The 115,343-nt window shown below is 69.9% G+C and carries 101 protein-coding genes, 3 pseudogenes and 2 riboswitches (2 of these 106 cut by a window edge); of the genes and pseudogenes, 43 read left to right on the top strand and 61 right to left on the bottom strand.

Annotated features, from left to right (window positions below; translation table 11 throughout):
- From AN216_RS06585 to AN216_RS06595, 3 genes are all read right to left on the bottom strand, one after another.
- A protein-coding gene (locus AN216_RS06585; protein WP_070195645.1) for a ferredoxin--NADP reductase crosses the window boundary here: on the bottom strand, positions 1 to 422 show its 5' portion. The gene continues 613 nt to the left of window position 1, outside the view; only the first 422 of its 1,035 coding nucleotides appear in the window; its start codon is at positions 420 to 422; its stop codon lies off the left edge, out of view.
- A 75-nt stretch (positions 423 to 497) separates the two neighbouring features.
- Complete coding sequence (locus AN216_RS06590) at positions 498 to 2,240, bottom strand: FAD-binding protein (RefSeq protein WP_070195646.1); 1,743 nt, start codon at positions 2,238 to 2,240, stop codon at positions 498 to 500.
- Positions 2,237 to 3,103, bottom strand: a complete 867-nt coding sequence (locus tag AN216_RS06595; protein ID WP_070195780.1) for an alpha/beta fold hydrolase — start codon at positions 3,101 to 3,103, stop codon at positions 2,237 to 2,239. Before AN216_RS06595 ends, AN216_RS06590 begins: the two co-directional genes overlap by 4 nt.
- 257 nt (positions 3,104 to 3,360) lie before the next feature.
- Between AN216_RS06595 and AN216_RS06600 the strand changes: the two genes are divergently transcribed.
- Positions 3,361 to 3,942 (top strand): flavin reductase family protein, encoded by a 582-nt coding sequence (locus tag AN216_RS06600; RefSeq protein ID WP_420855694.1) that lies wholly within the window; start codon positions 3,361 to 3,363, stop codon positions 3,940 to 3,942.
- A gap of 72 nt (positions 3,943 to 4,014) precedes the next feature.
- Here AN216_RS06600 and AN216_RS06605 read toward each other — a convergent pair whose 3' ends face one another.
- Positions 4,015 to 4,830: an IclR family transcriptional regulator gene (locus AN216_RS06605; protein WP_244502352.1), complete on the bottom strand. Its 816-nt coding sequence runs from the start codon at positions 4,828 to 4,830 to the stop codon at positions 4,015 to 4,017.
- 300 nt (positions 4,831 to 5,130) lie between these two features.
- Between AN216_RS06605 and AN216_RS06610 the strand changes: the two genes are divergently transcribed.
- Both AN216_RS06610 and AN216_RS06615 read left to right on the top strand, forming a co-directional pair.
- Positions 5,131 to 5,985, top strand: a complete 855-nt coding sequence (locus AN216_RS06610) for an LLM class F420-dependent oxidoreductase (protein WP_070195649.1) — start codon at positions 5,131 to 5,133, stop codon at positions 5,983 to 5,985.
- A 21-nt stretch (positions 5,986 to 6,006) separates the two neighbouring features.
- Entirely contained in the window at positions 6,007 to 6,534 is a 528-nt protein-coding gene (locus AN216_RS06615; protein WP_070195650.1) for a nuclear transport factor 2 family protein, read from the top strand.
- Between the two features lie 68 nt (positions 6,535 to 6,602).
- On the opposite strand, the gene AN216_RS06620 is transcribed toward AN216_RS06615, so the two are convergent.
- The 3 genes from AN216_RS06620 to AN216_RS06630 form a co-directional block, all read right to left on the bottom strand.
- A complete protein-coding gene (locus AN216_RS06620; protein WP_070195651.1) occupies positions 6,603 to 8,108 on the bottom strand; it encodes an MFS transporter in 1,506 nt (501 codons plus the stop codon).
- Between the two features lie 345 nt (positions 8,109 to 8,453).
- Entirely contained in the window at positions 8,454 to 9,857 is a 1,404-nt protein-coding gene (locus tag AN216_RS06625) for an amidase (protein WP_070195652.1), read from the bottom strand.
- Between the two features lie 118 nt (positions 9,858 to 9,975).
- The gene (locus AN216_RS06630; protein ID WP_070195653.1) at positions 9,976 to 10,893 is read right to left on the bottom strand and encodes an SDR family oxidoreductase; all 918 of its coding nucleotides are present in this window, start codon (positions 10,891 to 10,893) and stop codon (positions 9,976 to 9,978) included.
- A 165-nt stretch (positions 10,894 to 11,058) separates the two neighbouring features.
- Between AN216_RS06630 and AN216_RS06635 the strand changes: the two genes are divergently transcribed.
- From AN216_RS06635 to AN216_RS06650, 4 genes are read left to right on the top strand one after another with little or no spacing between them, the layout of a single operon-like run.
- Positions 11,059 to 11,823 (top strand): enoyl-CoA hydratase family protein, encoded by a 765-nt coding sequence (locus AN216_RS06635; protein WP_070195654.1) that lies wholly within the window; start codon positions 11,059 to 11,061, stop codon positions 11,821 to 11,823.
- Positions 11,820 to 12,692: a CoA transferase subunit A gene (locus AN216_RS06640; protein WP_338059231.1), complete on the top strand. Its 873-nt coding sequence runs from the start codon at positions 11,820 to 11,822 to the stop codon at positions 12,690 to 12,692. Before AN216_RS06635 ends, AN216_RS06640 begins: the two co-directional genes overlap by 4 nt.
- Positions 12,685 to 13,512, top strand: a complete 828-nt coding sequence (locus AN216_RS06645) for a CoA-transferase subunit beta (protein WP_244502353.1) — start codon at positions 12,685 to 12,687, stop codon at positions 13,510 to 13,512. The genes AN216_RS06640 and AN216_RS06645 overlap by 8 nt, the downstream gene beginning before the upstream one ends.
- Entirely contained in the window at positions 13,509 to 14,573 is a 1,065-nt protein-coding gene (locus AN216_RS06650; protein ID WP_070195656.1) for an NAD(P)H-dependent flavin oxidoreductase, read from the top strand. Before AN216_RS06645 ends, AN216_RS06650 begins: the two co-directional genes overlap by 4 nt.
- Before the next feature lie 66 nt (positions 14,574 to 14,639).
- Here the strand turns inward: AN216_RS06650 and AN216_RS06655 are convergent, their stop codons facing one another.
- From AN216_RS06655 to AN216_RS06670, 4 genes are read right to left on the bottom strand one after another with little or no spacing between them, the layout of a single operon-like run.
- Positions 14,640 to 15,797: an acetyl-CoA C-acetyltransferase gene (locus tag AN216_RS06655; RefSeq protein ID WP_070195657.1), complete on the bottom strand. Its 1,158-nt coding sequence runs from the start codon at positions 15,795 to 15,797 to the stop codon at positions 14,640 to 14,642.
- A gap of 30 nt (positions 15,798 to 15,827) precedes the next feature.
- Entirely contained in the window at positions 15,828 to 16,421 is a 594-nt protein-coding gene (locus tag AN216_RS06660) for a TetR/AcrR family transcriptional regulator (protein ID WP_070195658.1), read from the bottom strand.
- Between the two features lie 42 nt (positions 16,422 to 16,463).
- Positions 16,464 to 17,249 carry an SDR family oxidoreductase gene (locus tag AN216_RS06665; protein ID WP_070195659.1) on the bottom strand — a complete coding sequence of 262 codons (786 nt, stop codon included), beginning with the start codon at positions 17,247 to 17,249 and terminating at the stop codon, positions 16,464 to 16,466.
- Positions 17,246 to 18,412, bottom strand: coding sequence for an acyl-CoA dehydrogenase family protein (locus AN216_RS06670; RefSeq protein ID WP_070195660.1), 1,167 nt, complete (start codon positions 18,410 to 18,412; stop codon positions 17,246 to 17,248). The genes AN216_RS06665 and AN216_RS06670 overlap by 4 nt, the downstream gene beginning before the upstream one ends.
- A 46-nt stretch (positions 18,413 to 18,458) precedes the next feature.
- On the opposite strand from AN216_RS06670, the gene AN216_RS06675 reads away from it, so the two are divergent.
- The 5 genes from AN216_RS06675 (at position 18,459) to AN216_RS06695 (ending at position 24,568) form a co-directional block, all read left to right on the top strand.
- Positions 18,459 to 19,340, top strand: a complete 882-nt coding sequence (locus AN216_RS06675) for an enoyl-CoA hydratase (RefSeq protein WP_070195661.1) — start codon at positions 18,459 to 18,461, stop codon at positions 19,338 to 19,340.
- Complete coding sequence (locus AN216_RS06680) at positions 19,340 to 20,554, top strand: acyl-CoA dehydrogenase family protein (protein WP_070195662.1); 1,215 nt, start codon at positions 19,340 to 19,342, stop codon at positions 20,552 to 20,554. The genes AN216_RS06675 and AN216_RS06680 overlap by 1 nt, the downstream gene beginning before the upstream one ends.
- The gene (locus tag AN216_RS06685) at positions 20,554 to 21,615 is read left to right on the top strand and encodes an acyl-CoA dehydrogenase family protein (protein WP_079166329.1); all 1,062 of its coding nucleotides are present in this window, start codon (positions 20,554 to 20,556) and stop codon (positions 21,613 to 21,615) included. The genes AN216_RS06680 and AN216_RS06685 overlap by 1 nt, the downstream gene beginning before the upstream one ends.
- On the top strand, positions 21,616 to 22,704 hold the full coding sequence (locus AN216_RS06690; RefSeq protein ID WP_070195663.1) for an acyl-CoA dehydrogenase family protein: 1,089 nt from the start codon (positions 21,616 to 21,618) through the stop codon (positions 22,702 to 22,704).
- Positions 22,705 to 22,942: 238 nt separating this feature from the next.
- Positions 22,943 to 24,568 carry a sensor histidine kinase gene (locus tag AN216_RS06695; RefSeq protein ID WP_070195664.1) on the top strand — a complete coding sequence of 542 codons (1,626 nt, stop codon included), beginning with the start codon at positions 22,943 to 22,945 and terminating at the stop codon, positions 24,566 to 24,568.
- A 42-nt stretch (positions 24,569 to 24,610) separates the two neighbouring features.
- On the opposite strand, the gene AN216_RS26585 is transcribed toward AN216_RS06695, so the two are convergent.
- A complete protein-coding gene (locus AN216_RS26585) occupies positions 24,611 to 24,946 on the bottom strand; it encodes a hypothetical protein (protein WP_079166330.1) in 336 nt (111 codons plus the stop codon).
- Positions 24,947 to 25,034: 88 nt separating this feature from the next.
- Between AN216_RS26585 and AN216_RS06700 the strand changes: the two genes are divergently transcribed.
- From AN216_RS06700 to AN216_RS06720, 5 genes are all read left to right on the top strand, one after another.
- The gene (locus AN216_RS06700) at positions 25,035 to 26,237 is read left to right on the top strand and encodes an aromatic ring-hydroxylating oxygenase subunit alpha (protein ID WP_170843050.1); all 1,203 of its coding nucleotides are present in this window, start codon (positions 25,035 to 25,037) and stop codon (positions 26,235 to 26,237) included.
- A 10-nt stretch (positions 26,238 to 26,247) separates the two neighbouring features.
- Entirely contained in the window at positions 26,248 to 27,177 is a 930-nt protein-coding gene (gene kce / locus AN216_RS06705; RefSeq protein WP_070195665.1) for a 3,5-dioxohexanoate:acetyl-CoA acetone transferase, read from the top strand.
- Positions 27,164 to 28,126 (top strand): 3-hydroxyacyl-CoA dehydrogenase NAD-binding domain-containing protein, encoded by a 963-nt coding sequence (locus AN216_RS06710; RefSeq protein ID WP_070195666.1) that lies wholly within the window; start codon positions 27,164 to 27,166, stop codon positions 28,124 to 28,126. The genes kce and AN216_RS06710 overlap by 14 nt, the downstream gene beginning before the upstream one ends.
- A gap of 32 nt (positions 28,127 to 28,158) precedes the next feature.
- Positions 28,159 to 29,127, top strand: coding sequence for a PDR/VanB family oxidoreductase (locus tag AN216_RS06715; RefSeq protein ID WP_070195667.1), 969 nt, complete (start codon positions 28,159 to 28,161; stop codon positions 29,125 to 29,127).
- A 109-nt stretch (positions 29,128 to 29,236) separates the two neighbouring features.
- Positions 29,237 to 29,818: a TetR/AcrR family transcriptional regulator gene (locus AN216_RS06720; protein WP_070195668.1), complete on the top strand. Its 582-nt coding sequence runs from the start codon at positions 29,237 to 29,239 to the stop codon at positions 29,816 to 29,818.
- Between the two features lie 53 nt (positions 29,819 to 29,871).
- Here AN216_RS06720 and AN216_RS06725 read toward each other — a convergent pair whose 3' ends face one another.
- From AN216_RS06725 to AN216_RS06750, 5 genes are all read right to left on the bottom strand, one after another.
- Positions 29,872 to 30,681: a VOC family protein gene (locus AN216_RS06725; protein ID WP_170843051.1), complete on the bottom strand. Its 810-nt coding sequence runs from the start codon at positions 30,679 to 30,681 to the stop codon at positions 29,872 to 29,874.
- A gap of 51 nt (positions 30,682 to 30,732) precedes the next feature.
- Positions 30,733 to 32,094, bottom strand: a complete 1,362-nt coding sequence (locus AN216_RS06730) for an NAD-dependent succinate-semialdehyde dehydrogenase (RefSeq protein WP_070195670.1) — start codon at positions 32,092 to 32,094, stop codon at positions 30,733 to 30,735.
- Positions 32,095 to 32,811: 717 nt separating this feature from the next.
- Complete coding sequence (locus AN216_RS06740; protein ID WP_070195672.1) at positions 32,812 to 33,741, bottom strand: recombinase family protein; 930 nt, start codon at positions 33,739 to 33,741, stop codon at positions 32,812 to 32,814.
- Between the two features lie 265 nt (positions 33,742 to 34,006).
- Positions 34,007 to 34,189 (bottom strand): hypothetical protein, encoded by a 183-nt coding sequence (locus AN216_RS06745; protein WP_070195673.1) that lies wholly within the window; start codon positions 34,187 to 34,189, stop codon positions 34,007 to 34,009.
- On the bottom strand, positions 34,189 to 34,725 hold the full coding sequence (locus AN216_RS06750; protein ID WP_170843052.1) for a DUF4158 domain-containing protein: 537 nt from the start codon (positions 34,723 to 34,725) through the stop codon (positions 34,189 to 34,191). Before AN216_RS06750 ends, AN216_RS06745 begins: the two co-directional genes overlap by 1 nt.
- A 369-nt stretch (positions 34,726 to 35,094) precedes the next feature.
- Between AN216_RS06750 and AN216_RS06755 the strand changes: the two genes are divergently transcribed.
- Complete coding sequence (locus AN216_RS06755; protein ID WP_170843053.1) at positions 35,095 to 35,952, top strand: WD40 repeat domain-containing protein; 858 nt, start codon at positions 35,095 to 35,097, stop codon at positions 35,950 to 35,952.
- A gap of 27 nt (positions 35,953 to 35,979) precedes the next feature.
- A complete protein-coding gene (locus AN216_RS29115) occupies positions 35,980 to 37,281 on the top strand; it encodes a WD40 repeat domain-containing protein (protein ID WP_070195675.1) in 1,302 nt (433 codons plus the stop codon).
- Positions 37,282 to 37,365: 84 nt separating this feature from the next.
- On the opposite strand, the pseudogene AN216_RS26600 reads toward AN216_RS29115, so the two are convergent.
- Together AN216_RS26600 and AN216_RS06765 are read right to left on the bottom strand one after the other, a co-directional pair.
- Positions 37,366 to 37,467, bottom strand: a pseudogene (locus AN216_RS26600) (helix-turn-helix domain-containing protein); the annotation flags it as partial.
- Positions 37,468 to 37,748: 281 nt separating this feature from the next.
- Positions 37,749 to 40,796, bottom strand: a complete 3,048-nt coding sequence (locus AN216_RS06765) for a Tn3 family transposase (protein ID WP_070195676.1) — start codon at positions 40,794 to 40,796, stop codon at positions 37,749 to 37,751.
- 93 nt (positions 40,797 to 40,889) lie between these two features.
- Between AN216_RS06765 and AN216_RS28610 the strand changes: the two genes are divergently transcribed.
- The 4 genes and pseudogenes from AN216_RS28610 to AN216_RS30015 all read left to right on the top strand — a co-directional run.
- On the top strand, positions 40,890 to 41,300 hold the full coding sequence (locus tag AN216_RS28610; RefSeq protein ID WP_139140868.1) for a hypothetical protein: 411 nt from the start codon (positions 40,890 to 40,892) through the stop codon (positions 41,298 to 41,300).
- 40 nt (positions 41,301 to 41,340) lie between these two features.
- On the top strand, positions 41,341 to 42,660 hold the full coding sequence (locus AN216_RS06775; protein WP_070195678.1) for a 7-cyano-7-deazaguanine synthase: 1,320 nt from the start codon (positions 41,341 to 41,343) through the stop codon (positions 42,658 to 42,660).
- An 82-nt stretch (positions 42,661 to 42,742) separates the two neighbouring features.
- Positions 42,743 to 43,198, top strand: a pseudogene (locus AN216_RS26605) (BREX system ATP-binding domain-containing protein); the annotation flags it as partial.
- Positions 43,199 to 43,690 (top strand): annotated as a pseudogene (locus AN216_RS30015) (DEAD/DEAH box helicase); the annotation flags it as partial.
- A gap of 54 nt (positions 43,691 to 43,744) precedes the next feature.
- Here AN216_RS30015 and AN216_RS06785 read toward each other — a convergent pair.
- The 3 genes from AN216_RS06785 to AN216_RS06795 form a co-directional block, all read right to left on the bottom strand.
- The gene (locus AN216_RS06785; protein ID WP_070195680.1) at positions 43,745 to 44,452 is read right to left on the bottom strand and encodes a (2Fe-2S)-binding protein; all 708 of its coding nucleotides are present in this window, start codon (positions 44,450 to 44,452) and stop codon (positions 43,745 to 43,747) included.
- A gap of 31 nt (positions 44,453 to 44,483) precedes the next feature.
- Positions 44,484 to 44,918, bottom strand: a complete 435-nt coding sequence (locus tag AN216_RS06790) for a hypothetical protein (RefSeq protein WP_070195681.1) — start codon at positions 44,916 to 44,918, stop codon at positions 44,484 to 44,486.
- 42 nt (positions 44,919 to 44,960) lie between these two features.
- A riboswitch (cobalamin riboswitch) is annotated at positions 44,961 to 45,144 on the bottom strand.
- Positions 45,145 to 45,312: 168 nt separating this feature from the next.
- Positions 45,313 to 46,803 (bottom strand): MFS transporter, encoded by a 1,491-nt coding sequence (locus AN216_RS06795; RefSeq protein WP_070195682.1) that lies wholly within the window; start codon positions 46,801 to 46,803, stop codon positions 45,313 to 45,315.
- 312 nt (positions 46,804 to 47,115) lie between these two features.
- Here AN216_RS06795 and AN216_RS06800 point away from each other — a divergent pair, with 312 nt between their 5' ends.
- On the top strand, positions 47,116 to 47,769 hold the full coding sequence (locus AN216_RS06800) for a TetR/AcrR family transcriptional regulator (protein ID WP_070195683.1): 654 nt from the start codon (positions 47,116 to 47,118) through the stop codon (positions 47,767 to 47,769).
- 55 nt (positions 47,770 to 47,824) lie between these two features.
- Here AN216_RS06800 and AN216_RS06805 read toward each other — a convergent pair whose 3' ends face one another.
- A complete protein-coding gene (locus tag AN216_RS06805) occupies positions 47,825 to 49,201 on the bottom strand; it encodes a class I SAM-dependent RNA methyltransferase (RefSeq protein WP_079166336.1) in 1,377 nt (458 codons plus the stop codon).
- Positions 49,202 to 49,490: 289 nt separating this feature from the next.
- Here AN216_RS06805 and AN216_RS06810 point away from each other — a divergent pair, with 289 nt between their 5' ends.
- Positions 49,491 to 50,162, top strand: coding sequence for a potassium channel family protein (locus AN216_RS06810; protein WP_070195684.1), 672 nt, complete (start codon positions 49,491 to 49,493; stop codon positions 50,160 to 50,162).
- On the top strand, positions 50,159 to 50,824 hold the full coding sequence (locus AN216_RS06815) for a potassium channel family protein (RefSeq protein WP_070195685.1): 666 nt from the start codon (positions 50,159 to 50,161) through the stop codon (positions 50,822 to 50,824). Before AN216_RS06810 ends, AN216_RS06815 begins: the two co-directional genes overlap by 4 nt.
- Before the next feature lie 69 nt (positions 50,825 to 50,893).
- Here AN216_RS06815 and AN216_RS06820 read toward each other — a convergent pair whose 3' ends face one another.
- The 5 genes from AN216_RS06820 to AN216_RS06840 form a co-directional block, all read right to left on the bottom strand.
- Positions 50,894 to 51,739, bottom strand: a complete 846-nt coding sequence (locus tag AN216_RS06820; protein ID WP_070195686.1) for a DUF3159 domain-containing protein — start codon at positions 51,737 to 51,739, stop codon at positions 50,894 to 50,896.
- Positions 51,740 to 51,742: 3 nt separating this feature from the next.
- A complete protein-coding gene (locus AN216_RS06825; RefSeq protein WP_070195687.1) occupies positions 51,743 to 52,138 on the bottom strand; it encodes an OB-fold nucleic acid binding domain-containing protein in 396 nt (131 codons plus the stop codon).
- A 316-nt stretch (positions 52,139 to 52,454) separates the two neighbouring features.
- Positions 52,455 to 53,243 (bottom strand): DUF3710 domain-containing protein, encoded by a 789-nt coding sequence (locus AN216_RS06830; RefSeq protein WP_070195688.1) that lies wholly within the window; start codon positions 53,241 to 53,243, stop codon positions 52,455 to 52,457.
- Positions 53,244 to 53,263: 20 nt separating this feature from the next.
- Positions 53,264 to 53,779: a dUTP diphosphatase gene (gene dut / locus AN216_RS06835; protein ID WP_070195689.1), complete on the bottom strand. Its 516-nt coding sequence runs from the start codon at positions 53,777 to 53,779 to the stop codon at positions 53,264 to 53,266.
- A complete protein-coding gene (locus tag AN216_RS06840; protein ID WP_070195690.1) occupies positions 53,776 to 54,309 on the bottom strand; it encodes a PaaI family thioesterase in 534 nt (177 codons plus the stop codon). Before AN216_RS06840 ends, dut begins: the two co-directional genes overlap by 4 nt.
- Positions 54,310 to 54,428: 119 nt before the next feature.
- On the opposite strand from AN216_RS06840, the gene AN216_RS06845 reads away from it, so the two are divergent.
- Complete coding sequence (locus AN216_RS06845; protein WP_070195691.1) at positions 54,429 to 54,923, top strand: DUF3093 domain-containing protein; 495 nt, start codon at positions 54,429 to 54,431, stop codon at positions 54,921 to 54,923.
- 100 nt (positions 54,924 to 55,023) lie between these two features.
- On the opposite strand, the gene AN216_RS30020 is transcribed toward AN216_RS06845, so the two are convergent.
- The 4 genes from AN216_RS30020 to AN216_RS06865 all read right to left on the bottom strand — a co-directional run bounded on the left by AN216_RS30020 (position 55,024) and on the right by AN216_RS06865 (position 58,500).
- The gene (locus AN216_RS30020) at positions 55,024 to 55,890 is read right to left on the bottom strand and encodes a hypothetical protein (RefSeq protein ID WP_244502354.1); all 867 of its coding nucleotides are present in this window, start codon (positions 55,888 to 55,890) and stop codon (positions 55,024 to 55,026) included.
- 15 nt (positions 55,891 to 55,905) lie between these two features.
- Positions 55,906 to 56,205, bottom strand: a complete 300-nt coding sequence (locus tag AN216_RS06855) for a DUF4193 domain-containing protein (protein ID WP_070195692.1) — start codon at positions 56,203 to 56,205, stop codon at positions 55,906 to 55,908.
- A 392-nt stretch (positions 56,206 to 56,597) separates the two neighbouring features.
- Positions 56,598 to 57,836 carry a sensor histidine kinase gene (locus tag AN216_RS06860; RefSeq protein ID WP_070195783.1) on the bottom strand — a complete coding sequence of 413 codons (1,239 nt, stop codon included), beginning with the start codon at positions 57,834 to 57,836 and terminating at the stop codon, positions 56,598 to 56,600.
- A gap of 10 nt (positions 57,837 to 57,846) precedes the next feature.
- Complete coding sequence (locus tag AN216_RS06865; RefSeq protein ID WP_070195693.1) at positions 57,847 to 58,500, bottom strand: response regulator transcription factor; 654 nt, start codon at positions 58,498 to 58,500, stop codon at positions 57,847 to 57,849.
- A 293-nt stretch (positions 58,501 to 58,793) separates the two neighbouring features.
- Here AN216_RS06865 and AN216_RS06870 point away from each other — a divergent pair, with 293 nt between their 5' ends.
- Positions 58,794 to 58,973, top strand: coding sequence for a hypothetical protein (locus tag AN216_RS06870; protein ID WP_070195694.1), 180 nt, complete (start codon positions 58,794 to 58,796; stop codon positions 58,971 to 58,973).
- A 167-nt stretch (positions 58,974 to 59,140) separates the two neighbouring features.
- Here AN216_RS06870 and AN216_RS06875 read toward each other — a convergent pair whose 3' ends face one another.
- Positions 59,141 to 60,001 carry an inositol monophosphatase family protein gene (locus AN216_RS06875; RefSeq protein ID WP_070195695.1) on the bottom strand — a complete coding sequence of 287 codons (861 nt, stop codon included), beginning with the start codon at positions 59,999 to 60,001 and terminating at the stop codon, positions 59,141 to 59,143.
- Positions 60,002 to 60,074: 73 nt separating this feature from the next.
- A complete protein-coding gene (locus AN216_RS06880; RefSeq protein WP_070195696.1) occupies positions 60,075 to 61,190 on the bottom strand; it encodes a ferrochelatase in 1,116 nt (371 codons plus the stop codon).
- 101 nt (positions 61,191 to 61,291) lie between these two features.
- On the opposite strand from AN216_RS06880, the gene AN216_RS06885 reads away from it, so the two are divergent.
- The 3 genes from AN216_RS06885 (at position 61,292) to sepH (ending at position 65,355) form a co-directional block, all read left to right on the top strand.
- Positions 61,292 to 62,533: an MFS transporter gene (locus AN216_RS06885; RefSeq protein WP_070195697.1), complete on the top strand. Its 1,242-nt coding sequence runs from the start codon at positions 61,292 to 61,294 to the stop codon at positions 62,531 to 62,533.
- Positions 62,493 to 63,812 (top strand): D-arabinono-1,4-lactone oxidase, encoded by a 1,320-nt coding sequence (locus tag AN216_RS06890; protein WP_070195698.1) that lies wholly within the window; start codon positions 62,493 to 62,495, stop codon positions 63,810 to 63,812. Before AN216_RS06885 ends, AN216_RS06890 begins: the two co-directional genes overlap by 41 nt.
- Before the next feature lie 433 nt (positions 63,813 to 64,245).
- The gene (gene sepH / locus AN216_RS06895; RefSeq protein ID WP_070195699.1) at positions 64,246 to 65,355 is read left to right on the top strand and encodes a septation protein SepH; all 1,110 of its coding nucleotides are present in this window, start codon (positions 64,246 to 64,248) and stop codon (positions 65,353 to 65,355) included.
- A 12-nt stretch (positions 65,356 to 65,367) separates the two neighbouring features.
- Here sepH and AN216_RS06900 read toward each other — a convergent pair whose 3' ends face one another.
- The 5 genes from AN216_RS06900 to AN216_RS06920 form a co-directional block, all read right to left on the bottom strand.
- On the bottom strand, positions 65,368 to 66,186 hold the full coding sequence (locus tag AN216_RS06900) for a sulfurtransferase (RefSeq protein WP_170843054.1): 819 nt from the start codon (positions 66,184 to 66,186) through the stop codon (positions 65,368 to 65,370).
- A 106-nt stretch (positions 66,187 to 66,292) separates the two neighbouring features.
- Positions 66,293 to 66,985: a thymidine kinase gene (locus AN216_RS06905; RefSeq protein ID WP_070195701.1), complete on the bottom strand. Its 693-nt coding sequence runs from the start codon at positions 66,983 to 66,985 to the stop codon at positions 66,293 to 66,295.
- 65 nt (positions 66,986 to 67,050) lie between these two features.
- Entirely contained in the window at positions 67,051 to 68,184 is a 1,134-nt protein-coding gene (locus tag AN216_RS06910; protein ID WP_070195784.1) for an alkaline phosphatase family protein, read from the bottom strand.
- Between the two features lie 113 nt (positions 68,185 to 68,297).
- On the bottom strand, positions 68,298 to 68,897 hold the full coding sequence (locus AN216_RS30025) for a DUF5998 family protein (protein WP_070195702.1): 600 nt from the start codon (positions 68,895 to 68,897) through the stop codon (positions 68,298 to 68,300).
- A 27-nt stretch (positions 68,898 to 68,924) separates the two neighbouring features.
- Positions 68,925 to 71,687, bottom strand: a complete 2,763-nt coding sequence (locus AN216_RS06920; RefSeq protein ID WP_070195703.1) for a bifunctional acetate--CoA ligase family protein/GNAT family N-acetyltransferase — start codon at positions 71,685 to 71,687, stop codon at positions 68,925 to 68,927.
- Positions 71,688 to 71,824: 137 nt separating this feature from the next.
- Here AN216_RS06920 and AN216_RS06925 point away from each other — a divergent pair, with 137 nt between their 5' ends.
- Complete coding sequence (locus AN216_RS06925; RefSeq protein WP_070195704.1) at positions 71,825 to 72,106, top strand: HPr family phosphocarrier protein; 282 nt, start codon at positions 71,825 to 71,827, stop codon at positions 72,104 to 72,106.
- A 112-nt stretch (positions 72,107 to 72,218) separates the two neighbouring features.
- Here the strand turns inward: AN216_RS06925 and AN216_RS06930 are convergent, their stop codons facing one another.
- The 3 genes from AN216_RS06930 to AN216_RS06940 form a co-directional block, all read right to left on the bottom strand.
- Positions 72,219 to 73,061, bottom strand: coding sequence for a M23 family metallopeptidase (locus AN216_RS06930; protein WP_070195705.1), 843 nt, complete (start codon positions 73,059 to 73,061; stop codon positions 72,219 to 72,221).
- A gap of 13 nt (positions 73,062 to 73,074) precedes the next feature.
- A riboswitch (cyclic di-AMP (ydaO/yuaA leader) is annotated at positions 73,075 to 73,231 on the bottom strand.
- A gap of 234 nt (positions 73,232 to 73,465) precedes the next feature.
- Complete coding sequence (locus tag AN216_RS06935) at positions 73,466 to 74,836, bottom strand: M16 family metallopeptidase (RefSeq protein ID WP_070195785.1); 1,371 nt, start codon at positions 74,834 to 74,836, stop codon at positions 73,466 to 73,468.
- Between the two features lie 29 nt (positions 74,837 to 74,865).
- On the bottom strand, positions 74,866 to 76,269 hold the full coding sequence (locus AN216_RS06940; RefSeq protein ID WP_070195706.1) for a M16 family metallopeptidase: 1,404 nt from the start codon (positions 76,267 to 76,269) through the stop codon (positions 74,866 to 74,868).
- A 242-nt stretch (positions 76,270 to 76,511) separates the two neighbouring features.
- On the opposite strand from AN216_RS06940, the gene AN216_RS06945 reads away from it, so the two are divergent.
- Complete coding sequence (locus AN216_RS06945) at positions 76,512 to 78,962, top strand: DNA gyrase/topoisomerase IV subunit A (protein WP_070195707.1); 2,451 nt, start codon at positions 76,512 to 76,514, stop codon at positions 78,960 to 78,962.
- Positions 78,963 to 79,191: 229 nt separating this feature from the next.
- On the opposite strand, the gene AN216_RS06950 is transcribed toward AN216_RS06945, so the two are convergent.
- Positions 79,192 to 81,318 (bottom strand): DNA gyrase/topoisomerase IV subunit B, encoded by a 2,127-nt coding sequence (locus AN216_RS06950; RefSeq protein WP_070195708.1) that lies wholly within the window; start codon positions 81,316 to 81,318, stop codon positions 79,192 to 79,194.
- A 427-nt stretch (positions 81,319 to 81,745) separates the two neighbouring features.
- Here AN216_RS06950 and AN216_RS06955 point away from each other — a divergent pair, with 427 nt between their 5' ends.
- Entirely contained in the window at positions 81,746 to 81,970 is a 225-nt protein-coding gene (locus tag AN216_RS06955) for a DUF7455 domain-containing protein (protein WP_070195709.1), read from the top strand.
- Positions 81,971 to 82,141: 171 nt separating this feature from the next.
- Here the strand turns inward: AN216_RS06955 and AN216_RS06960 are convergent, their stop codons facing one another.
- The 6 genes from AN216_RS06960 to AN216_RS06990 all read right to left on the bottom strand — a co-directional run bounded on the left by AN216_RS06960 (position 82,142) and on the right by AN216_RS06990 (position 90,187).
- Positions 82,142 to 82,963: a S1 family peptidase gene (locus AN216_RS06960; RefSeq protein ID WP_070195710.1), complete on the bottom strand. Its 822-nt coding sequence runs from the start codon at positions 82,961 to 82,963 to the stop codon at positions 82,142 to 82,144.
- 225 nt (positions 82,964 to 83,188) lie between these two features.
- Positions 83,189 to 84,814: an RNA polymerase sigma factor gene (locus tag AN216_RS06965; protein ID WP_275522167.1), complete on the bottom strand. Its 1,626-nt coding sequence runs from the start codon at positions 84,812 to 84,814 to the stop codon at positions 83,189 to 83,191.
- A gap of 321 nt (positions 84,815 to 85,135) precedes the next feature.
- Complete coding sequence (locus AN216_RS06970) at positions 85,136 to 86,065, bottom strand: FadR/GntR family transcriptional regulator (protein ID WP_070195711.1); 930 nt, start codon at positions 86,063 to 86,065, stop codon at positions 85,136 to 85,138.
- A gap of 112 nt (positions 86,066 to 86,177) precedes the next feature.
- Positions 86,178 to 88,049: an ATP-binding cassette domain-containing protein gene (locus AN216_RS06975; RefSeq protein WP_079166338.1), complete on the bottom strand. Its 1,872-nt coding sequence runs from the start codon at positions 88,047 to 88,049 to the stop codon at positions 86,178 to 86,180.
- A gap of 82 nt (positions 88,050 to 88,131) precedes the next feature.
- Positions 88,132 to 88,887 (bottom strand): NUDIX hydrolase, encoded by a 756-nt coding sequence (locus AN216_RS06985; protein ID WP_070195714.1) that lies wholly within the window; start codon positions 88,885 to 88,887, stop codon positions 88,132 to 88,134.
- A 55-nt stretch (positions 88,888 to 88,942) separates the two neighbouring features.
- A complete protein-coding gene (locus AN216_RS06990) occupies positions 88,943 to 90,187 on the bottom strand; it encodes a DUF4192 domain-containing protein (protein WP_070195715.1) in 1,245 nt (414 codons plus the stop codon).
- Positions 90,188 to 90,325: 138 nt separating this feature from the next.
- Here AN216_RS06990 and AN216_RS06995 point away from each other — a divergent pair, with 138 nt between their 5' ends.
- The 4 genes from AN216_RS06995 (at position 90,326) to AN216_RS07010 (ending at position 94,755) form a co-directional block, all read left to right on the top strand.
- Complete coding sequence (locus tag AN216_RS06995; RefSeq protein WP_070195716.1) at positions 90,326 to 92,521, top strand: RecQ family ATP-dependent DNA helicase; 2,196 nt, start codon at positions 90,326 to 90,328, stop codon at positions 92,519 to 92,521.
- A 144-nt stretch (positions 92,522 to 92,665) separates the two neighbouring features.
- Positions 92,666 to 93,082 (top strand): cytidine deaminase family protein, encoded by a 417-nt coding sequence (locus AN216_RS07000; protein WP_070195717.1) that lies wholly within the window; start codon positions 92,666 to 92,668, stop codon positions 93,080 to 93,082.
- Between the two features lie 10 nt (positions 93,083 to 93,092).
- Positions 93,093 to 93,830 carry a class I SAM-dependent DNA methyltransferase gene (locus tag AN216_RS07005; protein WP_070195718.1) on the top strand — a complete coding sequence of 246 codons (738 nt, stop codon included), beginning with the start codon at positions 93,093 to 93,095 and terminating at the stop codon, positions 93,828 to 93,830.
- 322 nt (positions 93,831 to 94,152) lie between these two features.
- Positions 94,153 to 94,755 (top strand): hypothetical protein, encoded by a 603-nt coding sequence (locus AN216_RS07010; protein WP_070195719.1) that lies wholly within the window; start codon positions 94,153 to 94,155, stop codon positions 94,753 to 94,755.
- Positions 94,756 to 94,764: 9 nt separating this feature from the next.
- Here AN216_RS07010 and AN216_RS30810 read toward each other — a convergent pair whose 3' ends face one another.
- The 3 genes from AN216_RS30810 to AN216_RS07025 all read right to left on the bottom strand — a co-directional run bounded on the left by AN216_RS30810 (position 94,765) and on the right by AN216_RS07025 (position 96,870).
- Positions 94,765 to 95,100, bottom strand: a complete 336-nt coding sequence (locus AN216_RS30810; protein ID WP_070195720.1) for a hypothetical protein — start codon at positions 95,098 to 95,100, stop codon at positions 94,765 to 94,767.
- Between the two features lie 369 nt (positions 95,101 to 95,469).
- Positions 95,470 to 96,147 carry a ribonuclease HII gene (locus tag AN216_RS07020; RefSeq protein WP_070195721.1) on the bottom strand — a complete coding sequence of 226 codons (678 nt, stop codon included), beginning with the start codon at positions 96,145 to 96,147 and terminating at the stop codon, positions 95,470 to 95,472.
- Between the two features lie 114 nt (positions 96,148 to 96,261).
- A complete protein-coding gene (locus tag AN216_RS07025; protein WP_070195787.1) occupies positions 96,262 to 96,870 on the bottom strand; it encodes a YdbC family protein in 609 nt (202 codons plus the stop codon).
- 196 nt (positions 96,871 to 97,066) lie between these two features.
- Here AN216_RS07025 and AN216_RS07030 point away from each other — a divergent pair, with 196 nt between their 5' ends.
- Both AN216_RS07030 and AN216_RS07035 read left to right on the top strand, forming a co-directional pair.
- Positions 97,067 to 97,579, top strand: a complete 513-nt coding sequence (locus AN216_RS07030) for a GNAT family N-acetyltransferase (protein WP_070195722.1) — start codon at positions 97,067 to 97,069, stop codon at positions 97,577 to 97,579.
- Between the two features lie 271 nt (positions 97,580 to 97,850).
- A complete protein-coding gene (locus tag AN216_RS07035) occupies positions 97,851 to 98,381 on the top strand; it encodes a TerD family protein (protein ID WP_070195788.1) in 531 nt (176 codons plus the stop codon).
- A 157-nt stretch (positions 98,382 to 98,538) separates the two neighbouring features.
- Here the strand turns inward: AN216_RS07035 and AN216_RS26620 are convergent, their stop codons facing one another.
- Complete coding sequence (locus AN216_RS26620; protein WP_079166094.1) at positions 98,539 to 99,924, bottom strand: hypothetical protein; 1,386 nt, start codon at positions 99,922 to 99,924, stop codon at positions 98,539 to 98,541.
- Positions 99,925 to 100,620: 696 nt separating this feature from the next.
- Between AN216_RS26620 and AN216_RS29120 the strand changes: the two genes are divergently transcribed.
- Positions 100,621 to 100,782 (top strand): hypothetical protein, encoded by a 162-nt coding sequence (locus tag AN216_RS29120; protein WP_212732657.1) that lies wholly within the window; start codon positions 100,621 to 100,623, stop codon positions 100,780 to 100,782.
- Between the two features lie 77 nt (positions 100,783 to 100,859).
- Here AN216_RS29120 and AN216_RS07045 read toward each other — a convergent pair whose 3' ends face one another.
- The 4 genes from AN216_RS07045 to nrdR all read right to left on the bottom strand — a co-directional run bounded on the left by AN216_RS07045 (position 100,860) and on the right by nrdR (position 105,967).
- The gene (locus AN216_RS07045; protein WP_070194550.1) at positions 100,860 to 101,186 is read right to left on the bottom strand and encodes a helix-turn-helix domain-containing protein; all 327 of its coding nucleotides are present in this window, start codon (positions 101,184 to 101,186) and stop codon (positions 100,860 to 100,862) included.
- A complete protein-coding gene (locus AN216_RS07050) occupies positions 101,183 to 102,310 on the bottom strand; it encodes a tyrosine-type recombinase/integrase (RefSeq protein ID WP_070194549.1) in 1,128 nt (375 codons plus the stop codon). Before AN216_RS07050 ends, AN216_RS07045 begins: the two co-directional genes overlap by 4 nt.
- Positions 102,311 to 102,466: 156 nt before the next feature.
- Entirely contained in the window at positions 102,467 to 105,325 is a 2,859-nt protein-coding gene (locus AN216_RS07055) for a vitamin B12-dependent ribonucleotide reductase (protein ID WP_070195723.1), read from the bottom strand.
- Between the two features lie 114 nt (positions 105,326 to 105,439).
- On the bottom strand, positions 105,440 to 105,967 hold the full coding sequence (gene nrdR, locus AN216_RS07060; protein ID WP_070195789.1) for a transcriptional regulator NrdR: 528 nt from the start codon (positions 105,965 to 105,967) through the stop codon (positions 105,440 to 105,442).
- A gap of 535 nt (positions 105,968 to 106,502) precedes the next feature.
- On the opposite strand from nrdR, the gene lexA reads away from it, so the two are divergent.
- On the top strand, positions 106,503 to 107,222 hold the full coding sequence (gene lexA / locus AN216_RS07065) for a transcriptional repressor LexA (RefSeq protein ID WP_420855695.1): 720 nt from the start codon (positions 106,503 to 106,505) through the stop codon (positions 107,220 to 107,222).
- A gap of 138 nt (positions 107,223 to 107,360) precedes the next feature.
- Here lexA and AN216_RS07070 read toward each other — a convergent pair whose 3' ends face one another.
- From AN216_RS07070 to AN216_RS07085, 4 genes are all read right to left on the bottom strand, one after another.
- A complete protein-coding gene (locus AN216_RS07070; RefSeq protein ID WP_070195725.1) occupies positions 107,361 to 109,358 on the bottom strand; it encodes an ATP-dependent DNA helicase in 1,998 nt (665 codons plus the stop codon).
- Positions 109,359 to 109,537: 179 nt separating this feature from the next.
- Positions 109,538 to 111,319, bottom strand: coding sequence for an IucA/IucC family protein (locus AN216_RS07075; protein WP_070195726.1), 1,782 nt, complete (start codon positions 111,317 to 111,319; stop codon positions 109,538 to 109,540).
- 165 nt (positions 111,320 to 111,484) lie between these two features.
- Positions 111,485 to 112,267, bottom strand: coding sequence for a GNAT family N-acetyltransferase (locus AN216_RS07080; protein ID WP_079166340.1), 783 nt, complete (start codon positions 112,265 to 112,267; stop codon positions 111,485 to 111,487).
- A 21-nt stretch (positions 112,268 to 112,288) separates the two neighbouring features.
- Positions 112,289 to 114,106 (bottom strand): IucA/IucC family protein, encoded by a 1,818-nt coding sequence (locus AN216_RS07085; protein ID WP_244502355.1) that lies wholly within the window; start codon positions 114,104 to 114,106, stop codon positions 112,289 to 112,291.
- A 530-nt stretch (positions 114,107 to 114,636) separates the two neighbouring features.
- Here AN216_RS07085 and AN216_RS07090 point away from each other — a divergent pair.
- Positions 114,637 to 115,343, top strand: the 5' portion of a protein-coding gene (locus tag AN216_RS07090; RefSeq protein WP_070195728.1) for a trypsin-like serine peptidase. 481 nt of this gene lie beyond the right edge of the window; only the first 707 of its 1,188 coding nucleotides appear in the window; its start codon is at positions 114,637 to 114,639; its stop codon lies beyond the right edge, outside the window.

The raw sequence follows: 115,343 nt of genomic DNA on the forward strand, positions 1-115,343 counted from the left end.
CCGGAGCCCCCGTGCAGGCAGGACTTGAGGATCGACATCACCGGAGTGATCCCGCTGCCGGCCGCGAGGAGCAGGAAGTCCTCGTCGAGCGAGTCCGGGGTGAACGTGCCCGACGGTGGCAGCACCTGGAGGGTGTCGCCCTCCACGACGTGGTCGCAGATCCAGTTCGAGGCGTACCCGTCGGCCGTACGCTTCACGGTGATCCGCGGCTTCTCGTCCCGCAGCGGGGAGCTGCACAGCGAGTAGCAGCGCGCGACCGCCCCGTCGTGTTCGGACGGTATCCGGACGGTCAGGAACTGACCGGGCCGGTACTGGAACTCCTCGTGTGTCGCGTCCAGCGGTTCGAGCGCGAGCGAGTGCGCGTCGGCGGACTCGCGTACGACCTCGACGACACGAACGGTGATCGGGCTGGCTCGCCCCATGGCTCCTCCGCTTTCCCGCTTCTGTCTTGCCCCCGGGCGCTCAGATCCCCGGAAACGCTCAAGCTCCGGAAACGCTCAGGCCGGATCGACGGCGGACCGGGCCGTGGCGCCGCTGTCGCCGGCGTCGCTGGTTCCGGCGGCGCTGGCCGCGGGGGCGGTCTGCCGGGCGGCCGCGTGCCGGGCGGCGACGTAGCCGAAGACGAGGGACGGGCCGATGGTCGCGCCGGGTCCGGCGTACTCGTTGCCCATCACGGAAGCGGAGGTGTTCCCGGTCGCGTACAGGCCCGGGATGAGCGACCCGTCCTCCCGAAGCACCCGGCTGTGCTCGTCACAGACCAGCCCGCCCTTGGTGCCGAGGTCGCCGACCTCGATGCGTACGGCGTGGAAGGGCGGCTTGACGATCTCGTCCAGGTTGGGATTGGGCAGCGTCGGATCGCCGTAGTAGCGGTCGTACGCGCTGTCGCCGCGGCCGAAGTCGGTGTCCTCGCCGGCGCGGGCCAGCTCGTTGAACCGTTCGACGGTCTGGGTCAACTGCTCCGGGGGCAGGCCGACCCGGTCGGCCAGTTCGGCGATGGTGTCGGCTCGGTGCGCCAGACCGCTCGCGTAGAACTCCTCGGGGAACGGCATGCCGGGCAGGACCTGCGCGAACGGATAGCGGGCGCGGGCCTTCGCGTCCATCACGAACCAGGCCGGGACGTGACCGCCCGCCAGTTGGTCGTGAACGAAGTTGACGTACGGCGCGGACTCGTTGGTGAACCGCCTGCCGTCGGCCGAGACGATCACGGACGGTGGGATGCACCGCTCGGACACCAGCGGGATCGTCGCTCCCGAGGGGTGCCGCACCGAGGGCATCCACCACGCGTCGTCCATGAAGTCGAGCGCCGCGCCCAGGCCCCGGCCGGCCACGATGCCATCGCCCACGTTCTCCTGTGCCCCGGCGCTGAAGTCCGCCTGGCTGCCCACCGGCAGGTGCTCCTCGCGCATCTCCTGGTTGTGGTCGAAGCCGCCGGTCGCGAGGAGCACGCCGTGCCGTGCCCCGATCCGTACCTGAGTGCCGTCCGCCCGGCGGGCGACGAGGCCGGTCACCGTGCCGTCGGGGGCGGTGACGAGTTCGGTCATCGGCGTCCGCAGCCACACCGGGACGTCCGCGTCCTTGAGCGCCATCCGCAGCCGGGCCACGAGCGCGCGCCCGCCGGTCGCCATGTGCCGCCGGCGCACCACGTTGGACGACACCCGCCAGGCCGCGACGACGGAGGCCCACCGGCCCCGCCAGGTGCGCTTGACCATCGCGAGGTCCCGGTAGTCCTTGGCGGTGATCCACAGGCCGAGCGGTCCCTTGAGGCTGTTGGGCCGCTGGAACTCCTCGTCCGCGCCCAGCTTGCGGGTGTCGAACGGCAGCGCCTCGACGGACCGGCCCAGCGGCCGGCCGCCCTCGTACTCCGGGTGGTAGTCGGCGTACCCCTTGACCCAGAAGAAGCGCATCCAGCGGCTCCTACCGAGCAGCCGCATCGTCTCCGGGCCGTGCTCGACGTACGCGTCCAGCCTCGCCGCCGGGACCCGGCCCTCGGTGAGGTGGTCGAGGTAGCGGCGGACGGACCCGGGGCTGTCGTCATGACCCCTGGCGCGCAGCGTGGGGTTGTTGGGGATCCAGATACCGCCGCCGGATATTCCGGTCGTACCGCCGAACATGCCGCCCTTCTCCAGCACGACGGTGGACAGCCCGCCGTCCGCGGCGGTCAGCGCGGCGGCCATGCCGCCTCCGCCGCTGCCCACCACGACGAAGTCGAACTCGTGGTCCCAGGACGCCTCTGCGCTCACGCCGACTCCTTCCGGGTCAGGAAGGCGAGTACGGCGCTCTCCCAGGCCGACTTCCGCTCGATCATCACCCAGTGCCCGCAGTTCGGGAACACGTGGAGTTCGACGTCGGGGATGGTGCGCATCGGCACGATGGACATGTCCACGGGGCTGACCCGGTCGTCGCGGCCCCAGGTGATGAGGGTCTTCGCCCGCAGCTTGTGCAGCATCGCCCAGTACGGCGGCTCGTCGGACTTCGCCGCGGCGGCGGCGCGGGCCGCGAACGCGGCGCTGCCGTACACGCTCTGGGCGTTGGCGAGGGCCTGCGGGTCGGTGCCCAGCTGCCACCGCTCCTCGACCAGCTCGTCGGTGACCAGGGCCGGGTCGTACACCATGGAGCGCAGCCAGCGGACCAGCCCGTCGCGGGTGGGGTTGTCGGTGAACTCCGTCAGCAGCCTGATCCCCTCGCCGGGTCCGGGGCTGTGGAGGTTCCTGCCGATCCCTCCGATGGTCACCAGCCGCCGTACGCGGTCCGGGTTCCGCAGGGCGAACTGGGTGCCGACGATGCCGCCCATCGAGTTGCCGACGACGTCGACCCGGCGCAGGTCCAGCGCGTCCAGGAAACGGCCGACGGTCGCCGGGGCGGTGACCATGGGGTGCCCGTCGAGCGGGTCGCTGACGCCGAACCCGGGAAGTTCCAGGACCAGGCAGCGGAAGTGCTTGGCGAAGGTGGCGAGATTGCCGCGGTAGTTCCGCCATCCCGTGACGCCGGGCCCGGAGCCGTGCAGCATCAACAGCGGCGGACCGTCACCGGCCTCGTGGTAGCGCAACACGCCCTGATCGGTCACGAGCTCGCGTGCGGTGGACTCGTAGCTCAGTTCCGTCATCGTCCCTGCCCTCGGCTTCCCTGCGATCGGCTTGGAACGTAACGGGCGGCGAGCGAGCGACGCCGCGGTCATCCCGATCAGCGGGACGCGTGCGGGCCGGACCGCGGAGACGGTACGAACCAGCCCGGCGCGCCCGCGTGTTCCACTCATCGGGAGCGTGCCGTCCGCGCCCGGCGGCATGCCGCCTACCTTCTGTCCGTACACGCTCACCGGCACGCCCGTGCCCTCGACCAGCACTCACCGTGCGCAGCGTAGAGGTGAACCCGTTGACAGCAGAGTCCGTGGCCGCACCCGAGACGGACGTGGCGGCCTCGCCCACCCCACCCCAGATGAGGCGGGCGATGGGGGCGTTCGCGACCGGCGTCACCGTCATCACCGGCCTGGCCGTGGACCGCGAACCGGTGGGCTTCGCCTGCCAGTCCTTCGCGTCCGTCTCACTGGAACCGCCCCTCGTCCTCTTCTGCGCCGGGCACAAGGGGCGTACCTGGCCGAGAATCCGCGCCTCCGGACGCTTCTGCGTGAACGTCCTGGCCGAGGACCAGACCGACCTGTGCACCAGGTTCGGATCCGGCGAGGGGCGGAAGTACGAGGGACTCGACTGGGACCTCTCCCGTTGGGACACCCCGAGCCTGCGTGGCGTACTGATGCGGGCGCACGCCGAGGTGTCCGAGGTTCACGTCGCCGGGGACCACGACGTGGTGATCGGCCGGGTGCTCCAGTTGGAGACGGCGGACGAGGAGCGGCCGATGCTCTTCTTCCGGGGACGCCTCGGCGTCCACGAGGAACCGGCCGCCGGCTCCGCTCCCCTCTCCTGGGGATGGGGGAACCACTGGGGTTGACCCGCGCCGGACCCCCGGCGGCTGGGCCCGGCGCGGGACGGGGGGCGGACGACGCTCCTTTCACAACACTCCCTAGAGCCAGTCGCCGTTCTCGCAGGCGACCATCAGCCGGTCCATGGCCCGCGGGGACCAGGTCTCCTCCGGTGCGGCGGACGCGTGCCGTGTCCGCTCCCGGGCGCCCATCCCCGGGAACAACGCCAGGCCGACCTGCCGCGCGGCGTCCGCGACCAACGGCGCGACCTTCTCCAGCGGGGCGCGCTCCTCGCCCGCCAGCGAGAGCGCCGCCACCGGACCCTCGGGGCCGCGTACGGCCATCGCCACACAGGAGATCTCGGGGGCGCACTCGCCACGCTCGAAGGACAGGCCGCGGCGACGCCGGATACGGTTGAGCTCTTGGTGGAGTGTCGGCAGGTCGGCGATCGTGCGACGGGTGAGCCGGCCGATGGTGTCGTCCATCAGCCGGTCGGCTTCCTCGGGTTCGAGCCAGGCCAGCATCGCCTTGCCGAGTGCCGTCGAGTGGGCCGGGGCCCGGCCGCCGACCCAGGAGGGGACGGAGTTGGCGAACCGGCCACCGAGCTTGTCGAGATAGCACACCTCGGGACCGTCGAGCACGGCCAGGTGGACCACCATGCCGGTGCGCATGTGGAGTTCGTGGATACGTCCGGCGGCGGCGGCACGGATCTCGGCGTGTGTGCCGTCGCCGCCGCCCAGACCGAGTGCCCGGCGACCGAGGCCGTAGCCGAACTCGGTGTGCTCCAGCCAGCGGAGGCGTACGAGCTGGTCGAGGATGCGGTGCGCCGTGGAGCGCGGCAGCCGGGTGCGGCGCGCGATGTCCTCCAGGGACAGTCGGGTGGTGCGCCCTTCAAAGGCGTCCATGATCAGTGTCATGCGCTCGACCATCGACGGCGGCAGCTCTCTGCGGGCCGGCGGGTCCGCAGTGGGCACAGCGTCTGTAACCGTCATGGGGCTGCCCTCCAGACGAACTGAAATGAATTCTGTTTTTGGAATCTAGCAGCGGCCCGGGAGACGCGAAAGAGGTGCGCCCGAGTTCGCTGGTGCCGCGGCGGTGGCGTTTCCACGCACCCGCCCGGCTCTCCCGGTGAGCGGGACCGTACGGACCGTGGGGAGCACGTGCGCTGTAGGAATCCCTCGGTCGACCGTGAGCGCGAGCAGAGATGAGGGACGCACATGCGGATCGGGATCACCTCACCCGTGGTGGTGCGGGTGCCGGGTGCCTCCTCCCCCTGGGAGGCGGACGCCGGCATCGACGACCTCGGCCGGATAGCCGAGACCGCCGACGAGTTGGGCTTCCACCACCTCACCTGCAGCGAGCACGTGGCCGTCCCCACCGAGGTCGCGCGGGTCCGCGGTGGCACCTACTGGGACCCCCTCGCCACCCTCGGCTACCTGGCCGCACGAACCCGCCGCATCCGACTGGCCACCCAGGTGCTGGTGCTCGGTTACCACCATCCCCTCGAGATCGCGAAGCGGTACGGCACCCTGGACCGGGTCAGTGGCGGCAGGCTCACCCTCGGGCTCGGCGTGGGCAGTCTCCGCGAGGAGTTCGACCTGCTCGGTGCCCCGTTCGAGGACCGGGGGGCACGGGCGGACGACGCGCTGCGCGCGCTCCGGGCGGCACTCTCCCGCCGGGAGCCGGAATACCACGGCGAGTTCTACGAGTTCGCGGACCTCCTGGTCGAACCGCACGCCGTCCAGGAGCACCTGCCGCTGTGGATCGGCGGACGTACGCCCCGGTCCCTGCGCAGGGCCGTGACGCTCGCCGACGGGTGGGTGCCCTTCGGCCTGCCGCCGGAGAAGCTGCGGGAGATGCTTGACCGGGCCGCGCCGCCCGCGGGCTTCGAGGTCGTCCTCAGCACCGGCCCGCCGGTCGATCCGACGGGGGCGCCGGAGGCGACGGTCCGCGCCCTGACACGGCTGCGGGAGACCGGGGCCACCGTGGCCTCCACCTCCCTCAGCGCGCACTCCGCCATCCACTACCGCGAGCAGTTGACCGCTCTGCACGAGCTTGCCAAAGACCTGTGACCCGGAGGGGAGTCGACGTCCATGACGGATACCGAGCGACGACTGGCCGAGGCCGAGGAGCGCCTCGCCCTGCTGGAGGGGCGGCTGGCCCGGCTCGAGGACGAGGCCGCCGTCACCGCGCTGATCCTGTCCTACGGCCCGCTCGTGGACAGCGGTCAGGCCGAGGCCGTGGCCGCGCTGTGGACGCCCGACGGGGTCTACGACGTGGACGAACTGCTGATGACGGGACGCGCGGAGATCGAGGCCATGGTCCGCTCCGGCAAGCACCAGCGCTGGATTCGCGAGGGCTGCGCACACGTCGTGGGCGCTCCCCGGGTACGCGTCACGGGGGACGAGGCCGTGGCCGTCTGCTACACCCTCATGATCGTACGGGCGCCGGAGGCCGGGGAGTTCACCCTGCGCCGAGCAACCGCGAACCACTGGAGGCTGCGCCGGGGCCCGCACGGCTGGCGGGTGACCGTACGGAGCAACCGGGTGCTGGACGGGCGGCCCGAGTCTCCCGAGTTGCTCGCGTCCGGCGTGGGCGCCGCGCCGGAGCGGGACGCCTGAGCGGGACGCCGGGGCAACTGAGCCCGCATCCGGGCGGCCCGGGGACGGTCCCCGGGCCGCCCGGTGGTTCAGCTGGCCGACTCGGCGGGAGAGAGCCGCGGCTCGTCCTCGACCGACGGGACGTCGGGCTCGGCCAGGCCACCCCGGGCGGGCTCGCGTCCGTGCCTCATGACCAGGGCGACCACCACCCCGACCACGCCCACCGCCGCGGCGTACGTATAACCGTTCACCAGGGCGTTGTCCGTGTACACCATGGTGTCGGAGCCCGGTTCGGCCGGCACCACGTCGTTCGACACGATGGCTCCGGTGATCGCCGTGGACACGCCCGCGGTCAGCAGCGCGGCCATGCCGCCGATCGAGTTGCCCACGCCGCTCTGCGAGTCGGGCAGCGCGTCCTGCACCAGGTTGGCGTTGGAGGAGTGCAGACAGCCCACCGCGCAGCCCACGGTGAAGCTCAGCACGGCCACCTGCCAGTACACCGTGAACAGTTGCGTGCCCAGGTACATCGCCAGGATGAACAGGACCCCGGCGGCGAGGAGCACCTGTCGGGCGCCGATCCGCTTGGACAGATAACCGCCTAGCGGCCCCACGAACATCCCCGCGATACCCATCGGGCAGGTCCAGAGGGCGTACTCGAGCGCGGACAGCCCGGCGCCGTAGCTGATTCCGGGGATCTCCGGCCAGGTCATGAGCATCGTCGGGGCGATGAACGCGTGCGCGTTCATCACGTACGCCACGCAGGAGACCGCCAGGATGGTCGGGCCGAACCTCCGGCCCATCAGCACGTCCAGGTCGATCAGCGGGTTGCGGCAGACTCGCTGCCAGTACACGAACCCGATCAGCATCCCGCTCCCGAGGAACACGAGGAACAGGGTGCTCCCGGCGGTCCAACCCCAGTCGGTGCCCTGGGTGACGCCGAGCAGCAGGATGCCGATGCCCGGGCCGAGCAGCGCCGTGCCCAGGAAGTCGATCGGCTGGGTGGCGCGTACGGGGCTCTCCGGGACGAGCATCCCGAACACCGGCAGCAGCACCGTCACGTAGAGCGCCAGGAACCAGAAGATGCCGTCGACGCCGAAGTCGTCGAGGAGCCAACCGGCCAGGAACGGGCCGGCGATACCGGACATGCCGACCCCGGTCACCACCATCCCGAGCGCGATCGGCACGAAGTCGCGGGGCATGATGTCACGCACGAGGCTGTACGACATCGTGACGACTCCGACAAGACAGCCCTGCAAGGCCCTGCCCAGCAGCATCATCGGGAGTGAGGTCGCGAGCGCGCAGACCACGCTCCCGACGATGAAGACGAGGCCGAGCAAAACGATGATCCGTTTCTTGCCCCACTTGTCCGCGGCCTTGCCGACCAGCGGCATCACCGTCGCGCCCGCCAGCGTGAGGATCGAGGCGACCCAGGCGATGTGCACGGTCTCAAACTCCCTGGCCATGCTCGGCAGCGCCGGATAGACCATGAGGACTTCGAAGGTCGCGATCTCGGAGAAGAGGATGATCAGGGCGAGCACGCCGAACAGGCGACGTTTGGGCACCGTTCCGTGTGCCGGATCGAGGTTGAGTGCCATCGTGATCCTTTGTCGAGGGGGCGGGAGTGCCGCGGTTCCGCGACCTAGCCCGGACACGGGCCGTACTCGAGAGGGCCGCACGGGCGGAGAGCCCTGACCCGGGGCGACTCGGACGGCGTCCAGTGAGACACAGTGAGCGGCGTCACCCGCTGGCGGTCCCAGCCACCGGGACGTACGAGCGGACGGGTGCCTCCCACGCTCGGACGTGCGCCCGCGGCCCGCTCGTGCCACGCGTCGGGGCGCCCGGCGGGGAGGTTCGCGGTGGGATACGGCCGTCCCGCCACGGGCGCGACCGCCGGGCGGCGCGCTCAGGCGGGGCCTGGGACGCGGGCCTCGGAGGGGGCCTCAGACGGGGGCGCGCACCGGCCATGGCGCGGCCTGTTCCAGTTGGGTCGCCAGGGCGAGCAGCGTCCCCTCGCCTCCGAGGCCGGCGACGAACTGCACGCCCAGCGGCAGCCCGTCGGCGTCCTGGCCGTACGGGACGGACATGGCCGGCATGCCGGTGACGTTGTGGACGCTGGTGAACGCGGAATAGCTCGCGGCGTGTTCGTAGATCGCCGCCGGATCGCACGTGTCGAGCAGCCCGAGCGGGGGTGTGGGCCGCGCGAGGGTCGGGCTCAACAGCAGGTCGTGCTCGCGGAACGCCGCGCCGACCCGCCAGCCGATCTCCTGTACGCGCCGCAGCGCGCGGCTGACCTCGACCGCGGGGACGGTGCGGTAGTGCTCGTACAGCACCCGGGTGAAGGGCTCGATGTCGCCGTCGGTCAGCGTTCGGCCGAGCCGTTCGAGCCGCGCGTCGAGCTGGGCGACCAGCTCGCCCCCCATGAGCACGGCCGAGGCGGCGCTCACCTCCTCCGGCCGGTAGGGTGCCGGCACCTCCGTCACCTCGTGTCCGAGCCGTTCGCAGAGGTGTGCCGCCGCGACCGCGGCACCGGCGGAGGCCGGATGCGTCTCGGGCCCGCCCGGCAAACTGGTGACCAGTCCGATCCGCAGCCGGCCCGGATCGCGCCGTGCCAGGGCGCTGAACGTGTCGGCCGGGGCGGGGGCGGCGTACGCGTCCCCGTGGAGCGGGCCGGCGACGATGTCGAGGAGTTGGGCGCTGTCCCGAACCGTCGTGGTGACGGCGTGGTGTGCCGTGACGAGCCCGGAGAGCGTGGTGGGGCGGGGGGCGGGCGAGACCCGGCCACGGCTCGGCTTGAGGCCGAACAGCCCGCAGGCCGCCGCCGGTATCCGGATGGAGCCGCCGCCGTCGCTGGCATGCGCGACCGAAACCATGCCGGCCGCCACGGCGGCGGCTGAGCCGCCGCTCGAACCACCGGGCGAGTGGGCGGTGTTCCAGGGGTTGCGGGTCGGGCCGTACAGCGTCGGCTCGGTGCTGGCGTTGAGCCCGAGTTCGGGGGTGTTGGTGGTGCCGAGGACGACCATGCCGGCCCGCCGGCAGCGAGCCACCAGTTCGCTGTCGCGCGCGGCGACCCCCTCGGCGAACAGGCGGCTGCCGCTGGTGGCGGGGAGGCCGGCGACCTCCGTACCGAGGTCCTTCACCAGGAAGGGCACTCCACGCAGCGGCCCGTCCGGAAGCCCGGCGTCCACTTCGGCCCGGGCCTCGTCGAAACGAGTGTGGATCACCGCGTGGTGTGCGGGGTTGAGTCGCTCGATCCGGGCGATCGCCCCCTCGACCACGGCACCGGCGCTGACCTCCCCGGTCCTGATCGCCGCCGCCGTGGCGGTGGCGTCCCATTCGTCGGTCAACGTCCCTCCTCGCGCTCGTGTGTTCGCACCGTAGGCGTACGGCGTCGGGCCCGGGCGGCGTTCCCGCTGACCGGAACGCGGCCGAGCCCGTGCGACCGGACACGGTGCGGCCCTCGCCTCACTCGGCGCCGTAGACCGGCCGCGGGCCCTCGGCGTCGGCGAGCAGGGCGCGGGCGGCCTCGCCCGCCTCCGCCGGGCTCCAGCGGGCGCCCTTGTCCACGGTCGGGCCGGGCCGCCAACCGTCCATGACGGTGATCCGTCCCGCCTCCGCCTCGAAGACCCGGCCGGACACCTCGGCCGAGGCGTCCGAGCCCAGCCACACGACCAGCGGCGAGACGTTCTCCGGCGCCATGGCGTCGAAACCGCCGTCCTCGGGGGTCGCCATGGTGTCCGCGAAGGTCTGCTCGGTCATCCTGGTGCGTGCCGCGGGCGCCACGGCGTTGACGCGTACGCCGTACCGCCCCAGCTCCGCCGCGGCGACGAGGGTCAGACCGAGGATTCCCGCCTTCGCGGCGGAGTAGTTGCCCTGCCCGACACTGCCCAACAGCCCGGCTCCGGAGCTGGTGTTGACCACCCGAGCCCGCGGCGTACGCCCGGCCTTCGCCTCCGCGCGCCAGTGGCCGGCGGCGTGCTTGAGCGTCAGGAAGTGTCCCTTGAGATGGACACGCATGACGTCGTCCCAGTCGTCCTCACTGAGGTTCACCAACATGCGGTCGCGCAGGAATCCTGCGTTGTTGACGAGAGTGTCCAGGCGGCCGTAGGTCTCCAGGGCCGTGGAGACCAGCGAGGCGGCGCCGTCGGTGGTGGCGATGTCCCCGCGGTGTACGACCGCCTGGCCGCCGTGTGCCGTGATCTCGTCGGCGACCCGCTGGGCGGGCTCGGCGGCGCCGCCCGAACCGCTGCCGGCGAGGCCGACGCCGAGGTCGTTGACCACGACCCGGGCGCCCTCGGCCGCGAGGGCGAGGGCGTGCGCGCGGCCGAGTCCGCGGCCCGCTCCGGTGACGACGACGACGCTTCCTTCGCAGAGTCCGGTCATGAGGGCTGGCGTCCTTTCACTGAGCGCAGGGGCCGGTCTCGGTACGGAGGGAGGCGGGTGTCCGGTCGGTTCCACGAGAACGGGACACCGGACACCCTCCCAGGAGCCGAGGACCACTGCTACGGTGCCTAACAAATGTTTGGTTGAAAGGTAGCTGATCTGCCCATGGCTGTCTCCACCTCCGTCCCACGGGACGGCATCGCCGTCGTCACCGTCGACTTCCCCCCGGTCAACGCGCTCCCGGTGCGCGGCTGGTACGACCTGGCCAGCGCCGTACGTACCGCCGGCGCCGACCCACAGGTGCGCTGTGTGGTACTGGAAGCGGCGGGTCGGGGCTTCAACGCCGGCGTCGACATCAAGGAGATGCAACGCACGGCTGGCCACGACGCCCTCATCGGCGCCAACCGCGGCTGTTACGAGGCGTTCGCCGCCGTCTACGACTGCGAGGTCCCGGTGGTCGCCGCCATCCACGGCTTCTGCCTGGGCGGCGGCGTCGGCCTCGCCGGCAACGCCGACGCCATCGTCGCCAGCGAGGACGCGACGTTCGGGCTGCCCGAACTCGACCGGGGGGCGCTCGGCGCCGCCACCCACCTGGCCCGCCTGGTCCCGCAGCACCTGATGCGCGCCCTCTACTACACCTCGCGCACCGCCACGGCCCACGAGCTGCACCAGCACGGCTCGGTGTGGCGGGTCGTCCCTCGGGCGGAACTCTCCACCGCGGCCCTGGAGTTGGCCACCGAGATCGCGGCCAAGGACGGCAGTCTCATCCGGCTCGCCAAGTCCGCGATCAACGGCATCGACCCGGTGGACGTACGCCACAGCTACCGCTTCGAACAGGGCTTCACCTTCGAGGCGAACCTCAGCGGGGTGGCCGACCGGCACCGGGACGCCTTCGTGTCCGTCAAGTCCACCGAGGGAGAGCAGCCGTGAGCGACAAGACGATGACGGCCGAGGACGTGGTCGGCCGCCTGGAGAGCGGCATGACCCTCGGCATCGGCGGTTGGGGCTCCCAGCGCAAGCCGATGGCTCTCGTGCGCGCCCTGCTGCGCTCGGACCTGACGGACCTCACGGTCGTCAGTTACGGCGGCCCGGACGTCGGGCTGCTCGCCGCCGCGGGAAAGATCCGCAAGCTGGTGGCGGCGTTCGTCACGCTGGACTCCGTCCCGCTCGAACCGCACTTCCGCGCCGCCCGACAGCGGGGCGCGTTCGAGATGGTGGAGCTGGACGAGGCGATGTTCATGTGGGGCCTGACCGCCGCGGCGCAGCGGCTGCCCTTCATGCCGGTACGGGCTGGCATCGGCTCGGACGTGATGCGGGTGAACCCGACGCTGCGCACGGTCACTTCGCCGTACGCGGACGGCGAGGAACTGGTCGCCGCCCCCGCGCTGCGGCTCGACGCCGCGCTCGTCCACCTCAACCGTGCCGACGTACACGGCAACGGGCAGTATCTCGGCCCCGACCCGTACTTCGACGACCTGTTCTGCGAGGCCGCGGACGAGGCGTACGTCTCCTGCGAACAGCTCGTCGACAGCGCGGAGTTCGAGAAGGCCGGGGGCCCGCAGACGCTGCTGGTCAAGCGCGCGTTCGTAAGCGGGGTGGTGGAGACACCGAACGGCGCGCACTTCACCTCCTGCGTCCCGGACCACGGTCGGGACGAGGCGTTCCAGCGCTCCTACGCGCAGGCCGCCCGCGACCCCGAGGGGTGGCGGGCCTTCAGCAGCCGCTTCCTCTCCGGGGACGAGGACGCGTACCAGGCCGCGGTGGCGGCGTTCCACGAGGAGGCTTCGGCGGATGTCTGAGACCGGACCATCAGCACCGACGGCACAGGCCACACAGAGCACACAGACACCGACGGCCCAGTCGGCGCGGCCGGCCACCCGCGCCGAGTACTGCGCGGTGGCCTGCGCGGAGGCGTGGCGGGACGCGGGTGAGGTGCTGGCCAGTCCGATGGGCACGCTGCCGGCGATCGGCGCCCGGCTGGCGAAGCTCACCTTCTCCCCCGACCTGCTGCTGACCGACGGTGCGGCACTGCTCGTCGGCGACGTGGCGCCGGTCGGCGCCGCCGCCGGCGTGGTCGAGGGCTGGCTGCCCTACCGCGCGCACCTTTCCCTGGTGGCGACCGGGCGACGGCACGTGATGATGGGCGCCAGCCAACTCGACCGCCACGGCAACCAGAACATCTCCTGCGTCGGCGACTGGGCCCGACCCGAGCGGCAGCTGCTGGGCGTACGCGGAGCACCGATCAACACCCTCAACAACCCGACGAGTTACTGGGTTCCACGGCACTCCCCCCGGGTCTTCGTCGAGCGGGTCGACATGGTCTGCGGAGTGGGCTACGACCGCGCCGCCGCGGCCGGCCTGGCCGCTACCCGCTACCACCGGCTGCCGGAGGTGATCAGCGACCTGGCGGTGCTCGACTTCGAGACCCCGGACCGTACGATGCGGCTGCGCTCCCTGCATCCCGGTGTCACCCTCGAACAGGTCCGGGAGGCCACCGGCTTCCCGCTCGCCGTGCCCGGGGAGGTGCCGTACACCCGCGAACCCACCGCCACGGAGCTGCGGTTGATCCGCGAGGTGATCGACCCGTCCGGGCTGCGGGACCGCGAGGTCTCCGCATGAGCGAGGTGCGGCTCGCGACCCCGCTCACCGAGCTGACCGGGGTACGCCACCCCCTCGTGCAGACCGGCATGGGCTGGGTGGCCGGGCCCCGGCTGGTCTCGGCCACCGCGAACGCGGGGGCGCTCGGCGTCCTCGCCTCCGCCACCATGTCGGTGGACCAGCTTCGTGCGGCCGTACGCGAGGTGAAGGAGCGCACCGACGCGCCGTTCGGCGTCAACCTGCGGGCGGACGCGAGCGACGCGGACGAGCGCGTACGGATCATCGTCGACGAGGGCGTGGCGGTCGCCTCCTTCGCCCTCGCGCCGTCCCGGGAGCTGATCGCCCGGCTCAAGGACGCGGGGGTGGTGGTCATCCCGTCCATCGGCGCCCGGCGGCACGCGGAGAAGGTCGCCGCCTGGGGCGCCGACGCGGTGGTGGTGCAGGGCTCCGAGGGCGGCGGGCACACCGGTCACGTCGCCACCACGGTGCTGCTCCCGCAGGTCGTGGACGCGGTGGACATCCCGGTGGTCGCCGCGGGCGGTTTCCACGACGGGCGGGGGCTGGTGGCGGCCCTCGCCCAGGGCGCCGCTGGCGTCGCCATGGGCACCCGCTTCCTGCTGACCTCCGACAGCACCGTCCCGGAAGCGGTGAAGGAGAGGTACCTGGCCGCCACGGTACGGGACGTCACGGTCACCACCAGGGTGGACGGGCTGCCGCACCGCATGCTCCGTACGCCACTGGTCGAGGAACTGGAGCGCTCGGGCCGGACCACCGAGCTGCTGCGTGCCGTACGGCACGCCGCCGCCTTCCGGCGGGAGTCCGGGATGAGCTGGCCCCAGCTGGTGCGGGACGGCCTGGCGATGAGACGTGGCCGGGGACTGTCCTGGAGTCAGGTGCTCCTGGCAGCCAACACGCCGATGCTGCTTCGCGCTTCGATGGTCGAGGGGTGTACGGACCTCGGGGTGATGGCCTCCGGCCAGGTCGCCGGGGTGATCGAGGACCTGCCGTCCTGCGCGGAGCTGGTCGAACGGATCATGGTGCAGGCGCGGACGACCCTGCGGGAACTGCCGGTCGCGCGCTGAACGATCACGCCCGGTGCCACCGACCCCGGACCCGCCGCTCGCCGCGTGTCCGGGGCCGTGGTCGGGTCAGAGCCGCTCGATGATGGTGACGTTGGCCTGGCCGCCGCCCTCGCACATGGTCTGCAGGCCGTAGCGCCCGCCGGTGCGCTCCAACTCGTGCAGCAGGGTCGTGGTCAGCCTGGTGCCGGTGGCGCCCAGCGGGTGTCCCAGGGCGATCGCACCACCGTTGACGTTCACCTTCTCCGGGTCCGCACCGGTCTCCCGTAGCCACGCGAGCACGACCGAGGCGAACGCCTCGTTGATCTCGACCAGGTCGATGTCCCCGAGCGACATGCCCGCCTTATCCAGCGCGTACGCCGTCGCGGGGATCGGCGCGGACAGCATCCGGATCGGGTCCTCGCCGCGGACCGAGAGGTGGTGTACGCGGGCGCGGGGAGCCAGCCCGTGTTCGCGTACGGCACGCTCCGAGGCGAGCAGCATCGCGGAGGCCCCGTCGGAGACCTGGGAGGAGACCGCGGCGGTCAGCCGGCCGTCCTCGACCACCGGCCGCAGGCACGCCATCTTCTCCAGACTGGTGTCCGCGCGCGGCCCCTCGTCGGCGGCCACCTCGCCGTACGGCACGAGTTCCCGGTCGAACCGGCCCTCCTCGGCCGCCCGCAGCGCCCGCTGGTGCGAGCGCAGCGCGAACTCCTCCATCTCGCGACGCGAGATCGCCCACTTGTCGGCGATGAGTTCGGCGCCGTGGAACTGGTTCACGGGCTGCTCGCCGTAGCGTGCCCGCCAGCCCTCGGAACCGGCGTACGGGCCCTCGGTCAGCCCCAGCGGCTCGGCGGCCTGGCGGCTGGCGAAGGCGATCGGCACCTGCGACATGTTCTGCACGCCACCCGCGACCACCAGGTCCTGGGTGCCGGAGAGGACGCCCTGGGCGGCGAAGTGCAACGCCTGTTGGGAGGAACCGCACTGCCGGTCGACGGTCACCCCGGGCACCTCCTCGGGCAGCCCGGCGGCGAGCCAGCAGGTGCGGGCGATGTCGCCGGCCTGCGGGCCGACGGTGTCCAGGCAGCCGAAGACGACGTCCTCCACGGCGGCCGGTGGCGCGCCGGCACGCTCCATCAGCGCCTTCAGCACGTGCGCGCCCAGGTCGGCCGGGTGCACGGTGGCGAGTCCGCCGTTCCGCCGCCCGACCGGCGTACGCACCGCCTCGATGATGTATGCCTCGGCCATGCCTGCTGCTCCTTCACTCACGGTTCCCGGTCATTGCGGCCGGACGGCGATGCCCTCCAGCACCATCGACAGGTACTGGTGGGCGATCTCCTCCGGACTGTGGTGTCCGCCCGGCCGGTACCAGGACGCGGCGACCCACACGGTGTCGCGCACGAAGCGGTACGTCAGCCGTACGTCCAGGTCGGCACGGAACGTGCCGGCGGCCACGCCGCGCTCCAGGGTGCCGAGCCACGCCTTCTCGAACTTCCGCTGTGACTCGGCGAGATAGCCGAAGCGCGGGTGGTCGGCGAGGTGCTTGGACTCCCGCTGGTAGATGGCGACCGCGTCGCGATGCTGGTCGATCTCCCGGAAGGACTCGGTGACCAGCGCCTCCAGGGTCTCCCTGGGGCCGAGGCCGGCGGCGAGGACCGCGTCGTAGCGCGCCCACAGCTCGTTCAGGAAGGTGGACAGGATCTCGTCGAGCATCGACTCCTTGGAGTCGAAGTGGTAGTAGAGGCTCCCGGCCAGCATTCCCGCCGCGTCCGCGATCTTGCGTACGGTCGTGGCGTCGTATCCCTGGGCGGCGAAGACCTCGCCGGCGGTGGCCAGCAGTTCCTCGCGGCGCTGTGGCGACCGACTCACCATGGTCTTCTTCTCAGTTGGTTTCGGCACGCGGACATTCTCGCCTCAGGCATGCTGGCTGCTGACCGAGAGCACCTCGCCGGTCATGTACGAGGAGTAGCCGCTGGCGAGGAAGACGATCACGTTGGCGATCTCCCACGGCTCCGCGTACCGTCCGAACGCCTCTCGGGACGTCAGCTCCTCCAGCAGTTCCGGTGTCGTGACCTTCACCAGGTGCGGGTGCATGGCCAGGCTGGGCGAGACGGCGTTGACCCGTACGCCGTACTCCGCGGCCTCCAGCGCGGCGCAGCGGGTGAGCGCCATGACTCCGGCCTTGGCGGCGGCGTAGTGCGCCTGCCCCCGCTGGGCACGCCAGCCGATCACCGAGGCGTTGTTGAGGATCACGCCGCCGCTGCCCGCCGCCTTCATCCGGCGCAGCCCGGCGCGTACGCAGCGGAAGGTGCCGTTCAAGGTGATGTCGAGGACCGTCGACCACTGCTCGTCCGTCATGTCCACCAGGTCCGCGGTGCCGCCGAGTCCGGCGTTGTTCACCACGATGTCGAGCCGGCCGTGGCGCTCCTCGGCGCGCTCGAAGAGCGCCTCGACCTGGACCTCGTCGGTGACGTCGCAGGGCAGCGCCGTGACCCGCTCCGCGCCGAACTCGGCGGCGAGTTCGGCCTCGGACTCCTCCAGCCTGCGGGTGTGCGCGTCGGACAGCAGGACCTCGGCGCCCTCTTCCAGCAGCCGTCGTGCGGTGGCGCCGCCGATGCCGGCTCCCGCAGCGGCGGTGACCACCGCGGTGCGTCCGGTCAGCAGATCGTGGCCTGGCACGTACGCGGGCTCGGTGGTCACGGGCGAACCTCCTTCGGCAGGCCGAGCACCCGCTCGGCGATGATGTTCCGCTGGATCTCGTTCGAGCCGGCGTAGATGGTGTCGGACCGGGAGAAGAGGAAGAGGCGCTGCCAGTCGGTGAGATCGTAGGGCGCGCCGGCGGCGAGCAGGCCGTCCGCACCGCAGACGTCCATGGCGAGTTCGCCCAGCTCGCGGTGCCAGGTGGCCCAGTAGATCTTCCCGATGGAGGCCTCCGGGCCGGGTGAGCCGGCGGCGACTGACTCGATCAGCCGCAGCGCGTTGAAGCGGATGGTCTCCAGGCCGATCCAGGCCCGGGCGAGCCGGTCCCGGATGACCGGGTCGGTGGCGGCGCCGTTGCGCTGGGCCAGCTCGGTCAGGGCGGTGAGTTCGCGCCGGAAGCCGACCTGTTGGCCCAGGGTGGACACGCCGCGTTCGAAACCGAGGGTGGCCATCGCGACCTTCCAGCCGTCCCCGGGGGCGCCCACGACGTTCTCGGCAGCGGTGCGCGCGCCGTCGAGGAAGACCTCGTTGAACTCCGAGGTGCCGGTCAGCTGATGGATCGGCCGGATGTCGACGCCGGGCTGGTCCAGCGGGACCAGCAGGTAGGACAGCCCGTGATGCCGGGTGGACCCGGGGGTTGTCCGGGCGACGACGAAGCACCAGTCGGACTCCAGGGCCAGCGAGGTCCAGATCTTCTGACCGGTGACCTTCCAGGTGTCGCCGTCCAGTTCGGCCCGCGTGCGGATGTTCGCCAGGTCCGATCCCGCGTCCGGCTCGCTGTAGCCCTGGCACCACAGCTCCTCCACCGCGACGATCGTCGGCAGGAAGCGCTCCCGCTGCTCGGGCGTGCCGAAGGCCATCAGGGTGGGACCCAGGAGCTGTTCACCGAGGTGCCCCACCCGGGCGGGGGCGTCGGCGAGGGCGTACTCCTCGTGGAAGGCCACCTGCTGCTCCAGGGTGGCGCCCCGACCGCCGTACTCCGTCGGCCATCCGACGCAGGTCCAGCCGGCGGCGGCCATGTGGCGTTCCCAGGCGAGCCGTTCGGCGAACGCCTCGTGTTCCCGGCCGGGCCCGCCTCGCCCGCGCAGGTCCGCGAAGTCGCCGGTGAGGTGGGTCCGCAGCCAGTCACGGATCTCGTTCCGGAACTCCTCGACGCTGCTCATGGCCGTACGCTAACCTACCAAACACTTGTTAGGGAAGGAGCGGCGAATGTCGAGTGTCCACGACGCAGCCTCCGAAGGCCCTGAGGCCCAGGACGAGCCGGTGCGGTACGACAAGCGGGGCACGGTGGCGACCGTCACCATGAACCGGCCGGAGTACCGCAACGCCCAGAACTCCGCGATGACCTACGCCCTCGACCAGGCCTTCTACCGCGCCGCCGACGACGACGAGGTCAAGGCCGTGATCCTCGCCGGTGCGGGCAAGCACTTCTCGGCCGGTCACGACATCGGCACCCCGGAACGCGACGCCCACCTGCCGTTCGACCGCAGGGCCGGGCTGTGGTGGGACCACTCGGACAAGGAGGGCGCGGAGAGCCGGTTCGCCCGCGAGTCCGAGGTCTACCTGGGCATGTGCCGCCGCTGGCGCGAACTACCCAAGCCCGTCATCGCCTCGGTGCAGGGCGCGTGCGTCGCCGGCGGGCTCATGCTCGCCTGGGTCTGCGATCTGATCGTCGCCGCCGACGACGCCTTCTTCGCCGACCCGGTGGTCCGTATGGGCATCCCGGGAGTGGAGTACTTCGCCCACCCGTGGGTGATGCCACCACGCGTCGCCAAGGAGTTCCTCTACACCGGCGACCGGATGAGCGCGCGGCGGGCGTACGAGGTCGGGATGGTCAACCGGGTGGTGCCCCGCGCCGAACTCGCCGACAGCACACAGGAGCTGGCGCTGCGGATCGCCCAGATGCCGCGCATGGGGCTGGCGCTCACCAAGCGCGCCGTCAACCAGGCCGAGGACCTGCAGGGCCTGCACAGCGGCATGGACTCGGTCTTCGGGCTGCACCACCTCGCCCACGCGCACAACGCCGAAACCGCCCCCGACCCCCTCGGCGGCATGGACATCGGTGCCATGAAGAAGGAGGGCGGTTCCTGATGGACCTCGACTCCACGCCCCAGCAGGACACCGTACGCCGGGAGGCCCGCGCCTGGCTCAGCGCACGGGTGCCCACGACGCCGCTGCCCTCGCTGGAGACCCGGGAGGGCTTCGCGGCCCACCGGGAGTGGGAGCGCACGCTGCACGCCGACCGCTGGTCGGTGGTCTCCTGGCCCGAGGAGTACGGCGGGCGCGGCTGTTCCGTCCTGGAATGGCTCACCTTCGAGGAGGAGTACTACGCGGCCGGCGCGCCCGGCCGGGTCAGCCAGAACGGCATCAACCTGCTGGCCCCCACCCTCTTCGAGCACGGCACCGACGAACAACGCGCTCGCGTCCTGCCGCCCATGGCGAGCGGCGAGGTGATCTGGGCGCAGGCGTGGTCCGAACCGGAGGCGGGATCAGACCTGGCGTCGCTGCGCTCCACGGCCGTACGCACTCGTGGTGGCTGGCTGTTGAGCGGCCAGAAGACCTGGTCCTCCCGTGCCGCCTTCGCCGACCGCGCCTTCGGGCTCTTCCGCAGCGACCCGGACGCCGGAAAACCGCACCACGGACTGACGTACGTCATGTTCCCGCTGGACGCCAACGGTGTGACCGTGCGCCCCATCGGACGGCTGGACGGCAAGCCGGCCTTCGCCGAGATCTTCCTGGACGAGGTCTTCGTGCCCGATCAGGACGTCATCGGCGAACCCGGCCGGGGATGGCGGGTCGCCATGAGCACCGCCAGCAACGAACGGGGGCTCACCCTGCGCAGCCCCGGCCGGTTCACCGCCGCCGCCAACCGCCTGGTCGAACTGTGGCGGCGGCGCGCTGGCCCCGCTGGCCCTGGTGATCCTGCTGGCCCCGCTGGTCTCGCCGGCCACGTCGACACCGCGCTGCGCGACCGGGTCGCCGACGCCGTGATCGGCGCCCGCGCCTACCAGCTCTTCACCTACGCCGGCGCCGCACGGCTGGCTGCCGGCGGCGCGATCGGCGCCGAGTCGAGCCTCAACAAGGTCTTCTGGTCCGAGTACGACATCGCCCTTCACGAGACCGCGCTCGACCTGCTCGGCCCGTACGGCGAACTCGCCGACCACGCCGGCGACTCACCCGGGCACGGCGGTTGGACCGAGGGCTACACCTTCGCGCTCGCCGGCCCGGTGTACGCGGGCAGCAACGAGATCCAGCGCGACATCATCGCCGAGCGGCTGCTCGGCCTGCCGAAGGGACGTCGGTGATGCGGTTCCTCCTCGACGACGAGCAGCGGGAGTTCGCCCGGACCCTGGACGACATGCTCACCGCCGCAGACACCCCGGCGGCCGTACGCGACTGGGCCACCGGCGACCACGCTCGGGGCCGTGAGCTGTGGGCGCGGCTCGCCGACGCCGGTGTCCTCGCCCTGGCGGTGCCGGAACGGCACGACGGTCTCGGCCCGCTCCCCCTCGAACTGACCGTCGCCCTCACCGAACTCGGCCGCCACGCGGTGCCCGGTCCGTACGTCGAGACGGTGACGGTGGCCGCCTTCCTGGACCGGCTGGGCGACGAAGCCACCGCGACAACCTGGCTGCCCGACATCGCCGCCGGACAGCGGACGGTCTCCCTCGCGCTCCTGACGCCCGCGTCCCCGTACGCGCTGGACCCCGACGCGGCCGACGCCGTGTTCGCCGTGGACGGCGACACCCTGCGCCTGGCGGAGTCGGCGGACGAGATCCAGCCCTCCGCGGACCCGGCCCGCCGGCTGGCCAGGCCGCGCGGCGGCACGGTCCTCGCCCAGGGGCCGCCCGTACGAGCCGCCGCCGCACACGCCCTGAACGTCGCGGCGCTGGCCACCGCGGCCCAGAGCCTCGGCCTGGGCCGCGCCCTGCTGACGCGTACGGTCGAGTACGCCCGGCAGCGCAGCCAGTTCGGCGTGCCGATCGGCTCGTTCCAGGCCGTGAAGCACCGGCTGGCGGACACCCTGATCGGCCTCGAGTTCGCCCAGCCGCTGGTCCACTCCGCGGCGCTCGCCCTGGCGGCGGACGACCCGGCCGGCGGACGGGAGATCGCCGCGGCGAAGGTGGCGGCGGGCGAGGCCGCGTACGTCGCGTCCCGTACGGCCCTGCAACTGCACGGCGCACTCGGCTACACCGAGGAACTCGACCTCTCCCTCTGGATTCGCAAGGCCCGCCCGCTCCGTGACGCCTGGGGCACGCCGGCGGCCTGCCGCGCGGGCGTGCTCGCCGACGGCCTCGCCGGTGACGGCACCGATGACCGGGCTGGTGGCCGTGTTGCCGCCGGCCGTCCGGAGAGGAGCGCGTGAGTGCGGAGCACTGAGGAACAGGAGGCGTTGCGGTCCGCCGTACGCTCGTTGCTCACGCGGCACGCGGGAGCGAGCGCCTGGCGGCCCCTGACGGAACAGGTCGGCGTCGCCGGGCTGTGTGTGCCCGAGGAGTACGGTGGCGCGGGTTACGGCACCCGGGAAGCGCATGTCGTACTGGAGGAGTTGGGCCGGGTGCTGAGCCCGGTGCCCTATCTGGGTTCCGCGGTGCTGACCGTGCGGGCCCTGCTCGACTCCGGCGACGAGGCGGCCTGCGACCGGCTACTGCCCCGCATCGCCGACGGCGCCGCCCTGGGCTCGCTGGCCTGGGCCGAGGGTGGGTCCTGGGCGCCCGAGGCGATACGCGCCACGGCGACGGCTCGGGAGGACGGCAGCTGGCGGATCGACGGCGCGAAGGAGCACGTCCTGGACGGCGCGCAGGCGGACGTGCTGCTGCTGGCCGCCCGTACGAAAGCCGGGGTCTCCCTCTTCGAGGTGTCCGCCGACGACCCGGGAGTCCACCGCGAGACCACGGTGACCATGGACCAGAGCCGCTCCCTGGCGCGGCTCGCCTGCGCGGGGGCGACCGGCCGACTCATCGGCGCGGAGGGCGCCGGGGCCCTAGTGCTGAACCACGTCATGGACCTCGCGTGTACGGCGCTCGCCGCGGAGCAACTGGGCGCGGCCGAACGCTGCCTGGAACTGACCGTCGAACACGTCACGCAACGCGTGCAGTTCGGCCGACCCGTCGGCTCCTTCCAGGCGGTGAAGCACCGACTGGCGGACGCGTACGTGCTGGTGGAATCGGCACGCTCGGCGGCGCTGGGCGCGGCCGACGCGGCGGCGGAGAACTCGACGGTGGGGAGCGCGGCGGAACTCACCCGCCACGCGTCGGGTGCCAAGTCCGCCTGCTCGGAGGCGTTCTCGGCGGTCGCGGGCGAGATGATCCAGTTGCACGGCGGCATCGGCATCACCTGGGAACACGACGCCCACCGCTACTTCAAGCGGGCGCACGGGTCCGCCCAGCTCTTCGGCTCCCCGGCGTGGCACCGGGACCGGCTGGCCACCGAGCTGGGACTGCCGAGGGGTTGAGGCCATTCCGGCGCGGTGCTCCGCCAACGGCACCTGGGGGGCGGAGCCTCGCCGTACTGATCGGCACATCGCCGCCACCGCGAACGGCGTGATCAACATCCCGCCCCCGGAGATGGTGTTCCCGGGGAGAGAGCCGGGGCGTCGAAGCCGCGCGGACGGATCCCGTACTCTCGGCCGAATCGAACAGGTACGGACACCTCCGTATCCGCCCGGCACGAGACGGCGAGGGGGCCCAGGCATGCGCTTCCGCGGACCTCGCCGGGTCTTCTCCCAGGTCCTGGTGATGCAGCTGGCCCTCATCACCGGCGTGACCGCCCTGGTCAGCGGCCTCTTCCTGGCTCCGCTCAGTGACCAGCTCGACCGTCAGGCCATGCGACGGGCGCTGGCCATCGCCCAGAGCACCGCCACCCGCCCCGGCCTGGTGTCCGAGCTGAACACCCCGCCCTCGCCGGACGGCCCGGTGCAGCGGGAGGCCGAACAGATCCGCGAGGCGACCGGCGCCGCGTACGTCGTCGTCCTGAACGAACACGGCATTCGCTGGTCACATCCCTCACGCGGGGAGGTGGGGCGCCATGTCTCCACCGATCCCGGCGAAGTGCTCGCCGGGCGAGAGGTGATGCACATCGACGCCGGCACTCTCGGACCCACCGCCCGAGGCAAGGCGCCGTTGCGGAACAGCGAGGGCCGGGTGGTCGGCGCGGTCTCGGTCGGTATCGACTACGCGAGCGTGCGCAACCGTCTGCTGTCGGCCGTGCCCGACCTGCTGGCCTACTCCGGAGCGGCCCTGGCGGCCGGCTCGGCCGCCGCGTACGCGGTCGCCTTCCGACTGCGGCGCCGAACCCACGACCTGGCCTTCTCCGACATCTCGGCGCTGCTCGACGAGCGGGAGGCGATGCTGCACGGCATCCGCGAGGGAGTCGTGGCACTCGACCCGCACGGCCGCACCCGACTGGTCAACGACGAGGCCCAGCGGCTGATCGGTCTTCGCCCCGCTGATGTCGGCCGGCACGTCACGGACGTACTCGGCGAGGGCCGGGCCGCGGACGTACTCTCCGGCAGGGCGACGGGCGAGGACCTGTTGACGGTCAGCGGCGCTCGCGTCCTGGTCGCCAACCGGATGCCGACGGACGACGGCGGAGCGGTGATCACCCTTCGGGACCGAACCGAACTCGAGCGGCTGGGCCGGGAGCTGGACAGCACCCGAAGCCTGCTGGACGCGCTGCGCGCGCAGGACCACGAGCACGCCAACCGGTTGCACGCGCTGCTCGGCCTCCTGGAACTCGGCCTGTACTCGGAAGCCCAGGAGTTCATCACGGAGGTGCTGGGCGTGCACCAGGCCGCGGCGGAACAGGTGGCGGTGTCCGTACACGATCCGCTGATCGCCGCCCTGTTGGTGGGGAAGGCCGCGGTGGCCGCCGAGCGCGGCGTGGCACTGTGGATCAGCCCCACCACCCTGCTGCCGAACCGGGTGGTGGACCCGAACGCCGTGGTGACCGTCATCGGCAACCTGGTGGACAACGCCTTGGACGCGGCGACCGGGACCCCGGAGGCGACGGTCGCGGTGGAACTGCGCGCGGAGGGCCGCACCCTGCTGCTCCAGATCACGGACACCGGACCCGGGATACCACCGGAGCAACGGGACCTGATCTTCACCGAGGGGTGGACCACCAAGAAGACCTCGGCACACCGGCAGCGCGGAATCGGGCTCTCCCTGGTGCGCCGGCTGACCGAGCGGTTCGGCGGCGAGGTGTCCGCCACCGCGCTCGAGGGTGGCGGGGCCGAGTTCTCCGTCGTCCTTCCCGAAACACTCGCGAACCCGGAACACGTACCCCGTCAGGCGTACGGGGCGGGAGACGCCTCGTGAGCGACGTCCTCGCCAGGGACCACGGCCCACACGTGGCCGGGGTCACCAGGGCCTACGTCGCGGGGCGACCGGGCTACCACCGCCTCCGACGACAGGAACAGACGCGGCGGCCTCGGTCCCTGCCGCGGGGCCGAGGAGCTTGGCCCGCTTGGCTGCCACGGCCTCGGGATCAGCGGGTCCATTTGACGTTGTCGAAGTCAGCAACGAGTCCGTCAGGTTGTCTCGCTCGATCTGCCGCTGAGCCGCTCGTGCCAGGTACGCGGAGATCCCACGCTTCCCGACCCGGTCACGGATCACGTTCAGCGTTCCGGCGGTGAGCGTGACGGAGATTCCGCTACGGGGACCGTCCTCAGGAAGGGACTCGGGGTCATCGGTCATGGCACAAGTATGGCTGACAGCGGCATCACCTGAACGGTCATTCAACCGGGGATTGAACGATCGTACAGTTCATCCTATGGTCGTAGGCATGGCTACTCTCACCGAGGACGAGATCAGGGCGATCGCCGCCGGCTACCACGAGGACCCCGCACGATCGATGTCGCTGCGCGCGGAGGCCTACACCGACCCGAAATGGCACGCCGTGGACCGCCAGTCCATCTTCGGCCGCACCTGGCAGTGGGTCTGTCACGTGGAGCAGCTCACCAAGCCCGGCGACTACGTCTCCACGACCGTCGCCGAGACGCCGATCCTCGTCGTCCGCGACCGCTCGAGGCGGCTGCGCGCCTTCTACAACGTCTGCAAGCACCGGGCGCACGAGCTCCTGTCCGGCTCCGGGACGACCCGCACCATCGTGTGCCCGTACCACGCCTGGACGTACGACCTGAGCGGCGCGCTGGTGGGAGCACGCCAGACGGACCAGCTGACCGCCTTCGACAAGACGGAGATCTGCCTCGACCAGATCCAGGTCGAGGAGTTCTGCGGTTTCGTCTACGTCAACCTCGACCCCACCGCCCCGCCGCTGGCACGGCAGGCTCCCGACCTCGCCGCCGAGATCACCCAGCGGGCTCCCGACATCGCGAACCTCACGCACGCCAAGCGGCTGCACTACGACGTACGGACCAACTGGAAGAACGTCATCGACAACTTCCTCGAGTGCTACCACTGCCATGTCGCGCACAAGGAGTTCGTTTCCCTCGTCGACATGGACACCTACGACGTCAAGACCCACGGCATCTGGTCGAGCCACTTCGCGGACGCGGGCACGTCCGAGAACGCCGCATACGACGTCTCCGACGCGACCGTCACGGAGCACGCGGTGTGGTGGCTGTGGCCCAACACCTGTCTGCTGCGCTACCCGGGGCGGGGCAACTTCATGGTCTTCCAGGTCCTGCCGGCCGGGCCCGACCGGACCGTGGAGACCTGGGACTTCTTCCTGGAGAGCACCGAGCTGAACGAGGCCGAGAAGGAGTCGGTGCGGTACATCGACGAGGTGCTCCAGGTGCAGGACATCGACCTGGTCGAGAGCGTCCAACGCGGCATGAGCACGCCCGCCTTCGACCAGGGGCGGATCGTCTACGACCCCGCACGGGCGCCGGGGCTCTCCGAACACGGCGTGCACCACTTCCACGGTCTCGTCCTCGAGGCGTACCGCTCACTCGTGACGGGGAGCGGGCGTACCGCCGACGCCGAAGCGCCCGCGACCGCCGTACAGGCCACCGCACGGAGCTGAGGGGAGGAACATGTCCAAGCCAGTCATCATCACCTGCGCCCCAACCGGCGGCATCCACACCCCGACGATGTCGCCGCACCTGCCGATCCGCCCGGAGGAGATCGCGGACGCCTCCGTCGAGGCGGCGCGGGCCGGCGCGGCCATCATCCACCTGCACGCCCGCGACCCGGAGACCGGCAAGCCCGATCCCCGGCCGGAACTCTTCCAGCGGTTCATGCCGCGGATCTCCGCCGAGTGCGACGCCGTCATCAACGTGTCCACCGGCGGCGGCCTCGGCATGTCCCGCGAGGACCGACTCCGCGCCGCCACCACGACCTCGCCCGAGATGGCCTCGCTCAACGTCGGTTCGCTCAACTTCGGCATCTTCCCGATGCGGCGGAAGTACGAGCGCTGGCAGCACGACTGGGAGCCGGAGTTCCTGGAGTCGACGCGGGACCTCGTCTTCAAGAACACCTTCGCCGACCTCGAGTACGTCGTGAAGGAACTGGGCGGGACACACGGCACCCGGTTCGAGTTCGAGGCCTACGACCTCGGCCATCTGTACAACCTCGCCTGGCTCGTCGACCAGGGATGGGTCGAGCCGCCGTTCTTCGTACAGCTGGTCTTCGGCGTACTCGGCGGCGTGGGCGCCGACCTGGACAACCTCATGCACATGCACACCATCGCGGACAAGCTCTTCGGCGACGACTACGAGTGGTCGGTGCTCGCCGCCGGCCGACACCAGATGCCCTTCGCCACCCAGGCCGCCATGCTCGGCGGAAACCTCCGGGTCGGTCTGGAGGACAGCCTCTTCATCGGCCCTGGCGAGCTCGCCGCGTCCAACGCCGATCAGGTGGCGAAGATCCGCACGATCGTCGAGTCCCTGGGACACACCATCGCGACTCCGGCCGAGGCACGCCAGCGGCTCGGTCTGAAGGGGGCGGCTCATGTCGGCTTCTGAGCAGCAGGACGACGACCCGGGCACGATCACGCACGTGGCGAGCCTCGGCGGCGGGGTGATCGGCCAGAGCTGGTGTGCGCTGTTCCTGGCCGCCGGCAGGTCGGTCGCCGTCCACGATCCGGATCCGCTGGCCGAGCGCAGGGTGCGGCAGGCGGTCGAGGATGCCTGGCCGGTGCTGACCCGGTTGGGACTGGCCGAGCACGGTGACCCGGAGAACCTGCGCTTCCACGACCACCCGTGCGCCGCGGTCGAGGGAGCCGGCTTCGTCCAGGAGAGCGTGCCCGAGCGGATCGGCGTCAAGCACGAGCTGTACGCGGCCATCGAGCCGGTGCTCGGGGACACGACGGTGGTGGCCTCTTCCGCCTCCGGGCTGACGCTGACGGAGATGCAGGCGGGCTGGCGCGACCCGGGCCGCTTCGTCCTCGGTCACCCCTTCAACCCCCCGCACCTCATCCCGCTGGTGGAGGTGATGGGCAACGAGCGGACCGACCCGGGAGTGGTGGACCGGGCACGCGCCTGCTACGCGTCGGTCGGCAAGGTGACCATCGAGGTCAGGCGCGAGATGCCCGGGCACGTCGCCAACCGGCTGCAGGCCGCGCTGTGGCGCGAGGCCATCCACCTCGTCACCGAGGGCGTGGCGAGCGTCGAGGACGTCGACACGGCGGTCTCCTCGGGGCCCGGACTGCGATGGGCCGCCATGGGACCGACCTCGCTCTTCCATCTGGGCGCCGGGGAGGGCGGACTCAGCGCCTTCTGCGAGCGCTACGCCGACAGCTTCAACCGCTGGTTCGACAGCCTGGGCAGCCCCCGTCTCGACGAGGACACGGCGCGGCAACTCGTAGAGGGGCTCCGACCGATCAGCGAGGCGCACTCCGTCGACGAACTGGCGCGCCGACGCGACGCGTTGATCACCGGAATGGTCGCACTCGCCCGGGGCGAGGAGCGCTGAGACCGTGTTCGAGGAAGGTGAGGGGGACGTTCATGCCGGCACTGAGTGACGGCGCCTCGCTGCGGCTGAGGGTGGCGCGGAAGACGCCGCTGGCGGGGGGCGTCGTACTGCTGGAGCTCTCCGCGACCGACGACGCCGAACTGCCCCGCTGGGGGCCCGGTGCGCACGTGGAGCTGTGCCTCCCGTCCGGCCTGCGGCGGCAGTACTCGCTGTGTGGCGATCCGGCGGCCCGCGACACGTACACCCTCGGTGTCCTACGGGAGGAGACCGGCCGAGGAGGCTCAGCCGAGGTGCACGATCGGCTGAACGTCGGCGACGAGATCCACAGTTCGCCGCCACGCAACCACTTCCCCCTGGTGGAGGCGCCCGACTACGTGCTGCTGGCCGGCGGCATCGGCATCACCCCGCTCAAGGCGATGGCCGAGGAGCTGCACCGGCGCGGCGCCTCCTGGCGGCTCGTCTACGGCGGGCGGAACCGGCGCTCCATGGCGTTCGCCGAGCTCCTCACGGGCCGCCACCCCGACCGGGTGACCCTGGTGCCCGAGGACGAGGAGGGGGTGCCCGAACTGACGGGGATCATCGAGACGATGTCCCCGGGCGCCCGGCTGTACTGCTGCGGTCCCCCGCCGATGCTGGCCGCGGCGACCACGGCCTGCGAACGCGCCGGACTCACCGACCGGCTGCATCTCGAGCGGTTCACCGCCGCCGAGGACACGCCTGACACGAGCGCCGACACCGCGTTCGAGGTGGAACTGCGGGAGACCGGCACCTCGCTGACCGTCGCCGCGGACCAGAGCCTGCTCGAGGCCGTACGGGCGGTGCGACCGGACATCGACTCCTCCTGCCAGGAGGGCTACTGCGGTACGTGCGAGACCCGCGTGCTCGACGGCCGACCGGAACATCGCGGAACCCTCATGTCCCCCGAGGAACACGAGGAGGAGGGCACGATGCTCATCTGCGTCGGGCGGGCCCGTAGCGCGAAACTGGTCCTGGAGCTTTGAGGTCCGCACCGTGCCCGCGCCCCTCTCCCCCGCGAACGCCGCCGCGGATCTCCCCGCGAAGGACAGCCCCCACGCGTCCTGCCCGCCGGGGCGGGCTACTCTCGGGCGGGTGAGCGACAGGACCACGGAACCCGCGAAGAAGGTCGACCGGGAGGAGCGCATCCTCGACGCCGTCCTCGTGCTGCTGTCCCAACACGGGATCTCGGGTGTCAGCATGCGTGCCGTGTCCCAGCAGGCCGGTGTCTCGCTCGGGCTGGTCAACTACTACTACACCGACAAGGTCACGCTCATCGGCGCGGCACTGCGCCGCATCGAGAGACAGGACATGACCATCCTCGAGCCGAATCCGGCCAAGCGTCCGGAGGACAACCTCCGAGCCGCCCTCGCCCGGGTCGCCAAGCCGGAGTTCCTCACCACGGAGTACCTCTCCCTCCGGCTGCAACTGTGGGCGCTCGCGCGCGCCCACCCGGACTTCGGGGAGATCAACACGGCGGCCCAGCAGCGCTACCGCAAGGCACTCGCGGCACTCATCCGCTCGGCCCGGCCGGAACTCACCAGAGCGGAGGCGAACAAGCGGGCCGCCGACATCGACATCGTGCAGAACGGCATGTGGCTCACCTCGCTCCTCGGCCTCGACCGAGCGTCCATCCGACGGAGCGTCACCCGGTGCGAGGAGATCGCCTTCGGGTGAGCGGGCCGACCGCCACCCGCCAGGCGTACGTACCTGCCTCCGTCCGCGAACCGTCAGACCTCGCCACGCAGCCAGGCGGAGCCGATCCGCGTACGCTCCGCGCCCTCCACACGCGGACTCATCCCGCGTACGCCGGGCCGCTCGGCGGCATGCACCCGCACCGAGCCGCTGGGCCAGGAGAACTCCAGCCAGTCCTCCCCCGCGCGCGACCGGCCGCTCAGCACGTCCTCGTAGAGACGTCGGGAGAACGTCAGGTCGGTGGACGCCAGATGCGTGGTGCGCAGTCGTGCGGCCGGCCCTGCCGGGGTCTCCCAGAGCGAGGTCCACCACAGCGGCTCCTCGGCACCACTGACGCTCGGCAGCGTGGCCGGGTCCCGGGTGCGGCTCGTCAGCAACTCCTCCGCGTCCGGATAGGCCCGATCCGACTGGGCGAGCTGGATCACCACGCCGTGTGCGCCGTCCGGGGCGATGAACGCCTCACGCCACGGCGGGTGTTCGTAGCTCTCGCCCACGACCGTGCAGCCGAGCGCCCGTACGCGCGCGACCGTGGCGCGCAGGTCCGGCACGGCGAACGTCAGGTGGTGCGGCCCCTCGCCCCGCTTGGCCAGGTAGCGCGTGAGGAATCCGGAGCCGAGCGGTTCCATCAGCTCCATACGGGCCCCCTCGTCCGAGGTCCCCAGGTAGAGGAGGAGATAGCGGAACTCCGGCAGCGTCTCGCCGCCGATCGGCGTGGCACCCAGCTCGCGGCGCAGCAGCCGCGCCCAGCCCAGCGCGTCTCGCACGGCGAACGAGGTGTGGTCCAGGTCGACGCCCGGGTCACCGGACACGACCGGCTCGGCGGGAGCCGATTCCGGCTTCCTCACGTGCGTTCCCTTCCGCATCCGCTGTCGGCGGGTTCGGTCGTGGCGCCCCTGTCAGGGGAGCCGGATCATCTTCTTGTTCACGAACTCGTTGAAAGCCAGATGACCCAACTCCCGCCCGGTTCCGGAGCGCTTCACCCCGCCGAAGGGCAACTCGGCTCCCTCGACCCCGACATCGTTCACGAAGACCATGCCGGCCTCGAGCCGGTCCGCGACACGCATGGCCTGTTCCTGGTCGGAGGTGAAGACGTACGACCCCAGGCCGTACGGCGTGTCGTTGGCGACGGCCAGCGCGTGCTCCTCGTCCTCCGCCCGGTGCAGCATGGCGACGGGGCCGAACAGCTCCTCGTGGTAGGCGGGATTGTCCGCGGTCACGCCGGTGAGCACGGCGGGTGAGACGAAGTTGCCCCGGCTCGGCGCGGCTCGGTGGAGCGTCGCTCCGTGCTCGACCGCCCGCTGGACCTGCGCTTCCAACCGCTGAGCGGCCGCGCTCGACGACAGCGGGCCCAGGACGGTGTCGGGGTCGGTCGGGTCGCCTGGTTCCAGGGCGGTGAGGGCCTTGATGAACCGCTCGGCGAAGCGCTCGTAGAACTCGCTGAGGACGATGATCCGCTTGGCGGCGTTGCATGCCTGACCGGTGTTGTCGATGCGGGCGGCGACGGCCTTCTCCACCACGGTGTCCAGATCATCGTCGGTCAGGACGAGGAAGGGGTCCGAGCCGCCCAGCTCCAGCACGACCTTCTTGAGGTGGCGGCCGGCGAGTTCCGCCACCGCCTGGCCGGCGCGCTCGGAGCCGGTGAGGGACACGCCCCGTACGCGTGGGTCCGCGATCAGCTTCGCTGCCTGGTCGTTGCTGGCGTAGAGGTTGGTGTAGGCATGAGCCGGCAGACCCGCGTCGGCGAAGATCCGCTCCAGGAAGGCGGCCGACTCCGGGCATTGCGGAGCGTGCTTGAGCAGGATCGTGTTGCCGATCAGCAGGTTCGGCGCCACGAACCGGGCGACCTGGTAGGCGGGATAGTTCCACGGCATGATCCCCAGCAGCACGCCGAGCGGCGCGCTGCGCACCAGCGCGCTGCCGGACTCGAGCCGGATCTCCTGGTCAGCCAGGCAGGACCGTGCGATCTCGGCGGAGTGGCGGTAGATGTCGACGCAGAAGTCGACCTCGCCACGAGCCTGTTCGATGGGCTTGCCCATCTCGGTCACCATGATCCGCGCGAGCTCCTCGCGTCGTTCCGCGTGCAGCTCGCTGACCCGTGTGATCAGGGCGGACCGCTGCTGGAGGGTGTACTCGCGAGCCCAGGTCGACTGCGTGGCGTGGGTCGCCCGCAGGGCGGCTTCGAGCAGCTCGTCAGTGATCGTCGGGATTTCCCGCAGCAGCTCGCCGGTCGCGGGGTTGATGACTGCGTACGTGCTCATGCTCTTCCTTCAGCCGGGCCTCGTCGGTCAGCACGATACTGGCAGCCATTGAACGGATGTTCAATGGCTGCCAGTCGTTCAGGCCGGCGACGTGGTGGCCCTCAGCAGCGCGCGACATACCGAAGTGGGAACCCCTCACCGGTCAGTTCCGCCACCGGAGCACCGGCAACCACATATGGCACCGCATGACAGTGGGTGTTCCGGACATGGCTGAGTTGCGCCCTATCGCGGCTTTCGTCTTCGCACGGACTCTGGATTCCGGACCGCCGCGCACGAAGCGCGGTGCCACTGTGCGTGAAGGGTGTGACGCGGATGGGTACGTCCACACGGTGGCCGGGGCCGGGTGGCCGTACAGGCGTGTCGGGCGAGTGGACTCGGCTGAGTCGACGAGTCTCTTCCTGTCAGCCCGAGCGTCCCGGCGCCCTCAAGAAGCTGGACGGTATCGCCGCGGATCATCTGGACGTGCTGCACCGCACCATGCGGGAGGACCCGTCGGCCTTCGGACTGTACGAGGCCACCCGCGCTGCCGGTGATCGCCTCGCCGCCCACCTGAGCATCGACGCGCCACACGTCGGCACGGCACGGTTCGCCGCTCGCTTCACTCAGACGGTCGGAGGCGAAGGCGGTACGATCGCCGACGCGGCGGTCCGCCGAGCGGCCGCGGCCACCACGAGACGGCCCTGTTCTCGTATAGCTACGGCGAGCGGACATGTAGCGCTACGTGATGCTTGAGGCTGGGGTCGGCGCGAGGGTGTTGACGCGGTTCTCGTAGTCGCGGCGGGCCTTGCGCTGCGCCGGGACCACGGGGGCGCCCGGGGTGCCGTCGAGGGGCTGGCAGCGCGCGAGGAGCTGGCGGTGCACGTCGGGGGCGGCGGTGACGCGCAGGGTGTAGCCCTGTCCGCGCCGTACGGTCACGCCCTGGTCGAGCGCGGCCCGCTCGACGTCGTCCAGGGCGAAGGTGCGGAGGAAGTCGGCGACCTTGCCGGGCATGTCGAGGGTGACCGGCAGCTCCGGAACCGGGCCGTCTTCGCGGCCGGCGCCGGTGTGCTCGGGCATCAGGTCGGCGAGGGCCGTGCGGACGGCGCCGCGGCTGACGCCCAGCTCGCGGGCCAGGGCGGCGATCGAACGGCCTTCCAGGTACACGGTGCGCACGTCGGCGGTCTTGTCGGCCGGGACGGCCGGGCGCCGTCCGCCCTTGTTACTCTTCGCCTCGGCGGCCCGCAGCCCGTCGTAGGTCAGTTCGCGCTGGAGTTCTCCGGCGGCGGCGAGGGTCTGCACCATGAACTTCACGGTCGACAGCAGCTCGCCGGTGCGCGGGTGGCGGGCGGTGAGGTCCATGGCGGAGAACGCGCCGTCGTGGATGCGCAGGGCGAGGTGGCCTGTGTGGAGGGCGTCGAGCACGTCGAGGATGTGCTGGTTGCCGCGCACGAGGCGGAACATCTCGGAGATGTGCACGGTGTCGCCCGGTCGCGCGTACGTCAGCAGCTCGCCGAACTTCGGGCGGTCCAGGGGGCGGAGGCGGCTGGAGGTGCCGGCCTCCTCCTCGAAGACGACCGGGTCCTCGATCCCGGCCTCGTCCAGGAGGAGGTTCTGCCGGGCGGTCGACTGCTGGTCGGTCGAGACCCGCTTGTAGATCAGGTTCGCCACCGAGGGCCCCTTCCGTGCGGAGGAATGGACCCTACCTGTCACCAGTCACCATCGGATCTGATTGGATTCGCGCCGTCGCGGACCCCCGGATCACGCGGGTTCATTGGACACGCCGCCGCCCTGTCGTCAAAGGATCGTTTGATGAGAGGCGCGCCGTCGAAGGCCGTGGTTCTTCGGGCAGCTGTCTGTCCTGGCCCACGCTCGCCCGTCGTGGATGTGCGCATGCGGTGCCCACTACGGCCTGATGACCGCTTGAGATAGGCGATCAGGGCTTCACGAGGTGCAGTACCTGCATGCCCGCCGTCCCGGTGCCGTCATAACGGATCTCCAGCCCGGCAGCGCGGCATTGGTCCAACAGCCATGCAGAGGCCACCCGCAGCTTGGGATAGCTGCTGACGTGAAGTTCCCAACTGTTCCCTGTTCGGACGTGGAGCAGGTCGTGGACCATCACCGTGTCCTCATCGCGGTATTCGAGGAAGCAGGTAAGCAGCCGGTCGTCAGCGCTTCGCACGGGGAGGAAACGGTCGGTGCCGAGCAGTTCCGATGTAAGGTGGCGAGGTCGAACAGGGCGATAGGGCGTTCGTTGCCCGACCAGCAGCGGTCCCACAGCCACCGGGCCAACTTCCACCAGGTGTCGCCCTTCAAGTCCTGGTAGCCATAAGCGTCCTTGATGGCGTTCTGGTGGTCCCAGCGGGTACGCTCGGCGTCGTACCCGGCCAGCACCGAGGCAGGATGGCCAAGCTGGTCGGCGACGTATGCGACGACCTCGGTGGGCGTGTCCTCGGGCTTGTCCATGAAGGTGCCCAGGAACCGCACGGTGCCGAGCTGGACGGCATAGCCGAGCTGCGATCTCGCGCCATGGCAGGCTATCGCCCGCCGCCGCGCGTCGCGATCCAGCAGGAAGTAGCCGGCAAGCTGCCCGTCGTCCGACACCACGGTGAAGGTGCCGTAGCTGCGGCGCTGCTCGTCGGTCAGGAACGCCACCTGCCCCTGCACCTCCCCATGGTTCATTCCGGTGCTGTGACGGCGCTCACCTTAAGTCACATGATCAGCGGAGGCGGAATCCGGATCAGCGTGGGGCTGCCGACAGGCTCCCGCTCACTCGCGACACCGCAGGGGCCCTCAATTACCCGCTACGCGGGCCGGATATAATCGGCTTCCGGGCTGATCTCACGGCCAATGGGAGTTGTCATGTCGGTGCGGCGACTCGGTGCGCCCGAAGATCTGGAGACGTCGCATCCTCTTCCCGCGTGTTCGCCCGTCCCCCAGCGGATCACCGCGGTCGCAGTCACCGCGGACCTGCGTCGGACAGCGGTTGCGACGGCCGCACCGTGGTTCCGGGAGCTCACCGAGGTGCTGGTGCTGGCGGACGGGGCCGTGACCCGCCTGGCCGTTCCCGATCGTAGGAAGGTTGTCCGCGATCTCCTCTTCGACCCTGATGGATCGGCGCTGACTGCCATGGGCAGCGGCAACTCCATCTACCGCTGGGCGCTCGATGATCCTTGCAGGCGATGGAGGCTGGGCATGGTCGGAAGCGGCGGGTCGCTCGACCTGCGTCTCGCCCAGGTCGCGGTCGGAGGCCGGTCGTTCGCCACGGCCAACGCATTCACCCGGAATGTTGTCGTCTGGGACGTGCGGACCCGTCGTATCTGCCACGACATCCAGGAGATCTTCAAGAACCTCACGTACGACGACCGGGTGGAGGGCGAGGGAACCGTCGCCCTGAGCGCCGATGGATCACGCCTCGCCTTCTGCCGCCCTCGCCGCACGTTTTGGAAGGAAGACGAAGGGGCCGTCGTCCAGGAGATCGGCAGCGGATCCCACGCCGAGTACCGTACCGGTATTCAATGGGCGAACGGCCTGGCGTTCAGTCCGAACGGTGCCGCACTCGCCGTCGTGGGCGCCCGGCCGGATCAAACAGTAACCACGATCGTCGACCTGAATGACCCGGCCGATGATCCGGAACCGGTGGTCCTGCCGACCGACGAACGCGTCGACCGGATCAACCTGCGGCCCGTATGGTGCGGCACCGAACCGCGCGTACCGATCGTGGACCGAAACCGTGTCACCGTCTGGAACCTCGCCACGGCCACCGCCATCCTCTCGGTGGACGTCCCCGGCTCGCGGTCCGCCGCCACGCTCACCCCCGACGGCCGCACCCTGGTGATCGCTTCACCCGACGACGGCGTGCACGCCCACCCTCTGCCATGACCCCCGCGCCAACGAGGCCCCGCTGCGATGAGCACCCTTGACGAACTACTGAACGCACGCCCGACCAAAGAGATATGGCACGAAATCTGCCAGCTTCTTCCCGAGTTGAACGAGGAGCAACTGTCCACGATCGCACCCCGGGTGCTGTCCTGGCCCGCGCAGCAGCGTCCAATGCCCGACGACTGGTGGGACCAGTGGACAACGGGCGATGTGCGCCCGCACCACTCCCTCGCCGGAGTGCGCCACCTCGGGATCCTTCGCGTCGCTGACGCTGAGGACGAGCACGACGAAGGCGAGGAGACGGGACTCGACGACGCGGACTTCTACCACGGGGCAACCGCCGTAGCGGCGCCCTCCGATCTGTCCTGGGTGGCGTTGGGCGCGGCAGCCGAGTGGCACCACAACGGCGGCGACATCGTCCGCTGGAACACCATTGAGAAGGATCGGCTGACCTGGCTCCTCGGAGGAGGCGACTATCACGACGAGCCCCACGACATGCAGGTCAGCCCGGACGGTCGAACCGTGCTGACGTCCGTCGAAAGCTGCCTGCACGCCTGGTCCGCCGAGACCGGGGATGAGCTGTGGACCCATCCGGAGCGCAGCGGATCGGACGACGAGGAAGAGGAAGAGGACGACTTCGGCGACGAGGAGGACGAGGAGGACGAGGACGAAGACTTGGTCCGGATCAGCTTCAGCGGCGACAGCTGTCGAGTGGCCATCGGCACCTGCACGTCGGGCCGGGTCGAGGTCAGAGAGGCGGAGACGGGCCGGGTGGTGCTCAGCATCCCGGCCGGGCAGCAGGCCTTTGGCCCCGTCGCACTGGACGAGAATGGTCGGCTGCTGGCACACACGTCGCCGGGAGGCCGCGTGGTGGTTCGCGAGGCCGACAGCGGCACCGTGCTGGTCACCGCCCAGACCCGGCTCAGCCATGTGAACGCCCTCGCCATGGCCCCTGACGGGACCGCAGTGTTCGCCGTGGGTGGTACGGCCGACGATGCTGCACCAGCCGCCCAACTGCTGAAACTCGACCCCGCCCACGCGGTCGGTGCGCTCATCCGGCCGACGGAGCTTCCGGTCGAGATCGACACAAGCTCGTTCACTTTCGCGACGCGTGCCATGTGGACCGACCGCGGCCCGTACGCCTTCGTCACGGCGGACAAGGGCTCGGTGCTCTTCGACTCGACCGCGCGGACGCTGTGGGCATACCCAACCCGCCAGATCGTCTCGTTCACTCCCGATGGAAGAGCGATGGTGACAGTCGACGAGACCATCGAGGCATGGTTCCTCACCGGCCTGGCCGCCCCCGAGCCGACCACCGCCGGCGACTGAGGCCCAGGCGGCAGCAGCCGGAGGGGTGTGAAACTGGCGACCTCGCGTAATCGTGAGCCCTGATGAGTGCTGAGTGTAGTGAGTTCAAGCGTTGTCGCGGGCGCGTTCGAGGACGCGGTACACCGTCGCCCGGCTGACGGAGAACAGCTCGGCGAGGTCTGCGATGGTGTGTTCGCCGGTGGCGTGCTCCTTGAGGAGATCCCCTTACGGGCAAGATCCCCAAGAGGGGATCGCCACCATCGGGAGCGGTGTCAACAAATGTGACGGCAAACTGCACTCTCCGGATGGTTCCTACTCGACCGCCTATTCACAGGACGACATTATCTGCTTGTGCAAGCAATATGAAGAGGGGCTTCGTGATCGGGCATCGCGCAACCAGCCGCACCACACCGATGCGCGGTGCTGGGAGGAGCGGCAGTCACACTGCGCTGGGGTGACGGCTCCCGCCCGGCACCCGGCTCAGTCCTTCACCGGTCATGCGGGGGAGGTTGTGCTCGCCTCGTCCTGCCCGTCCGCGGGCCGGGCACCGTCGCCGCCGTGGTGGCGGTCAGGTCCAGCTCCAGGCGGCTGTTCATATCCAGTTCGAAGCGGCCGTAGGGGTTCACGTGTGTCCAGAACAGCGGGGACAGGGCCCGCCGGTCCGCGTCGGTGAGGGTGTCGGCCCACTTCGGATCGGCGAGGACCTGCTGCATCAGCAGGGTGTTGACGTGCACGAGCGCGGACTGGAGCAGGTGCAGTGCGAGCATGCTGACTTCCTGGGACTCCTTGTCCGCACCGGCCAGGTCGCCGTCCTTGCCGTAGAAGAGGTCCTTGTTCGCGCTGTTCCAGTTCTCCACGACCTGGAGCCCCTCGTGGATTTCCTGGCGCAGCTCGGCGTCGGCGAGGTAGTCGCAGATGAACGCCGTCCGCACCGCCCGGCCCAGTTCCTCGATGGCCCGGTAGGTGGGGTGCTTGGGCCCGCCGCGGGTGAAGCGGCGCAGAACCTGCTCGGCCTCGGCGGTGCCCAGCCGCAGCGCGGTGGTGTACTTCACGATCTGATCGTGCTGCTGGGCGATCAGTTCCCAGTCGATCGTCTTGTTCGACAGCACCGACGCCAGGTGCGGCCAGTTGTCGTCCTCACCTGCCGCCGGCCGGTACAGCCGTGCGGAGCCGATGTTCTTCAGCCTCGGCATCAGCTTGAAGTCGAGCATGTACGCGAAGGCGAACCCGACGATCGAGGCGCCGTGGGTGTCGGTGTACTGCCGGTCGACCTCCATGTCGGTGCAGTGCCGCAGCACGCCCTCGATCATCGCGGCGACCTCGGAGGCCGAACAGGATTTGAGCTGGGAGTAGATGCACATCGACTTCCGCTCGACGTGCCAGTAGATCATCACCCCGGGGCCGCGGTAGCGCTGGTGCCACTCGGTCATCAGGTTGCTGGACCAGGAGCCGAACTTGCGGCTGTCCGAGGCGCACGCCGTCCCGGTGCCCCACCACACCTCATCACGCACGGCGAAGGTGGCGTTCACGAGCTTCACCAGTGCGGCGCGCATGTTGGCTCGGTTGACGAACAGGTGCCGCACCCGCCGCAGCGTCGCCTCGGACTCGCCGTGCTTGCCCGTGACGGCCACCCGCTTGATTCCCATGTTGGTGCCCAGGGCGAACAGCACCAGCAGCAGCCGGCGCCGCAGCACCTCCTTGGCGGTGACCTCGCGTGTGGCCACCGAGGCGAACTCGGCGATGAAGTCGGTGTCGAACTCGGCGTACTTCAGGATGTCCAGCAGGTCGATGGTGCCCCACCGGCGCTCGATCTCAGCCTTGATGGCCACCAGGGACTCCGGCTCCTCCTGCTTGCCGCGCGGGGAGACCCTGATCCACGGCTCACCGTGCTTCCGCACGATCGACACGCCGCCCGTGGTGCCCTCCGCCAAAGCCTGCTCGAAGCGGTCCAGCGAGGTGCGCAGCCTGCCCTGCAGGGCGGTGATGAACTCGTCGGCGTCCTGCGGCTGGCCGAGCGCCGCGTAGTGCACATCCCGGTTGTCCTCGAAGTCCGCGGGCAGATCGTCCTCCGGGTTGCGCCACCGGTTCGCGCCCACCACCCAGATCTCCCGCCGACGCAGCGCGTCCCGCAAGCTGACGAGCACGCACAGCTCGTACGGGATGCGCTCGATACGGCCCCGCTCGTCCACCACCGCCGCCCGCCACTGGTCGGGCACCACACCCTCAAGTGGCACCGTCTCCGCCGGATCGAAGAACGCGCCCTTTTTGATCGGCTGCTCCGGATACCGCTTCAGCAGGTCGATCGCGTCCATCACCGGCCGGTAGGCGGTGTTGTTGCACTTCAGCTCCAGCACCCGCAGCAGCGGCGAGAGCATCCGCCGCCAGTGCGCGGAGTACGACGAGCGCAGCACGGTGCGGACCCGGGCCTTGTAGCGGGCCTCGTTCGCCGCGGCCTCGGCCGCCAGCGCCTTGAGCGTCCTCTCCCCGCCGACAACCGGATAGATCACCCGCCGCACCACGCCCGACGGGTCGGCCAGCGCCGCCTCGGCGACCCGCAGCAGCATGCCCTCCTTGCCCCGGATCTTCCTCAGCTCATTCGTGAGCTCCTTGTCGACCTTCCGCTCCGCACGGGTGTTGATCTTCAACACGAGCTGGATGAACAGGTCCACCAGGGAATCGGTGATCTCCGTCTGCCGCACATGGCACAGCGTCGCCAGCAGCGTCAGCCGCCGCGGCGGCTTCATCCGCTCCAGGTTCGCCGGATACTCCTTCGCCGCCCGCGCCCGCCAAGCGTCCACCAGTTTCTCCGACACGTCCGCGAACAGGTACGCGGGCAACTCGAGCCGCCGCACCCGCTCCAGCTTGTTCACCTCCGCCAGCAGACTCTCCAGACCCGGCGCCCCGGGGTCCGTCTTCAGCTCGGAAAAGTGCGACCGCCCGCCCCCGGCAGCCGCACCATCACCGGCGCCCTCGTCGGTGCCCTCGCCCGCGACCAGGTCCTCCAGCCGCGAGCGGGTCGCGTGGCTGAGCCGGTCCATCGTGCTGCGGCAAAACCGCTTCTCAAAGTCCTTGACCGCCTTGCCCACCAGCCGCCGCAACTGCCCCGGCGCCGGCAGTTCGATGTGGTCGTTGCGGCACCGGGCCACCACCGCCGCCGCCAACCGCTCGCGCGACAACTCCACCGGACACAGCTCGGTAGCCAGCCACTGGGTCAGCCGCTCCTGGTCCTCCTCGGTGTTCACCCGGAACCCGTACGCCGCTCGGATCTCACCCCGGTGCCGCTGGATCGCCTTGCTCTGCCAGTCGTATGCCGCCCACGCCTCCGCAGGCACCTTCACCTGCTGGGCCACGTACTCCACCGCAGCGGCCGGCACCTCCCTGGCCGACTCCGGGAACCGGGCCTCCACCTCGAAAAACTTCAGCAACAGCGCGAACCCGAGCCGAGTCGCCCCGGACTTGTTCCCCACCCGCTTCATGTCATCTTCGAGCAACGTCCAGACCTCAATCAGGTCCTCCGGCTCCCAGCCCTGCCGCACCGCGTTCCTCCGCTCCCACCCACATCACTCGTTCAGCTCAACGAGCCGCCCAGCGAAGGGGAAACGACCACCACAGTAGTCACGCAGCGCTACATGTCCGTTCGCCGTAGCTATACGAGAACAGGGCCGAGACGACTCGCGCCACCGCTCTCAGCAGCCGAAGAAGACGGGAGGCGTCTCTCCGGAGACCTGTTCTGCCTGCTCTACCAGTGGTTCTTCGCCGATGTCGTCAGCGAGTTCCTGCGTGCCGTGATCGCGGAGAAGATCAAGCTCGCCGTACCGGTGCTGCCGGGGATCGACCCGGAAGACCACATCGCTGAGTGGGTCGCCGACCACGTGCACGGCCTGCTGCCCGACCCCTGCGAAGAAGCCGCAGGACACGCGAAGGCCGCGGAGGACACAGCGGCTGTGATCGAGGACCCCGCGAGTCTGCTCCCCCGGACAGCGCGGGAACTGGTGCCTCGCGCAGCGGGACGGGCGCTCGGACTGATCAGTGAGGAATGAGGGGAAGGCGAGTTGCGCCGCACCAAGGAGGCTCCGTGGCATGACCGACTCGTACGAGTACTTCCGCTGGCTCTCCCATCCAGCGGCCGAAAGACCACCGGAACCGTGGAAGCCACTGAGCGACGCCAACTATCGGGAACGCCCCGCGCGCAGACCAGACCACATCCGCACCCTGGCGTTGGCTCCAGCGTGGGCGGAAGACCTACAGCGCGTCGCCCGCGCGGTGTTCGCCGCTGACCGGTGTGCCCCACGTACGGAGCGCTTCGACCGCTGGACCCGCCACTTGCGCCTCGACGTGCCCGTCACAGCACCCGACCGCTGGACTCAGGCCCTGCCCCACCTGCTGTCGCTGCTCTCGACCGTGACCGGTGACGTGTGGGACGTGAGTTTCCGGACCCACGAGAAGAAGCGGCACCACGCGGATCCGCTCGGCACCGAATCCCGGTACATCGCGAGCGAGTACACCGCGGACGAGGTGGCCCTCTTCTCCGGCGGTCTGGACTCTCTCGGCTGGGCCGCCAGACGGACCAGCAACACCACGTCACGCCTGCTCCTGGTGAGTTTCGAGGAAGCGAACTTCGAGACGGAACAACGCAGGCTCTTCGGTTTCGTGTCCGGCCTGAGGAAGCCCCTTCCGCGTCTCCTCTCCGAGAACCAGGCCGTCATCGGCCCCGGAGGCCGCCGGCACGCTGAACGTTCCACTCGCTCACGCGGTCTGCTGTACGCCGCGGGGGCGGTGAAGGCGGCAGCCGCGGAGCGCGTTCCGCTCGTGCACGTCCCCGAGAACGGCCAGCTCGCGGTCAACTTCCCGTTGTCCGCCGCCCGTTCCGCTGCCTGCTCGACCCGGTCCGTACACCCGTGGACGCTGCACCATCTCAACCGTGTGATCGCGGAGATCGCCGCACCCGGCGCAGAAGTGCGGGTGACGAACCCCTTCGCGGACCGCACCAAGGGGGAGGTCTGCGTGGCCGCGCGGGACGCGGGGCTGCCACGGGAAGTGCTGGAAGCCACGATCAGCTGCGGCCAACCGCCACGGCGGCAACCTGGTCGTTCCGACCTCGCTCACTGTGGCGTGTGTTTCCCCTGCCTGATCCGCCGTTCTGGTCTGCTGTATGCCTTCGGCGAGGACAACACCCCGTACGCCGCCGATCCCTGGGACGCCGGATTACCAACGGAGAAGCAACGACTCTGGAGTGCCCTGCGCCGCTGGCTGGCTCGCGACTACTCGGTGCTCGATCTCATCGCCGACCATCCGCTGCCAGCTCAAGCCGAACCCGGCGAACTGCTGAAGGTCATCGAGCGAGGGCGCGACGAGCTCCGCGGCTGGGTGGCCTGGTCCGTCGATTCGCGTAGACGCTGACGCGCTCCATGGGGGTGCGAGCCACCCGACGCGGGTCGGCGTGTACTGGCACGTTCTCTCCACCGGTACGGCTCCGTAGCCGCACTCAGGCCGCTTCCCCGGCCTGTATCTCGTCATCACGGGGACGCCGGCGTTCTACGAGGGACCGCAGGGTGTCTCGCGGCTCGCTCCGCTCGCTCAGCGCCTCGCCACGGACTTCACCACCGAACCCCGCTTCGACAATCCGCGGGCCGTGCAACTGCGGCTGCCCGGATTCACCCAGGAGTCACTGACGAGCCTCGGAGTCACCATCCGCGATCTGTACGCCGAGGGAGCGACCGCTCCCGAGCGGGTCAGGGAAGCCGCCGACGACGCGTACGTCCGGGACCTGGCGACAGCGGTCGGTGGCGCCCTGGGCGGCAAGGTGGGCGTCACGCCCCGGCTGTTCCTCAAGAAGCTGGTCGGTGATGTCCTCGACCGCGTCGACCAGTTCGACGACTTCGACCCCCGTCAGCACTATCGGCTCACCGTCAGCGGCGGCGAACTCACCGATGCCGAACTCACCCGCGCCCTGCGCGAGGTGCTGCTCGGCACGGACCCCAGGGTGGCACTCACCCGCCGGGCCGAAGCCGGCCTCGCCGAGTCGCGCGACGAGTTCGCCCCGCACACCACGCACCCCGGCGGAACGCTCGTGACGCGCTCGGGGAGCAACGTACGTTGGTGGACCTGGGCCGGTTACCGGGCCAACGCCACGCTCGCGGCGACCTTGCGGTCGGTTGCCGACCCCGTGCGGCAACCGACCGACGCCTTCGTCCGGTTACGGGAAGACCTCACCTCCGAGATGTGGCAGGACGCCCACCGCGCGACGGACCAGGGCACGGCTCTGCTGCCGCCCGAGGTGAACCAACGCGCGGTGGAGGGGCTGAAGTTCTCCGTGGCGCTCCCGCCTCGGCTCGCGACCGCGACGGTCGCCGCGCGGCTCGCCGACTTCACCGGCGCGCGTGCGGTGCTCGAGGAGCCCGTACGCTTCCACACCCGGCCCCCGGCGTGAGCCCGTACCAGTGACCTGCTGGTACGGCATGGGGCGGCCCGCTCCAGGCGGGCGTCACCCGGGCCTCGGGCCCCGGTCGGCCAGGCAGCAGTCCGCGCACTTCGTGCCGTTCGGGGCGCGGTAGTAGAGACAGCAGCTGCGCCGGCGGAACGTCAGATCCGGGCCGGTGAGTTGCCCGGTGCCGGCCAGACGACCGGTGGTCAGCAGTTCGGTCACGGTGCTGGTCAACGGATCTCGAAGCCCGGGGTGTGCCGCCAGCAGTGTCCGGGCCGCCTCGACGAGCGCGGAAGCGGCGTTGCCGTCCAGCAAGCGCGGGGCGACGCGGACGCGCAGCCCTTTCGCCAGGGCGTCCAGATGGCCCATGACCTGGCCGTACAGCGCCGCGTTGACGTCCGGGAGCCGGTCGGCGTACCACCCGGCGGCCCGGGGCAGCCACAGGCCCGGGCCCTCGTCGGCGCGGTGCACGGTGCTCAGGTCCAGGACCACGCCGTGCAGCAGGACGCAGGCCAGGGACGGGGACCACAGGCGTGCGGCGTGCCCGAGTTGGGCGATGGAGACGCCGACGCGCTGGTCGGACGTACGGTGCCGTTCGGCGACGGCACGGGCCTGGTCCCGGAAGCCGCGGGCGTAGGAGTCGGCGACAGGGTGCCATCCCTGCCCGGAGCCGCCCGCCGGCAGGACGAAGAAGCCACCGTGGTCAGCCGACGCGTCGAGTGCGGCAAGCACCTCTCCAGCGGGTGCCCGGGCGTTGGCCCCGTCCAACCCCCGCCTCCCGGGTTCCGTTCCGTCGTCCTCAGTCCCGGACATACGACGGCACGTCATGTCCAGGGGCCGCGCGGCGTCCGGGCGGTGTGCAGGCGTGCAGACCGAGGATCTCCGGCAGGGGCGCTACGCCGGGACCACCGGCGCGTACCCACGCGAGGATGTCCTCAGTCGCCTCCGGGTCGTTGACCAGTCCCAACCAGACCGGCCGCGCGCCGGCGTTCCGCCCCTCCGCGGAGGGCTGTACGACGATGACGTTGGCCTGGTCACAGACGTCGAGGCAGTCGGAAACTCGAACCGGTGCCGCCTCGCGCAGGCGCTCGGTCTGTGCCGTGTGGTCGATACCGGTCACCTTGGCGGTGCCACAGCAGCAGTCCCGGCACACGACGAGGCGGCACGGCACCGCTCCGGTCTCGGATGCGTACGGCGGCTGGCCGGTGGTCGCGTCGGCCGGTGTCGCGGACATGCCGCGCCCTCCCTCTCTCCGGGGAGATCCGCCCCGGTGGTCCGTCGAGGAGGCGACCGCGTGAGTCTCCTGGCTCTCGGGTCAACGCCTGCCCCGGCCTTCCCACCCGCTGTCGGGCAGTGGCCTGTTGGGACCGGCTCGCCGATCACAGTGGCGGGACCGCGCCGGATTCACACCGGCTTCCTCGTTCCGCCGTCGCCTTGTCACGGGAATGATTCCATGCGGGAGGCGCCCGCGCCAGATGCCCTACTCGCCTCGACCTTTCGCTCCGCTTGGGTGTCCGGACGAGCCGGTCGGTCGTATCAACGGCGCCGCTTGGTCGGCACCCAGTTCAAGAGCGGGCCCGCCCATGTCGGTGGCCGATCGGTGACCGTGAGCCGCCCAACCACGGGGGTCACACGTGCTTGCCGCCGCTGCCCGCGGGCACCGGCTCCTGGACGGCGTCCGCCGCGCCGGGTCCCGCGGCCAACGGCCGCTGGCGGGGGATGAAGGAGGCGACCGCCAGGGCGAGGAGGGCCGCGCCGGCCCCGATTGCCATCACTGTGCGGAATCCGTCCTGTGAGGTGACGTCAGCCGAGCCGAAGCTGGTGGTCATCTGGGCCAGCACCACACCGGCGAGGGCGCTGGAGACGGAGGTGCCGACAGCCCGCATGAGGGTGTTGAGGCTGTTGGCGGCGGCGGTCTCAGAAGCCGGGACGGCGCTCATGATCAGGGCGGGCATCGCCCCGTACGCCAGGCCGACACCGGCGCCGATCACACAGGAGGCCAGCACGAGCTGCCAAATCTGCGACATGAGGAAGATGTTGAGCACATAACCGGCGGCGACCGTGACCGCACCCAGCATCAGGGTCACCTTCGGCCCCCGGGCCCGGGAAACGCGCGCGGAGAACGGGGCCATCGCCATCATCACCAAGCCCTGTGGTGCGAGTACCAGGCCGGTGACGAGCAGGGACTGTCCGAGACCGTAGCCGGTGGCCTCGGGAAGCTGCAGCAGCTGCGGCAGCACCAGGGACATCGCGAACATGGAGAAGCCGAACGACACGGACGCCAGGTTGGTGAACAGCACCTGCTTGCGGGCGGCGACCCTCAGGTCCACCAAGGCATGCGAGGTGCGCAGCTGTTGGGCGCCCCAGACGAGCAGAATCACGACACCGGCGGCGAACAGGCCCAGGGTCGTGCCGCTGGTCCACCCCCACGCCTTGCCCTTGGAGATGGCGAGCAGCAGGCAGACGAGCGCGGCGGAGAGGCCGAGTCCGCCGACGAGGTCGAAGCGGCCTCCGGTGCGCACCCGTGACTCCGGGACCAGGGAGACGACGAGCGCGGTGGCCAGGGCGCCGGCGACGGCGGAGACCCAGAAGAGCAGGTGCCAGTCGAAGTGGTCCGCGATCAACGCGGCGGCGGGCAGACCAAGGGCGCCGCCGACACCGAGCGAGGCGCTCATCACAGCGGTCCCGGAGGTCAGCTTCTCGGCCGGCAGCTCGTCGCGCATGATGCTGATGCCGAGCGGGATCACACCCGCGGACAGCCCCTGCAACACGCGCCCGATGACGATCGGTGCGAGGGAGTCGGCGAGACCGCACACCACCGACCCGACGGTCAGCAGTGCGAGGCTCACCAGCAGCATGCGGCGCTTGCCGTACATGTCGCCGAGACGGCCGACGACCGGGGTGGCGACCGCGGAGGCTAGCAGGGTGGCGGTGACCGCCCAGGCGGTGTTGGCGGGTGAGGCGTCAAGAAGCTCGGGCAACCGCGGAACCAGCGGGATGACCAGGGTCTGCATCAGCGAGACCACGATTCCCGCGAACGCCAGCACTGCCAGGACGAGGTTCGCCCGCGAGGCCGGGACCTTCGCGGGGTCAGCGGGCAGAGTGGGGGTCTCGGGCATGGGAAGGGTCCTCCGTCTGGACAAGCGGGACGTCGAGCGACAGACTTTTAATTCAAGCCATTGATTTAAATTTAGGAGTCGTCGGTTCCTTTGGTCAAACGGACCCTACGAAAGGGGCAACCAACGTTGCCGGATTCGCGACATCCGCCCTTCGTCCCGTACCGAGACCGTGCCCCGAAGGCCGCGACCCCCAACTGGGCGCTCGGTAGGCTGGTTACCGCGTCTCCCGCCAGCTACGAGGACACGGGAGTTACGGATGGCATAGGCGACTGGCCATCCCGGGCAGCGTGAAGTCTCAGAGCGGTGAGGGCAGTGGCCGGCAGAAGTGTGCGCGAGGAGAAGGTCGGGGCGACCAAGGAAGCCATCCTCACGGCGGCGGAGCGCCTCTTCGCCGAACGCGGCGTCCACAACGTCTCCAACCGCCAGATCAGCGACGCCGCCGGCCAGGGCAACACGACCGCGGTCAACTACCACTTCGGCAACAAGACCGACCTGGTACGCGCCATCTCCCGGCGTCACACAGAACAGATCGAGCTGATCCGCGACCGACTCGTCGTCGCGACCCAGGGATCCACGACACTGCGGGACTGGGTGGCCTGCATGGTCCGCCCGGTCACCGAACACCTGGACAGCCTGGGCAGTCCCACCTGGTACGCCCGGTTCAACGCCCAGGTGACGGCCGACCCCGCGCTCTACGAGGCCATCGCGACCGAACCGGCCTCCGCTCCCTCGCTCCGCACGCTTCTCGACGGCCTCAACGCTCGCCTGCCTGACCTTCCACCCGAGGTCCAAGCCGCCCGTGGGGCAATGGCCCGGCACCTCATCGTCCAGATGTGTGTCGAGAGGGAACGCGCCCTCGCCAGCGGCGAGTCGTACCCGCCCGGGGTGTGGACGGACACCGCCGACCTGCTCATCGACGCGCTCACCGGCCTGTGGGACGCGCCGGTGAGCGGTCCGGCAGGGTAGCCGCGCCCACGCGCGAAACCCACCCCGTGACCCCATCCCCGGCAAGAACCGCGGCTCAGCGACCCTTCTCGCCCGGCTCCAGGATCGCCACGCACTCCATGTGATGCGTCATCGGGAACAGGTCGAAGGCGCGCACGAAGCGCGCGACGTATCCCTCTTCCCGGAAGTATCCGAGGTCCCGCGCCAGCGCCGCCGGGTCGCAGGCGACGTACGCGACACGGCGCGCGCCGAGCCCGGCGAGCTGTCGCACCGTCCGTCGGCCGGCACCCGCGCGGGGCGGGTCCAGCACCACGAGGTCGGCCTCGGTGATCCCGGTGCGTGGAAGTACGGACTCCACCTTGCCGTGCTCGATCCGCACCCGGGCGGAGTCACCCAGGTTGTGCCGGGCGTCCTCGGCGGCGCGCTTGTCCGACTCGACCCCGAGCACCGCCCCCTGGTCCCCCACCCGGTCCGCGAGGGCCCCCGCGAACAGCCCGACTCCGCAGTACAGGTCCAGCGCCATCTCACCCTTACGCGGCGTGAGCCCCCGCATCACCGTGTCCACCAGCAACTCCGCGGCCTGAGCGTGCCCCTGCCAGAAGCCGCCGTTGCCGACCCGCCAGGTACGCCCGTCGGCGCGCTCGCGTACGTACGGTCGGCCGTGCACCCGGTGTACGGCCTGGTCCCGTTCTCCGACCCGGAGCACCGACACCGGGCGGTCCAGCTCCACCAGCGGCAACCGCCCACCGGGCCGCGGCGTGAGGATCACCTGCCGGTCGTGCGAACCGGTGGCGGCGATCGCGTCCACGGCGGCGATCTGTGGCCAGCTGCGCTGCTCGACACCCAGCTCACGCACCCCCTCGCTGGCGATCAGGCAGCGGTCGATCGGCTCCACCTCGTGCGAACGATGCCGCCGCAGTCCGGCACGCCCCTCGGCGTCCACCGCGTAGTGCACCCGGGTCCGCCAGGCGGGGACCTCGCCGGACGGCACCTTGTCGCCGGGCGCCGGCTCGACGGTCCCGTCCCAGTGCACGTCCTCGGCTGTGAGCCCGGCCAGTCGCCACAGCTGCTCCGTCAGTACCTGCGCCTTCAGCCGCCGCTGCGCGCCGGGCTTGGCGTGCTGCCAGTCGCAGCCGCCGCAGAGCCCCGGGCCCGCGTACGGGCACGGGGCGGGGATCCGGTCCTTGGACGCCTCGAGCACCTCGACGGCGTCCGCCCGCAGGTAGCTGGAGGCGGCGTCGCCCTCGGTCACCCGCACCCGAACCCGCTCGCCGGGCAGGGTGTGGCGCACGAACAGCACCTGTCCTCCGGGCGTACGGGCCACGCAGTGTCCGCCGTGTGCGACGGCGCCGATCTCCACGGTGTACTCCTCGCCGACGCGGGAGGGCGTCTCCTCCGTACCGGGTTCGACGCTCGTACGGGCTTCGGCGCTGTCGGGCTGCGGCTCAGACATGAGGGGGTGGCTCCAGATACGTGGACGGACGGGGCTGGTGAACCGGTCCGGTGAACCGGTCTGGTCAAGGCGAGCTGCGGAGGGTCCGGGCGAGCCAGCCGTCCAGTCTACTGGGCGATCTCGGAGTCCCCGTACGGGTCTTGGCAACCACCCGGGCCGACCGCGTACGCGCGTCCGCTCGGCTCATCAGTACGATGACCGCGACGGAGCACAGACCACCAGCGAGAGGCTCTCTGGGAAACAGTCGTGCGATCCTGATACGGCCCTGTACGGGATGAGAGGGACGGGCGTGCACATTGTGATCATGGGGTGCGGTCGGGTCGGCTCCGAACTCGCACTGGCCCTGGAACAGCAGGGCCATACCGTCGCCATCGTGGACCGCGATCCGACGTCGTTCCGACGCCTCGGAGCCGGTTTCGGCGGCCGCAGAGTGACCGGTATCGGCTTCGACCAGGACACCCTACGAGAGGCCGGTATAGAGGAGGCGGGCGCCTTCGCCGCCGTCAGCAGCGGGGACAACTCGAACATCATCTCCGCCCGGGTCGCCCGGGAGACGTTCGGTGTGGAGAACGTCGCCGCGCGCATCTACGACCCGCGTCGGGCCGAGGTGTACGAGCGGCTGGGCATCCCGACCGTCGCCACCGTGCGATGGACGGCCGACCAGATGCTGCGCAGGCTGCTGCCCAGCGGCGCCGAACCGCTCTGGCGCGATCCCACCGGGGGCGTGCAGCTCGCTGAGGTGCACGCCGCGGAGTCCTGGGTCGGGGTACGGATCAGCAGGTTGCAGGAGGAGGCCCGGGTGCGGATCGCGTTCCTGACCCGGCTGGGCGAGGCGATGCTCCCCGGCACCGATACGGTGTTGCAGGAGGGCGATCTCGTGCACGTGATGATGCGCTGTGACCAGGTGGCCGAGGTCGAAGCGGTGTTCGCCAAGGGGCCCAAGGAGGCACAGCAGCGATGAGGGTGGCGATTGCCGGAGCCGGCGCGGTGGGCCGTTCGATCGCCGGCGAACTCCTGGAGAACGGCCACGAGGTACTGCTGATCGACAAGACACCGACGGCGATCTCCGTTGAGCGGGTGCCCCAGGCCGAGTGGCTGCTGGCCGACGCGTGCGAGATCACCTCGCTCGACGAGGCGGCGCTGGAGCGCTGCCACGTGGTGATCGCCGCGACCGGCGACGACAAGGTGAACCTGGTCGTCTCGCTGCTCGGGAAGACGGAGTACGGCGTGCCCCGGGTCGTCTCGCGGGTGAACAACCCCAAGAACGAGTGGCTGTTCAACGAGTCGTGGGGAGTCGATGTCGCCGTCTCCACACCTCGGTTGATGTCCGCGCTGGTCGAGGAGGCGGTGAGTGTCGGTGACCTCGTCCGGCTGATGCGCTTCTCCCAGGGGGACGCCAACCTCGTCGAGCTGACCCTGGCCCCGGAGGCGGCCCTGGTCGGCACCGCCGTGGGCGAGGTCAAGTGGCCGCAGGACACCTCCCTGGTCACGATCATCCGCGGCAACCGGGTCCTGACGCCCTCCCCCGAGGACGCGCTCGAGGCGGGCGACGAGTTGCTGTTCGTGGCGGCGCCGGCCCGCGAGGAGCAGTTGGAGGAGTTGCTGTCGGGACGGGGCGGCTGACCGACAGTGACCGACCGGCGAGGCGCGCACGGCTCGTACGGCTGGTACCACCCGTACGAGCCGCCGCGCTCAGCGGCGGTGCCGGCCGGGGAGGCGTGACTCCGCGGTGTCGTCTCCCTGGTCGGGGTCCGTGGTCGGTGCCTGGGCCGGCGTCGCGTCCGGCTGCTCGCCCGTGGCCGTCTCCCGTGCGGCCTTCGCCGCCTCCTCGGCCTCTTCCTCCGCCTCCATCTCGGCGATGACGTCGATCGGTGGCGGCGCCTTGGCGAGGAAGATCCAGGTGAGGTAGACCGCGAGCAACAGCGGCGGGATCTTCAGTGCCACCGTCACCCAGCCGAACCGGGTCGGGTCCGACCACCAGTACAGCGGGAAGAGGATCGCGGCCTTGCCCAGGAAGATGAAGCCCCAGGCGTAACTGGCCTTCACATAGGCCCGCTTGCGGCCCGGGTTGCGGGTGCGCCAGGAGAGGTTCTCCCGGAAGATCGGTCCGAGGATCACACCGAGCAGCGGCCAACCCGCGAAGGCGCTGAGGAGGTACGCGAGGGACAGCCCCAAGCCGTAGAGCATGCCCGGCAGATAGAAGTCCTTCGCGTTGCCCGTGACCATCGCGAAGACGACTCCGACCAGCACCCCGAAGACGCCGCTGAACGCGTGCTTGAGGGTGTCCCGCCGCACGAGCCGTGCCACCCCGAGCAGAGCCGAGAGAACCAGAGCGGCGATGGCGGAGGATCGCAGATCCTGGTTGATCGTGAAGATCAGGATGAAGACAAGGCCGGGGACCGTGGTCTCCACCAGGCCGCGTACGCCGCCGAACGCCTCGAACAGGGCCGCCTCGGTGAGCGCGTGCGGATTGTCCGGCGCGGACTCGTCCGGCGCTTCGTCCTGGTCGGCGCCGGTCGACTTGTCGAGGGAGGACACCCGCTACTCCTGTCCGAGAGGTCGCAGCTCGTACTTGGGATTGAACAGCACCGGGCGACCACGGTTCATCGCGATCCGCCCCCAGACGATCATCTTCCGGCCTGGTTCCACGCCCGCGATCGCCCGCCGGCCCAGCCAGACGACGTCCAGGGCCGCCGAACCGTCGAAGAGTTCCGCCTCCAGCGAGGGCACTCCGGCACGTGGTTGCAGGGTGACGGTGCGCAGTGTACCGGTCACGCGCACGACTTGCCGATCCCCGCAGTCGCGGATCGGCGTACACCCCGCCCCGGAGGCGTCCTCTTCCGACGCCAGCGCCGCGTCCTCCTCCGGAGCGGACAACCGCTCCAGGAAACGCCGGAACCGGCCAGCTCGCTTCGCTTGCGGGATGGCGCCTGTCATGACCGCCAGCGTACCGGTGCGTGCCGCGCCTCTTCACGTGGTGGGTTGGTCGGCGATGGTCAGGGAGGGCTGGACGGCGAGCGCCCCGCGATGGCGGCCCGTTGCCGCTGGCCGCCGAGGGGCTCCGGGTCGCTGCTCGTGGTGCTATCGAGACCGACTGGGACCAGCGGCGCAAGCGCCGGGCCAGCCACGCGGCGCCACCGTTCGGCCACGCGGACGGCGAGGGGCGCCCGGGACGTCGGCGCCTGGCGGGCGTCAACGACGGTACGGAGGCCACCCGCCCGGAGGCGTCCGACCCGTCGACACCGCGCTTCGGCTACCGGACTTCGGTGATCTCCGGCCCGCGCTGCAGCTTGTCCAGCCCGCCCGCGAAGCGCGAACTCTCCTCCACGGTCTCCTGCTGCACGCCGTCCGGAACCATCTGGGCGTCCTCGGGAAGCTTCAGGACGATCGGGTCCCGGGGGGCCATGGGGCCCTCACCCCGGACGACGACCGTGTCCTGGAACACCCGCTCCAGCAGCCCCGCCGCTTCCGGCTGGACCGCGCCCTGCCCGGAGATGACGCCCCGCAGGAACCAGCGCGGGCCGTCGACCCCGACGAACCGCACCACCTGTACGCCGTTCTTTCCGTCCGGGAGTTGCACGGGGACCTGGGCACGCAGTTCCCACCCCAGCGGTCCCTCGACCTCGTCGATGACGCCGCCCTGCTTGGTGATGCCGGAGGCGACCTCCTCGCGTACCTCCTCCCAGAGGCCCTCACGGCGGGGAGCGGCGAAGGCCTGCAACTGCACCGCGCTGTCCTGCAACACGACCGTGGCGGCCACGATCGAGTCGCCGGCCACCTCGACGCGCAGTTCCATGCCCTCGACGCCCGGTACGCACAGGCCACCCAGGTCGACTCGGCCCTCGCTCGGGTCGGTCACCTCGGACAGGTCCCAGGGACCGTCCGGTCGGGGCGCGGGCGGCAGCTTCACCCGCTCCGCCTCGGCGTCGGCGTCCGCGTCGATCGCCTCAGCGGCGGTGTCCTCCCCCACGGACTCGTCCGTCTCGAACTCGTCCGAGGCGCCCGCGGGCTCTTCGCTCTTCTTGCGACGACGTCCGAACACGTCACTGTCCTCTCAGATCTTCAGTCCTGGTCAGAACCGGCCGAGCCGGCCGCAATGAAACCATCCGCCACCCCCGTCGAACTGGCCGAATGGCCACCCGTCGAGCCGAATCCCCCGGTTGCCCGTGCCGATCCGGGCAGCTGGGCGACCTCGTGGAAACGCACCTTCTCCACCCGCTGGACGACGAGTTGCGCGACGCGGTCAAAACGGTCGAAGCGGACGGGCGCGTAGGGATCGAGGTTGACCACAATCACCTTGATCTCCCCACGGTACCCGGCGTCGACCGTTCCGGGGGCGTTCACCAACGCGACGCCGCAACGGGCCGCGAGCCCGGAACGCGGATGTACGAAAGCCGCGTACCCGTCCGGCAGCGCGATAGACACTCCCGTCGGCAGCACGGTCCGCTCGCCCGGGGCGAGTTCGGCGGCTTCGGTCGTCATCAGATCACACCCCGCGTCTCCCGGGTGTGCGAAGTCCGGCATCGGCACCTCGGGGTCGAGCCGGCGCAGCAGCACGTCTACCGGGGCGCTCGTCACGGGTTCACCTCGAACGCGCGCGCCCGCCTGACCTGGTCCGGATCGGCCATGACGGCTTCGATCTCCTCCGCCCGGCCGTTGTCGACGAAGTGCTCGACCTTGACCTCGATGAACAGGCCGTCCGCCCGTGCCGCGACGGGACCCTCCGGCCCGCCGATCCGGCCGATGGCCGAGCAGTAGATCTTTCGTCCGCTCCGCGCGGTCGCGTACGCGCTCAGATGCAGGGTCGTGCCGACCGGCACGGGCCGTACGTAGTCCGTCTCCAGCCGCCCGGTGACGGCGATCACGTGCATCAGCCAGCCGAGCGAGCCGAGCGTCTCGTCCATCGCGGTGGCCAACACCCCGCCGTGCGCCAGACCAGGCGCGCCCTGGTGGGCCGGCTGCACGGTGAACTCGGCGGTGACGCTTACCCCCTCACCCGCCCTGGCCTCCAGGTGCAGGCCGTGCGGTTGGTCGCCGCCGCATCCGAAACACTCGGCGTAGTGCGCGCCCAGCAGTTCGCCGGGGGCGGGAGCGTCAGGATGGCGCATCGGCGAGGTAGCGTCGGCGGGCGGGGTCAGGGACGTTCTGGACTGTTCGGCAGCACTCACGTGTGCAGACCCTACCGCCGAGTCGGGTGCGGGGTCGCGGGCGTGCCAAGCTTGAGTGCATGCAGCCCTACGACGAACGTCTCACCGCGCCCCGCTCCTGGTGGTTGATCACCGTGCTGAGTGGCGTCTCCCTGGCGCTGATCCTGCTGCCGCTGGGCGTTCTTCCGATGCTCGGTGGCCTGGCGGCGGGGGTGGCGTTGGCCGCGGTGGCGGTGAGCGCGTATGGCTCGGTGCGGGTGCGCGTCGTCGCCGGGTCGCTCGTCGCGGGTGACGCGCGGATTCCGCTCTCGGCGCTCGGGGAGGCGGACGTGCTCGGGGAGGAGGAGGCGCGGGCCTGGCGTACGTACAAGGCGGATCCGCGCGCACACCTGGTGTTGCGGGGTTACGTGCCAACTGCCGTACGGGTGCGGGTGATCGACCCGGACGACCCGACGCCGTACGTCTACCTCTCGACCCGGCGTCCCGAGGCGCTGGTCGAGGCGTTGCGCGCGGCAGGCGAGGCCGAGCGTGCAGGGCTGGAGGGCCGGGACGGTCGGGCCGAGACGGCGCGGTAGGCGTCTCTTGGGGCGCGTGCCCGGAGCGGTCCAGGATTTTCGCACACCCGCCCCAGGGGGCCCGGCGGGTGAGACCAGGCGAAGGCCACCGTTGGTGAGGTCAGCTCTGGTCGGTGGCGTCGCCCGGGAGCGCGGTGCGCGGGTGCCCCTCGGCGTGCGACACCTCCCACGGGACGTGCTGCGCACGCAGATCGGCCCGGACGCGGCGAGCGAGCTTGGCCGTGTCGTTCCGGTTCATCACCGCGCCGACGGCCGCCCCGACCAGGAACGGCGTGAGGTTGGGCAGGTTGCGCAGGGTCCGCTTCATGATCTGCTCGCGCAGCTCTCGCTTCAGCTGGCCGCCCATCGCCGCGTTCAGCGTCGTCGGCTTGGTCAGGTTGACTCCGCGTTGGCCGGTCCATGCCGAGAGGTAGGCGAAGGCGCGCTGCGAGGACGTGCCGGGTGCCGGGCAGCCGTACAACTCGTGCAGCTCGGCGATGAGTTTGATCTCGACCGAGGCGACCCCGACCAGCTCCGCCGCGAGTTCCGCCGGCATCGCGGGCGGTACGGGCATCATCGCCGCGGCTCCCACGCCGGCGCCCACCGTCGCGGAACTCCTCGTCGCCCCGGAGACCAGCCGATCCGCGATCTCCTCCGGGCCGAGTCCGGGGAACTGCCGGAACAAGGTCTCCCGCCCCCGCACCGGAATGCGCGGGGCGGTGTCCATCACGCGGTCCGCGACGACACCCAGGAAGCCGCGGACCCTCCCCTGGCGCTCGCGCTCCCCGTCCTCCGTGCCCCCTGTTTCCATGCCCTCCGTGTCCGTGCCATCGGCCTCCATGCCCCGCGACGCCGTCTCCGGGTTGGTCGCCCCGCGACGGTTTCGTCGCAGGCCCGGGACTCGGCGCCAGCGCGGCGCGGGCACGAGCGAGGCGCCGTCTTCCGTGTCGCTGCCTCGCTCGGCGTCCGGTATGTCCTCCTCCGACACGTCGACCGGGACCCGTCAAGCCGCGCAGTCGCGGCAGATCGGGTGGCCGTTCTTCTCCGCGGCGAGCTGTGAACGGTGGTGCACCAGGAAGCAGCTCATGCACGTGAACTCGTCGGCCTGGCGGGGCAGCACCCGGACGGACAGCTCCTCGTTGGAGAGATCCGCACCGGGCAGCTCGAGACCCTCGGCCTGCTCGAACTCGTCCACGTCCACGTTGGACGCGGACTTGTCGTTCCGCCGGGCCTTCAGTTCCTCGATGCTGTCCTCGTTGACCTCATCGTCGGTCTTGCGTGGAGTGTCGTAATCCGTAGCCATGTCCCTCTCCCCCTCTGGGTGTCTTTTCTGTCTCCAGCGCTGCTAACGCGTGAGAGGCCGAGCTTGTGCCCGACCTGAGGCGGAGATTTTGCCTCACATCAAGGTCTGTTACTCAATCGACACCCAACCGCACCCCTGAAGAGTGATGGTCCGGCGTCGACCTTCGGCGTGCACAGTCCGAATGTCGCATTTTGTGCGCGACACTCCGGTGTGTGCCCATGACCGCCGGCCGGGGAAACCTGGATTTTCCCGGATTTCTTCCCGCTGACGATCACCGAAAATGGACGGTCGGCCCGAGTGTGTGATCCGTCACAGCGAGGTCACAGTGAGCCGGCGAGCGGGCACCACCCTGCCAGCAGGGGGTCTCCCACGGTCCGTCCGCAGGCATGATCTCAAACCGGCACCACCACCCGCACCACGAGGCCACCGTCCTCCCGGGGGTCCGCGCTGACCGTACCGCCGTGCGCCCGTGCCACCGACCGCACGATGGACAGTCCGAGCCCGACTCCGCGGTCGCTTCCCGTACGCTCCGTACGAAGCCGTCGGAAGGGCTCGAAGAGGTTGTCCACCTCGTACGCCGGGACGATCGGACCGGTGTTCTCCACGACCATCACCGCGCACCCCTCGTGCGCCTGGGTGCTCACCGCGACCCAGCCGCCCTCCGCCAGGTTGTAGCGCACGGCGTTCTGCGTGAGGTTCTGCGCCACCCGTTCCAACAGCACCCCGCTGCCCTGTACGTACGCGGGTTGACGCACTCCGCGCAGTTCCACGCCCTTGTTCTGGGCCTCCGAGCGCACCTGTTCGACAGCCTGCGAAGCCACCTCGGCCAGGTCCACCGGCTTGCGGTCCACGATCTCGTTCTCGCTGCGGGCCAGCAGCAGCAGGCCCTCCACCAGCTGCTCGCTGCGTTCGTTGGTGGCCAGCAGCGTCTTGCCCAACTGCTGTACCTCCGACGACGCCTCGGGGTCCGCCAGCTGTACCTCCAGCAGCGTGCGGTTGATGGCCAGCGGAGTGCGCAGCTCGTGTGAGGCGTTGGCCACGAAGCGCTGCTGTGCGGCGAACGCCCGGTCCAGGCGGTCGAGCATCTCGTCGAAGGTGTCGGAGAGTTCCTTCAGCTCGTCGTCCGGCCCCTCCAGCTCGATCCGCTTGTGCAGGTCCGAGCTGGCCACCTGGCGTGCCGTACGTGTGATCCGGCCCAACGGAGAGAGCACCCGGCCCGCCATGACGTAACCGAACGCGAACGCGGCCACCGCCAACCCCAACAGGGCCAGCAGGGAACTGCGCAGCAACTGGTCCAGGGCGACGGCGCGTTTGGCGTCGGTGCACTGCGCCAGCCGCTCCATGAACACCTCGCTGGGCATCGTGCCGGACAGTCCGGGACACGAGTCGGAGGTCAGCTGCGCCGAGGCGTCCAGAATCCGGAACGGCAACGCGCTGCCCTCGTGGAGGGCTCGCGCGGCCAGCAGGTAGATGATGGTGAGCAGCACCATCCCGGCGATCAGGAACATCCCGGCATACAGCAGGGTCAGGCGTATCCGGATCGTCGGGCGCAGCCACGGGTACTGTCGGGAGGGCTCGCGCGGGTCCCAGGTGGGCTTCGGCGGCGTGTTCGGGGGCGGTTCGGCGGTCACGGTCACCGCTTCAGATCCGGTAGCCCGCGCCCGGCACGGTGACGATGACCGGCGGCTCACCCAGTTTCCGGCGCAGCGTCATCACGGTCACCCGGACCACGTTGGTGAACGGGTCGGTGTTCTCGTCCCACGCCTTCTCCAACAGTTGCTCGGCCGACACGACGTTTCCGTCGTGCCGCATCAGAACCTCCAACACCGCGAACTCCTTGGGCGCCAGCTGAATCTCCTGTCCCTCCCGGAAGACCTCCCGACGGTTCGGGTCCAGGGTGATCCCCGCCCGCTCCAGTACGGGCGGCAGCGCGGCGGTCGTACGACGCCCCAGCGCCCGTACGCGTGCCATCAGCTCGCTGAACGCGAACGGCTTGGGCAGGTAGTCGTCCGCGCCGATCTCCAGCCCCTCCACCCGGTCGCTGACGTCGCCGGAGGCTGTGAGCATCAACACCCTGGTCGGCAGCCCGAGCTGCACGACCCGGCGACACACGTCGTCACCGTGCACCAGCGGAAGGTCACGGTCGAGGACGACGACGTCGTAGTCGTTGATGCCGATCCGCTCCTCGGCGGCGGCGCCGTCGTACACCACGTCGACGGCCATCGCCTCCCGACGCAGGCCGGTGGCCACGGCATCGGCGAGCAGTTGCTCGTCCTCGACGACGAGTACGCGCACGGCGGGTCCTTCCCTCAGTCGGGGTGGCGGAGAACCGGGGATTCGATCTCCATCCTGCCCCGTTACGGCTTAAATCGGCGGTAAGTGTCCTCCGCGGAGGGACAGCGAGCGTCTCGGAATTCTCCCTGGGCCCGAGGTTTCCTGGGACGCGCCTTTGGGGAGGACCAGTGCACACCCCGAGATCACCCCGTACCGGCGGCAAGCCAGCTGACTGCCGACCAGACTCACACGGTCGTGATCATCCCGACCCTCGGCACCTCCCGTGCCACGGACCCATGACGAGGGGGCGCACCATGGACGCGTTCACCGCAGGCATCCTGCAACGTATACGGACCACCGAGTCCGACCTGAACCGCGCTCGCGAGTCGGGCGACGACTTCCTGGTGGATGTAGAGCTTGCCGAGTTGGAAGACCTGCAACGACTGGCCGCGGAGCACGGCGTGGACGTGCACGCGCCCCAGTCATCATGCTGAGCTGTTGATCCGCTGACCCGCTGACCCGCCGCACGGCAGCTCGTGCGGCGGGTCAGCGGCGTGGTGGGCGGCAGCGTGCTCCGCCATGCGGCTGGTCCGTACAGCCGCCCGGGCTCCCCTCGCGTACGAGCCGGGTCGGCTTCCCGCGTGCCGGACACGGCCGCGGCTCAGTCGTGCCAGGCGCCCAGTTCCTCCAGCAGCGGCTGGAGTTGGGTGAACGCTCCGGGGGACGCCGCCAGGGCGAGCTCGGGCCCCACCTCCGCACCGGGCCGGCCGCCGGTCAGCGCTCCCGCCTCCCGGGCGATCAGTTCACCGGCGGCGTAGTCCCAGGCGTTCAGCCCACGCTCGTAGAAGGCGTCCAGTCGCCCGGCGGCGACATCACACAGATCGAGGGCCGCCGATCCGGAGCGGCGGATGTCACGCACCCGTGGGATCAGTCGGTGGGCCACCTCGGCCTGGGCCCGCCGGCGCTCGTGGACGTAGTTGAAGCCCGTCCCGACGAGTGCCTCCTCCAGCCCCACCTCCCCTCGGCAGCTGATGGGCCGCGCGTTGAGGAAGGCACCGTGGCCGAGCACGGCGCGGTACGTCTCCCCCCGACTCGGCACCTCCACGACTCCGACCAGCCGGCTGCCCTCGTACTCCGCGGCGATGGACACGGCCCAGCTCGGCAGCCCGTAGAGGTAGTTGACGGTGCCGTCCAGCGGGTCGATGACCCAGCGCACTCCGCTGTCCCGCGCCCGTGGGGACGTGCCGTCGTCCGACCCGAGACTGCCCTCCTCCGCGAGGAAGGTGTCTCCCGGTCGGTGCTCGGACAGATATCCGGTGATCAGTTTCTCGGCCGCGATGTCCATCTCGGTGACGACGTCGATCGGACTGGACTTGGTCGCCGCGACACCCAGATCAGCGGGACGTCCCTCCGCCAGCAGTACGCCGGCGCGCCGCGCGGCTTCCAGGGCGAGTTCCAGGAGATCGGCCTTGAGCTGGTCTCGCTCGTCCTGCGGATCGTGCTCGGTGGGCTGCTCGGACACGGGGCTCCTTTTCGGGAGGTACTCGGGAGTGCTGGTGAGGTGTACACGCGGATGGTTCGGGCCTACGGACGGGTCAGGCGTACGGACTGTCCGCGCCCGCCGCGGCGGGCGCGGACTCGCGGGCCGCACAGCAGCCGACCGGACAGCGGTCGTGACTCGGCCCCGACGCGCCCAGCGCACGGCGCCGGGGACAACCGCCCCGTTCGCTGGCGGCCCGCTCGAGGATCAGCTCTCGGATGGCTGCGACGAAGCGCGCGTCCGCGCCCACGGTCGCTGAACGCACGAACGGGAGGCGCAGTTCCTCCGCCTTCTGCCGAGCCTCGGTGTCGAGGTCGTAGAGCACCTCCATGTGGTCGGACACGAATCCGATCGGCGCCACCACGACGGCCGGCGCCCCCGCCTCGTGCACCGACTCCAGGTGATCGCAGATGTCCGGCTCCAGCCAGGGCACCTGGGGCGGCCCACTGCGGGACTGGTAGACCAACCGCCAGGGCCGGTCCGGGACTCCGGTGGCCTCCGCGACCGCGTCCGCGACCAGCCCGGCCGCCTCCTCGTGCTGGGCCACGTACGCACCCCCCAGCGGGCCGGAGGCCTCGGCCGCCGCGAGCGGGATGGAGTGCGTGCTGAAGGCGAGGTGCGCGCCGTCCCGCCGCGCAACCGGAAGCTCCGCGAGGGCGCTGAGCACGCCCTCCACCATCGGCTCCACGAAGCCCGGGTGGTTGAAGTAGTGCCGAAGCTTGTCCACCGCGGGCGGTTCCAGCCCTTCCCGCTCCAGCGTCGCCAACGCCTCGGCGAGGTTCTCGCGATACTGCCGGCAACCCGAGTACGAGGCGTACGCGCTGGTGACCAGCACCAGGACGCGACGCCGGCCGTCCCGTGACAGCTGACGCAGCGTGTCGGTGAGGTACGGCGCCCAGTTCCGGTTGCCCCAGTAGACGGGCAGGTCGAGACCGGCGGCGGCGAAGTCCTCCCGCAGCGCGTCCAGCAACCGCTGGTTCTGCGCGTTGATCGGGCTGACTCCGCCGAACCGGAAGTAGTGCTCCCCCACCTCCTCCAGGCGTTCGCGCGGGATACCGCGGCCTCGGGTGACGTTCTCCAGGAAGGGGACGACATCCTCGGGCCCTTCCGGCCCGCCGAAGGACAGCAGCAGCAGAGCGTCGTAGGGAGTGGCAGCACACACGTCGGACATGCCTCGATCCTGCCACCCGTAATAGGGGAGCGCGGGCAGGGCTCCGGCTCGTACGCTCTGCTGAGATCCGTCCAGCCGCAGCCGATCAGCAAGGGTCCGTCTTGGCCAGTCCGTACCGCGCGATCTTCGCCGCTCGTGGCAGCGGTTGGTTCTCCGCCGCCGGGCTGCTGGGTCGCCTGCCGATGTCCATGACGAGCGTCGGCATCGTGGCCATGGTCTCGCAGCTCACCGGACGGTACGCGCTCGCGGGTGCGCTCTCCGCCACCGTGGGCCTGGCGACGGCGCTGTTCAGCCCACAGATCTCCCGCCTGGTGGACCGGCACGGGCAACGCCGGGTCCTCCCGCCGGCCATGCTGGTGGCCGTCGCCTCCGTGACCGGGCTGGTGCTGTGCGCCCGCACGGGCGCCCCCGAATGGTCGCTGTTCCTCTTCGCGGTGACCTGCGGCTGCACGCCGAGCGTTGGCTCGATGGTCCGGTCCCGTTGGGTCGCGTTGTACCGCGACCGTCGGAAACTGCTGCAGTCGGCCTTCGCGTTCGAGGCGGTGCTGGACGAGTGCTGCTTCGTGATCGGCCCGATCCTCGCCATCGGGCTGTCCACCGCCTGGTTCCCCGAAGCGGGACCACTGCTCGCCGGCTCCTGCCTGCTGGCCGGCGTGCTGTGGCTGACGGCACAGCACGGCACCGAGCCCGTGCCCGCCCCACGCGGCCCGCACACCGGCGGCTCGGCGCTGCGTACGCCCGGTCTCCAGGTGCTGGTCGGGGTGTTCGTCTTCACCGGGGCGATCTTCGGCTCCATCGACGTAGTGACCATCGCCTTCGCCGAGGAGCGGGGCCGGCAGGGCGCCGCGAGCCTGTTGCTCGCCGGCTACGCCCTCGGGTCGGCGCTCGCGGGGGTGGGCTTCGGGCTGATCCGCTTCACCTCCCCCGCCGCGCCCCGCTGGCTCTGGGGCATCTGGGCGATGGCGGTGAGCCTGCTCCCGCTGCAACTCGTCGAGTCGCTTCCCGCGCTCGCCGGCACGCTCTTCCTCGCGGGGTTCACCATCGCCCCCACCATGGTGACCACTATGGTGCTGGTCGAGCAGCTGGTGCCGGCCGAGGCGTTGACCGAGGGCATGACGTGGACGGGGACGGGGATTACCGTCGGTATGGCGCTCGGCTCCTCGACCGCAGGATGGGCGGTGGACACCTTCGGGGCCGACCGGGCATACGCGGTACCCCTGACCGCCGGAGCGCTCGCCACGGCCGTGGCCTTCCTCGGGTACCGACGACTACGACCGGGATCAACGGGAGGGACGGTCATCCATGAACGCACTACCGGCGACGAGCCGACCAGCGTGGCGTAACTGGGCGGGAAACGTCGACGCCAGCCCGGTGCGCACCGTCGCGCCATCCTCGACGGAGGCGCTGGCCGAGGCCGTGCGACGCGCGGCGGAGGACGGACTCCGGGTCAAGGCGGTGGGTTCCGGCCATTCCTTCAGCACCGTCGCCGCAGGCAGCGGCGTGCTGCTGCGTCCCGAACGGCTCAGCGGCATCCGTACGATCGACCACGCGGCCGGCACGGTCACCGTGGCCCCCGGCACCCCGCTGTGGCAGCTGAACCAAACCCTCGCCGGCGAGGGCCGTTCCCTGACCAACATGGGGGACGTCACCGCCCAGACGGCCGCGGGCGCGGTGAGCACGGGCACCCACGGCACCGGGCGCGCGTCCGCCTCGATAGCGGCGCAGCTGTGCGGACTGGAGCTGGTGTGCGCCGACGGGTCACTGCTGCGCTGCTCGGCGCGGGAGCGTCCGGAGGTCTTCGCCGCGGCCCGGGTCGGCCTGGGCGCCCTCGGGGTCATCAGTGAACTCACGTTCGCCACGGAGCCGTTGTTCCTGCTGACGGCGCGCGAGGAGCCCATGTCCTTCGAGCGCGTCACGGCGGAGTTCGACCAGCTGACGGCGGAGAACGAGCACTTCGAGTTCTACTGGTTCCCGCACACCCGCAACTGCAACACCAAGCGAAACAACCGCAGCAGCGGCCCCCGGGTCCCGGTGCCGAGGGCTCGCGGCTGGCTCGATGACGAGGTCCTCTCGAACGGCGTCTTCCAGTTGGCGTGTTCGGCCGGCGCCGCGCTCCCGGCCACGGTGCCCGGGCTGGCGCGGCTGTCCAGCCGGGCGCTGTCCGCCCGTACGTACACCGACCTGCCCTATCGGGTGTTCACCTCGCCCCGGCGGGTCCGCTTCGTGGAGATGGAGTACGCCCTGCCTCGGGAGGCCGCGGTGCCCGCCCTGCGGGAGCTGCGCTCGATGGTGGAACGCTCGAACCACCGGGTGAGTTTCCCCGTGGAGGTACGCGTCGCCCCCGCTGACGACATACCGCTGTCCACCGCGGGTGGCCGGGACTCGGTCTATATCGCGGTGCACAACTACCGGAAGGCGCCGTACCGTTCCTACTTCACCGCGGTCGAGCGCATCATGACGGCGTACGACGGCCGTCCGCACTGGGGCAAGCTGCACTCGCGGGACGCGGACTACCTGGCCGGTGTCTACCCTGGTTTCGCCGAGTTCAACGCGCTGCGCGACCGGCTCGACCCGGGGCGGCTGTTCGGCAACGACTACCTCCGCCGGGTGCTGGGCGAGTGATCCCCGGAGGGCCCCGCGACCCACGCGGGGTTGACCATGGCCGGACGGGTCCGATTATGTGGCATCTGAGAAATAATCCGCCCCGAGGCGTTCGCCTCCCTGACCCCAACTCCCCCCACGCGCACGGCTGGAGGTCTCTCACCCGCGCCTTCTCGGCAGCGTTCGGCGGCGCGCCGTCCCACGCCGGGTGGCACGAATGGAGTAGTGTGGCCAGCCCTGGCCTCGACCACAACCGGAGTACGCAGCTCACGGTGAATGTCTCCATCGTGAGTGGTAAACAAGTAACCATGCCATAACGGCGGATCAGGCCCTCGGCGCAACGCACCGGGCATGTCGGCATTGTTGTGGCGGACTGCCCCCCGGGCAGGCCACACTCATTCCAGCGGGAGCAGCGACGCACGTGACGTCGGCAGGCACCACCCGGGAGGTTCCCATGCCCGAACTGCGTGTCGTGGCCGTCAGCAACGACGGCACACGGCTGGTGCTCAAGGCTGCCGACAGCACGGAGTACACCCTTCCGATTGATGAGCGGCTGCGCGCCGCCGTACGAAACGACCGCGCGCGGCTCGGCCAGATCGAGATCGAGGTGGAGAGCCACCTCCGCCCTCGGGACATCCAGGCCCGGATTCGCGCCGGCGCCACCGCCGAGGAGGTCGCGCAGCAGGCCGCCATCTCGGTGGACCGGGTGCGCCGGTTCGAGGGGCCGGTGCTGGCCGAGCGGGCGTTCATGGCCGAGCGGGCCCGGAAGACGCCGGTGCGCCGCCCGGGGGAGAACGCCGGTCCACAGTTGGGCGAGGCGGTGGCCGAGCGGCTGTTGCTGCGGGGTGCGGACAAGGACAGCGTCCAGTGGGACTCGTGGCGTCGGGAGGACGGCACCTGGGAGGTGCTGCTGGCCTACGAGTTGGCGGGCGAGCCGCGCGCCGCGACCTGGACGTACGATCCACCGCGGCGGCTCGTACAGGCCGTGGACGGTGAGGCTCGGTCGCTGATCGGTGAGACGGACGACACACCGGGGCCGAGCGTACCCTTCGTGCCGCGCATCGCCCGGCTCCCCCGGGACCGCGGCGAGCGAAGTGACCGTGGCGAGCGGGAGCGGGGGGATCGCGGCGAGCACCGCGCGGCGCGGGCCGAGTTGGAGCCGTCCCCGTCCGCCCCGGTGCCGGAGGAGAGCGAGCCGGACAGCGGCTCGGACTCGCTGACCAGCCTGCTTGAGGCGGTGCCGAACTTCCGGGGCGACATGGTCGTACCGGAGCAGCCGGCCGTGTCGGCGGAGGCGGGCACCGTGGAGAGCGAGCCGGCGCCGGCCGACGAGGCGGACCAGGCAACGGAGGACGCGGAGGCCACCGATCCGCCGGCTCCGGCGGCCAACGCGGGCGCCGCCTACGCGGACGTCCTGATGCCCCGTTCGGTGACCGCTCACCGGGACCGGCTCACCGGCAACACCGATCGGCAGGCGGAGGCGGACGGCGTGCGCCCCGGGCGGCGCGCGGCGGTGCCGAGCTGGGACGAGATCGTCTTCGGCACCCGGCGCAAGAAGGAGTGAGCGGACGCTCTCTTAACCGGTGGCGACCGGGCGGGAGGGGTCGGAGCACCACTCGCTCCAGGAACCGGGATACAGCACCGCGTCGATCCCGGCGACGGAGAGGGCCAGCACCTCGTGTGCGGCGGACACTCCGGAGCCGCAGTAGACGCCGACCCGGGTGCCGGGCGTGACGCCCAGCTCACGGAAGCGGTCGGCCAGTTCCGTCGCGGTGCGGAGCGTCCCGGAAGGCGTGACGTTCAGCGCGGTGGGCGCGCTCACGGCGCCCGGGATATGGCCGGCGACCGGATCGACCGGTTCCGTCTCGCCTCGATAGCGTTCACCGGCACGGGCGTCCAGCAGGACGCCCGTGCGGGCCAGGGCTGCGGCCTCCGTCGCGTCCAGCACCGGCAACGATCCGGCCGTCGGCACGAAGTCCCCCGTGGGGGGCGTCGGCACCTCCGTCGTCACCGGTCCTTCCCAACCGGCCAGACCACCGTCCAGCAGCCGCACATCGGGGTGACCCGCCCAGCGCAGCAGCCACCAGGCGCGTGCGGCGGCCCAGCCCTGGCCGCCGTCGTACGTCACGACGGCGCGGTCCCGGGTGACGCCCGCGCGTCGCATAGCGGCGCCGAAGACCTCCGGTTCGGGCAGCGGGTGGCGGCCCGTGCCCTCCCCCACCGGGCCGGCCAGCTCGGTCTCCAGGTCGATGTGTACCGCCTGCGGCAGATGACCGGCGGCGTAGTCCTGCCAGCCGGGCGGTCCGCCCAGTCGCCATTGCACGTCCAGGAGCAGGGGCGGGGCCGTACGAGCCAGCTCGGCTTCGAGAGCGGCCGCGGAGATGAGGGCAGTCATGCCTCCCATCCTCGCGCACCACGACGTGCGGTGCGTACGGCCTGGACGGTTGGCCAGGGGCTCGTCAGGGTTGGTCGAGGGACCCGCCGGGCGGTGAGGGCGGCGTTCAGTCCGCGGGTTGGGCCGTGCCGAGACGCGGGCTCTCGGGCGCCTCCAACGGCAGCACCTCCGGCGAGAGGGCACCCGCGCCCGCGGTGACGGCCGTCAACCGTCTGCGGTGATGACGGCGGCACAACACCTCGTATCCCACCTCACCGGACGGATGGCCCGCGCTGATGTCGCCCACGACCACCTGCGCGCCCTCGACCACCATGTGGCCGTCGACCGTACGCGCGTTGTGCGTCGCCCTGGCCCCACACCAGCACAGTGCCTCCACCTGCAGGGACTCCACACGATCGGCCTGTTCGAACAGCCGTTGGGAGCCCGCGAAGAGCTTCGTCCTGAAGTCGGTCGTGATACCGAACGCGAAGACGTCCATGCCCAGGTCATCGACAATCCGCGCCAGTTGGTCCACCTGCGCGGGCGCGAGGAACTGCGCCTCGTCGGCGATGAGGTAGTCCGCGCGTCCGCCGTTCGTGAGATGGCGCACCAGGTACGCGTGGAAGTCGAACCCCTCCCCCGCCTCGATCGCCTCCGTGACCAGCCCGAGCCGGGAGGAGAGACGCCCCTCGCCGGCCCGGTCGTTCCGGGTGAATATCAGACCCCGCAGGCCGCGTGCCGAGCGGTTGTGCTCGATCTGGAGCGCCAGTGTCGACTTTCCACAATCCATGGTGCCGCTGTAGAAGACGAGTTCGGGCATGGAGGGTTGGGCCTTTCGGATCGCCTACGGTCGGATTCGGCTGCCGTGTCCCGGGACCCCGTGGGTCACTGGGCGCGTACCTCGAGGAGCGGCACCAGTTGCTCGGCCGAGGTCGCTGATCCGTGCATACCCACCAGCGCGGACTCGTTGGGCTCCGCGCGGGAGGCGATGACGGCCGCTTCCCCGCTCATCGCCACCACGACATCACCGATCCGCTCGCGCACCCGCGCCTCGACGCGGGGCCCGAACCATCCGAGCGCGCACGCCTCGTCGCGAGTGGCCACCCACGCCTGGTCGGCCAGCACCTCCCGCCAGACCGCGGCCACGTCGGAGGCCGCGCCCGGCACCGCGTACAGGTGTCGCAGCCGTCCCTCGCCGCCGAGCCGCGCGACACCCGCGCTCAGCTCCCAGTCCTCGTCGAAGTCGAACCGGGCCGCCGCCGTGTCGGGTACGTCCACCATGCCGTGGTCCGCGGTGACGTAGAGCACGGACCTGGGCGGCAGTTGCTCGGCCAGACGCTGTGCCAAGCGGTCGACGTACTGCAGTTGTCCGCGCCACGCGTCGGAGTCCATGCCGTAACGGTGCCCGTGCCCGTCGAGTTCGGCGTAGTACGTGTAGACGAGCGCGCGGTCGCCGGCGCCCAACCGCTCGGCCGCCAGGTCCATACGCTCCTCAGCCGCCAGCCGACCGTGGAACGTACCACCGGAGAGGGCGACCTGGGTCAGCGGCGTGTGCTCGAAGTGGGGGGCGGAGACCTGGCAGGTGGCGACGCCCGCGGCGTGCGCCTGCTGGAAGACGGTCGGATGCGGCTGCCAACCGTGCGGGTCCGTCCAGGGCTGCCAGCGCAACTGGTTCATCAACTCCCCGGTGTCGGGGTTGCGTACGGCGTAACCCAGCAGGCCGTGCTCACCCGGGGGCAGGCCGGTGCCCACGGAGGCCAGCGACGTCGCGGTGGTGGATGGGAAGCCACAGGTCAGCGGCCGGCCCGTGGCGCCCTGAGCATCCCCCAGCAGTGAGCCGAGGAACGGCGCCTCCTCCGGATGCGCCGACAGCGCTTCCCAGCCCAGGCCGTCCACCAGGAACACGCACGCCCGGTCCGCCGGCTCCAGCGTCAGCCCGGTGGTCAGGCCCGGCACCCCCTGCGCTGAGGCGATCGCCGGCAGCAGGTCCGCGAGCGCGGCTACGCCGTACCGGGGCACGGGGACGGAGGTCGGATCGAGTGGTACGGGCTCCGGATGGACATCCCGTCCGCTCCAGCCGTCGCCTCCCGTCCGGGACGCCCGGGCGGCCTCCCCCGTCTCCTCCCCCGTGGTCACCGAGAGGACCTCGTACGCGCGGCCACGGTCGCCTCGGACAGCGACTGCGCGAAAGCCAGGGTCTGACGGACCGTCTCCGGCCCGTCGCCCGCCTCGCTCACCCGCAGGGAGAGATCGTCGGCCGTGCTCGTCCCGGTGTATCCGTGGTCCGCCTCGCAGTTCGGATCCGCGCAGGTGGCCGGCTCCATGTCGATCCGGGCGACCGCGCCCCAGCCGATGGTGAGCACCACCTCCCGGGGCAGCGCGCCCGGGGTGTACGACTCGGGGTCGGCGACCACCCGGGAGAGCACCACCGAGGAGATCCGCTCCAGGCTCACGGACTCCGTGGAGGTCGTGGCGTAGGGCGACGGAGAGGTCCCGTCCGCCGGCTGCTCGTCGGTGTGACTGACGATGAACCTGGTGCCGGTGAGCACCAGCACGGTGACGTGCCGCCGCACCTCGTTCGAGTCGAACGTCGTCTCCTGATGGACCAGATACGAGGATACCGGCTCGCCTCCCACGGCCGCTTCGACGGCCTCGCCAACGAGAGCCGGGTAGTAACCACTGCGCTCAATCGCCGTGCGCAGCCCTTGGGTCGTCGTACTGGTCTTCGCCATGGGGCCATCCTACGGCTCGGCCCGGGGTCAGTACGCAGGCAGGCGGCGGGCGGCATCGTCCCTGTGCGGCGGCTCGGTGACCCGCACCGTGGCACCCAGCACGGTCAGTCCCCGCGGTGCGACGACGACCGGTTCGAGGTCGGCGGCGACGATCTCGGGATGGTCGTCCAGCAGTCGGGAGACCCGCAGGAGGAGTTCCTCCAGGGCGGAGGTGTCCACCGGTTGTGTGCCGCGCCAGCCGAACAGGATGGGCGCGGACCGGATGGCGCGTACGAGGTCCGCCACGTCCCGGTCCGTCGACGGGATCAACCGGTGCGCCATGTCGCCGAGCAGCTCGGCGGGCGTACCGGCGAGGCCGAAGGACAGGACCGCGCCGATCATCGGATCGACCGCCGCCCGGATGACCGTGTCCACCCCGCGCGGCGCCATCGCCTGGACGACCGGACGGAGTTCCGCGGGGCCGCCGAGTGCCTCGGTGAGTTCGCCGTAGACCCGGCGCAGCTCGGATCGGCTGGCGATGTCCAGCCGTACGCCGCCGAGGTCGGCGCGGTGCCGCAGGTGCGGGGCGGTGGCCTTCAACGCCACGGGGTAGCCCAGTTGGCGTGCCGCGTGCACCGCGGCCTCCGGGGTGGGTGCCGGCCGGGCGGCCTGGATCGGGATGCCGTAGTAGTCCAGCAGCTGGGCGGTGTCCTCCGCGGTGAGCGAGCGGCTACGGGCCCGCTCGGGGGTGCTGCCGAGAGGTGGCGCGGCGGGCGCCTGGGCGGGCGGCCGGGTGGGACCCGGCGCTGGAGTACCGGATGCGCCGGCCGGCTCCCCCTCATGAGTGACCCGCTCGAGCAGTTCGGCCGCGGCCGACTCCCGTACCTCGAACTCGGGCACCCGGCCCGGTGACGCCGCGGAGCGCCGCCACGCGGCGTGTCGTACGGCCTGGGTGAGGGCGCGGACGCCGCGTTCGGGCGCGGGATAGGCCGGAATGGAGTGATCGGCGAGCGCCTGGTCCAGCCCCTCGATAGCCAGGTGCACCACCACCAGCGGCTTCGTGGCGCCTTCCGTGGCCTCGTTGAGCGCCTCGGCCAGCGCGACGACCGGGATGTCGTCCACCCACGGGATCAGGGTGACGAGGACCGCGTCGGTCTGCGGGTCAGCGACGGCGGCGCGCGTGGCTTCTCGGAGGTCCTCCGGGGTGGCGGAGGTCGTGAGGTCCACGACGGGCAGCGGACGCAGCCCTTCGGTGAGGCAGACGTCGAAGCTGAGCAGGGACAGCGACTCGGTGTTTCCCAACACCGCGATCCTGGGCCCTTCGGGGAGCGGCTGGGAGGCCAGCAGAATGCCGGTGTCGAGTTGTTCCGTGACGGTGTCCACGGTGAGCGCGCCGGCCTGCCTCAGCAGCGCCGAGACGGTGGCCTCGGGCGTACGGGACGCGGGCGCCGCGTGTCCGGGCGGCGGCGCGCTGCCGCTGTGCCGCGCGCCCTTGACGACGACCAGGGGTTTGCGTACGGCGACGCGACGTGCCAGCCGGGTGAACTTGCGTGGATTGCCGATGGATTCGAGATACATCAGCACCACGTCGGTGTCCGGGTCGTCGTCCCAGTACTGCAGCACGTCGTTTCCGGACACGTCCGCACGGTTGCCCGCGGAGACGAAGCTCGACAGGCCGACACCACGCCGATGCAGGCCGCTCAGCAGCGCGATCCCGATCGCGCCGGACTGGGTGAAGAGTCCGATGCGGCCACGCTCCGGGGAGACCGTCGAGGGCGTGGCGTTGAGCCGTACGTCGGGGTTGGTGTTGATCACGCCCAGGGCGTTGGGCCCGATGACCCGCATGCCGTACGCACGGGCTTGGCGCACCAGGGCGCGTTGTTCGTCCCGGGTGAACTCGGCGGAGAGGACGACCAACCCCTGCACGCCGTGCTCGCCGCAGTCCGCGACGACGGCGGGCACCTGCTCGGCGGGGACGGCCACCACGGCCAGATCGACGGCCTCCGGGACGGCCCCGACCGACCGGTGGGCGGCGACCCCGGCGAGCGTGGAGCCCTCTGGGGCTACCCGGTTCACGGCGTACGTGCGACCGGTGAAGGAGGCGTTGCCGAGTGCCTCCAGGACGGTACGTCCGGCTCCGCCGGGCCCGCGGGACACCCCGACGACGGCGACCGAGGCGGGGGCGAGCAGGCGCTGCACGGAACGGCCCTCGGCACGCTGCTCCCGGGCGTGCATCACGGCGAGCGAGCGTTCGGTGGGCTCCAGGTCGAGTGTGAGGTGCACCGAGCCGTCCGCGAAGCTTCGCTGCTGTGAGTAGCCGGCGTCCGTGAACACCTTGATCATCTTGGTGTTCGCGGGCAATACCTCGGCGATGAACCGACGGACCCCGCGCTCCCGGGCGACGGCGGCGATGTGCTCCAGCAGCGCGGAGGCGATGCCCCGTCCCTGCTGGTCGTCACGCACCAGGAAGGCGACCTCGGCCTCGTCCGCGGGAGCGGTCGCCGGGCGACCGACGGAGTCGATCCGGTCGTATCGCACCGTCGCGATGAACTCGTCACCGACGGTGACGGCGAGACCCACGCGGTCGTCGTAGTCGTGGTGGGTGAAGCGCTCCACATCACGGTCGGAGAGCCGAGGGTAGGGAGCGAAGAAGCGATAGTACTTCGACTCGTCGGAGACCCGCTCGTAGAACGCCACGAGCCGGTCTGCGTCGTCGTGCCCGATGGGCCGCACGCGGGCGGTGCCACCGTCGCGCAGCACGACGTCGGCCTCCCAGTGGGCAGGGTATGCACGCTCCGTCAAGGTACGCATGGGGTCAGGGTAACCACCCGTCGCCCGTTCGGCGGTCGTTCGTCGGGCGTCGTCGGCGTTGGAGGGCTGGGGTGGAGGCAGCGGAGTTGTCTGCCAGACTGGTCTAGACAACAGTAACGATGCGAAGGGCTATCACCATGGCTGAGCGCCGCGTCTCGATCGGCTGGGCCGAGGGCTTGCACGCCCGTCCCGCCTCCATATTCTGCCGTGCCGCCGGCGCGGCGGGCGTCCCCGTCACCGTACGCAAGGGCGACGGCGAACCCGTGAACGCCGCCTCCATGCTGAAGGTGCTCGGGCTGGGCGCCGAGGGAGGCGAGGAGATCGTGCTGGCTTCCGAGGCGGACGGCGCCGATGAAGCCCTGGACCGGCTGGCGAAGCTGGTCTCGGACGGGTTGGAGGAGCTTCCGGAGACGGTCTGAACCATCCGAGCGCACGTGCGGTCCCGCCACCTCCGGCTGGAGGCGGCGGGACCGGGCGTGCTCGCGGGATCGGGCGTGCTGCTGAGGGCTCCCGCTGAAACCGCGAATCCGCTCAGACGTTGACTCCGTGCTGACGGAGGTAGGCGAGCGGGTCGACGTCGGAGCCGTACTCGGCACCGCTGCGTACTTCGAAGTGCAGGTGCGGGCCGCTGCTGTTCCCGGTGCTGCCGGAGAGCGCGATCTGTTGACCGGCGCCCACCTGCTGACCCGCGGACACTTGCAGCGAAGAGAGGTGCGCGTACTGCGTGTACATCCCGTCCTCGTGCTGGATCACCACGCGATAGCCGTACGAACCCGACCAGCCGGCCTCGACCACCTCCCCGTCGGTCACCGACTGCACGGCGGTCCCGGAGGAGGCGGAGAAATCCGCGCCGGTGTGCTGGCCCGAGGACCACGAACCGCCGGCGGAGCCGTACTCGGTGGAAACCGAGCCGCCGGCTATCGGTGCGACATAGCCACCCACGGCCGAACGCGGCTCCGCCGACCGGGCCGCACGCTCCTCGACCCGCTCCTGGGCACGAGCCTCGGCACGGGCTTCCGCCCGCTCAGCGGCGCGCTTCCTGGCCTCGGCCTCCGCCTTCTTCTTCGACTCGGCGGCGTGCTCCTTCGCGTCGGCCCGCGCCGCCGCGGTGGCTTCCGCGCGGACGGCGGAGCTCTGCTGGTTGTTGGCTTGCTCGTTGACCGAAACCGCCAGCCCGTCATCGAGGGTGACGGTCTGGGTGAGGCCGCCGTGGGCGGGTTGCTGTGCCTGCTGCCCGGTGGCCGCCATCGCCGGGGACGCGAGCGAGCCCACGGCCCCCACGGTCGCCAGGCCGGCCAGTCCGGCGACCTGTGCGCCCTTCCGGTCGGCACGGGTCGGACGTCGGTGCTTGCCCGTGGGACGGGTGAACGCCATGTGTGGCGTGCTCCTTTCCTTCCTTCTCGCCTACCGGGTTAGCTGACGGGTTCGGAGCAGGAAGGTCTCCTACGGGCCCCTCTCTCAAGGCCGCCCGATTCACCCCCGGGACTGCGTGTGGGTCCCCGGCTCCCATGGCTCGCACCACGGGGATTCGGCGATGACCGTACGTCGGCCGCGGTTGCGGACGCTTCTGACGCACAGCCGCGAAGACGCTAAGCCGCGCGTCTCGGAACCACCAAGCGAATCCCGCCATTTGTCACACACGCCACAGGACAGAGCGGAGATCATCGGAAGAAGCGGACAATACGCACCTCCCTGAGGTGCACTCAACTCCCCAGGGAGGCCGCTCATATGGGCGGATAGCGGGCGGCTGACACCGACTCAGCCAACCGCCCCAAGTGCTAGGAGCCCGTGACGATCTTCACCTCACCGATGCCCAACTGCCGTACTGGTTCCGCGATCTGCTCGGCGTCCCCGACCAGGATGGTGACCAGGCGGTCCGCCGGGAAGGCGTTCACGACGGCCGCGGTGGCCTCGACCGTGCCCGTCTCGGCCAGTCGCGCGTACATCTGCGCCTGGAAGTCGTCGGGCAGTTCCTGCTCGACCTGGTCGGCCAGGGTGTCGGCGACGGCCGCCGCCGTCTCGTACTTCAGCGGTGCCACCCCGACGAGGTTCTGCACCGCCACATCCCGCTCGTCGTCCGTCAGGCCCTCGGCCGCCAGGGTGCGCAGCACCTGCCACAGGTCCGCCAGAGCCGGGCCCGTCACCTCGGTGGCGACCGAACCGCTGATGGCCAGCAGCGCCGCACCCGAGCCATCCGGAGCCGAGCGCATCACCTGACCGAAGGCGCGGACGCCGTAGGTGTAGCCCTTCTCCTCACGCAGCACCCGGTCCAGCCGCGAGGTGAGCGTGCCGCCCAGACAGTACGTGCCCAACACCTGGGCGGGCCAGATCCGGTCGTGCCGATCCGCTCCGATCCGTCCGAGCAGCAGCTGGGTCTGCACTGATCCGGGGCGGTCCACGATCACGACACGTCCGGTGTCGTCCGCTGTGATCGGCTTCACCGGCTGGGCCTCGGCCGCGGAGCCGCTCCACACGCCGAGCGTGTCGGCGAGCGAGGAGTCCAGGTCCACGCCTGTCAGGTCGCCCACGACCACGACGGTGGACGTGGCGGGTCGGATATGGGCCGCGTAGAAGGACCGCACGGCGTCGGTGTCGATCCGCGCGACCGTCTCGGCCGTGCCCAGTCGGGGACGCGAGATCCGGGCATGCGCCGGGAAGAGTTCCCTGGAGAGTTCCTTGGCGGCGCGACGAGCCGGGTTCGCCTGCTCGTGCGGGATCTCGTCCAACCGGTTGCTCACCAGTCGCTCGATCTCACCGTCCGGGAAGGCGGGCGCTCGCAAGGCGTCCGCGAGCAGGCCGAGGCCCTTGGACAGTCGGGACGCGGGCACCTCGAGGGAGACCCGCAGCCCGGGGTGGTCCGCGTACGTGTCCAGGGTGGCACCGCAGCGCTCGAGTTCCGCCGCGAACTCCTCGGCGCTGTGCTTGTCCGTCCCCTCGGCGAGGGCACGGGCCATGATCGTGGCGACCCCGTCGAGCCCCTCCGGCTCCGCGTCCAACGGAGCCAGCAGGTTGACGTCCACGGCGACGACCTGTTGCCCGGGACGATGGCAGCGCAGGACTGTCAGGCCGTTGTCCAGTGTGCCTCGCTCGGGAGCGGGAAAGGCCCACGGCGTGGGTGTCCCCCCGGCGGGGCGCGGGTGGAGATCCATGCTCGTGCCCGTGGGAGTGGCGACGTCGTTCACTGACCGGCCTCCTCGGCTGCGTTCTCTTCCTGTGCTGTGCTGCCGGCGGAGCCCGCCGGGGCCGTCACCGCGGCTTCCGCGGAGTCACCGTGCTCGTCAGCGCTGTCCGTTGGTTCGTACGCCAACACGGCGCGGTTCTCCGGCAGCAGCGTGGCCGCGGCGACCGCTCGCACTTCCGCCGCCGTGATGTCCAGCACCCGCTCGACGGCCGTGAGCGCCAACTGCGGGTCACCGAACAGCACGGCGTACCGGCAGAGTTCGTCGGCACGCCCGCCGACCGTGGCCAGCCGGTCCAGCCATTCGCGCTCCAGTTGTGCCTGCGCGCGCTCCATCTCCTCGGCGCTCGGCCCCTCCGCGGCGAACCGGGCGAGCTCGTCGTCAACGGCGGCCTCGATGTCGGCGATCTCGACATCCGCGGACGCCTTGACGTCGAGCCAGCCCAGGGAGGGAGCTCCGGCCAGCCTCAGCAGCCCGAAGCCTGCGGCGACAGCGGAACGGTCCCGCCGCACCAGCCTGTTGTGCAGCCGGGAGGACTCACCGCCGCCGAGTGCCGTGAGCGCCAGATCCGCCGCCTCGCACTCCCGGGTGCCGTCGTGTGGAAGTCGGTAGGCGGCCATCACCGCACGAGCCGGCACGTCCTCCTCGAGCACGGCACGCCGCTCTCCCCCGATGCTGTCCGGAAGCGAGCCATCCCGCGGCGGCTGCTTGCCGTCGTGGCCGGGGATGGAGCCGAAGTACTTCTCCACCCAGGCCAGCGTGCGCTCCGGATCGATGTCACCGACGATCGACAACACGGCGTTGTTCGGGGCGTAGTACGTCCGGAAGAACTGCCGCGCGTCCTCCAGGGAGGCGGCGTCCAGGTCCGCCATCGAACCGATGGGGGTGTGGTGGTACGGATGCCCCTCGGGGTAAACCATCGCGGTGAGCTTCTCGAAAGCGGTGCCGTAGGGCACGTTGTCGTAGCGCTGTCGGCGCTCGTTCTTCACCACGTCCCGCTGGTTCTCCAGGGACTCCTCGTCCAGCGCGGTCAGCAGCGAACCCATCCGGTCCGCCTCCAACCACAGTGCGAGCTCCAACTCGTGTGCCGGCATGGTCTCGAAGTAGTTGGTGCGCTCGAAGCTGGTGGTGCCGTTCAGCGATCCGCCGGCGCCCTGCACCAGTTCGAAGTGCGCGTTCCCCGGGACCTGGGCAGAGCCCTGGAACATCAGGTGCTCGAAGAGGTGCGCCAGTCCCGTACGCCCCGGCACCTCGTGCCGCGAGCCCACGTCATACCACAAACAGACCGCCGCCACGGGGGTCAGATGGTCCTCGGAGAGCACCACACGCAGGCCGTTGGCCAGCCGGTGCTCGGTCGCTGTCAGCCCGCCGGTACTTGGCGGGGGCGTGGCCGTGTGGCCCATGGGGAGTGGTCCCTTTCGTCGCGAGGTGTGTACGGCGGTGTGCCCGTCGTTTCCGTCGTTCCGTCGTGCCAGCCGTACCAGCCGTGTCCGTCGTGCCCGTCACTGTATGCAACCGCGCGGACAAGGCGCGAAGTTCCCGTACCGTACGGCCCGAGGCCGGGGCGCACCCCCGGTTGTCAGTGGCGCGGTCCACAATGGTGCGCGTCAGTCCCGTCCGTACGCACGAAGGAGCCCCTGCCGCGATGGCCCGCCGCAGTACGAAAAGCCCGCCCCCGGACGACTTCGAGGAGCGCATCCTCGACATCGACGTCGTCGACGAGATGCAGGGCTCCTATCTGGAGTACGCCTACTCGGTCATCTACTCACGCGCGCTCCCCGACGCTCGCGACGGCCTGAAGCCGGTGCACCGCCGCATCCTCTTCCAGATGCACTCGATGGGGTTGCGTCCGGAGCGGCCGTACGTCAAGTGCGCCAGGGTCGTGGGTGAGGTGATGGGCAAGCTCCACCCGCACGGCGACACCGCGATCTACGACGCGCTGGTGCGTATGGCTCAGCCGTTCTCCATGCGGGTGCCGCTGGTGGACGGACACGGGAACTTCGGCTCACTGGGAAACGACGACCCTCCCGCCGCGATGCGTTACACCGAGTGCAGGTCCGCCTCGACGGCCGGGCTCATGGTGGACTCGATCGACGAGGGCACAGTCGACTTCGCGCCGAACTACGACGGCAGCGAGCAGGAGCCGCTGACACTGCCGGCCGCCTATCCGAATCTCCTGGTGAACGGCGCTTCCGGGATCGCGGTCGGGATGGCCACCAACATGGCTCCGCACAACCTCGGCGAGGTCATCGCGGCCGCACGCCATCTCATCAAGCATCCGGGCGCCGACCTGGAGACACTGATGCGCCTCGTGCCCGGCCCTGACCTGCCCACCGGCGGCAGGATCATCGGCCTGGACGGCGTCCGGGACGCGTACGCCACCGGCCGGGGCAGTTTCAAGATCCGCGCCACCGTGGCCGTCGAGCAGGTGACGGCGAGGCGCAAGGGGCTGGTCGTCACCGAACTGCCGTTCGCGGTCGGCCCGGAGAAGGTGGTATCCAAGATCAAGGACTTGGTCAGCGCGAAGAAGCTGCAGGGCATCGCGGACGTGAAGGACCTCACCGACCGGGAGCACGGGCTCCGCCTGGTGATCGAGATCAAGAACGGCTTCAACCCGGAGGCCGTCCTCAGCCAGCTCTACAAGCTGACTCCGATGGAGGAGTCCTTCGGCATCAACAACGTCGCGCTGGTGGACGGACAGCCGCTGACGCTCGGCTTGAAAGAGCTGTTGGAGGTGTATGTCGACCACCGCTTCGACGTGGTGCGCCGGCGCAGCGAGTTCCGTCGTGGCAAGCGACAGGACAGATTGCACCTGGTCGAGGGCCTGCTCGTGGCGCTGCTGGACATCGACGAGGTGATCCGGATCATTCGCGCCAGCGAGAACTCCACCGAGGCCAAGCAGGCGTTGATCGGTCGGTTCGAGCTCTCCGAGACGCAGACCCAGTACATCCTCGACACCCCGCTGCGTCGACTGACCAAGTTCGACCGGCTGGAGTTGGAGGGTGAGCGGGACCGACTGCGGGCCGAGATCGAGGAGTTGACCCACATCCTGGAGTCGGACACCGAGCTGCGGAAGCTGGTGTCCTCGGAGCTGGCCGCCGTCGCCAAGCAGCACGGCACTCCCCGGCGTACGGAACTGCTGGAGAGCGCCGACGCGCCGGTGGCGACCGTGCCGCTCGAGGTCGCCGACGACCCGTGCCGAGTGCTGCTGTCCTCCACCGGGCTCCTCGCCCGTACCGCCGGCGACGAAAGCCCACTCGACAGTTCCGCCGGGAAGCGCGTCAAGCACGATGTAGTGGTCTCCGCTGTGCCCGCCACCACCCGCGGTGAGATCGGCGCCGTCACCTCGTACGGCAGGCTGCTGCGGCTCACCGTGGTGGACCTGCCGCAGCTTCCGGAGACCACGGGCGCGCCCCATCTCGCGGGCGGAGCGCAGGTTTCGGAGTTCCTGACGCTGGACCCGGGCGAACGGCTGCTGTGCCTGACCACGCTGGACGAGTCCTCGCCGGGCCTCGCTCTGGGGACCGAACAGGGCATCGTCAAGCGAGTCGTGCCGGACTATCCGACGCACAAAGAGGAGCTGGAGGTCATCGGGCTCAAGGAGGGCGACCGCGTCGTCGGCGCGATGGAGCTGCGTACGGGCGACGAGGACCTGGTGTTCATCACCAGCGAGGGACAACTCCTGCGCTACCAGGCGAGTCAGGTTCGGCCCCAGGGTCGCGCGGCCGGCGGGGTCGCGGGCGTCAAACTCAGCCCGGACGCGAAGGTGATCTCGTTCAGCGCGGTGGATCCCGCGGTGGACGCGATGGTGTTCACCGTCGCCGGGTCACAGGGCACGCTGGACGACTCCGTACGCACCGCGAAGCTCACGCCGTTCGATCAGTTCCCTCGGAAGGGACGCGCTACCGGCGGCGTGCGATGTCAGCGCTTCCTCAAGGGCGAGGACTGCCTGGTCCTGGCCTGGGCGGGGCCGTCTCCGGCACGGGCGGCGACGGCCAAGGGCACTCCGGCCGCGCTGCCGGAGGTGGACCCCCGTCGAGACGGTTCGGGACTGCCCCTGACCACGCCGGTGGCACACCTGGCCGGGCCGGTGTAAGGAAGCGATGCCGTTCCGGTACGGGGACGTGGGTCCAGCTGCGCGCCGGCCGGATCGATCGTCCCCGGCGGAAGCGGCGCCTGTCCGGAGCGATCGGTATCGAGGGCTGGTGGCTTGAGGACAGCTGCCGGCCCCGCCCGCCGCCGGTACGAGGCACGCGGCCGTGCGCGGTTGTGCGGGGGCCTGGCGTGGGGCGGCGCGCATCCAGCCGCCCCACGAGACCAGGGGCTCAGATATCGATACGGGACCGGTCCAGCGTCGCCGCCGAGCTGGTGATGAACTCCCGACGCGGGGCGACCTCGTTACCCATCAGCAGGCCGAACGCCCCCTCCGCCGCCTCGAGATCACTGATGTTGATCCGACGCAACGTCCGATGCCGCGGGTCCATGGTCGTCTCGGCCAGCTGACCCGCGTCCATCTCTCCCAACCCCTTGTAGCGCTGCACGGAGTCCTTGTACCGCACCTGAGTCCGTTCCAACTCAAGCAGCGTCTGGCGTAGTTCGTTGTCCGAGTAGGTGTAGATGTACTTGTCCTGGCCCTTCTTCGGGTTGACAAGCTCCACCCGATGCAGCGGCGGGACCGCCGAGAACACCCGCCCCTGTTCCACCATCGGCCGCATGTAGCGCTGGAAGAGCGTCAGCAGCAGACAACGGATGTGCGCCCCGTCGACGTCCGCGTCGGCGAGGAAGATCACCTTGCCGTAGCGGGCCTGGTCGATGTCGAAGGTCCGGCCCGACCCCGCCCCTATGACCTGGATGATCGAACCGCACTCGGCGTTCTTCAGCATGTCCGAGACGGAGGACTTCTGCACGTTGAGGATCTTGCCACGAATCGGCAGGAGCGCCTGGAACTCGGAGTTACGCGCCACCTTCGCGGTACCGAGCGCCGAGTCCCCCTCGACGATGAACAACTCAGCGCGGTCCACGTCATCACTGCGGCAGTCCGCGAGCTTGGCCGGGAGCGTGGAGGACTCCAGAGCGGTCTTGCGCCGCTGGGCCTCCTTGTGCTGACGCGCCGCGATGCGGGTACGAGCCGCGGCGACCACCTTCTCCAGCACCGCGCGCGACTGGCTCTTGGAGTCTCGCTTGGTGGAGGTGAGGAACGCCTTGAGCTCCTTGGCCACCACCTGGGCGACGATCCGAGAGGCTGCCGAGGTGCCCAGCACCTCCTTCGTCTGCCCCTCGAACTGCGGCTCCGCGAGGCGCACGGTCACGACGGCGGTCAGGCCCTCCGTCGCGTCGTCCTTGGTGACGTCGTCCTCGGCCACCCGCAGCAGCTTGGCGGAACGCAGCGCCTCGTTGAGCGTCCTGGTCACGGCACGCTCAAAACCGGTCACATGAGTGCCGCCCTTGGGCGTGGCGATGATGTTCACGAACGACTTGAGCGTCGTGTCGTAGCCAGTTCCCCAGCGCAGAGCGATGTCCACACTGAGGTCCCGCTGCACCTCGGTGGGAATCATGTGGCCCTGGTCGTCCAGCACCGGGACGGTCTCCTTGAAACTTCCCTGGCCCTGGAGTCGCTGGACATCACAGATTGGCCGATCCTGCGCGAGGTACTCGCAGAACTCGCTGATCCCGCCGTCGTACCGGAATACCTCCTCCGTGGGCTCGGAGCCCTCCAGCCGGCGGTGGTCCCGTACGACAAGTGTGAGCCCCGGGACCAGGAAGGCGGTCTGTCGGGCACGGGCGTGCAGCGTCTCCAGTGAGAGCCGGGCATCCTTGAGGAAGATCTGCCGGTCCGCCCAGTAGCGCACCCTGGTGCCCGTACGGGCCTTCGGGATCTTCTTGCCCTTGAGCAGACCGCCCGAGGGATCGAAGGGGGCGTCCGGCCCGGCCTCCGTGAAGATCCCCGGCACTCCCCGGCGGAAGCTGATCGAGTGCGTGCTCCCGTCCCGCTGCACCTCGACGTCGAGACGAGAGGACAGCGCGTTGACCACCGAGGCACCGACTCCGTGCAGACCGCCGGAGGCGGCGTACGACCCACCACCGAACTTCCCGCCGGCGTGCAGCTTGGTCATCACCACCTCAATGCCGGAAAGCCCGGTCTTGGGTTCCACATCGACCGGAATGCCGCGGCCGTCGTCCTGCACCTCGACGGACCCGTCCTCGTGCAGCGTCACCTCGATCCGGTCGCAGTGCCCGCCGAGAGCCTCGTCGACGGAGTTGTCGATGATCTCCCACAGGCAGTGCAGCAAGCCCCTGCTGTCGGTGGAGCCGATGTACATACCCGGGCGTTTGCGCACCGCCTCAAGTCCCTCAAGGACCAGCAGATGCCGCGCGGTGTAGTTGGAGCCACCGTCCCGATCCGCTCCGGACAGCAGGGCGGTGGAAGACGGCACGGACGTCTCGGCGGTCACGCGGTTCGCTCCTCGCTGAATTCTGGTGATTGGTAGCTGCGTTGCCGTCAGAGAGTACCGATGCCCAGGACAGCACGTGTGCAGGGCACTCAATACTAGCCCACCCTCGCATGTGCGTTCGATAACTTAACCGAGTGACAGGTACATCACGTTCCCTTCGAGGCATGAACCATTTAGGCTCCGGGCACGTCCCCAGATACGAACGGACCTGTTCGGGGAACCAACAACCGAAGACCAACCGCCAGACAACGTGAATATCAAGCAACCGACGTAAACCGGCTCATTCGCCGCCACCGGCAGCATCCCGGCACCTCGTGGAGTTCTCCGAGAGCGAAAACCCCAAGAGATGGTCCAGGGCGGGAACGTTTTCGGCCTGGTTGGATGTTGACCCTGGTACGACAGCTCGTCGAGCTAGAGAAGAGGCGACGTGACTACTGTTCTGACACCCGCGAACCCGCTGACGGCCGCTGACCGATGCGACCGTTGCAACGCACAGGCGTACCTGCGCGTCGTGCTTATCAGCGGCGGAGAGCTGCTGTTCTGCGCCCACCACGGCCGCAAGTTCGAGCCAGAACTCAAGAAGATCGCCGCAGAGATACAGGACGAGACGGAGAAGCTCACCGCGACTCCGGCGACGGACGAGGAACGCTGATCGTCTGAGCTGACGCAGCACGTCCTGTCCGACGAGCTCGGACCGGCCACGGGCCGGATTGCGGCGGGCGGCGGCCCCGGGATTCCGGGACCGCCGCCCGTTGCCATGTCCGAAGCCAGCTCGGCACCGGGGGCGACGACTCACCATGACGGGCCGGCCGCGCCGCGTCGCTCAGCCGGGATGCGGTGATCGTACGAACTCCAACATCCCGGACAACCGCGTGTACACCCCGGGCTGCCCCGCCTCCCCACAGCCAACGCCCCAGGACACCAGGCCGACCAGTCGGCCCTGTGCCACCAGTGGCCCGCCGCTGTCACCCTGGCACGCGTCCCGCCCGCCACCGGAGACACCGGCGCAGAGCATCGACGGAGCATGATAGGCGCCCCGGGCGCTTCCCGGGTAGGCGGCCTGGCACACACGATCAGCGAAGACGTCGACCTGCGCGGCACGGAGCTTCACAGCCGGTCGGCCGGCCGCGCGAGTATCCCCCCAGCCGTACACCGTGGCACTGGTGCCCGCGTCGTACGCCTCCCCACCCGCACCGGCGATACTGATGACGGAACTCTTCGGCAGCCCCTCCGCGAGTTTCAGCACGGCGATGTCGCCAGCGTTCCTGCGGTCGTCGTAGTCGGGGTTTACGTGGAACTCGGCCACCGCGACCTCGCGACCGCCGTCACCCGAGAGGTCCTCCCGACCCGAAATGACTTTCAGATCACTCACCTGGCCGGGCTTCGCGCCCAGGACCTCGCTGCTCAGACAGTGTGCCGCGGTGACGACCGTACGGACTCCCACGAGGGCAGCACCACAGAACTGACCCGAACGGGCCACACCGAAGCGCTCCCTACTGGACAGGGCCAGTGCCCAGGGATTCTCCGTCGCGCTCACGGACTGGCCGCCGACGACCGTCCCCGCGCTGCCCGACGCCGGCGCTGTCACCCCGACACCGAGCACCAGAGACACCACGCATATCAGCGTGCGGGAACGACGTCGCATGCGCTCTCCCCTCCGTCCGGGCCGTGACCACCCAGGGTCAGCCCTGGAGACACGGAACGCATCCGGAGGCTCCATCCGCCGGTTACGGTTCCCGATCGCTCCGTCACCTGATGTCGGCCGACTTGGCCGGTACTTCCAGAGCCGGGGCATGACCTGCTGCCGTACGACTGTGGGCCAGCAACCCCGTATCGGGTCGCCGGCCCACCGCCGTACGGTCAGTGCCTCTCAGTCGAGGTAGTCCCGCAGCACCTGCGAGCGGGAGGGGTGCCGCAGCTTGGACATCGTCTTGGACTCGATCTGGCGGATTCGCTCCCGCGTGACGCCGTAGACCTTGCCGATCTCGTCCAAGGTCTTGGGCTGTCCGTCGGTGAGGCCGAAACGCATCGAGACGACGCCCGCTTCCCGCTCGCTCAACGTGTCAAGCACGGAGTGCAGTTGCTCCTGCAGGAGTGTGAAACTCACCGCGTCCGCCGGCACGACGGCTTCGGAGTCCTCAATGAGGTCACCGAACTCGCTGTCGCCGTCCTCGCCGAGTGGCGTGTGCAGGGAGATGGGCTCGCGGCCGTACTTCTGGACCTCGACGACCTTCTCCGGAGTCATGTCGAGTTCCTTCGCCAACTCCTCGGGAGTCGGCTCTCTGCCCAGATCCTGCAACATCTGGCGCTGCACACGCGCCAGCTTGTTGATGACCTCGACCATGTGCACGGGGATGCGGATGGTTCGCGCCTGGTCGGCCATGGCCCGGGTGATCGCCTGCCGAATCCACCAGGTCGCGTAGGTGGAGAACTTGTAGCCCTTGGTGTAGTCGAACTTCTCGACCGCACGGATCAGGCCGAGGTTGCCTTCCTGGATCAGGTCCAGGAAAAGCATGCCCCGCCCGGTGTAACGCTTGGCGAGGGAGACCACGAGCCGGAGGTTCGCCTCCAGCAGGTGGTTCTTCGCACGGCGCCCGTCCTCGGCGACGATCTCCAGTTCCCGCTCGAGCTTGGGCGCCAGCTTGTCGCCGGTGAGCTTGTCCTCCGAGAACAGGCCCGCCTCGATGCGCTTGGCGAGTTCCACCTCCTGCTCCGCGTTGAGCAGCGGGACCTTGCCGATCTGCTTGAGGTAGTCCTTGACGGGGTCAGCGGTCGCTCCAGCCGCTGCGACCTGCTGAGCGGGAGCGTCGTCCTCGTCATCGTCGGAGAGGACGAAACCCTCGTTCTCGTTCTTGATCTCGGCAGCCGGGCCGTCCTGGGCACCCGGCTTTCCGGTCTTGGCCGTCGCCACCACCGGTTCCTCGGCCACCTCTTCCTCGCCTTCGAGGATCTCCTCGACGACGGACTTCTTGGTGGGGGTCTTCTTGGTGACGGCGGTCTTCTTAGTGACGGGGGCGGCCTTCTTCTCCGCCGCCTTCTTCGCCGTGGCCTTCTTGGCGGCTGCCTTCTTCACTGGTGCCTCCGCGCCCGCTGCAGCCTCATCGAGGGCGGGCTCGGCAGCCTCGTCCATCTCCATGGCTGGCACCGGTTCACTCTCGGCTGATTTCGGGGCCGGGCTCTTGGCCGCCGCTGCCTTAGCGGGCACCGCCTTGTTCGCAGTGCGTTTGCCCGGGGTCTTCGCTGCGACGCTCTTGCGGGTGCGCTTGGGCGCCTCGGCGGCACTCACCATCAACGTCACACCCTCCTCGTCGAGGATCTGATTGAGACTGCGCAGGACGTTCTTCCACTGGGTTGGCGGAATCTGGTCAGCCTCGAAGGCCCGACGCACATCGTCGCCGGCGATCTGCCCCTCAGCCTTTCCCCGTTCGATGAGTGCCATCACAGACTCGGACTCGGCGATCTCCGCGGGGAGCGTACGGGATGTGCTGGCCGACACGAACAACCTCTCGGAACGATGGAAATGGCGGACCGCCGGCAAGATGACCAACGGCGCGGGCTGAGCCGGGAAGACGTACAGCGGACAGGAGTGTCCCTGCATTCCCTCCACGGCTGCCACCTCTTGAGTCATCGCGCGGCGCCCGGAAGCGTTACGGCCTCACTACGTGGCCCGGGTCACACCGTGTACCAGGTGGAATACGACGAATACTGGACAAATAGTCTCGCTGTCCAGCATCTGGCCGGATGTCACGGAAGCCGGATGGTGGCGCAGGCGCCGACGGATGCCGACAGCGCCTGCGTCACCGCTCGCGGAGCCGAGTCAGTGCTCACGGGGCGAGGGCACCACGTGGTCCGCGCTCGCCTGGGCGCCCTGCTGGCCACCTGCGACGACCTCCACACATTCGGTGAGCAGTTCGCGCATCGAGCTCTCGGCGGAGTCGGGCTCCCCGCTTCCGAGGGCCTCGACGATCTGCCGGTGCTGGGCGAGGGCGGCTTCCGTGGGGCGTACACAACCGCCCGCCGGTCCGCCGGACACCTGCAGAGCGGAGGTGACGATGGCGAAGAGGTGATCAAGCATGCGGTTGCCGGCCGCCTGCACGAGCACGCCGTGAAACTCCGCGTCTGCACGGGAGAACGTGAGCGAGTCACCCTGGCCGAGCGCCTGGCTCATGATGGTGATCATCTCGCTAAGCCGCTGCTGGGCCTCGTCCCGGCTGCGGCCGGCCGCCAGACCTGCGGCCAGCGGTTCGATGGTGAGGCGGAGTTCGCACAGCTCTCGGCGCTGGTCCTCTCGATGCGGGCCGAACGCCCGCCACTCGATGATGTCGGGGTCGAGGAGGTTCCAGTCACTCACCGGGCGGACCCGAGTGCCGACATTGGGCCGCGCGCTGACGAGGCCCTTCGCCTCGAGGACGCGGAGCGATTCGCGTACGACGGTGCGGGATACCTCGAAACGCTGACCGATCTCCTCGGGGACGAGCGGACGGTCGGCGCCGAGATCACCGGAAACGATCATCTGGCCGAGCTGCTGGACGAGTTGGCCGTGCAGGCCGCGTCCGCGGCTTCCGGTCGTCCGTCGGCTGGGACGGCCCAGGTCCGCTTCCGCGGCCTCCCAGACTGGGGCGTTGGTGGTCGAGCGCGCGGTCCCGGTGGACTCGGCGTACGTGTGGCGGTCAAGCTCGCCCGGGTCGACGATGCCTGAGTCGACGGGGCGGGCCGGTGTCGTCGTGGAGTGCGCAAGGGTAGTCACGAAACCTTTGTCGGCGGTCCCCTAGGCCGCCTTGAGGGCTTTGGTGAAAAGCACACGAAAGGGTGATCGCTGCCTTTCGGGCAATTGACGCTTTATCAGACAGAAACAGTCTTCAAGGCGTCGCATTCGATCGACTTTGCGACTCAGGAGTGGAACACCCTCGGCAACGCGCCCACTTGTGTAGCCTGCGCGACAAGAATCCGCACACCAGCACGACTGCGCCCAAGGCCAACGCGCCCACCACCGGCGAGGCCAGCAACTGCACACCGGACGGCCCCCAGCGGCCTAGGGCGACGGGCCACGAGAGGACGTAGGCGGACTCAAGTCGTCCGGGGAACTCACCAAGCGCCGCACCCGAAGGTCCCGCCAGCGCTTCCCGCACCGTCACGACCACCAACATCGGGACGGCAACCACAGCCGCCAGCCCGGCCAGCGAGGAACGGAAGATTCCCGCCATCACCACGCCCACCCACGCCGAACCGACCGTGATGCCCACGGTCCACAGCGCCTGGCCGATGACGACGGCAGCACCTCCGGAACCTGCCAAGGCCTCAGCGCCAAACAACAGTACGATCACCGTGCCGTTCGTCAGCACGCTGAGGACAGCGAGGGCCGCCCCGCACCCGGCGAGCACCAGGAGCTTGGCGACCAGCAGCCTCGGACGACGCCACGGCGGTGCCGAGGCAGGGGTCAGCGACAGGCAGGAGTACTCCTGGGCGTACGCGTAGGAGCCCAACACACCAGCGGCGACGGCCACCGGGGGCAGGACGAACGCGGTAGTGAGTGGCCATCCGCTGAGCAACGACAGGGTGTCGACCGCGTCATCGGCGGTGCCTAGGCTCGCCACGAGCGCGACGGCGACCAGCAGCGCGAGCAGGACGGCAGCGACCATCACACGCACGGTCGTGCGCACCCCGAACAGACGGTGCAGTTCATACCGCAGCGGCGCGACGGGTCCTGAGTCCGCGTTACCGGCAAGGTCTGGTTGGGGCAGGGAGGCGTGCCTCGGCGACTGGCCCGCCTGGGCACGCGGCGCGGCCGTGTCGCGACCGTCGACGCGTGTCTGCGGAAGCACCGCACCCGAGCCGGTGTCGCCGACCTCCTCCGCCAGCCGATGGACCAGAATGCCGTTACGGAAGGCCGATTCACCCACGGCGGCACACGTGCTGCCGTAGACCGACAGCCTGGTGCCGCTCTCTCGTACGACCTGCGGTCGGTCAGCGGAAGCGTCCGACAGGGCTGGTTGAGGCACCATCCCCGTCTCGGCGGCCAGCAGTCTGGCGAACCGGTCCGCGTGCGGAGAGGCTACGGCGACGCGCGGGCGCAGACGTGTGCGTGCGTACTCAGTGGCGTCCTGGTCCGCGACAAGGCGTCCGCGATCCAGGATGAGGACGCGGTCAGCTGTCCGTACCGCCTCGGCGGGAGCGCGCGAGGTGGCGAGCACGGCGCCGCCCTGGTCGGCGTACTCCCGCAACAGGCAACGCAACCAGGCGCCCTCGCGCGGAGAGAGACCACGGAACGGGTCGTCCAGCACGAGGGTGTGTGGATCTCCGAGCATCGCGACGGCCATGCTCAAGCGGCGTTCCATGCCAAGGGAGAAGGTGCCCAGACGATGGTGTCCGACGCCACTGAGCCCCACCAGGTCGAGGACTTCGTCAGCCCGCTCGGCGGGTACGCCCGCCGCCGCGGCGAGCATCCGCAGATGCCCGCGGGCGCTACGGGAAGGGTGACCCGGCACGGTGCCGAGAAGCACGCCCAGCTCACGGGTGGGATGTGGCACGCGGTTCATCGGACGCCCTCGCAGGTGCGCGACGCCCCGTCCACTGTCGAGTTGCAGGAGCAGCCGAAGCGCCGCTGTCTTTCCCGCTCCCTCGGGGCCGAGCAGTACGGTGATCTGTCCAGCGAGGGCTTCGAAGGTGAGATCCTCGACAACGGCGGGCTGACGACGACGGCGTGGCCCAGTGAGTCCGACTGCCTGGATCATCGTCGCCGCCCGGCGGCACACGAAAAGCACATTGGGGAAAAATAGCGCTAGGCGTTCGGTTTTCCACGCAGGTACGGCTGCGTCAGGACTCGGGTCGCAGCATGGGCGGATTGAGCAGCGTGGCGCCACCAGCGTGGAACAGCTGCGCTGGTCGGCCGCCCTGGCGAGTGGTCGACCCGCCGGTCGCCACGAGGAAGCCCGGTGTGCCCGTCACCTTCCGGTGGAAGTTCCGGGGGTCGAGCGACACGCCCCACACGGCCTCGTAGACCCGACGAAGCTCCCCCACCGTGAACTCCGGCGGGCAAAAGGCCGTGGCGAGGGACGAGTACTCGATCTTTGATCGTGCTCGCTCCACGCCGTCCCGGAGGATTCGGTCGTGGTCGAAGGCCAGCGGTCCGAAGCGTTCCGCATCGCGAACGCCCCCGCCCGGCGAGGAGATCATGGAGTCCACCGAGGCCCACCGCACGCCGTACGCGTCCCCACCCGGCCTCGGCGTCGGCAGGTCCGGAGCGAGCACGAGGTGAGCGACGCTGACCACCCGCATCCGAGGATCGCGCTGGGGGTCCCCGTACGTCGCCAGTTGTTCCAGATGCGCTTCGGTGGCGCTGCCTTCAGTGCCATAGGCGCGCAGGCCGGTTTCCTCGTCGAGTTCCCTGGCAGCCGCCGCCGCCAGATCCTCACCGGGCAGTACGAAGCCTCCGGGAAGCGCCCACCGGCCCTGATGGGGCGGCTCGCCACGGCGCACGATCAGAGCGCACAGGGCGTGGCTCCGCACCGTGAGAACGACAAGGTCAACGGTGACTGCGAAGGGCGGGAAGGCCGACGGATCATAGGGCATGGCGTGATGATAGTCGTCTCATTGACGATAACCAGTGCGATCCCGCCAAACCGTGTCACCCCATCCGAGACCTCCCCGGCCGACGGTCAGACGCGTTCGTCGAAGCCGAGCACCGCTTGCCGCGCTTTTTCCGGTTCTGCCTCCGTCGAGCGGCACGCTCCTGCCGCATACACCGCCGCAGCGGTTCCGGGTCCAAACCCTCGTTGCAGGCTCGATGCAGCAACAAGGCGAAGACGTAGTCCGGTTCGACTTCAAGCGCCTGACAGAAGGCGACTCGAGCCGCCGGTTCGTCACCGCTGGACCAGGCCACCCATCCGGCCAGCGTGAGCGGCGCCACGGCGTGCTCGGCGTAGGCCCCCACACAGCGGCGCACGAGAGCGCGCCACAGCCGGAGAGCGGGCAAGGCGTCCCGCCCCTCCATCCATTCCGCGGCCTGGTCCCTGGTGCCACGGTCCTGAATGCCCAGAATCAGCCGCGCAGCCTCGTCACAGGACAGCAGCGCGTCATCGCGGTCATCCTGTTCCGCCGGCACCGCCGTGCAGCCCGCGGTGCGGAGCCGCTCCATGAGGCGTTTGGACAGGGCCAGGGTCTCCCGACGTACCACCTCACCGGCCCCGTCACACTGTCCGAATCCCAGCATGCGAGGCGTCAACTCGGCTGCCACGCCATCGAGTACGCGTTCCTGTTCGACGGCCTCAGGCGCACCCAACGGCTTCAGCCGGTCCTCCAACTCCGTCAGGCTTCTGGGAGCCCGCATACCCGCGTAAGCAGCGGCCGCGGCCATCACAGAGGTGCCAGCCGTGCCCACGGGCCGCCCCTCGGGAGGGCAACAGGCGGGATCAGCACAACTGTAGGACCAGTAGCGACCACCCGAGACGCACAAGGCCTCGTACACCGGCATCTGACGGCTGCCGCAAGCCGTTCGCAGCCGCTGAGCGAGCGGCCGGAGTCGTTCCATCATGGCCTCGGCGGACGCTCCTTCGGCAGGGTCACGGCACAGGAACAGCAAGGCGCCGTCCGGCTTCGTGTCCCGTGCGGTGGAGCCACGCTGCAGACTTGCCGCGAGGTGGTCCGAGACCGCGGACCACTCGTGCACGTCGGTGGGGATACGCACCCGCAGACGCCCGCCGAACCGACCGGGCTGGCCGTGCAGTGCGACCAGGACAATGGAGTTCTCTGGCTGGAACCCCAGTACGTAAGGGAGGGCGTCGACCAGTTCGGCGGACCCCCGGAGGGACACGGTGGTTCGACCGCCGAGGGACGCGTGATCGGGCGAGATTCCGTCGCTGTGATTCGTCATGCGCAAAGAGTGACGCATCCGCGACGTTCCGCGCAGTTCGGCGTCCACAGGAACGTCCATAAGTACTATCAACCGCCTTTCCCAGGTTCTCCACAGGCCGTGTTCGCTCGTTTCGCCCGCTTGGGATTGCATGGGGACATGAGCGACGCAGACCTCCGCAGCAGAGCCGACGCCGTACTGTCCCGCTTGGTGTCCGGAGCCGAGGACACCGTGCGCCTCCATGACGATCAGTGGCGTGCGGTGGAGGCGCTGGTGGTCGAGCGACGTCGCACCCTCGCCGTACAGCGCACCGGGTGGGGGAAGTCCGCGGTGTACTTCGTGGCCACCGCCCTCCTACGAACCCGCGGTTACGGGCCCACGGTGATCGTCTCGCCCCTGCTGGCCCTCATGCGGAACCAGATAGCCGCCGCGGAGAGCGCCGGCATTCGCGCCAGGACGATCAGCTCCGCGAACCCGACGGAATGGGAGCTGGTGCGCTCCGAGATCGACGCCGGCACGGTGGACGTGCTGCTGGTCAGTCCGGAGCGACTGAACAACCCCGACTTCCGCGACCATGTCCTCCCCAGCCTGACCCTGGCGACCGGTCTGCTGGTGGTCGACGAGGCACACTGCATCTCCGACTGGGGGCACGATTTCCGGCCCGACTACCGCCGTATAGGGAGCATGCTGGACAGGTTGCCGCACGAGGTGCCCGTGCTCGCCACGACCGCCACGGCCAACGCTCGGGTAACCGCAGACGTGACAGACCAACTACGCGCAGACGGGGTTGTCGACGTGAGCGCTCCGGTCGAGCCGGAAGGCGCTCTGGTGCTACGCGGACCGCTCGCGCGGGACAGCCTCCGTCTCGGAGTGATCCAACTGCCGGATGCCGCGCACCGTATGGCATGGCTGGCCGAACAGCTCACGTCACTCCCTGGTTCAGGCATCATCTACACCCTGACGGTGGCCGCGGCCAACGACGTGGCCGCGTTCCTACGGCTGATAGGCCACGAGGTTTCTGCGTACACCGGGAAGATGGACAACTCCGAACGGGAGCGCGCGGAGGACGAGCTGCTGAACAACCAGGTCAAGGCACTGGTTGCCACCTCGGCTCTGGGTATGGGATTCGACAAGCCGGATCTCGGCTTCGTCGTTCACTTCGGCTCCCCCTCATCGCCCATCTCCTACTACCAGCAGGTTGGGCGCGCGGGACGCGGCGTACGGCACGCTGAGGTGCTACTGCTCCCCGGCCGGGAGGACGCCGCGGTTTGGAACTACTTCGCTTCGCTCACTTTCCCGCCCGAGAGTCAGGTGCGTCGTGCTCTCGAGGCGCTCTCCGAGGCTGATCGACCGCTCTCTCTGTCGTCGCTGGAGCCGCACGTCGAGGTTCGGCGCTCGCGTCTGGAGATGATGCTGAAGGTGCTCGACGTGGACGGCGCTGTCCGGAAGGTACGAGGAGGTTGGGTCGCGACGGGTCAGCCCTGGAAGTACGACGCCGAACGCTACGAACGGGTCGCTCGACAACGTGAAAAGGAACAGGAGGCCATGCGGGAGTACGCCACCACGGACCACTGCCGGATGGAGTTCCTCCAGCGACAGCTGGACGACATGACGGCGGCACCGTGCGGACGTTGTGACAACTGTGCCGGCGAACGGTTCACCACCGAGGTGGCTTCTACCTTCGTACGGAGCGCGCGCGGGGAACTGGGCAGGGCGGGGATACGGATCGAACCACGCGTCATGTGGCCCACCGGGCTGCAGGAGGTGGGGGTGCCTCTCAAAGGGCGCATCCCCGACACGGAACAGGCCACGCCGGGCCGAGCGGTGGGCCGGCTCTCCGACCTCGGCTGGGGTAGCCGCCTCCGCGCACTGCTCGACACGACAACGCCGGACGGTCCCGTCCCAGCTGACCTACTCGACGCGGTCGTCTCCGTGCTCCAGGACTGGTCGAAGTCCCCGGGGGGATGGCTGGCAGACGACCCGACGACGGACACCATTTCCCGACCGTCGGGCGTCGTCACCATGAGCTCACGGACCCGACCAGAGTTCCTGAGGACCCTCGGTGAAGGCGTCTCCACCGTTGGCCGGATACCGCTCCTGGGGACCGTCGACCGCTCGACATCCACGATCCGCCCCGAGGAACACCGAAGCAACAGTGCGCAGCGGCTGCGCCTGCTGCACGGAACGCTGACCGTACCGCCCCGACTGACGCAGGAACTCAGCCGCTCCCCCACCGCGGTACTGCTACTGGACGACTTCACGGAAACGGGCTGGACCCTGACCGTGGCCGCCCGACTGCTGCGTTCCGCCGGGGCAGCCAGCGTGCTCCCGCTCGTACTTGGCGTACGAGGCTAGTGGTCGGTGACCGCGCCGACAGCAGGGCACGGAACAGTACGCTCCGCCCGCTCCCTCCTCCACGAACCACCATGTCCGTGACCGGCTCCCGGGCTCCTTAATCACCAGGCCCAACGCCGGCTGACCAGGCACAGGGAAGTAACCATGACCGCACCTACCGAGCGGGTCGACCACGAACTGATCCGAGCGGCGACACACCTCGCGGGCACCCGCTGCCAGGGCGACAACCACACCGTGGCGGCCGCGGGCCGCGCCCCGGACGGCCGGGTCGTCACCGCGGTGAACGCCTATCACTTCACCGGAGGTCCCTGCGCGGAGCTGGTACTGATCGGCACCGCGGCCGCCAGGGGCATCTACGACCTGGAGAGCATCGTCGCCGTGGGCGACCGCAACCGCGGCGTCGTGCCCCCGTGTGGCCGCTGCCGCCAGGTGCTTCTCGACTACTTCCCAGCGCTGAGGATCATCGTCCGAACGAACGAGGGTCTCCGGACGGTGCCCGTCATCGACCTGCTCCCGCACAGCTACGTCTGGGCGGACCACCAGACGGATACCGAGGAGTAAACTGCCGGACGTGGACGAGCGAGTCACCCAGGCATGGGACCAACGTGCCGGCGAGTGGACGGCCTGGGCACGCACGCCCGGGCAGGACGTCTCCTTCACTCAGCTCAACTGGCCGGCGTTCGCGCGGATGCTGCCGACACCAGGCCGGCTGACGCTGGATCTCGGCTGTGGTGAGGGGCGAGTCGGCCGGATCCTGGCGCCTGCCGGTCACCGTTTGGTCGGGCTCGACAGCTCGTCGACGATGGCCGCCCACGCACGTGAGGCCGGTGGCTACGAGCGTGTCCTGGAGAGCAACGCCGCTGCGATACCGCTCGACGACCGCTCGGTTGACCTGGTCGTGGCGTTCATGAGCCTGCACGACATGGACGACCCCGCGGGCGCCATCGACGAGTCGGCCCGCGTCCTCGTGCCCGGTGGCGAGCTCTGTGTGGCACTCGTGCATCCACTCAACCGACCTGAGGCCCACCTGGCCCACTACTTCGAGCACCGACATATCCGGGAGATCGTTGAATCCAACGGACTGACCATGACCTTCGAAGCCACCGACCGGCCGCTGGAGTACTACACCGCCGCGCTCGAAGAAGCCGGCTTCGTGATCGAGTCGCTGCGTGAGCCTCGGGCGGAGCGGGCCACGGTCGAGGCCGAACCGGCGCTGGCGGCAGCCGCGCACCAACCGTTCTTCCTGCACATGCGCTGTCGTCGCCAGCCGGACCGAACCGGTGGCGCGACCGCCCGGTGGCCCAGCTGACTGACGCCGCGCCCTGACCCGCACTGACCGACGATTCGCGCTCACACGGTCACACTGGCCGATCCGATGCCACGCGCCGGTCGTGAGGTGGGCCGGAGCCGCCGGCCCCGTCGTAGGCCCGACCGGCATCCATGGGGAAGACGAGCCGCACACGGATCTCCGCCGCGCCGCCTGCCGCGCCGCGCCCCGTGAGCCGTACCAGCTCCGGAACAGCTCCCTCAGCAGGATCCGCAGCCTCCGAGGAAACCACGTTGACCACGTTGCCGTACAGGAGCGGTCACGGTGAGAATCGGAGGTGTTCCGGCGAAACCGAGGGGGTCCTGTGAGTTCCGGTTTCGTCTCCCCACCGCATCCCGACCGTCCCTCCGGTCCCTCCCGTCTCGCCCGCATCCTGGAGCCGGCCGAGTGGGCGGCGACGGGCATTCCGCCGCTGTGCCGTCCCCGCAGAGTCGTCCAGGAACTCTACGACCTGCACCACCCGACTCCTGTCACGGCCGTGATCGCGGTGCTCGGGCCGCAGGAACGGCTGGTGGCCAGCGCCTCTTTCACCCCGCACGCCGAGGCTCCGGACGGGTGGTGCTTCCGCAACGCGCTATTGGATCAGCTACGCCGCGTCGTGCCCCACGACCTCCGTCTCCGTTCACCGGCCCGCACGGCCGTACTGATGCACTGCAGGAATGGCGAGACACGTTGGAGCGACCTGGACGGCGCGTGGATGTGGGGACTACGAGACGCCTGCACTCTGCACGGGCTGCGATGTGGCGCGTACGTCGTGCTGACGCGTGCCGGGTGGCAGGTGCTGGGGCAGGAACACGGCGGGCGTCAGCCACGTGCGATGACCACGACACCCGCACGACGACCGACTGTCCGTGGCGCACGCCCCCGCCGTACCACACCCGGCGCCCACGAGCCGGCGACAGGCTGATCCGGCGCGTCAGAGCAGCGTACGCAGGCGCTCCTGATCACCGCACACGACCAGGCGGGTGCCGGCCTTCTCCAGGGCCACCGGAAGAGCCCGCGCCACCTCGCTGTCCGAGCCGCCGTTGACGGCGAGTACCACCATGGAGCGGTTTCCCGCCACCCCCACGTGTGCGGTGTGGGCGTAGAAAACGTCTTCCGCTTCACCGAGTTGACGCCAGTAGGCATCCTCGCCGAACGACCGCTCGTGTTGGGCCCAGGGGTGCTCCTCCCCCGTGGTGAGCACGAGGATGTCGCTCCCCGAGAGGCCCTCGTCGAGCAGTTCATCCACTGACTCGTCGGCCGCCGCCACAGCGGCCACCTCCGTGGCCGGCACCAACGTGATCTGCGGAGCGGACTTGGCCTCGCCGTCAGGCCGCTGGGTAGTCGGAGCTTCGGCACTGGAGTCGACCGTTCGACCGGGGCCGGAACGGTTCTGGTCGCCCGGTGCGGGAGCGGGTCGTGGGGCGGCTCGGGGGCCGGGAAGCGGTACGGGGCGGGAAGCCTGCGGAGACCGGTCAGTTCCCGCAGCGGTGCGGGACCCGGGGGCGCTCTCGTGAATCTGTGACTCCTCAGGGGTGCGAGGCATGGGAAGTTGTCTATCAAACGCCGCTGGCAGCTCACTCGGCGGGTACGGGTTAACCGACGCGACGCATCCGTTCCATCCGAGGAACACTTCGGTTCAGAACAACTCGACCTGATCGATTGGCGTTGTGCGCGGACGCTTGAGGTGCCGCCATCGCGGCAGGCTGTCCAAGTACGCCCAGGACAACCGGTGCTGCGGAGTCGGTCCGTACTCGGCGAGCGCGGCTCGATGGACGGGCGACGGGTACCCGGCGTTCTCCTCGAAGGCGAACACCGCGTGATCAGTACCCAGTTCCGTCATCATCGCATCCCGTCGAACCTTGGCGAGCACCGATGCCGCCGCCACCACGACACACGACTGATCACCCTTGATCACGGTGCGTACCCGCCATGGCGGGCCCAGGTAGTCGTGTTTGCCGTCGAGAATGACGGCGTCCGGCCGCATCGGCAGCCCCTCGAGCGCCCGCACCGCCGCCAGTCGCAGCGCCGCGGTCATCCCCAAGCGGTCGATCTCGTCCCGGCTGGCGTCGCCGAACGCGTGTGCGTTGACCCAGGTTTCGAGTAGCGTCGCGAGCTCGGTCCGCCGTGGAGCACTGATCAGCTTGGAGTCCGTCAGCCCCTCGGGCGGACGCCGGAGTCCGGTGATCGCGGCGCACACCGTCACCGGGCCGGCCCACGCGCCCCGGCCGACCTCGTCCACCCCGGCGATGATCTTGGCACCGGTAGTGGCACGCAGTGATCGCTCGACGCGGTGTGTGGGCGGTTCGTACGGCATGGCGCCACCCAGCCTAGCCGTCGTACGCGGCGGCACACAGCCCGGTATGACACGCGCGGCACCGCCCGCCCGCTGTGGTCACGACAAGGGGCGTCCCGTGGTCGAAGCGTGGGCTCACAGGGTCCAGGCGGGCTCGAGGTCGATCACGTCACCGGCCACCCCGGTGACATCCGCCCCCGTCTGGGCACGCAGCGCCAAGCGCTCGGCCCGATCCGCCCGGTACTTGCCATGCTCCGTGGCGGAGTTCCACATGGATACCGTGAGGAACTCGTCCTCCTGCCGCGCCTGCGCGAACACCCCGCGGAGCATCCCCGGCGATCCCGCCATGGCAGGGTTCCAGACCTTCTCCTGCATCAGGACGAAGTGCTCCACACGGTCGTGGCGGACCCGGCAGTGCGCCACACGCAGCAGGTCCGTGTCCGTGAACTCCGGCCGGAAGCCCACCTTCACGTCGAAGCGGTACTCGAAAAGCCGCACCCGCATGTCCCTGTACGTGCCGACCTGCGCCGCGTGCAGTCGGTCATGTGAGCGGGCCATGAACGAGTCGTAGAACGCCTGGCTTTCCCAGAAACCGAAGAGATGCACCACGCCTTCCCGGGAGCGACTCCAACCACCCCCCTGACCACGGAAACCCGGTTCCCCCAGCAGTCCCGCCCACTTACGTTGAGCACGCTCGAAGCCCCGTCGGTCGACGACGGTGCAACGCATCCACTTGACCAGCACCGCGCCATCGTACGACCAGAGGAGGCCGCGGGTGGAGCTGTCACACTCGGACCACCCGCTTACCGTGTGGTCCCGCACCACTCATCGGAGGCCTGTGACGTACGTACGTCCGTCCGGCATCACACGGTGAGCGGGCGCTGGACCAGCGAGCGACGAAACCGTGCCAATGAGACCGAAGATGGAGTAACACAGCGACATGACGTCTTCGTGGAGCACCCGGCCCGAGACCACCGACGACATTCCGACGATCCGTGCGATTAACGTCGCCGCCTTCCCCACTCCGCAGGAGGCCGACCTCGTCGATACGCTACGCCGCGACTCCTCGGCCTGGATTCCGGGTCTCTCGTGGGTGGCCACCGGCCCTGACGGCACCCTCGCCGGCCACGCCCTGCTGAGCCGGTGCCGGGTGGACGGTCAACCCGCGCTGGCGCTCGCTCCCTGCGCCGTGCTGCCCCGGTTCCAGCGCCAGGGAGCCGGGTCCGCCGCCATTCGTGCCGGACTGGAGGCCGCTCGGGCGAACGGGGAGAACCTCGTGCTGGTGTTGGGACATGCCGACTTCTACCCGAGGTTCGGCTTCACGCCAGCCTCCCGTTGGGGCATCCGCCCCGGATTCGAGGTACCGGACGAGGCCATGATGGCGCTCGCGTTGGGGTCCCCCACGGATGTGCCGTCCGGGGTCATCAGCTACCCGGCGGCGTTCGGCGTCTGAACCACCGTCCACAAGCTTCGTGATCACGCCAAATCGCATCAACTGCCACCGTACGGCGTGGTTGTGGCCTTGTGGACAACGACGCGGAACCTTGCTGATCGTGGCACCATGGATACCCCATGTGGGCCCGACGGACGGCCGCGCCACACTGGCCGACCGACCGCTGCCGTCGGCGCCCCACACGGGCGCCCGGGTTCCGTTGTACGGCCCGCTGACGTACGGGGGGAGCGCGGACGCCGAGCACGTGGGCAGTCCAGAGAAAGGGAAACTGGTGAGCAGTCTCAACAAGGGGATCGGCAAGGTACTGGTCACGCTCAAGTGGGACCCGAGCTCCTTTGACGAGCCGGATCATGACCTCGACCTCGTTGCCGGGACCTTCACCGCGGACGCGCCGTACGGAGAACCAGAGTATCTGGTGCATTTCGACAGCAGGTCACCGGACGGGACGATCACCCTGAACCGGGAGAGCAAGACCGGCCAGGGATTCGGTTCGGACGAGATGATGACCCTCGAGTTCGACCGGCTGTCGGAGACGTACGGACGCGTCATCGTGGGGGTGGTCATTCAACAGGGCGAGGACCGCAAGACCTTCGGCGACGTGGCGAACACCGAGGTGTGGATCTCGGAGGAGCAGCAGGAGCTGTGCCAGTCCGACTTCTCCGAGGTGGCCGAAGCGACCGCGGCGACCATCGGTGAGTTCGTCCGCAAGGAAACCGGCGAGTGGGAGTTCCAGCCCTACCTGCGAGGCTTCGACGCCGATCCGGAGACCTTCGGGCAGACCATGGGGTACGCCCCCGCCTGATGCGAGGGACCGATGCCCAGGCATCGGCGCGGCGCTCGCACGCGTGCCGAGGCGGCGTCGTAACGGATGGCGGGTGCCAGCCTGGGGCCGGCACCCGCCTGAGGTCACGTCACGCGACGTCGCGTGCGAGACAACGAGCTGTACTGGCGCAGACCACTTATTTCTGAGGCGTCGTATTCCTCTCTCGCTGGAGGTCCGCGGCCCGAGCTGCGACGTAGTCGGCCCAGGAAGTCTTGGCGAACCCGGCCCAGCGGACAGCGGTGTTGGTGTGGAGCCCGAGGATGCTCGCGAGGACCGGTGCGGGCAGGTCGCCGGCGAGGGCGACCAAGGCGGCATTGCGGGCGGGTCGAGTGTCGATGCCGTGGGGCAGGAGCTTCGAGCTGAGTCCGGTCTGCGAGGTGGGGCGCCCGGGAACGAGACCGGGGAAGAGCCATGGCTCGCCGCGATTCGTTCGGGTGAGGCCGGCTCGGGTGTGCGGTGCCTCGGCGAGCTGGTGCAGGAGCTTGGCGAGCCGGGGCGGTAGCAGGATCGGGTGCTGGTCGAGGGTGAGGTAGCTGTTGCCGTCGCGACGGGTGAGCTGGGTCGTGGTCAGATGCCGGACGTGGGAGGCGTGCAGGCCGAAGAGCAGGATCAGCGCGCCAGCGGCCCGGGTGTCCAGGGCCATGCTCTCGTCGGTCAGGCACCGTTTCAGCAGCTGCCAGCGGCCGTCTTCATCCATCAAGTGACTGGGCTGCTGACGTGGGATGGAAGGAACCTTGAGCCTGCTGGTGAGGCCGTGGCTGGTGGTCCAGGACAGAAAGTAGCGGATTGCGTAGGTGCGGGTGTTGCCCGCGTCGAGCCAGCGGTCGAGGTCCTCTTGCCGGAGTTCGTCCAGCGCGATGCCGTGCTCGTCGAGCCAGGCGAGGAACTCCAGAGCCAGCAGGACGCGGGTGCGGAGGAACGAACCCGGCTCGGCTGGGCGGCGACGCTGGGCGGCGCGTCGTCGTGCTCGTCGCAGCAAGTACCAGTGCGCGTAGGGGCGAACCATCTGGACGTGTCCGGCAGGGCGGCCAGCAAGGACGGTGTCCAGCCAGGCAGGGATGCGGTCCAGTTCCTCATCGCGCTCGGGGAGGACGCCGAGATGCACGAGGGTATGGCGGACATAGTGCAGGTGACGGCTGGGCGGGAGTTGGTCGAGCCGCTGATGGGTGATCGGTTCTCCGGAGGCGGCCAGACTGGCGAACAGGGCAGCGTTCGGACTGCGCTTGAGCCAGAGCAGGATGCCGCGGGGACGCTCAGCCAGCGCGAGAGCGTCCCGCAGCGGCTGGAGCTGTGCCGGGATGCGCCCGTCGGGCCCGGCCAGCAGTTGCTGGAGGCGGGCGATGAGCACGCAGCGGGCGCACTCGGAATCGGCGTAGGTCCGGCCGCCGAGTCCGCAGGTGCGGCAGGTGTAGTCGAAGGCGGTGCCCGCGCAGGCGCCACAGATCCTGGTGCCGTCCTCAGCGATGCCGATCAGGGGCTGGTGGCGACCGCAGCCCGGGCAGATCGCAGGTGCGTCCAGCACGACGGTGTAGCAGGTCGAGCAGACCGGGCCGATCGGCCAGCGGGTGTGAACGCGGCGGGTCCGCCGGCAGCGGCAGCATTCCTGGTTGAGCCCGGGGCGGCAGCTCCGGCAGGTCCATGCGCCGTCCGGCCCGCGCTGGCAGGAGCGTGATTCCCGGCAGGCCGAGCAGACCGTGGTGGGGCCGTTGTAGCAGTCTTCGCAGATGTCCGGCCGTGCTCCGGTGGCCCTGCGGGCGATGCGTCGCTCTTGTCCGCAGAGTCCGCACTCCCGGACCGGCCTGCGCTGCTGGTGATGGCAAGGGGCGCAAAGCGGCCCGTCGGAGCCGTGCGACTTGGCCGGGCCGATGGCACCGCAGATCACGCAGGTGTGCTGCGGGCCGGACCAACAGCTCGTGCAGAGCGGCGAGTTATCTGGGCGCCGGGTGACGGGCATGCGGAGCTGGCCGCAGGTGGCACATTCTTCGACGACGTCCGGATCGGTGCGGTAGCAGGAGTAGCAGATGGGGCCCTCGGCCCGGCGGGCGGCGAGCCGGGTGGCCGTTCGGCCGCACCGCCGACAGGTGCCCTTGCCGCTGCGGGCAGAGCAGTTGATGCAGAGGCGTCCATTGGGTCCGAAGCGTGGGAGGCCCACGTGGGATCTTCCGCAGTCGGTGCAGGCCGGGCGGATCACGGCCGTGTGTCCTGCTGTATGGAGGACTTGAGCGAGGCGGACGATCACGGCCGGGCAGTGAGCATCGCCGGAGACCAGGGCCTGGGGATGGTCGGCGAGGTGCTGGTCGAGATCCCGGAGCGGGATACCTCGGTCGGCCCGAGCCTCGGTGACGGCTCGGAGAACTTCCGTCTGATCGAGCTCGGGTAGTGAGCCGGTTAAGGCGATGATCACGCGATCGAGGGCGGCCTGCCTTTGTTCGGCTCGTTGGCGGTCGCGGGCGCGGGTCATAGCCCCTCGGGGCGGCGGATCGTGGTCCGGCGAACAGTCGGCAGCGGCCGGACCGGTGCTTCATCTGCGGTCTTGCGGATCTCTTCGTTGACGACTCGGACTTCGATGAGGTCACCGGGCTGGCAGTCGAGGATGTCGCAGAGCGCCGCGAGGGTATCCATCGACAGCCGCTGCGGGGGCTGGGTGACCAGACGGAAGACCTGTTCGCGGGAGAGAGTGATGCCGCGCTCGGCGAGCGGCCCGACCAGGTCGGTGGTCTGGAACATCTGCCGCGTGGCCATGATCTGCCGCAGGTGCCAGTGGTAGCCCATCTTCTTGATCACGTCTCGTCGTCCTCCCAGAGTTCGGCGTGCTGTTCCTTCAACACCTGCTGGAGCAGACGGTTGCGGTACTCGTCGGAGACCCCGGTATAGATCGCGGTGGTGCTTGCGTAGGCGTGGCCAACCTGGTCCTGGACGAACTTCTCGGGGTAGCCGAACTCGACGAGATGCGTGACGTAGCTGTGGCGAAGCCCATGCAAATCGAGCTCTTCCGGCAGGTCAGCGGCCCTGCGGGCGGTCTCGAACGCCTCGTCCAGGCGTCGGAGCGACATCCGGCCGCGGCGTTCGGTAACCCAGAGCGCCGGGTGCTTGTCCGGGGAGAAGGCCGGCCGGACCTCCTCCAGGTACTGATCGAGGAGATCAGTGCTCCAGTCCAGTTCGGGAACCGTCAGGACGGTGCGGCGCTTGGGCGGCCCGCCCTTGGAGGACTTTCCGTAGCGTACGAACAGGCCGCCGAACCGGCCATAGTGCGGCATCTTCGGGTTCCGCCGCAGGTCCGCCAGGTCCAGTCCGCACGCTTCCTGGCGGCGCAGTCCGTAGGCGTAGACGGTCTTGAGGAGGATCGCGTCCCTCAAGGCGGCCAGTGAGCCCTTGCGGTGCCGGGCCCGGATCTCTTCGACCCGCGCTTCCGCCGCATCAAACAGGTCCTGAACCTCGTCGTAAGTCAGCGGGCGCCGGTCGGCTTCACCTTCGTACTCGCTGCTGTGGGTGACGGTGTTCCACTCGTGCAGGATCTGGACCGGGGCCTGGCCGAAGCGCTCCAAGCACCGCACGGGCCAGCCGTAGCGTGCGTCGGTGATGTACTCGCAGAACATGCGCAGCGCGTTCTGGTAGTTCCGCCCGGTCGAGACCGCGAACGTCTTCCGCCGCGATCTCAGGTAGTCGATGAACGCCTCGACCTCGGCGGGCTCCCACTGCCAGGGGTACTGGTTGGTGAACTCCGCGAAGCGTCGTACCACCGACATCCGCGGCTTGATCGTCCCGTCCTCGTCCAGGAAGCGGGTTCGCTGCTGGCGGGCCCAGCCGTCCAACATCGCCTGAAAAACCGCCGGTTCAGGGTCGAGGTGTACAACCCCATCGGCAAGCACCAGATGCGCGGCACCCGGCAGATCAACGGCTCGACTCACGATGCATTCAACGCAACATCGTTGAACCGGTTACGCCGCCCAGGTCACAGGCATAGCAAAGGGGACCGGCCGGAGGCCGGTCCCCTTCATGAGCTGCTGGTCAGCTACCTGTACGGACTGCGTCGGATGTTGCACCCAACGCAATTCCGCCCGGTATCAGCTGCAACCGCTCGTGGACCCGCAACCCTCACAGAGGTAACAGCTTCCGGCCCGCCGCATCTTCGTACCGCAGGAGAAGCACAGCGGAGCGTCCGCGTTCAGCCCGAGCTGCATCTCGACCAGTTCCGTGGAGTTGTGCACCTGCCCGGACACCGCGTCGCCGTCCCGGGTGGTCGTGACCGCGGCGCGCCCGCCGTCCGTGGGAGCCGGAGCCGACTGCGCCAGCCCCTCGACGTCCATCTCCTCGGAGGAGGATTCGTAGGAGCCCGTGTCCAGGTGGCGTTGCCGTTCCTCGGCCGAATGGATACCCAGGGCGGAGCGGGTCTCGAAGGGCAGGAAGTCGAGAGCCAGCCGGCGGAAGATGTAGTCGACGATGGACTGCGCCATACGCACGTCCTGATCGTCGGTCATCCCAGCAGGTTCGAAGCGCATGTTGGTGAACTTCGAGACGTAGGTCTCCAGCGGCACACCGTACTGCAGGCCCACCGACACCGCGATCGAGAAGGCGTCCATCATGCCCGCCAGGGTCGAGCCCTGCTTGGACATCTTCAGGAAGACCTCACCGAGACCGTCGTCCGGGTACGAGTTCGCCGTCATGTAGCCCTCGGCGCCACCGACCGTGAAGGAGGTCGTGATGCCCGGCCGGCCCTTCGGCAGACGGTTCCGGACCGGCCGGTACTCGACGACCTTCTCGGGCTCCGCCGCCTCGGCCGAGTCCTTCCGCTTCGCCGACAGCGGCTGGCCGACCTTGGAGTTCTCGACGTACACGGCGAGGGCCTTGGTGCCCAGCCGCCAACCCTGCAGGTAGATCTCCTGCACGTCCTCGACGGTGCTCGTGGACGGCATGTTCACCGTCTTCGAGATGGCGCCGGACAGGAAGGGCTGCGCGGCGGCCATCATTCGTACGTGGCCCATCGGCGAGATGGAGCGCTCGCCCATGGCACAGTCGAACACCTCGTAGTGGGCCGGCCGCAGCCCGGGGGCGTCGAGCACGTTGCCGTGCTCGGAGATGTGCTCGACGATGGCCTCGACCTGCTCCGGCTGGTAGCCGAGTCGCTTCAGCGCCTTGGGGACCGTGTTGTTCACGATCTGCATGGAGCCGCCACCGACCAGCTTCTTGAACTTGACCAGAGCCAGGTCCGGTTCAACGCCGGTGGTGTCGCAGTCCATCATCAGGCCGATGGTGCCGGTGGGCGCGAGCACCGAGGCCTGGGCGTTCCGGAAACCGTGCTTCTTCCCCATCCGGACGACGTCCTGCCAGGCTTCCGTGGCCGCCGCCCAGACCGGCGTGTCCAGGTCGTCGACCCGCGGCGCCTCCGTGTTGGCGTCGGCGTGCTGGGTCATCACCCGTTGGTGCGCGTCCGCGTTGCGGGCGTAGCCGTCGTACGGCCCCACCGCCGCCGCGAGTTCAGCGGAACGCTTGTAGGAGGTGCCGGTCATCAACGACGTGACGGCGCCCGCCAGGGCACGACCGCCGTCACTGTCGTAGGCGTGGCCGGTGGCCATCAGCAGCGCACCGAGGTTGGCGTAGCCGATGCCCAGCTGCCGGAAGGCACGGGTGGTGTCGCCGATCTTCTGGGTCGGGAAATCCGCGAAACAGATGGAGATGTCCATCGCGGTGATCACCAGCTCGACCACCTTGGCGAAGCGCTCGGCGTCGAAGGACTGGTTTCCCTCGTCGTCGTCACGCAGGAACTTCATCAGGTTCAGCGAAGCCAGGTTGCACGAGGAGTTGTCCAGGTGCATGTACTCGCTGCACGGGTTGGAGGCAGTGATCCGGCCGGATTCCGGCGAGGTGTGCCAGCGGTTGATGATGTCGTCGTACTGGATTCCGGGATCGGCGCACGCGTGCGCGGCCTCGGCCATCTTGTGCAGCAGAGACCGGGCGTCCACCTCCTCGACGGTCTCCCCGGTCATCCGGCTGCGCAGCGGGAACTTCGCCCCGGCCTCGGCCGCCTTCATGAACTCGTCGGTAACCCGCACGGAGTTGTTGGCGTTCTGGTACTGGACGGAGGCGATGTCCTCTCCGCCCAGGTCCATGTCGAAACCGGCGTCCCGCAGGGCGCGGACCTTCTCCTCCTCCTTGACCTTGGTCTCGATGAAGGCCTCGACATCGGGGTGGTCGACGTCCAGGACGACCATCTTCGCCGCCCTCCGGGTGGCGCCCCCCGACTTGATCGTCCCCGCCGAGGCGTCGGCCCCGCGCATGAAGGAAACCGGGCCCGAGGCGTTGCCACCGGAGGACAGCAACTCCTTGGAGGATCGGATTCGGGAGAGGTTCAGACCCGCACCGGATCCGCCCTTGAAGATCATCCCCTCTTCCTTGTACCAGTCGAGGATCGACTCCATGGAGTCGTCCACAGACAGGATGAAGCACGCGCTCACCTGCTGCGGTTGTTGCGTCCCCACGTTGAACCACACCGGGGAGTTGAACGCGAAGATCTGGTGCAGCACGGCGTAGGCCAGTTCGTGCTCGAAGACCTCGGCATCCTCCTGGGAGGCGAAGTAACCATTCTGCTCACCCGCCGCGCGGTAGCTGCGCACGACGCGGTCGATGAGCTGCTTCAGGCTCTTCTCGCGCTGCGGGGTGCCCACCGCGCCACGGAAGTACTTGCTGGTAACGATATTGACCGCGTTCACCGACCAGAAGTCGGGGAACTCGACGCCGCGCTGCTCGAAATTCACCGAGCCGTCACGCCAGTTGGTCATGACGACGTCCCGGCGCACCCACGTCACCTCGTCGTACGGGTGCACGCCGGGGGTGGTGTGAACGCGCTCGATGCGCAGCCCCTTGCTCGCCTTACCGCCGCCCTTCGCGCGGGAGCCGCGTGCCGGGCCGCTCGTCGTCTCTGTCATTCCGCCTCCTGTACGGGCATAACGCCCCGATGTGCCCCGAATCTTCCACGGAGCACGGTGTCTATCTCCTGTTCGGGACACCGAAGTGGCCCGCGTCACTCTCCAGCGAGCCGCTCAGTCGCTGGCCGGTTGTGACCCCGGGACCTGCGTCTCGGCCGCCTCCTCGACGGTGTTCGCCCCGTCCACACGGGCGGGCGGCCCCGCGGCACGAAGTTCCGCTATCGCCTCCTCGAAGTCGCCCAGCGACTCGAAGGCCCGGTACACGGACGCGAATCGCAAGAAGGCGACCAGATCGAGGTCCTGCAACGGACCGAGTATCGCGAGCCCGACATCGTGTGTGGACAACTCGGCACTGCCGGTAGCCCGGACAGCTTCCTCGACCCGCTGACCGAGTTGCGCCAGGGCGTCCTCCGTGACCGGGCGCCCCTGACAGGCCTTGCGCACTCCGGCGATCACCTTGTCCCGACTGAAGGGCTCGGTGACGCCACTGCGCTTGATCACTGTCAGCGACGCGCTCTCCACCGTGGTGAACCGACGGGAACAGTCGGGGCACTGACGGCGGCGGCGAATCGCGGTCCCGTCATCGGTCGTGCGACTGTCGACGACGCGACTGTCGGAGTGCCGACAGAAGGGACAGTGCATGGCGCCCTCCATCCCGTTTCGCGCTTTCGCGTACACGACTGACCACGCCTCGGGGCCGCGGAAACGGCCCTCGCAGGCACCCACCAGCATAGCCGCAATCCTGCCGCCGATCGCAGCCGGACCACAACTTGTGGGTGGGCGGGATCCATCTAACCACTAGATCTGGTGTTGACCCTACGGGGGGTGGCAACACTGCGTGTCGCTGTCGACAGCCGCATCGAGGCTACGTGAGCGGCATCCGGGCCAGCACGCCCCGGCGTGGTCCGCGACACCGCCAGCCCTCGAACAGGACGGGCGGGCGAACGGCAGGACGGGCCGACGAGTGCCATCAGCTCCTACACCATGCACGCCCAGGCAAGGCAGCGGAATCCGGAATTTTCACTCGAACGTGTGTTTGGCGCAACCTTTCGAAACCAACTACCGTTGTCTAACCAGGGACAACCGCTTGAAAGGGGCTGACGTGACCACCAGCGCAGACAGCGTCACCATCGCCACCCAGGACCGCTCCGCGCCCGCGCTGAGCGAAGCACAGGCCCTGGTGGACGAGACCGCGGACACCGCTGAGGACGGACCACCGGCGGTGCGGACGCTGCCCGGGCGCCCTCCCGGCATCCGCGCGGACAGCTCCGGGCTGACCGACCGACAGCGTCGCGTCATCGAAGTCATCCGGGACTCCGTGCAGCGCCGTGGATACCCGCCGTCCATGCGGGAGATCGGTCAGGCCGTGGGGCTCTCCAGCACCTCCTCCGTGGCGCACCAACTGATGGCCCTGGAGCGGAAGGGTTTCCTGCGCCGTGACCCGCACCGACCGCGCGCATACGAGGTGCGGGGTTCCGACACCCCCAGCACGCCCGCCACCACGGACACCGCCGGGAAGCCCTCGGCTTCGTACGTGCCGCTGGTCGGTCAAATCGCGGCCGGCGGGCCGATCCTGGCTGAGGAGTCGGTGGAGGACGTCTTCCCCCTCCCCCGGCAACTGGTCGGTGACGGCGAACTCTTCGTGCTCAAGGTCGTCGGTGACTCCATGATCAACGCAGCGATCTGCGACGGTGACTGGGTCACGGTGCGGCGCCAACCGGTCGCGGAGAACGGCGACATCGTGGCGGCGATGCTGGACGGTGAAGCCACCGTCAAGCGCTTCAAACGGGAGGACGGACACGTGTGGCTGCTGCCGCACAACACCACGTATCAGCCCATCCCTGGGGACGACGCGACGATTCTCGGCAAGGTGGTGGCCGTCCTGCGCCGTGTGTGACCGCGAGGGCCAGCACACCGACGGGGTGTTGCCGGGAGGGTATGGCCCTGGGACAGCGGGACTGTTCCAGGGCCTGGCTGCACGCGGGCACCCAGGAAAGAGCCGCCGGCGCGAAACGGCCGCTGGAAGGGTTCAGAATCACGCGCCGGCCTCCTCGGCCTGCACCGCTGCGGCGTTGATCGAAGCCAGGGAGCGACGCACCTGAGAAGCGTTCGACGTGTACCAGAAGTCCGGCATCGAGGCACGTAGGAAGCCGCCGTACCGCGCCCGTTCAAGTCGGGGGTCGAGCACGGCCACCACGCCACGGTCTCCGGCCGCACGCACCAGTCGACCCGCTCCCTGCGCCATCAACAGCGCGGCGTGCGAGGCGGCCACGGCCATGAAGCCGTTCCCACCCCCCTCCTCCACGGCCTTCTGGCGGGCGCTCATCAGGGGGTCGTCGGGGCGAGGGAAGGGAATCCGGTCCATCACCACCAACTGGCAGCTGCTACCAGGCACGTCCACTCCCTGCCAGAGGGACAAGGTCCCGAAGAGGCATGTGCGCGGGTCCTCCGCGAACCGGCCGATCAGCTCGCCCAGGGTCTCCTCCCCCTGCAGCAGAATCGGCACGTCCAATCGCTCGCGCAGCTCGTCCGCGGCGGTCTGCGCGGCACGCATGGAGGAGAAGAGCCCCAGCGTGCGCCCGCCAGCGGCTTCGACCAACTCGGCGAGCTCCGTCAGCATGTCCGTACGAGCCATGTCCCGGCCTGGTGGCGAGAGATGCTTGGCGACGTACAGAATCGCCTGCTTGCGGTAGTCGAACGGGGAGCCGGCGTCCAGGCTGCTCCACTCCGGCCAGTCCACCGCGTCCGATGTGTCCGCGGTGTCCCGGCTCTCCGGCCCGAGGCCGAGCGAGGCACCGACGGCGTTGAAATCCCCACCGAGCTTCAGCGTCGCCGAGGTCAACACGACGGATCTGTCCGCGAAGAGCTTCTCCCGCAACAGTCCCGCGACCGACAACGGTGCGATCCGCAGGGAGGCGCCGAAACGGTCATGACGCTCGTACCAGACCACGTCGTATTCCGAGCCCTGCACGACACGCTCGGCCACCTCCAGGACGTTCTCCATGCCGCCCACGGCCTGCTTCCGGACCGCGTCCTCGTCCTCCACGGACTTGTCCCGGGTGCCGGACAGCGCCGCCAGGCACGCGCGGGCGGCGTCGCGAAGAGCCATGAGGGCGTACCCGAGATCCTCGGGTAGCGCTTCCAGCCGCCCGGGCTGTGCCAGCTCCATCAGCCGTTCGAAGGTCTCCGCGGCGGTGTGCAGTTGATCAACCGTCTTCTCGTCGACCAGCTTCGCCACTCTGCGCACCACCCGCTGCACACCACCGGGCGTCAGCTCCCCCGTGGCCATGCCGGTGACCCGGGACACCAGCTCGTGTGCCTCGTCCACGATCAGGGCGTCATGTGCCGGCAGCACCGGCGCACCCTCGATGGCGTCGATGGCGAGCAGGGCGTGGTTGGTCACCACGACATCCGCCAGCTTGGCACGCTCCCGAGCCCCCTCGGCGAAGCACTCGGCGCCGTACGCACAGCGGGACGCCCCCAGGCACTCCCGCGCGGACACCGAGACCTGGGACCAGGCCCGGTCGGAGACGCCGGGACGCAGGTCGTCCCGATCCCCGGTCTCCGTCTCATCGGACCAGTCACGCAACCGCAGCAGGTCCTTGCCCAGCTTGCTGGTGGGTGCCGCGGCCTCGAAGGGGTCGAAGAGGCCGTCCTCTTCCTCCTGCGGCACGCCCTCGTGCAGCCGGTGCAGGCAGAGATAGTTGGATCTCCCCTTCAGCATGGCGAACTGCGCGGCCCGCCCCAGCTGCGGACGCAGCGCCTCGACCATACGCGGCAGGTCACGCTCCACCAACTGGCGCTGCAGCGCGAGCGTGGCCGTCGCGACGACCGCCCGCTCACCGTGTGCCAGCACGGGCACGAGGTATCCGAGCGACTTCCCGGTGCCGGTGCCGGCCTGGATGAGCAGATGGGTGCCGTCCTCGACGGCCTGGGCAACGGCTTCCGCCATGGCCACCTGGCCAGGGCGTTCCACACCGCCGACCGCGGTGACGGCGGCGTGCAGGAGGTCAGTGAGGTCAGGCTTGGTCATAGCGTGCACAGCCTACGTGTCGGCACTGACATCGGCTCCCGGGTTCCGGTCCGTGACCTCTCCACTCCAGTCCGCGACCCGCCCGGCCACTCGTGAGACTCGGTCCCCGTCGACAGGTTGGCGCGAGGGCCGGGCGATCGAAGCACCTCCCACGTACGGCCGGCGCGTCGGGAGCTCGTTCAGTCGGCCGCCAGCGGGTTGGCCACGGTGCCGTGCACGGCGGCGTGCGGACGCTGCGAGCGGTCCCGATAGCCGTCCAGATACAACCGGTTACGGTTGAGACAGAGACGCTCAATACGCGGCGTGTGCATGTCGAACAGAGCGAACCGTTCCTTCAGCTCCGGGAACCTCTCGTGGTACCGCAGGACCTCCGCACGTACCAACCTCCAGAAATCCGCCTCCGGGACACCGAGTTGACTCTCACACAGGGGTGCCAGATACCGGAAGACCCCGACGAGGAGTCCAGAGTGGATGAACTGCGGGAGGAAGTCGGGCTCCTCGGTGAGCAACACGGCACGCACCAGATCAGGCATGGCGTCATGCTCGGGCAGCGGCTGCGCGCTGACGTTGACGTCGTCCACGAAGTCCTTGACGGCCAGCCGTACCGGTACGTCGTCCTGGTCGAAGACGAGGATGGCGTTCTCACCGTGCGGTGAGAAGACCGTGCCGTACTGGTAGAGGAAGTGCAGCAACGGCGGCAGCAACGCGTTGAACAGCCGACGCAGCCAGACGGTGGCACGCAGCCCGCTGCGACGCACCAGCTCCGCGGTGAACGAACGCCCCGCCCCGTCCGTCTGCAGCAGCGCGGCGAGGGTGCGGGCCCGCTCGTCCTGGTCCAGCCGGGTACTCAGGGGCTCACGCCAGATGCACCCGAGCAGTTCGCGATACTGGTACGGCACGTCGGGCAGCACGTCGTACGCCGGGTGTGCCACGGCCACCGAGGCCACCTCGCCGAGCAGGATCACCCGGCACTCGTCCCGCAGGAAGGCGTCCCCGTCCCGCAGCCCCTGCACCCAGGAGGTCACCGCCGGCGCGGCGACGGTCCGTTCGGTGGGAAGCCCGCGCCAGACGAGAGTGTTGAGGATCGACAACGGAAGCTTGACGGTGTGTCGGTCGGGACGGCTGACGTTGAGGAACGTACGGACGGACTGCTGTGCCCGTCGCAGATCCTCGTCCTCCCCCAGCGGTACGATCCGGCCGGCGGCGATCTCCCGCGCGAACAACGGGACGATCGTCTCCTCCCACTGCCAGGGATGGACGGGCAGCAGCAGATACCGCTCCGCCGCGAGACCACGCTCCCGTAGTAAGGAGTCGAACCGCTGGCGGAGGTCGACCGACAGCTCCCCGGCGTACAACTGCTCCGGCTCGGCCAGCGGGCCAGCGCCACGGTACGTCGCCAGATCACGGTGCACGGCGATCCAGGGCAGCGGGTGGCTCTCCCGGGCCTCGGGCGACCAGCGGGCCACGTCGGCGTCGGAGAAGCCGAGTCGGCCCTTGTTCGCGACAAGCCACGGGTGGCCGGTCTGGTGGCCCTCCAGTTCGGCGTAGTCGAGGTCGGCGAGCGTGTACACGTCCGGGGTCGTGTGACTCATCCGGGCGTCAGCCGTCAACGTGGCGGTGACCTCCCGGATCAGGTGTCCCGTGGTGTCCCCGCTCAGACCCAGGAGAGCGGGCCCGGCGACGGTGAGGAAGTGGATCGGGTCGCTGTCCGGTGTCACGGATTCCGGTTCGACGCGCCAGTGGCCGTACGTGCCCCTGCGAGCCCGGAATCGAAGCGTCAGCTCGGGAGAGACCCGCAGTCGGTAGCCGTCCGGTTCCGCCGGCCCCACTGGGCGTGGCTGGATGATCTCCTCATAGGCGAACTCAGCGAGCATCTTGGCCAGTAGCCGTGCTGCGGCACGGTCCCAAGCTTCGCTGTCCAGTCCGGCGGGCGGCTGCGGAACCGTATGATGCTCGGGCATGGATCTCCTTCTCGGGGTTGGGGCCGGGTCCGCGGTCACGGGCCCTTGGGGTGCCCGGTGCGGACCGGACTCTCTCAGTTGCGAGGATGGTGTGCTGGACCGCGCGTGCCCGCTCACGGTCGTACGGCCGAATCCGCGGTCGGGATCCGCCGTCAGCGCCCGCCGTCACGGGTCGGACGCCGCGCGCTCGCGCACGAGCAGCGCGGCACGTTTGTCCGGCAGCCACACCTCGGCGGAGAGGTGGAACCCGGCACGGAGGAACGCGCCGACGGACGGCGCGTTCCGCACGTCCGGTTCCGCCAGCACCCGCCGGCAGTCGGGGCGCTGGTCCAGGACGAGTGCGGTGACGGCGCCCAGCAGCGTGCTGCCGACTCCCCGCCCCCGGTCCGCGCTGTCCCCGAGAAGCAGGTGAATTCCGGTGTCATGCGGACGTGCCGGGTAGTAGCGGGCCAACGGGTCGAGATCCGCTCGATAGATCTCCCAGTAGCTCATGGGCACGCCGTCCAGCACCCCGAGACAGGGCACGCTCCGTCCGTCTCCCTCGAGTTGGGCCCGCAGGTGTGCCTCCGTCGCCCCAGCCGGGCCGGACAGGTTCCAGAACTCGTCGACCGCCGGATCGTTCATCCAACGGCTGAGCAACGGCAGGTCGCGAGTGATTCGTACCGGGACGAGTTGCAGCATTCCCGCCGCGGTGTTCGTGGCGGGCCAGCGCGCGACTGAATCGAGCAGGTCCTCTCCGGTCGGGCGAGACGGCCTGGTCCCGACTGGTCCGCCCGGTCCGGCGAGTTCGGCCGGCAGCTCGACGGCCACCGTGTCCGCGCTCCCGGACGCGGCACCCCGCTGGGCCCGGGACCCGGTGCCGGATCCCTCCGATCGACCCGCAACGGAGTCGCCCGGCGGCCCGGTTGGAGCGGCGGGCGGCGGATTCTGCGCCTTCCGAGGGTGCATGGCGAGGCTTCCTGTCCCCGCTCAGTCGCTGAGCGGATTGCTGACGGTGACGTACACCGACTGGGTGTCGACCGGCCCGATCAGTTCGTCCATCCCCTGCAACCGGGTCAGCAGGTTGGCCTTGCAGCGCAGCTCCGGTGCTTCCAGGAGCATCCGAGGCAGCGGGGACACCGGCTCGTCGGTCGTACCGTCGGCCGCCGTACGCAGGAACCGCCGGAACGCGGACAGCAGCTCCGCCTCCTCGGCCAGTCCGGCGTACCCGAACGCTCCGACGAGCCCGAACACGTTGTTGATCGCCAGGTAGTAGGCGAAGCGCTCGTTGACCACCTCGTCCGCCACGTACGAGTCGCTGGCGACACCCGCGGACGGCAGCCGCCCCTCGATGGCGGCACGGTGTGAGGCACGGAAGTAGTAGCCCTGGTTGTCCCGGTAGCGACCGCCGAGCGGCCACCCTTCCCCGTCGAGCAGCACCACGGTGTTCTGCTGATGGGCTTCCAGGGCGATGCCCGCGTACGCGTCCAGCCAGAGCACCGGCCGCACCACCGCCTCCAGATAGCGGGCGAACCACTCCCCCGAGACCTGAGCGACCGGCTTTCGCGTATGGTCCGCGAGGCATCGCACGACCTGGGACAGCCGGGAGCGCAGCCCCGGCTGTCGGCCCCCGGACCAGGGCCGCGGGGACGTGAGGGAAGCGACACAGACGGCGTCGTCACCGCAGGCGAAGGGGTTGTGCCGGATCACGGTGTCCAACCCGGGCAGAGGCGTGCCACCCCGGTCGTTCACCCCGATCCAGGCCGGGTCACGGACGATGTCGAAGTCGGGATGCGCGGCCTGCCAGGCAGCTTCCAGCCCGCCCCGCAACAGGCGGTGCACCTCAACACCGCGCAGCAGTTCCTTGCGGAGGTTCTCGCGCCGTGAGTTGGTGATCCGCAGCCCGAGCGAGAGCTTGAGCATGGCCGGCGCGCCGGGCTGGTACACCGTACGCACCGAGGAGGTCGGATACCACAAGTCGCCGCCGACGCCCAGGTCGTGCAGCAGCCCGGTGTCGAGCAGCTCCGCGACCGCTGGACGCTCGCGCACCTCACGGGCCTGCCATGGATGAAGCGGCAGCAACGCGCAACCAGCGGGCGCCCGCGCGGCGACAGCGGGCCCCGCGAGCTTGGCGGTGAGGTCACGGACGCGTACGGCATCGTCCGGAGCCTCCCCCGCGGGATGACCGGGCTTCTCGCACCACGCCGAGTCACCCGCCAGCACGGCGGGGTCGACCGCCATCCAGTACAGGGGGAAGGCGCCACGCAGCTCGGGGGAGTACGTCCTGGCCTCGCTCTCGGAGAGCCCTTCGCGGCTCTTCGGAGCGGGATGCGTGGGGTGGCCGAGGAGGAGGCCCTGCTCAGCCTCCAGGAAACGGTCGCTCACTACCGGTTCCGGCGCGGCGGCCCGCTCAGCGAGGAACACGCCCGTGTGTCGTACGGAGTCAGCGACGCGACCGACGAGCGCTGTCACCTCGTCCGACGGGACCGCGGCCCCGGACCGGTGGCCCGACTCTCTGCCGAGCAGCGCCGCGACGGTGACGGCGTCCAACGGCATGGCGTCCGCCGGCGCGTTCTCGAACTGCGGGGGGCCGAAGCGATGCCAGCCCGTTGTGGACCAGTGGTGCACCCGTACGCACAGGGCCGTCGCGCTTGCGGGCAGCGGCACCCGGAGTGTCTCACCGGCGGGCGCGGCCAGCCCGGTCTCCCGTGCCCAGCAGCGCAGCAGGTTCTCCGTCCCCGAGACGTCCGCGACCGCGTGGGGGTCGGAGCGACCGAACGACGTGCCGTACGGCCGGTGGTCCGGCACCGTGGCCGTGCTCCGGGCGAAGCCGGCGTGCTCCCTCCACCGCTCGGCCTCGCCCGCTCGGAGGCCGTTTACGGGTCCCGGGACGTCGGGTGCCGAGTCAACGGCCGCCTTCCATGAGGGCCACGGCGCATCCGCCGTACGGTCGTTCGGAAGTGCCTCCGCGGCCGAGTGTTGCCGCGGTACGGCCGCTTCCGGGGCGCGGGGGGAGTCGTACGGCGTCCGGTGTCCGAGTCTGCCGCGGTGCTCCTCCGGTCCCGAGCGCGCGTTCACTGCAACGGCCTCCTGTGCTGTCGACTCGGCTCGCCGAACAGCGGGCCGCGGTCCCCCGTACAGACCAACGAAGGAGGCGGCGCCTGATCACGGTTGGCTCCATGGTCGCCACCATCGGGTTACGACTTGCAGAGATTTCGTGGGAACCGGGCACCCGGCCGCGCCCGTCCCCCACCTCGCCGTGCATAGTGGGGGCGACTTCGCTCCGGCGGGTCCCGACGGTTCCATCAAGAAGATCGACAACAGGGGGAGTTCCATACATGTCGCTCATAGGCACCACCGTGCGCGGCCGTCGTAGGAGAACGATGGCCATCGCCGCGGCCGTGGCCGCGCTGGCCGTGACGGCCAGCGCGTGCGGGCCGGAGGAGGACGGCGGGGACGCGAAGGCGAGCGAGGGCAGCGACTCGCAGCCGAGCGGCGACCGCAAGCAGGAACTGGGACTGCCCGACGAGCTCCCCAAGGACATCTCCCTGGCGGACATCCAGAAGTGGCTCAACGGCGGCTGGAAGGACTGGGACAAGGACAAGTGGCTGCGTGAGGCCGAGGACTTCATCAACCCGATCATCGAGGACTTCTGGGACCGCGATCGGATGGGCGACGCGGAGGAGAACGACCGCGAGCGCGACGTCGACGACTCGGACATCGACCAGGGCGTGACCGATCCGGCCCCGGACGCCGTGAAGGCCGCCAAGGTCCCGACGCCCTACACCGAGAAGGCACCGCCGGTGGGCAAGATCTTCATGGAGACCCCGAAGGGCTCCATGGTCTGTTCCGGAGCGGTCATCAAGGACCCGAAGAACCCCGGCAAGTCCAACCTCGTGGCCACCGCCGGACACTGCGTCCACGGCGGCAAGGGCAAGGGCTGGTTCCGCAACGTCGTGTTCGTGCCGCAGTTCAACAACAAGGGCCTGTCCTCCGAGCAGTTGCAGAACGCGCCGAAGAAGGACGTGGCGCCGAACGGCGTGTA

The organism is Streptomyces oceani, assembly GCF_001751245.1.
GTDB lineage: Bacteria > Actinomycetota > Actinomycetes > Streptomycetales > Streptomycetaceae > Streptomyces > Streptomyces oceani.

Bases quoted from the DNA above. Each gene is read 5' to 3' on its own strand.
- AN216_RS06795 (WP_070195682.1), bottom strand. From the start codon at position 46,803: ATGCCCGAGACCCCCACTCTGCCCGCTGACCCCGCGAAGGTCCCGGCC.
- AN216_RS06635 (WP_070195654.1), top strand. From the start codon at position 11,059: ATGGCTGTCTCCACCTCCGTCCCACGGGACGGCATCGCCGTCGTCACC.
- AN216_RS06840 (WP_070195690.1), bottom strand. From the start codon at position 54,309: ATGCGCCATCCTGACGCTCCCGCCCCCGGCGAACTGCTGGGCGCGCAC.
- AN216_RS06655 (WP_070195657.1), bottom strand. From the start codon at position 15,797: ATGGCCGAGGCATACATCATCGAGGCGGTGCGTACGCCGGTCGGGCGG.
- AN216_RS06615 (WP_070195650.1), top strand. From the start codon at position 6,007: ATGACGGATACCGAGCGACGACTGGCCGAGGCCGAGGAGCGCCTCGCC.
- AN216_RS06805 (WP_079166336.1), bottom strand. From the start codon at position 49,201: ATGTCTGAGCCGCAGCCCGACAGCGCCGAAGCCCGTACGAGCGTCGAA.
- AN216_RS07080 (WP_079166340.1), bottom strand. From the start codon at position 112,267: ATGCACCCTCGGAAGGCGCAGAATCCGCCGCCCGCCGCTCCAACCGGG.
- AN216_RS06900 (WP_170843054.1), bottom strand. From the start codon at position 66,186: ATGACTGCCCTCATCTCCGCGGCCGCTCTCGAAGCCGAGCTGGCTCGT.
- AN216_RS06730 (WP_070195670.1), bottom strand. From the start codon at position 32,094: ATGAGCACGTACGCAGTCATCAACCCCGCGACCGGCGAGCTGCTGCGG.
- AN216_RS06990 (WP_070195715.1), bottom strand. From the start codon at position 90,187: ATGACGAATCACAGCGACGGAATCTCGCCCGATCACGCGTCCCTCGGC.
- AN216_RS06975 (WP_079166338.1), bottom strand. From the start codon at position 88,049: ATGATCCAGGCAGTCGGACTCACTGGGCCACGCCGTCGTCGTCAGCCC.
- AN216_RS07030 (WP_070195722.1), top strand. From the start codon at position 97,067: ATGACGTCTTCGTGGAGCACCCGGCCCGAGACCACCGACGACATTCCG.
- AN216_RS28610 (WP_139140868.1), top strand. From the start codon at position 40,890: ATGTCCGTTCGCCGTAGCTATACGAGAACAGGGCCGAGACGACTCGCG.
- AN216_RS26585 (WP_079166330.1), bottom strand. From the start codon at position 24,946: ATGACCGATGACCCCGAGTCCCTTCCTGAGGACGGTCCCCGTAGCGGA.
- AN216_RS06710 (WP_070195666.1), top strand. From the start codon at position 27,164: ATGTCGGCTTCTGAGCAGCAGGACGACGACCCGGGCACGATCACGCAC.
- AN216_RS06855 (WP_070195692.1), bottom strand. From the start codon at position 56,205: ATGGCTACGGATTACGACACTCCACGCAAGACCGACGATGAGGTCAAC.
- AN216_RS06880 (WP_070195696.1), bottom strand. From the start codon at position 61,190: ATGTCCGACGTGTGTGCTGCCACTCCCTACGACGCTCTGCTGCTGCTG.
- AN216_RS06985 (WP_070195714.1), bottom strand. From the start codon at position 88,887: ATGCCCTATGATCCGTCGGCCTTCCCGCCCTTCGCAGTCACCGTTGAC.
- AN216_RS07055 (WP_070195723.1), bottom strand. From the start codon at position 105,325: ATGACAGAGACGACGAGCGGCCCGGCACGCGGCTCCCGCGCGAAGGGC.
- AN216_RS06630 (WP_070195653.1), bottom strand. From the start codon at position 10,893: ATGACCGGACTCTGCGAAGGAAGCGTCGTCGTCGTCACCGGAGCGGGC.
- AN216_RS06685 (WP_079166329.1), top strand. From the start codon at position 20,554: ATGCGGTTCCTCCTCGACGACGAGCAGCGGGAGTTCGCCCGGACCCTG.
- AN216_RS06930 (WP_070195705.1), bottom strand. From the start codon at position 73,061: ATGGCGTTCACCCGTCCCACGGGCAAGCACCGACGTCCGACCCGTGCC.
- AN216_RS06790 (WP_070195681.1), bottom strand. From the start codon at position 44,918: ATGTCCGCGACACCGGCCGACGCGACCACCGGCCAGCCGCCGTACGCA.
- AN216_RS06870 (WP_070195694.1), top strand. From the start codon at position 58,794: ATGGACGCGTTCACCGCAGGCATCCTGCAACGTATACGGACCACCGAG.
- AN216_RS06995 (WP_070195716.1), top strand. From the start codon at position 90,326: ATGAGCGACGCAGACCTCCGCAGCAGAGCCGACGCCGTACTGTCCCGC.
- AN216_RS06605 (WP_244502352.1), bottom strand. From the start codon at position 4,830: ATGACACTGATCATGGACGCCTTTGAAGGGCGCACCACCCGACTGTCC.
- AN216_RS06845 (WP_070195691.1), top strand. From the start codon at position 54,429: ATGCAGCCCTACGACGAACGTCTCACCGCGCCCCGCTCCTGGTGGTTG.
- AN216_RS06775 (WP_070195678.1), top strand. From the start codon at position 41,341: ATGACCGACTCGTACGAGTACTTCCGCTGGCTCTCCCATCCAGCGGCC.
- AN216_RS06610 (WP_070195649.1), top strand. From the start codon at position 5,131: ATGCGGATCGGGATCACCTCACCCGTGGTGGTGCGGGTGCCGGGTGCC.
- AN216_RS06935 (WP_070195785.1), bottom strand. From the start codon at position 74,836: ATGGATCTCCACCCGCGCCCCGCCGGGGGGACACCCACGCCGTGGGCC.
- AN216_RS06940 (WP_070195706.1), bottom strand. From the start codon at position 76,269: ATGGGCCACACGGCCACGCCCCCGCCAAGTACCGGCGGGCTGACAGCG.
- AN216_RS06715 (WP_070195667.1), top strand. From the start codon at position 28,159: ATGCCGGCACTGAGTGACGGCGCCTCGCTGCGGCTGAGGGTGGCGCGG.
- AN216_RS06920 (WP_070195703.1), bottom strand. From the start codon at position 71,687: ATGCGTACCTTGACGGAGCGTGCATACCCTGCCCACTGGGAGGCCGAC.
- AN216_RS06825 (WP_070195687.1), bottom strand. From the start codon at position 52,138: ATGACAGGCGCCATCCCGCAAGCGAAGCGAGCTGGCCGGTTCCGGCGT.
- AN216_RS06945 (WP_070195707.1), top strand. From the start codon at position 76,512: ATGGCCCGCCGCAGTACGAAAAGCCCGCCCCCGGACGACTTCGAGGAG.
- AN216_RS07020 (WP_070195721.1), bottom strand. From the start codon at position 96,147: ATGCCGTACGAACCGCCCACACACCGCGTCGAGCGATCACTGCGTGCC.
- AN216_RS07070 (WP_070195725.1), bottom strand. From the start codon at position 109,358: ATGACCAAGCCTGACCTCACTGACCTCCTGCACGCCGCCGTCACCGCG.
- AN216_RS07000 (WP_070195717.1), top strand. From the start codon at position 92,666: ATGACCGCACCTACCGAGCGGGTCGACCACGAACTGATCCGAGCGGCG.
- AN216_RS06670 (WP_070195660.1), bottom strand. From the start codon at position 18,412: ATGAGCAGCGTCGAGGAGTTCCGGAACGAGATCCGTGACTGGCTGCGG.
- AN216_RS06960 (WP_070195710.1), bottom strand. From the start codon at position 82,963: ATGCGACGTCGTTCCCGCACGCTGATATGCGTGGTGTCTCTGGTGCTC.
- AN216_RS30025 (WP_070195702.1), bottom strand. From the start codon at position 68,897: ATGGCGAAGACCAGTACGACGACCCAAGGGCTGCGCACGGCGATTGAG.
- AN216_RS29115 (WP_070195675.1), top strand. From the start codon at position 35,980: ATGAGCACCCTTGACGAACTACTGAACGCACGCCCGACCAAAGAGATA.
- AN216_RS06925 (WP_070195704.1), top strand. From the start codon at position 71,825: ATGGCTGAGCGCCGCGTCTCGATCGGCTGGGCCGAGGGCTTGCACGCC.
- nrdR (WP_070195789.1), bottom strand. From the start codon at position 105,967: ATGCACTGTCCCTTCTGTCGGCACTCCGACAGTCGCGTCGTCGACAGT.
- AN216_RS06890 (WP_070195698.1), top strand. From the start codon at position 62,493: ATGAACGCACTACCGGCGACGAGCCGACCAGCGTGGCGTAACTGGGCG.
- AN216_RS06645 (WP_244502353.1), top strand. From the start codon at position 12,685: ATGTCTGAGACCGGACCATCAGCACCGACGGCACAGGCCACACAGAGC.
- AN216_RS06745 (WP_070195673.1), bottom strand. From the start codon at position 34,189: ATGGTCCACGACCTGCTCCACGTCCGAACAGGGAACAGTTGGGAACTT.
- AN216_RS06695 (WP_070195664.1), top strand. From the start codon at position 22,943: ATGCGCTTCCGCGGACCTCGCCGGGTCTTCTCCCAGGTCCTGGTGATG.
- AN216_RS06680 (WP_070195662.1), top strand. From the start codon at position 19,340: ATGGACCTCGACTCCACGCCCCAGCAGGACACCGTACGCCGGGAGGCC.
- AN216_RS06905 (WP_070195701.1), bottom strand. From the start codon at position 66,985: ATGCCCGAACTCGTCTTCTACAGCGGCACCATGGATTGTGGAAAGTCG.
- kce (WP_070195665.1), top strand. From the start codon at position 26,248: ATGTCCAAGCCAGTCATCATCACCTGCGCCCCAACCGGCGGCATCCAC.
- AN216_RS06650 (WP_070195656.1), top strand. From the start codon at position 13,509: ATGAGCGAGGTGCGGCTCGCGACCCCGCTCACCGAGCTGACCGGGGTA.
- AN216_RS06700 (WP_170843050.1), top strand. From the start codon at position 25,035: ATGGCTACTCTCACCGAGGACGAGATCAGGGCGATCGCCGCCGGCTAC.
- sepH (WP_070195699.1), top strand. From the start codon at position 64,246: ATGCCCGAACTGCGTGTCGTGGCCGTCAGCAACGACGGCACACGGCTG.
- AN216_RS06815 (WP_070195685.1), top strand. From the start codon at position 50,159: ATGAGGGTGGCGATTGCCGGAGCCGGCGCGGTGGGCCGTTCGATCGCC.
- AN216_RS07075 (WP_070195726.1), bottom strand. From the start codon at position 111,319: ATGCCCGAGCATCATACGGTTCCGCAGCCGCCCGCCGGACTGGACAGC.
- AN216_RS06620 (WP_070195651.1), bottom strand. From the start codon at position 8,108: ATGGCACTCAACCTCGATCCGGCACACGGAACGGTGCCCAAACGTCGC.
- AN216_RS06595 (WP_070195780.1), bottom strand. From the start codon at position 3,103: ATGACGGAACTGAGCTACGAGTCCACCGCACGCGAGCTCGTGACCGAT.
- AN216_RS06660 (WP_070195658.1), bottom strand. From the start codon at position 16,421: ATGGTGAGTCGGTCGCCACAGCGCCGCGAGGAACTGCTGGCCACCGCC.
- AN216_RS06675 (WP_070195661.1), top strand. From the start codon at position 18,459: ATGTCGAGTGTCCACGACGCAGCCTCCGAAGGCCCTGAGGCCCAGGAC.